Origin of the sequence: Serratia sp. BNK-12, from assembly GCF_047456085.1 — a bacterium.
Taxonomy (GTDB): domain Bacteria; phylum Pseudomonadota; class Gammaproteobacteria; order Enterobacterales; family Enterobacteriaceae; genus Serratia; species Serratia liquefaciens.
Genome location: NZ_CP179896.1, coordinates 1,896,055 through 2,010,387, shown reverse-complemented (window position 1 = coordinate 2,010,387; position 114,333 = coordinate 1,896,055). Strand labels below are relative to the sequence as shown.

Genomic DNA, 114,333 nt, shown 5'->3' with positions numbered 1-114,333 from the left:
GCCGTTCGGCCTTTATCTGGCGCTTTCCGGCTGGTTTACCCTGCTTTCGATGGCCGACATGGATATCACGCCCTTCATCAAGGGAAATTCTCTCATTTCAGCTTATTTCACCCCCATGGCGGATTAATGCCGTGGTTGGCGCTGTTATAGCCGACTGTTGGCCAGGCTGTTATAGCGAGCCTGTCTCTGCACCACTATGCTTTATTTAACCAAACACAGGAGGCTGTATGATCGGTCGTGGTTTATCTGCTCTCGCGCTCAGCGCGGCATTACTTTCCGGTTCGCTGTCGTTCGCGGCGCAGGCTGCCGGTACCTTTACTCTCAGCTCATCGGCGTTTCAGGATGGCGGCATGCTGGCCCAGAAATATGCCGGGGCCACCCCGGGCAACGCCAGTTGCACCGGCGACAATGTTTCACCTGCTCTGAACTGGGCCAACCCGCCGGCGGGCACTACCAGCTTCGCCTTGCTGGTGTCCGATCCCGAAGGCCGTGCCGGATTGGGCGCCAGCCACTTGGTGGCCTACGGTATTCCAGCCACGGCTCAGGGTTTCGCTGAAGGCGATCTTACCCAGGGCAAAGGCTTTGTCGGCGGCAAGAACTCACCGGGTACCGCGGTGTATCACGGCCCATGCCCACCGGCAGGCTCTGGGTTGCACCACTATACCTTCGTGCTGATCGCCACCGATCTCCCGCCGCATGCGCTGGGGCCAGGGTTAACCCGCGAACAGCTGTTGGAAAAATTGCAGGGCCACGCCAAGGGCGGTGCGGGCATTATCGGTCGTTTCGGTCAATAACCGGTGCCGGGGTGGCCTACTTACTCACGCGATCCAGATACAGCATGCTGTTGGCGATATCCACATGCGCATCTTTAACATTATCGCGCAGCGCCACCAGGGTTTGCCCCTGTAAGGCCACAACGTAAGGGGAACTGGTCTGCAGTTCGCGCTGCAACGTGACGTAACGCGCGGCGCGGGTTGCAGCATCCCCCTCTGCCGCGGCTGCACGGGTTTCCGCACTCAATGTCGGGATGTTCCATTGCGTACGCCAGGCTAGGGTTTTCGGCCCATTCGGCACGTTGTAGGCGAAGGCGCTGGCGTTGGTGTTAGGATCCAGATAGTCGGCCCCCCAGTAGGTGAAGATGGCCTGGAAATCACGGCCGCGCATTTTGCCCCACAGATCGCTCTCCACTACCGGATGAATGTCCAACTGCAAACCGGCCTTGGCAAAGCTGGCCTGCAGTGCCTGGGCGATATCGGTATACGGCGGCTGATTGATGACGATCAGATCAATACGCGTTCCTTCGGCGATACCCGCGTCATGCAGAATCTGTTTGGCTTTGGCCACGTCGAGCTTAAAAGGTTGATTATCCAAGGCGCCATCCAACCCCTGCGGCAGGAATGCCTGGTGTACGCGATACTGCCCCTTCAACAGGTTGTCGGCAATCGTCTGGTAATCCACCAGCCAGCGTGCCGCCTGCCACAAGGCCGGATTACTCAAAGCCGGTACCTGCTTGCTGCCGGTATTGAACCCCAGGTAATAGACTTTGGCTGAATCACGCTGCTCGATCCTGATGCCCTTTTCGTTACGCAGCGAGTTGAACTGATCGGCCCCCAGATCGTAGGCCACGTCAGCATCCCCTTTCAGCAGCAATAAACGGCGGGTGCCGGCATCGCTGACGTTTTTCAGCAACACCGTTTTCAGCTTGGCCAGCGGTTGAGCGTAATCATTGCGGCTGAACAACAGCGCCTCGTGAGGTACATAGTTGCTGACGCGATAAGGGCCGGCACCGGCTGAGTTCGAACGCAGCCAGGCATTGCCGAAGTCCCCCTGCAGACCGTGCTGGCTGAGCAGCTTTTCATCGACTATCGACGCCACCGGCGCGGTTAACAGCCGCAGTGCCAGCCCACTGCCGATATTCGCCGACCAGCTTAGCTGCACCTGGTTATCGCCCAGTTTCTTCAACTGACTCTCGACGTTTTCCGGCGTCCAGCCGAATTCACCAAGGATAAACGACGGTGCCTTGTTCAGTTTCACCGCCCGCACCAGTGAGAAGATCACATCCTCCGGGCGTACCGGGTTGCCGGAGGCAAACCGTTGTTTGGCGTTCAGGGTAAATATCAAACTGTGGCCGTCTGCCCCCGTTTGCCAACTGCTGGCCAGTTCCGGCGCCAGCTTTTCCGGCGTGGTGCGATCCGGTGTCAGCAGGCGCTGATACAGATTGACCAGGTTGGCCGAACTGACGGTTTCAAAGCTTTCGGCAGGATCGAGACTGATGATGCCTTCCAGCGAACTGACCACCACCAGCGTGTCTTTCGGGGTGGCGGCCTGTGCGCCGAAGCTCGCCGCCAGGGCACTGAACAATAACGTTGGGATTAGCCGTTTCATTGATGCACTCTCCAGAGTCACGCGGATGCGTTATTTGGCGAGTGTAGGGGCAGCGGCTTAGCAGAAGAACGACTATAAATTGCTTTATTTATTACGCAGATGAATAAGCCCGCCGAGTGAACGGCAGGCTGATTTCAGTTCACCAACCGGCCATGCGCCATCGCCACCGAACGATCGCACATGTGGTCAATCACGTCGGCATCATGGCTGACCAGGATCATCGTCAGATCGCCCGCCTGCTTCAGCTCGTTCAGCAGGTTGAGGATTTCCGCCTGCACCGACATGTCCAGTGCCGAAGTCGGTTCATCCAGCAACAACAGCTTTGGTTTCAGCAACAGCGCGCGCACGATCGCCACCCGCTGACGTTGCCCGCCGGAAAGCTGGTGCGGATAACGGTCCAACAGCCTGGGATCCAGCCCCACCTGGCGAAAACCGGCGCTGATTTTCTGCTCGATATTGCGCTCTTTCAGCAACTTTAGGGGTTCCGCCAGCGTGCGCAGCAATCGGTGCTTGGGATGTAACGAGGCATAGGGGTCCTGGAATACCATCTGGACCTCACGCCGCAGATCACCGGTAAAAGGACGGCCCGGTTGCAAATCACGGCCGAGCAGTTGAAAACCGCCGCTCCAGCTTTCATTCAGCCCGGCCAACACCCACAGCAGCGATGACTTGCCGCAGCCGGACGGGCCAACCAGGCCGAAGCACTCGCCCGGTTCGATGTGCAGATTGACATCATGCACCACGGTGCGTATCTCATAGCCCTGGCGGTGGCTGACGCTGAGGTTTTCCAGGGTAATCAGGCTCATTTCAGTGACTCCAGCAGTGCGCGATCCAGGATCGGCAGCGTTTTGCCGTGAGTCTCGCGGCTTGGCCGACATGACCACAACGTGCGCGTGTAAGGATGGGTGGCGGAGGCCAAACGATCGGCAGGCAGTTGATCCAACAGTTCGCCCTTGTACATCACCAGCACCCGTTCGCAGTAGTGCGCCACCTGCTGTAAATCGTGACTGATCAAAATCAGGCCCATATTACGTTGCTCCACCAGATTTTCGATCAGTTGCAACACCTGATCGCGCATCTGGTGATCCAGTGCCGAAGTCGGTTCGTCGGCAATCAACAGCTGCGGATCGTTGATTAATGCGATGGCCAACATCACCCGCTGCCCCATGCCGCCGGACAGCTGATGCGGATAGCGCTGGCTCAGCGCCTGCGGATCGGGCAAGCCAACCGCCGCCAGCATGTCCAGCACCTTCTCCCGCCGCTCGGCGCGGCCCAGGCGGGTATGCAACAGCAGCGGCTCCTCCACCTGACGCCCAATCGGCTGGGTCGGATTCAGCGCGTGCTTGGGATCCTGCATCACCATGGCCACCTTGTTCCCGCGCAGCCGGTTCCACTGGCGCTCGTTCAAGCGCGTCAGATCGTCGTCGCCCAGCGTCAGACGCTGCGCCTGCAGCTGTAACGGCGGTGGCAACAGCCCCATCAGGGCGCGGGCGGTCAGGGATTTGCCGGAACCGGACTCCCCCACCAGCGCCAGCCGCTCCTGTCCCATGCTGAAAGAGATGCCTTTCACCAACGGTGGCGAGGCCGGTAACAGCACCGACAGGCGTTCGACGGTCAATAATGGGTTATCAATGTCCATGACGAGGATCCATTTTATCGCGCAGGCCATCGCCCAGCAGGTTAAAGGCCAGGCTAGCGAACAGAATAGCCCCGCCCGGTGCAGCGGCGACCCACCACTGATCAAAAATCACTTTGCTGCCCTCGGCCACCATCGAGCCCCACTCGGCGGTCGGCGGGGCCACGCCCATGCCGAGAAAGCCCAATCCCGCGGCGGAAAGAATTATCCCGCCCAAACTCAGCGCCGCACGCACCACTGCGCTTGGCAGGCACAGGGGTAAAATATGCCCCGCCATCAGCCGCAGCCCACCGATGCCCTGCATACGCGCCGCCGCCAGATAGTCACTGCGACGCAGCGCCAGCGTTTCCGCCCGGGCTTGTCGGGCAAAAGCCGGCCAACTGGTCAAGGCCAGCGCCAGTGCGCCGTTCATCAGCCCCGGCCCCAATACCGCGACAAACGCCAGCGCAATCACCAGGCTGGGCAATGACAGAAAAATATCGGTGACGCGCATCAGAATACGCTCGACCCAGCCGCCGAGATAACCGGCGCTGATGCCCACCAACAGCCCAATCGGGATGGTCAGCAGCAGGATTAACGACACCAGGATCAACGTTGGCCGTGCACCATAAATCACGCGCGATAACAGATCGCGACCAAAGCCGTCGGTCCCCAGCCAATGCCCGGAGGACGGCGGCAACAGGCGCAGTTCGATGTGTTGCAAGTTAGGGTCGAAAGGCGCCAGCCAGGGAGCCAGCAGCGCGGTCAGGATCAGCACAGCCACCAGCGTCGCCCCCAGCGTCAGCGTGGTGAGCTTGCCGCGCTGGCGGTAGCCGACCGCAGGTTCGCTCTGGGGTTCATGTTCAGAAAGATATTGGCTCATCGGGTTCGCGGGTCCACTAAATAGGTCAGCGCATCGGCCAGCGCGTTCAACACCACAAAGCAGGTGCCAATCAGCAAGGTAGCGCCAAGAATGGCCGGGGTATCGGCGGCAAACAGCGCGGTGGTCAGGTAACGCCCCACGCCCGGCCAGGCAAACACCGTTTCGGTCAGCACCGCCCCTTCCAGCAGGCTGGCATAGGACAGGGAGAGAACGGTGATCAGCGTGCCGAGCACGTTGGGAAACACGTGTCGCACCAAAATACGCGTACGGCTGGCCCCCTTGGATCGCGCCAGGGTAACGTACTCTTTATTGCACTCTTCCAGCATCGCCGCCCGCAGCAAGCGGGTGATACCCGCCATCGACAACAGCGCCAACGCCACCACCGGTAACCACAGGTGACTGATGGCGTTGTAGAACATGTCGCGATCGCCGGACAGCCAGGTGTCGATCAGCACAAATCCACTGCGCGGTTCCATGCTGTAAAGGTAGATATCGTCCAGCCGCCCCGGCCCCGCCGACCAGTGCAGCGTGGCGTAAAACAGCAGCAGCCCCAGCAGACTGAGCCAGAAAATCGGCACCGAATAGCCGATCAGCGACAGCAGGCGCGCGGCGTTATCCAGCCAACTGCCCGGTTTTATCACCGCCAAAAACGCCAGCGTAATGCCGCCGAACGCACCGAGGATAATGGCGCAGGTCGCCAGTTCCACCGTGGCCGGGAAGGTACGCAACAGATCGCTCAGCACCGGCTGCGCGGTAATGCGCGATATCCCCATATCCCCGTGCGCCAGGTGCACCAGATAGCGCCAGAACTGCACCGGCAACGGCTGATCCAGCCCCAGGTCGTGACGGACCTGTGCGTAGGTGGCCTCGCTGGCATGATCGCCGGCGATCTGCAACGTAGGATCGATCGGCGCCAGATGCGAGAGCATAAAGGTGAACAGCAGCAGCCCAAGCAGCGTCAGCGCCAATGACAGCAAGCCGGTAAGCAGCCGGCGTCCCCAACGCCAACTGTGCCGGGCGAACCCGGCGGAAGCGGTACGGCTTATCATTACTTGCTGACCTTGCTGTAGAACACCATGTCAGGGTTGATGCCCTGCTCGTAGCCTTTCAGGTTGTCACGTACCGCAATCAGGCTGCGAGCCTGCAGGCCGATGACAAACGGCGAACTCTGCTGCACGGCCTGCTGTAGCTGTTGATAATCCGCAACCCGTTTGGCGGTGTCGTTTTCCGCCGTGGCTGCCAGCGTCAGCTTGCTTAGCGCAGGGATCTGCCAGTTGGCGCGCCAGGCCAGCGTTTTGCTGCCGTCTTCCGGGTTATAGGCAAAGGCGGCGGCGTTGGTGTTCGGGTCAAAATAATCTGGCCCCCAGGAGGTCAGGGTCGCGTCATAGTTCAGGGATTTCACCTTGGTGGAAACCTGCGCGCTGAGGCCCGGCACCAGTTCCACCTTCACCCCACCCTGGGCAAAGCTGGCTTGCAAGGCCTGCGCGATATCCAGGTACGGCGGCTGATTGTTGACGTCCAGCTTGAAGCTGACGTTGGTCAGGCCGGCCTTCGCCAGGATCTCTTTGGCCTTTTGCGGGTTAAAACTGTATGGGCGATCTTTCAGTGCGCCCAGATAACCTTCCGGCAGAAACGCCTGATGGGTCTGGAACTGGCCCTTCAGCAGATCGTCAGCAATGCCTTTATAGTCGAACAACCAACGCGCGGCTTCCCAGAACGCCGGATTGCCCAGCGCCGGTGACGCCTTGGCGTTGAACTGCAGGAAATAAAGTGAGGCGTAAGGGATGGCCAACGGCTTGACGCCCGGCTTGCCTTTCAGCGCCGCCATCTGATCTGCACCCAGATTACGCGCGATATCGGCGTCGCCCTGTTCGATCAGCAACCGACGCGCGGCCGGATCCGGCACGTTCTTGATCAGGATAGTCTTCAGCGTCGGGGCGCCTTCCGGTGAACTTGGGTTGGCGTCGAGCACTACAACTTCGTGCGGTACGTAGGTGCGAATTTTATACGGGCCGCTACCTGCGGAATGGCTGTTCAGCCATTGGTGACCCAGGTCATCCCCCTGCTGATGCGACAAGGCTTCTTTGGCATCGACAATAGAAGACACCGGCGCCGAAAGCAGGCTAAGCACAAAGGCTGGGCTGACGTTTTCGCTCCAGCTTATTTTGACCCGCCTGTCATCCACCTTGGTCAGGTGCTGGTCGACGTTCTTGGCGTCCCAGCCCAACTGGGTGAGGATAAACGAGGGTTCCAGATTCAGTTTCACTACCCGCGACAGTGAGAAAATCACGTCTTCCGGGCGCAGCGGATTGCCGCTGGAAAATTTGGCATCCGGCCGCAGAGTGAAGGTCAGGCTGCGGTTATCGCTGCCCGCCTGCCATTCGCTGGCCAGCGTCGGTTTGAGTTCGATAGGATTTTTGGGATCGGATTGGATCAGCCGCTGGTAGAGGCTGTTGAACGACTGCACCGTGGTTAACTCAAAACCCTGGGCCGGATCAAAACTGACCACGTCATCGATGGACTGGGCGATCACCAACGTGTTTGCCGGGGTTGCTGCCTGTGCGTTGAAACTGGCCGCCACGGCCAAAAACACCAAAGAGGGAACGAACGCTTTCATCAAAACTCTCCAAGCGGATGGAATTTATAGTAATTTCGCGAGTGTATGTGAGAGCTCTCGGCAGGCGAAGGTACTTAAATAACTATAGATATTCTTTTTCTGTCTATAGCTGAGATTTTGATTATTAAGCAGGCGGGGGGATACCGTCAGTTGTGCAAGGACTATGGCAAAGATATTTTTTCGATGCAGGCGGTAACCACTCCTCATAAAGCGCCATCACGTTTGGCAGGCTTACTATTCTACTGACAACGTCAATCTGAGGTTGTAACAGACGACGAACCAAGAGCCTTACAGGTGTTGGCGAGCGGACATGCCCCGACAATCAGGTTGAATGAAATCACCGTCGCCACAGTATCAGTGGAGTAGATAATTATTACATTTCAATACATTAAATACCTGACAAGCAAAATGCCTCAATCAATTTTTCAGCTTCCCACTCCTTAATATCTGATACCTGCCCGTCTCCAATCTCTACCAGGCGCAATTCTCCCTGGGTATTTTCTACAATATCTATTGAATAAAACGGAGTCTCCACGCAGCGTGCAATCTCATAAACAAATTCAGGTATTTGATCGTCGGATGAAAACACCCTCCCGTTAAGTGAAAAATAGCGACGCTCAGTGTTATTAACAAATTCCTCAACGCGCCTCAGGCTAACCCCACCTTCTACACTCCCTCGAAAATGCGCAATAAGGCTGAGAATTTCTGCGACTTCCTGAGCATCCTTAGCCACAGAGCCCCGGGACGTCGTCAAGGATTTCACGTAGTCCTTAACAAAATAAGCGGGCCATTGAAGCTGGCTGACAAGACGCCCAAAATCAGCATCAGCTGTGGTTATAATAGTTTCCGGTGTATAGGCCTTACAGCGGTCATACCAACCCGTTATATAGTGATTACTGATATATTCTTCAGGGGACTCGAGCATCTTCCCTCCCCGTGCGGCCACAGCACCGTACAACTGACGATATTCATCGGCGTTCAGCATCCATCCTCGCCAGACCACGGGACTACCGGACTCAAAGGGAGCCGAAAACTGATATTTACCCATCGCTGCCGCTTCTGAGGCAAGTAACAGGCAATGTATCCCACGTTGCCGGGCACAAAGATACTCCAGTTCAAAAGTTTCATCCGGTTTGCACAAATTCGAATAATCATCAGGATAGATAATTTGCATGTATGGCCCCATAGGAATAATAAATCCAGTCAGTCTGAATCACGCTGATTTTATGGAATAAAATGGTGGTGACGCCAATGAGTAGAACATAAATTTTTCGACGAAGGCACCAGCAAATTTTCATACGGTGACATCAAGCGTGAAAGTCCGAGTGTTTTACGATCCAGACACCTGGTTTGGGGTCAGAGCCTCACCTTGTAAGGCTCAAAATGCAGAGTAGGTACTTTCCCGGTAACAAAATAATCTTTCACGCCCAGAAAGGGCCAAAGGACAAGCCATCCCTGGCGTTGATATCAATGAAAAGACGAAAGTAGCGATTGGCAGTGTCAGTAAAGGGCTCGAAAATAAAGGCCTGTACAACAGCAGAACCTCCATCAGCGATTGACTTCTGCACGCCAGACTCCTGCCCCTGTAGAACAGGTCAGCGCAAATACGTAACGTGTATCCCGCCTGCTATCTGCGCTGCTGTTTCCGTCGCCGCAATGCTCAAAGCCGCAATGCTCAAATCTGATAATCGATCACCGTTTCCAGCTGTGAAGAGAACACCTTGTCTTTGATTTCCGTCAGTGACAGCGTCGGGTTGCACAGCTGGATAAACTGCCAGGCATAGTTACGTTGTAACTGACTGCGTTTCAAACCTAACCACACGGTATTGGGCTCGAACAGGTGCTCGGCGTTAAGGCTGACCAGCCCATGATCGCGCTCTTTCTCATATGACATGTCCGCCAGTACGCCGACCCCCAACCCCAGCTCGACATAGGTTTTTATTACGTCGGAATCCTGAGCGCTTAAGGCAATGTCCGGCGTCAGCCCGGCGGCTTTGAACGCGCTATCCAGCCGCGAGCGACCGGTAATGCCCTGGCGATAGGTTATCAACGGTAAGGTACTGAGCATTTCCAGCGTCACCTGCGGTTGCCGGGTCAGTTCGTGCCCTTCCGGTACCAGGATGGTGTGATGCCAGCGGTAGTAAGGGAACGCCGCAAGAGATTCATCGCTCATCAGCCGTTCACTGGCAATGCCGATATCGGCTTCGCCCGAGGCCAGCATCGCGACGATTTCTTCCGGACTGCCCTGGTTCAGCACCACCCTTACCCGCGGGTACAGCGCACGAAACTCCTTGATGACACCCGGTAGGCTGTAGCGCGCCTGCGTATGGGTGGTCGCAATATGCAGTTGGCCGGTGTCGTTGCTGCTGAACACATCCGCCAGTCGGCGGATATTATTGGCATCGTTCAGGATGCGTTCCGCCACCACCAGCAGCTCTTTACCCGGTTCGGTCATGCCCAATAAACGCTTGCCGCGGCGGATAAATATCTCAATGCCCAGTTCTTCTTCCAGTTCCCGAATATGACGACTGACCCCAGACTGCGAGGTAAATAAAGTATTGGCCACCTCGGTCAGGTTGTAGTTGCAACGCGCCGATTCCCGAATAATTTTTAATTGTTGAAAGTTCATCCACTCCCCCTGACGAGCAATATTGTTAACACCAGTGATACGGAGTCTGGCGGGAGGGGACAAATAAGAAATAACCTTTAGTTATGCATTTTCATGCTAAGTGAATTTTTCACCATTGCAAATTAGCTGTTTTTTAATCTTAAATTATCGAATGGCTTTAAAATTAATAACATAGATATCCACTTTGAAAATGTGGATTAAATGCTTATGCAAAATAAAGTTATTAAATATAGGCATTAGATATATAAACAAAAAAGGCTCAGCAAGCTGAGCCTATCGAAAGCGTCATATGAGCGGGATCAGGCAGTTGCCTCTCCGCCGATAGGGCCGCAGGTATTTTGCTGCAGCCATTGCTGCACGTAGCTGACCAAATCGCCAATGCAGTCATCCTGCATACCGTGGTTTTTCAGCTCGTTATCCAGCGAGAACAGGTACTGGGCGTTAGTTCCCAGCGGCCCGCTGGCGCTGGCGATCAGGGGGGCTATCACCTGATGGCTGGTATCTTCTTCAAACAGCGGGTGCTGCGGGTTCATGACAAACACCAGCGCGGTCACCACTTCGCCGTCTGCCAAGGTGAGATCGCACCAGGTCGGCAAATAACAGCCGGTGACCATTTCGCGTTTCCACAGCAGTTCCAGCTCTTCGCGCAGCTTGGCTTCCGGCAGGCGAAACGCCAAACCGGTGGTATGGCCGCCTTCTTTTAACGCCAGCATCCGCCCCGGCTGGTGCAGGGTGCCGCGCCCGGCGGTAAGCCGCAAACAGAAGGCGCGGTGCCAGCCTTGCAGCGTGGCCGGCCGCACCTCTTCGGATTCAAACACCGGGTTCCACATCAGTGAACCGTAGCCGAAAACCCACACCGGGCTGTTATCCGGCCGACGGGATAAAGTACAATCCAACGAGGCCGCCCGCTGCTCTGATGTCAGTAACAGCGACTCCTCAATGGTGCCGAATGCAGTTTTGCAATCCGCATTTTGCAGAAAATCTCGCGTTAACACCTTAACAACCTCCCGGGAATAGGATTGCCCATACTCCCTCGCCACTGTTCAATCTTATTTATTAAGTGCGGAATTATATTAATACAATAATCTTCCCGCGATAATAATGACCTTATTCTTTTCTCAGTGAGCAATCAAGTTTCAAAAGAGCTTTAAAGTGAAAAAGTATTTGTACTCAGCAGCAATAATATTAATTGCCCGCGTAATAGGTTCGGATTTCATGATTTACCGGCGCACAAAGGCGCCGGGGAGCGCCTTACTTTTTGTGCCAGCGGTCGTCATCACCTTTGCGGTAGTTTTGCTTCACCGCCGCCCAGGCTACCTTGTGGGCGGTTTCCTCTCGGCTATCGTCGCCGCGCCGGTCATCCGGATCGCTATATTGATCCCAGGCGCTGTTAAAAGCTTCCTTATAGATCTCTTGCGCATGGGCCGGCAACACGTGTTTGACGTTGTCCGGCAAGGCATTTGTGCTGTTGTAGGGCATCATTTCCTCCCGCAGATATTCAGTGAACCTTAAGCTTAGATGACACCTCCGCCCGCCTCAATTAGCAAACAATTCTCATTATCACATGGCATGTTATACTCCTCGCCAAACGAACATAAGGAGAACCCCGTGACTACCGAAGCCCCACGCTCACGCGCACCCTACCTGATTGCTGTCAGCGCGATTCGCGATGTTACCCCGCACCTGCGCCGCATCACTTTCACCGCCCCGGACCTGCGTTATTACCCGGCAAACGCCGCCGCCGCGCACATCAAGGTTTTCCTGCCGCTCGAAGGCCAGACGCAGCCGGACCTGCCGACGCTGACCGAAAACGGCCCTCGCTGGGCGGCCGATGCGGTTCGTCCGATTGTCCGCACCTATTCGATTCGCGCAGTACGCCCGGAGCTGGCGGAAGTCGACATTGAATTCGCCATTCACGATCACAGCGGCCCGGCGGTTAACTTTGCGCGATCGGCCAGAGCAGGCGATAAAATCGGCATCAGTAACCCGGGCGGTCCTAAACCTATGCTGCCAGAGGCCGATTTCTACTGTCTGGCCGGCGATCCTTCCTCCTTGCCCGCGCTGGCGGCCTTGCTGGAAAGGTTACCGGCACGTAGCGAAGGCCACGCCTTTATCCGCGTCGACACTGCGGCTGACGTTATCGATCTGAAAAAACCGGCAGGCTTTGAACTGAGCTGGATTATCGGCGGCACCGAAAAAACCGCCGAGTTGGTGACGCAATTTTGCTCATTGCCGCTACCTGAGACAAAAATCCAGTATTGGCTGGCCGGGGAAGATCGTTTGGTGGTAGATCTGCGCCGTTACCTGCGCCGCGAGCGCCAATGTGACCGTAATCAGCTTTATGCCGTACCTTACTGGCGTGAGGGGTTAAACGAAGAGGGTTATCATAATAAACGGCATGAAATCATGGACAATATTGACGATTGACTGTGATTTTCCCCTTTATTAATCAAGCAGCGCAGCTACAAACTGCAATTTATGTGCCGTTAATGAAGAAAACTCATCTCACTACGTAAAAGTAAGTAAATAAAACCGCATCCAATGCGGTTTTTTTGTTAACCTAGTCACAGAAAGCAAGCTTTTGCTTTTACAAGTAAAACAACATCACATCATTCCCCGGCACAAGCCTGCGGGTGTATCCTATTATTATTAAATATAAATACATTCTGGATGCGCATAATTGCCCTTAACGGCAGTCAGCGATGACGGGACCACGCTGTTTGAGAAGGAGTACCATCGAAATGAAGTCGCAAAACGATCCTGGCCGATCCAAATCCCGCCACACTGAGTACTCGCTGCTTTTCCCCATCGCCGCCTTGGTGGTGTTGAACCTGTGGGGCAGTACCAGCAATTTCCCGCTGATCGTCGGCATTAACATCATTGCCCTGGTCGGTATTCTCAGCAGCGCGTTCAGCGTTGTGCGCCACGCCGACGTGCTGGCTCACCGTCTGGGTGAACCCTATGGCTCGCTGATCCTCAGCCTGTCGGTGGTTATTCTGGAAGTGAGCCTGATTTCTGCGTTGATGGCCACCGGCGACGCCGCACCGGCACTGATGCGCGATACGCTTTACTCCATCATTATGATTGTCAGCGCCGGTCTGGTGGGCTTCGCTTTATTGCTGGGCGGTCGCAAATTCGCCACCCAATACGTCAATCTGGGCGGTATCAAACAGTATCTGATGGCGATTTTCCCGCTGGCGGTGATCGTACTGGTGTTCCCCAGTGCGCTGCCGGGCGGCAACTTCAGCACTGGGCAGGCGCTGCTGGTCGCGGTGATTTCCGCCGCCATGTACGGCGTGTTCCTGGTGATCCAGACCAAAACCCACCAGAGCCTGTTTGTCTACGAGCACGAAGATGACGACGGTGACCCGCACCACGGCAAACCTTCTTCGCACAGCAGTGCCTGGCATGCCGGCTGGCTGGTGGTGCATTTGATTGCGGTGATCGCCGTGACCAAGTTCAACGCCAACCCGTTGGAAGGTTTGCTGACCAAGGTGAATGCTCCTGCGCAGTTTACCGGCTTCCTGGTCGCGCTGTTGATCCTGTCGCCAGAAGGCCTGGGGGCACTGCGTGCGGTGTTGAACAATCAGGTTCAACGTGCGATGAACCTGTTCTTCGGCTCGGTACTGGCGACCATTTCACTGACGGTACCGGCGGTAACCATCATCGCCACCCTGACTGGTCAAACGCTGATTTTCGGCCTGCAGACGCCGCATATCGTCGTGATGCTGACCGTGTTGCTGCTGTGCCAGCTGTCATTCTCGACCGGCAGAACCAACGTGCTGAACGGCACCGCGCACCTGGCGCTGTTTGCCGCCTATATGATGACCATTTTTGCCTGATTGCCGGAGGGCGCTTTCGTAGCGCCCTCCCTTTTTAAATCGCGAAAAAAATACCCGCCGCGATACCGCCAAACAAAATCCATTTAATGATGTAGTACCCGGTTCGGTTCCACGCCTTCAGCCGTTTCCCCACCTTGCGTACCGCATAGATATACTTGAACAACTTGTTGACGCCACCGGTACGATCGCCCTCTTCATTGGGTGCGGTAGCCGCGCTCATCAGGTTGCGCCCCAGCCAGTGGTTAATGCCCTGTGCCCAGCGGAAACGCATCGGTCGCTCAATATCGCAAAACAGAATCAACCGGTTCTGCCCACTCTGATTTTCGGCGTAATGCAGGTAGGTTTCGTCGAACATCACCGCCTCCCCGTCGCGCCAGCTGTAGCGTTCGCCATCCACCTCGATAAAGCAACGGTCATCATTCGGTGTGATCAGCCCCAGATGGTAACGCAGTGAACCGGCGTAGGGATCGCGGTGGCGTGGCAGGCGGCTGCCATCCGGCAGTTCGGCAAACATCGCAGCCTTGACCGAAGGCAGGCTGCGCAACAGTGCGGTAGTCTGCGGGCACAGGCTCATCGCCGACGGGTGGTTGTCTTCATACCACTTCAAATAGAAGCGCTTCCAGCCGGTTTTGAAGAACGAATTGAAACCGGCATCATTATATTGGTCCGAGGCTTTAATCTGCTGGATAGCCATCAGCTGCCGACCTTCATCGCGGATGCTTTGCCAGTTATCCCGCAGCGCCTGCAATTCCGGGAATTGCTCCGGCTGCAGATAGGGCGTGGTCGGTACGCGTGAAAACAGGTACATGAAAACGTTCAGCGGAGCAGTAAATGTGGAATGATCGGAGAGCTGCCGCCAGAAGGTGTAACGCACCCGCCCACGGTAATGGACATACACAACGCATAAAATAAATAGAAGTAAAATAATATATTTCATGATTGAACCGCATTGAAGATCCCAATACCTTGCACGCCCATCCGGCGTGCACCCCAGATATTTCCTTTAGGCCAATAAGTTGTTGCGCCCGTCTGGAACACCCCTAAGCATTAACGCTAAACCAACAAAAATCTATACAAAAAACCACAATAGTTTACACAAAGGCTAAACGAGCCGGCGTTATGGGCGGGAACCGCTTGCCCTCTGTCGATTTGCTGGTTGGCGCCCAAACCGATGACTGCCCGCCCTCCGGGTTAGATAAAATAGCCTTTGATATAAAAATAAGCGGGTATTTCAGGCTTGGGTTATTAACGATATCCGTTATTCACTCCAGAATAATAAATGACTAATTTGATTTTGATCAGTGTGCAGCAATTCAACCATGATTAACTCAGGGGGCCTGATTAATCCCAAGGCAAGCCATTAAACAATAATAAAAACAAATAATACGTACGGAATACATCATGAAAAATATATCTGACATCAGAATGAATCGCCGAACCTTGTTAAAAGGGCTTGGCGTGATTGGGCTGGCCAGCATATCGCCCTGCGTATTTTCCATGGCAATGGACAAGGGCAAACCCCTGCCCCGGGTGCGTCTCAAACTCAGTGACTACCAGACGTTTCGTTCAACCTGCGCGATGGAGTGTTTACATTGTAATTTAACGGCTTATGTCTATCAGGGGGAGCTCAAAAAAATAGAAGCCAGCAAAGATTTTAACGTCAAATGCTGCCTGCGCGGCATCAGCCGGACCAAATGGGTCTATCACCAACAGCGGGTTAAAACGCCTTTGCTTCGGGTGGGCGAAAAAGGTGAAGGGAAATTCAAACCCATATCCTGGGATGAGGCGCTCGATCTGGTTGAACTTAATATCCGTAATACTCTTGCCAGTCACGGTAATAAAGGCCTGTTAATTTCAAGCCATGCCGGAAATATGGATTCCATTAAAAACGACATGGGGAAAGCCTTCTTTGATTACCTCGGCGGGGCGACAAAACGCTCCGGTTCCTTATGCTGCTCTGCGGTGACCGCCGCCATGATCCCGATGCTTGGCCTGCGCTACGCAGATATGCGCGACACCATTGCCGACAGCCGCTACATTCTGTGCTGGGGCAATAATCCGGCCGTGACCATGCAGGCCTATTTCAAAGAATATATTAAGGCGCAGGAAAGAGGCGCGCGGCTGGTGGTGATCGATCCCCGCTTTAACGAAACCGCCGCCAAGGCCGATGAGTGGATCCCTATCGTTCCCGGCACCGACACCGCGTTGGCATTGGGAATGATCAAAATCATCATCGATGAACAGCGCTACGACGCTGACTTCCTGCGACGACACACCGGGGCCGTTTATCTGGTGAACCCCCAGCAAAAACAGCTCAGAGAAGATCCGCAGGACAAAGAAAGCTATCTGGTGTACGACACCCTGAGCCGCCGTCTGGTGCGCCATGACACACCCACCATCGTCCCGGCGCTCACCCAGGCCGAATTGCCTGCCGATGCGGCTTATACCACGGTATTTGAACTGATCCGTCAGGAGTCGGCTCCCTGGACCGTCGAGAAAGTGGCGGCGGAAACCGACATCCCGGCGGCCACCCTGCTCCGTTTGGCGCGTGAATATGCCAGCAATACACCTTCGATGATCGTACAGAACATGTCCGGCGCTCAGCGCACCGAATTCGGCACCTACGTGGCGGCCAGCCAGTTTTATCTGTCGCTGCTGACCGGCAATATGGGCAAAGCCGGTGGCGGAGTCTGCGACGCGGGCGGCGCCAAACAAATGATGAAGTTCAGTCCGCCGCTGCCTCCGGCACCCAACGTACAAAAAATTCCGCCGATACCGGTCGCCAAAACCGGCGAGTGGATTGTCAACGATCGCCCTCACCCGATTAACTTTTGGTGGATCATGACCATGGGCGCGCTGACCCAGTTACCCAACACCAATATGGTGAAGAAAGCCCTGAAGAAGGTGCCGTTTGTCGTCGTGGCCGATAACCTGATGAGTTCCACCACGCTGTATGCCGATCTGGTGTTGCCGGTCACCACCATCTTTGAAGATCTCAGCCTGATGGCCGGCGTTCGCAGCCACTATGTCCAACTGATGGAAAAGGCGGTAGAACCGGTGGCGGAGGCCAAACCGGATTACTGGATTTTTGCCCGGTTGGCGGAACGCTTCGGCTTCGGCGAGGTGTTTAACCAGCCGATCGAACACTATATAGAAAACTGTTTGGCCGGAACCGGCCTCACTATCGAACAGCTACGTAAAGGACCGATTAAACCAGCCCCCACGCCGTGGATCCCGTTCAAAGACGGTATTTTTCGCACTCCGACCAAAAAGGCCCACTTCTTTATCGAAGAGTGGCAGAAGAAGGATTTCCCGCCGATTGTGACCTATATGCAGGTGAAAGAGTCGCCGAAAGGTTCGCCGGAGTTGGCGAAAACATATCCATTAATGGCCGTTCAGCGCAAGCTGGCGCGCAGCATCCACTCCAGCCACGGCATGAATGAATGGATCCTCGAGGTGCAGCGCAATCAGCCCAATATCATGATCCATCCGGATGATGCCGCCAGCCGCCATATCAGGAACGGTGAATGGGCGATTGCTTTTAATCACCGTGGAGAACACCGGGCATTGGCGGTGGTAACGCGTCAAATCAAACGCGGCGTGGTATGCCTGGATAACGGCTGGTGGGAACAGCAAGGCGGCAGCAGCAGCCACGTCACCAACGACCATGCGGAAGTGCTGGGCAACGGTCATTGCTGTAACAGTACCCTGGTCGACGTCCGGGCGGAGGCATAACCATGGTCAGACAATATGGATTTTTAGTCGATATGCGCGGCTGTTATGGCTGCAAAACCTGCTCGATGGCCTGCAAATCTGAAAATGCCACCCCGGCTGGCGTGCTGTGGCGGCGGGTCAGAGAATTTCACTTTGACGCCCCGAACGCGATGGCGTTTATCTCGATGTCATGCAACCACTGCGACGATCCGCAGTGCATGAAAGTCTGCCCGGCGGATACCTACAGCAAGCGACCTGACGGCATTGTCGTGCAGGATCATGACAAATGTATTGGTTGCCGGATGTGCATTATGGCTTGCCCTTATAATGCGCCGGTATTTGATCCCGTCGAAGGAAAAACCAGTAAGTGCAATCTGTGTGCTGAACGCCTGGATGAAGGGCTGCTGCCCCGCTGCGTCGCGTCCTGCCCGGCCGGTGTGCTGCAGTTTGGCGATATTGACGAACTGCGCGCTCGCCATTCCGCTGACCTGACGCGTATCGAGACCCGCTACTCACTGCCGGATCATCGAATCAGTCAGCCCAATATCGTCATTATTCCCGCCGGTGATAAGGAATAGCCCATGTCTGAATATGAACTTCCCTTGGTCTTTTTTACCGTGTTTTGTCAGTGGGCGGTCGGCACTATCGTAGCCATCACGGTATTGATTCTGGCGCAGCCGAGCTGGCTAAGCGACGAAAAGCGCTTAAATGTCCTGCGACAGCTGGCGTTAGGGATTGTGGCGATCAATATCCTCGGCTCCGTGCTGTCGCTGTTGCATCTGGGTTCACCCACCGGCGCCTATCGAGCGATTCTGGGGATCGGCCATTCCTGGCTCAGCCGGGAAGTCATCGCTTTCGCCTTGCTGAACGCGGTGGTCGTCATCTGGGCCGCCATGATGTTTCGCTTTAACTCAAACCCCAGGCTGATTCGCCAGGTTAGCCTGCTGGCATCGGGCGCGGGTGTGGCTGCTATCCTGGTTTCCGCACAGGTTTATTACCAGATGGCGAGTCACCCTCTGTGGCATTCGCCGCTCACCCACCTCGGTTTTATCGCCACGGCCCTGCTGCTGGGGTTTACCACCCTTGGGCTGCGGCTCAGCGTGTTCAATGCGGCTCAAAATGATCGCGAAAGGTGGCTCCCCGTCGCGTTGCCGACAGGCATTTTATGCGGCGTGGTATTGCTGTTAGTCGTGATCCTGGGCTACAGCGCCGGGTTCAACCAGCAAGGGAAAATGCTCGCCAGCGCCGTCACCGTTTTTGGCTCGGGTCTGATGGGGTGGCTTATTTTTGGCGCGCTGATTACCGGCAGCGGATTGGCGGCCTATCTGTACCAACGGCCGGTTCTGAACGTTGGCGTGGCGGGCGCACTGATGCTGACGCTGCTCTCAGCCTGTATTGGTGGCCGAATGCTGTTTTACGCCGGCGTCATGAGCCAATACCCTTGGTTTTAATGTTGCGGCTGCGCTGATATTCAAGGCAAGAAAAAGGCCGCCGAGGCGGCCTCAGGTTGCTGACAAAGTCCTTTGCAGTTAAAAGTCCCGATCTGGGGACTAATAAAAACAAAGGATTATCTCTTCTGATTTACCCCAAACACCCGAAAACCACGCTTTTCGGGTGTTTGTCATCAGACTAAGGCCGCCGAGGCGGCCTTTTGTGAACGGGCAGGTGTTAACTGTAGGCGTTGAGCGTACGCTGGCACAAGGCGGAGCGGACGCAGTCTTGTTTATCAAAGCGGATGATGCCGATCATTTCATCCTCTTCGAAGCGCTCCATCGCATCGCTGAGGCCGGACTTCACGCCGCGCGGCAAGTCGCACTGGGTGATGTCACCATTGACGATGACCGTGACGTTCTCACCCAGACGGGTCAGGAACATCTTCATTTGGCTGGCGGTAACGTTCTGGGCTTCATCCAGAATAACCACCGCATTTTCGAAAGTACGCCCGCGCATATAAGCGAAAGGCGCGATCTCCACCTTGCCGATTTCCGGACGCAGGCAGTATTGCATAAAGGACGATCCTAAACGGCGCACCAGAATGTCATACACCGGTCGGAAATAAGGGGCGAATTTCTCAGAGATATCCCCCGGCAAGAAACCGAGGTCTTCATCCGCCTGCAGAACCGGACGAGTAACGATAATCCGATCCACTTCTTTATGTATAAGGGCTTCGGCCGCTTTCGCAGCGCTGATAAATGTTTTGCCGCAGCCGGCTTCACCGGTGGCAAATATCAACTGCTTCTTGTCTATGGCTATTAAGTAATGACCCTGAGCTTCGGTTCGAGCCAGAATGGGGGAGCTATCGCGCTTGTCACGTGCCATGCCGATAGACTCAACACCACCCATTTGTACCAGCGAGGTTACGGACTCTTCTTCCAGCTGGCGATGACTACGAGCGTCACGGCGAATAACGCGTTTCGCTTCACGACGTGCTTTGATCACTGCTTTTTGTCTCATAGTGGCACCTTACAGTTTGTTTCACCTACCGCAACGGCCTGGCCGTGCGATTATGTTTCACATACAGATGCGGGTTTGGCTCCCTTTTGAGCCGACGATAGCCAATAGAAAAAGTGAATATCCGACGGGCATTTCGGCACGCCGATTTTTCACGGGACAACGCGATTGCATAATTAAAACGAGAGAGAAAAGTGACAGGAATTTGTGATAACGGGAGTGCGGTCTGGTCAGAAAAAGAGAGTCGGAGAGAGTGCCCTCGTTACAACGAGTCATCAGGGAAGAACTGTTATTTTTTCTTTCTAGCCCAACCAAGGACTTTACCATTAGCGATCCCCGCAGTGTTATTTACAGCTTCGAGCTGTGCACCTTGTGAAAACTACCGCCAGATGATTACAGTATAATGACATTCAAACCGCGCACGTTGCTAAAATGTAAAAAAATTTAATCTTTTTTGTTTTTAGGCGCCGCAAGAACACTATATCACGCCGATTACGTCATTCAATAAAATTTTTATCACGTTAGATATCATGCTGTTATGATTAAAATACGCGGATGACATTTCGGTTTCCTGATTAAATTTTGCACAAACAAAAACCTGCACATCGCCCCAAATTTATAAATAAAAAAGGCGGGAAAGCTCCCGCCCTGCCGTTCTTTGATTGCGTCGGTAACGCTGTTTAGCGTTATTCGAAGGTATAAGAAACGCTTACCCCGCCGCCCCAGTTTCTTCCCGGAGCCGGTTCGTAGTAACGACCATTGCCTTCATTGACGATCACCGACCCCACGTATTGGCGGTCAAACAGGTTATCCACCCGACCGAAAACATTCAGCATCCAGTTCCCCATTGGATAACGATAGCCTGTATTTAAACCCACGGTGGTATAGGCCGGAGCCTGTTCAGTGTTGGCATCATTAACTTCGATATCGCTCATGTAACGTACCTCCGCACCGGCATACCACCCTTCAGGTGGGGACCAGGCCAATGAGGCATAGCCCATATTGCGCGCAATACCCGGCATACGGTTGCCGCTTGGCACCTTATTGGCTTCTGAACACTGGCTGTCGCCGCACACATCATCGCGGTAACGCGCGTCTAACAGTGTCCAGGCCAACTGCACTCGCCAATCGTAGGCGAATTGCTGATCCAGCGCCAATTCCAGCCCGCGTCGGCGGGTCTGCCCGGCGTTTTTGTAGCTGGTGCGGCCGTTGCTGCTTTCATCCACCACAATTTCGTTACGCGTGTCGGTCTGGAATACTGCGGCGGTCAGCAGGCCGTTGCCAATGCGGGTTTTACTGCCCAACTCAACAGTGTCACTGGTCGAAGGCTGTAAACCGAAGTTAAGCCCAGCCTGATCGCCGGAACGGTACGACAGTTCGTTAATGGTCGGGGTTTCAAACCCGCGACCGGCGGACAGATACAGGTTCCAGCCACTCATCACCGCATAGTTCAGCGAGCCTGCCGGCAACCATTTATGGTAGCTGGCGTTACCGCTGTCATCACCGTTGCTGCTGGTCACGTAGTGGTCGTTGGAGTCGAAATTGACCGTGCTGTAACGCATGCCGGCATCCAGCGTCAGTTTTTGCGTCAACTGCCACGAACTTTGCAGATAGGGATCCAGGTTCCACATCAGGTTGCGCTCATTGCGGCGCAGCGCCCCCTGGGTGCCCAACTCGGTTACGCCGTTAACCTGGGTAAAGTTTTCATAGCCTTTACGCTGCTCGGTCATGGTTTCATAGTCCAACCCGCCGGTCAGGGTATAGGGTACGCCCAGCTCACCGCGGTGCGTCCAGCGGGTATCAATCCCCTGATAGTGGCGCGTCAGGTCAATCACTCCGCCAGGATGCTGGGCGCTACGCTGCTGCACCGCAACCGGGATCGACTGGTACTGGGTGGTTTCGCGCTCACCGGCGTACATCATGATGCTCAGGTCGTCATCGGCCCCCATCTGGCGCTCATAGTGCAACCCGGCCTGGGTCTGCGAAGTGCTTTTTCGGGTGTTGTACTGGTCGGCACGCGGCGCCTGGCGCGGATTATCGTGCCATTCTGCGTTCGTCAGGCCACCTGGGTCATTGGCGTGAATATCGACGCTGTTGAACAACAGCGTCAGGGTGCTGACATCGTCGATGCGTACGCCCAGCTTGGCATTGCCGAGGTTTTTCTGCGCGCCGCTGTGATCGCGAAAGCCCTGCGTCGTGAACCGGGTACCGGAAATAGTGTAGTTAACGTCACCGGCGTGGGTGCCGTCGCCGGTTGCCCCGGTCGCCTTGACGCCATAACGCCAGGTGCCGTAACTGCCAAAGTACGAACTGGCTTCAAGGCGCGCAGGTTGCTGGCCGGTTTCGGTTTCCACATTCACCATGCCGCCGGAGGCATTGCCGTAGAGGGCGGAAAACGGCCCGCGCAGCACCTCCACCTTTTCAACCGAGTTAAGGTCAATGTTCGACGTCTGGCCCTGACCATCCGGCATGGTGGCAGGAATACCATCGACATAAATACGTACGCCGCGCACGCCATACATTGAACGTGCACCAAAGCCCCGCACCGAAAGCTGCAGATCCTGCGCGTAGTTCTGGCGGTTCTGAATTTGCAGGCCGGGCACGCTGCCCAGACTTTCCGACAGGTTGATCTGCGGCCTGGCCTCACGGATTTGATCGCCATTCACCACGCTGACGGCAGCCGGGGTGGACAGTTCGGATAGGCCGCTGCGTTTGGCCGTGACCACCATGGTCTGTTCGCTATCCTTGTCCTGCGCCAGGGCGCAGACAGGCAGTAAGGCAGGGATAACCAGAGCTGAAACCGCCAACCGGTTTTTATGAGTGCTTTTCATCAGGAGAATGCCGTTAAAGGGATCGGAAAATATGAACCATTTGGAACGTTATGGCCGATATGTTAATGCTTTTAACAAAAAATGAAAATAGTTAGCCTAATTAAAGACGGAGCTCTCGATTTCGCAAGCCCAGGGTTGATTTTAATTAACGGCTGTTGATTAAAAAATAAGGCGGGGAACCCCCGCCTGGTGAAGTGAGGCTCAGGCTTTCAGCAAGCCGCTGCCCAGATAGTCGTTGCTGTCTTTGACCCCTGGCAGCGCAAAGAAATAACCGCCGCCGATAGGTTTGACGTACTCTTCCAGCGCCTCGCCGTTCAGACGTTTTTGCACCGTCAGGAAGCCTTTCTCCAAATCGGCCTGGTAGCACACGAACAGCAGCCCCATTTCCAACTGGCCGGAGTTGGACACGCCGATCGAATAGCTATAACCCCGGCGCAGCAACAAATTACTCTGAGTTTGCGGGGTGCGCGGGTTTGCCAGGCGGATATGCGCATCCATCGGGATCATCTTCCCTTCGGGATCCTTCTCATAGTCCGGCTCGTCGTGTTCATGCTTCATGCCCAGCGGCGCACCGCTGTGCTTTTCGCGGCCGAAGATGGTTTGCTGCTCCTGCAGCGGAGTACGATCCCAGAACTCCACGTGGAAACGGATAATACGCGCGGCCTGATAGCTACCGCCCACCGCCCATGCCGGTTCCCCGACGTTATCAGCCACCCACACCACCTGATCCATCAGCGGCTTATCGTCGGTTTTCGGGTTGGCGGTGCCGTCTTTAAAGCCCAGCAGGTTAATTGGCGTTTCTTTGCCCTTGCTACGTGCGGCGTGGGCGGAAATAAACCCTTCTCGCTTCCAGCGCACGCTGAGCAGATCCGGCGAATGCTTGATGATGTCACGCAGCGCGTGGATCACGGTTTCATTGGTATTGGCGCAAATCTGCAACACCAAATCACCGTGGCACAGGCTGGCGTCCAGCGAGTCGTTGGGAAAACGCGTCATTTTTTGCAGCCGCAGCGGCTTTTGGGCCTGCAGACCGAAACGCTCGTCAAACAGCGAGGTTCCAACCGACACGGTGATGGTCAGGTTATCCGGATAGATCTCCGGCCCCATGATGCCCGAATCAAGCGGTGGCAGCTTGGGATCCACTTCCGGCGCTTTGCCGCCGGTGGTCAAAAACGCAATGCGGTTGGTCAACAGCCGAAACAGCCGCTCCAAATCCTGCTTGTTGCTGGCCAGCACGTCAAAGGCCACCAGCATCATCGCCGCTTGCTGCGGCGTGAGGATCCCGGCCTGGTGCGCGCCGTAGAACGGTTGCTTCTGCCAGCGTTCATCCTTGGCGACCGCCAGCGGTTCCGCCGTTTTATCTGCCGCCTGGGTCAGACGACTGCCGCCCAGCGCCAGTACGCCCAGCCCCAATCCCTGCAATAAACGACGGCGCGACGGTGACGCCGCACCCTGCGTTTGTGGATGCGGCCCGTTTTCCGGGCCGATCTTGTTACTCATGATGCTTTGCCTCAGTCCAGACCCAGAACGCCACGCAGCTGTGACAAATCTTCCGCCAGAGTGGTGATTGGCCCTTTCATGGCGGTGCGATCGGCATCGGTCAGCTTCTCGTAAGACTCATAGCCATCTTTGGTTTTGTATTTCGCCAGAATGGTATCGACGGTTTTAAAGTTGGCGTCGATCTTGTCCAGCAACGGCTTGTTGGCCTTGACCAACAGCGGGCGCAGCAGGTTAACGATTTTTTGCGCGCCGTCTACGTTGGCCTGGAAGTCCCACAGGTCGGTGCGGCTGTAACGGTCTTCTTCACCGCTGATTTTGCTCGCCGCCACTTCTTCGATCAGGCCCGCAGCGCCGCCCACCACCTTGCTTGGCGGGAAGGTCAGGTCGGTCACGCGTTTTTGCAGCTCAAGGGTGTCCTTGTACAGCCGATCGGCGTATTGGTTCATGTCTTTGGTGGTGTTGTCGGCAAACAGCGCTTTCTCCAGCCGGTGGAAACCGGTGAACTTCGGATCTTCCGCTTTTTTCTCGTAGTCATCTTCGCGGGCGTCGATACTGCCGTCCAAATCGGAGAACAGCTCGGCGATCGGCTCAATTCGCTCGTAATGCTGACGGGTCGGCGCATAGAGTTTACGCGCTTCTGCCACGTTGCCGGCCTTCACGGCATCGGTGAACAGCTTGGTCTGTTTGACCAGCCCTTCCACTTCTTTGGTGACGTAGACTTTGTATTCAGCAATCGGCCCAACCAAATCCATGGCGTTCGGTTTGCCGTCGGTGGCAGCACCGGCCGCCGCGGTCACGGTCAGCTTGCCTTTCGGATTGCTGAGCAGCCCACAGGTCATGTCGTATTCGCCCGCTTCCAGATTGGCGGTCATCTTCTGGGTGAAGCCCGGTGCGATATTCTCGCGCTCTTCCACCACCATCACCCCTTTCAGAATTTCCCACTCCACGTTTTTCTGGCTGGTGTTGTGCACCACAAACTGGGTTTTACCGGCCGGCACCGTCAGTTGCATCGGCTCACACTGTTTGTCGTTAACGGTAATCTTTACCTGCGGCACGTCCGCCGCCAGGGCATCAATGCTCAGCGCGAACGCCGGGAGAGCCAGTAATGCTGCGTGCAAAGCCTTGCGGCGGAATAACGGAGTAGACATACAAGATTCCCTATTAAATTAATGATTGATTTTACGTTGCGTCGAAACCGCGACCGGTTCCACACGCTGCGGCAGGAAAAAGAAAATCAGTGCTGGGATCAAATACAAGAAGTAGACCGCCACTTCGCTTACCGTTGGCGTTTCCTGGTAGCCGAAGATGCCTTCGAGCAGGGTACCAAACAGGGAGTGGGTCGACAGATGGTTACTCAGATCAAACGCGATGTCCTGGAAGTGATTCCACAACCCGGCTTCGTGGAAGGCGCGGATCGCCCCGGCGGCCAGGCCGGCGGCAACGAACAGGATAAACAGGCTGGTCCATTTGAAGAATTTGGCCAGGTGCAGCTTCACGCCGCCCCAGTAAATCATCATGCCCAGTACAATGGCGGCCACCAGACCAAGCACCGCACCTATCGGGGCTTCAATCCCCACGTCTTGCTGGAAAGCCGCCAGCAGGAAGAACACCGACTCCAGCCCTTCGCGCGCCACGGCAAAAAACACCATCGCTACCAGCGCCCAGCCCTGACCTTTGCCGGAGTTGAGCGCATTGTCGATGGCGCCTTCCAGATGCACCTTGACCGATTTGGAGACCTTACGCATCCAGAACACCATATAGGTCAGGATCAATACCGCTACCACCGCGACAATGCCCTCGAACAGCTCTTGCTGCTTTTGCGGGAATTCGCCGGTGGTTTCATTGATGAAGATGCCGAGCGCCAGGCACAGAGCGGCGGCAACAATCACCCCTATCCATACCACGCCTAACCATTGACCCCGCTGCGTGCGTTTCAGGTAGCTGGCAATCAGGCTGACGATCAACGCCGCCTCCAGCCCCTCACGGAACATGATAAGGAAGGGAACAAACATAAGTAATAACCCCTAAAAAGGCATCTGCTGCGAAGCGCCCGCACGTCAGAAATGACGGCAGCGCCAATGTAAAGAAAAGTAAAACACAACGATAGTGATTATCATTCTGGCTGAAAGAAATACAAGAGCGCCAAGGGTGATTTTTTCTAATCAAATGTCGCCAGTTGTTTCCGCAAGAAGACGAAAAACCTGGGAGGATGAAATAAAAAAGGCGCCTTAAGCGCCTTTTTGACTCGCGTTGCGAGAGATTAAACGGTTTTGAATTCGGCTTCCGCCTGATCGAAACGCTCGGTAATGGTGGCGGAAGGAGAACGCCCCATCAGGCTCACCACCACGATGGCGATACAGCCGAACAGGAAGCCCGGGATGATTTCATACAGATCCAGCCAGGCGAAGTGTTTCCAGACGATCACCGTTACTGCGCCAACCAGCATGCCGGCCAGGGCGCCGTTACGTGTCATGCGTGACCACATGACCGAGATCAGCACCACCGGACCGAAGGCAGCGCCGAAGCCGGCCCAGGCGTAGCTCACCAGACCCAGCACGCGGTTTTCCGGGTTTGCCGCCAGCGCGATAGCCACTAACGCCACCACCAGCACCATGATGCGCCCTACCCATACCAGCTCACGCTGGCTGGCGCCCTTACGCAGGAAGGCTTTGTACAGATCTTCGGTAATCGCACTTGAACACACCAACAGCTGGCAGCTCAGGGTACTCATTACCGCCGCCAAAATTGCCGACAGCAAAATGCCGGCGATCCACGGGTTGAACAGAATCATCGCCAGCTCGATAAACACACGCTCGCCGTTTTGCGACACGTTGCCCGCCTGGTCCGGGTTATTGGCGAAGTAAGCAATACCGAAGAAACCAACGGCAATGGTGCCCGCCAGACACAGGATCATCCAGGTCATGCTGATGCGACGTGCGCTGCGGATAGTGCGGTGAGAGTCGGCCGCCATAAAGCGCGCCAGAATGTGCGGCTGACCGAAGTAACCCAGTCCCCAGCCCAGCAGCGAGAGAATAGCCACAAAGTTCAGGCCTTTCAGCATGTCGATATTGGCCGGGTTTTTCGCTTCGATAACCAGCATCGAAGTATCGATGCCGCCGACGGCAAAGATAACAATCACCGGCGTCAGGATCAGCGCGAAAATCATCAGGCTGGCCTGGACGGTGTCGGTCCAGCTCACCGCCAGGAATCCGCCGATAAAGGTATAAAGGATAGTGGCCGCAGCGCCGGCCCACAGCGCCGTTTCGTAGCTCATACCAAAGGTGCTTTCGAACAGACGCGCACCGGCGACGATGCCGGAAGCACAATAGATAGTGAAGAACACCAGAATGACAATGGCGGAGATCACCCGCAGCAGCTTGCTGTTGTCTTCAAAACGGCTGGTGAAATAATCCGGTAACGTCAGGGCGTTATTGTTGGCTTCGGTATGAACACGCAGCCGCCCTGCCACCAGCTTCCAGTTAAGGTAAGCGCCGATGGTCAGGCCTATCGCAATCCAGCTTTCGGAAATGCCGGACAGGAAGATGGCGCCCGGCAGGCCCATCAGCAACCAGCCGCTCATATCCGATGCGCCGGCAGAGAGCGCGGTCACCACGCTGCCCAGGCTACGACCGCCCAGAATGTAGTCGTCAAAGTTATTGGTTGCCCGGTAGGCAAGTAGGCCGATTAACACCATCCCGAAGATATACACCAGGAAGGTGACCAGCATTGGTGTGCTCATTGTCATGAAATTCTCCACTCTCATTATTATTTCGCGCTGTATTGCGATAGTTACTGCTTGCCAATCCGCCGGAACGTGGCGAAAAGCGGACACTCCCGCGAGTGAAAATAGTTTCCCCCCGCAATTGTCTGACCGTCGGCTATCCTAGTTGACCTGTTGATTATCCAACAAGACATTTAACAACAAAGTTACACAAAGTTTACCCTGCGTCACATTTAACCACCTGCAAGGTTACACCCCGCATTCAAAAACAGAGTTGCACCTCATACTAATTCAACGTTACCCCTGATATTGCTAGGGTTAACGCGTATAGACGACCGCCCCTCGACATACCACCCCACTGGCAGAGCAAGAACCATGCCGATTATTGATGTTAAAAAATCGATGGAACTCACACTTCGTTCATCCGCCTGATTTAACACGGTTGCACAAAGTTGCAACATGCAGGATATTGTCTGCATTCATCACAGCACACAACGCACGAACCTATCCCAGCAGCCTATCTGGCCCGCAGTTTGTATAGCCTGATGGGATAGGTTCTTAACACAGGAGTTGGATTGGCATGGGCACTACCACAATGGGCGTGAAACTCGACGAGGCCACTCGCGAGCGAATCAAAAGCGCCGCACAGCGTATCGATCGCACGCCGCACTGGCTGATCAAGCAGGCCATTTTTAATTATCTCGAACGTCTCGAGAACGGTTCCGATATCCCTGAAATTCCAGCACTTGCCGCTGCCGGCCAGGCCGAAGCGGACGACATTATGCCGCAAGTGCAGGAAGAGTCCCACCAGCCATTCCTTGAATTTGCAGAACAAATTCTGCCGCAGTCGGTTAATCGCGCAGCCATCACCGCGGCCTATCGCCGCCCTGAGACTGAAGCGGTGCCGATGTTGCTCGAACAGGCGCGATTACCTGCCGATCTTGCCAAAGCTACCCACAAGATGGCTTACGACATCGCCGAGAAGTTGCGTAACCAAAAGAGTGCAAATGGCCGCGCCGGTATGGTGCAAGGGCTGCTGCAAGAGTTCTCCTTGTCTTCACAGGAAGGCGTGGCGCTGATGTGCCTGGCCGAAGCCCTGCTGCGCATTCCAGACAAGCCAACCCGCGATGCGCTGATCCGCGATAAAATCAGCAACGGCAACTGGCATTCTCACCTCGGCCGTAGCCCATCGCTGTTTGTTAACGCCGCCACCTGGGGCCTGTTGTTCACCGGCAAACTGGTATCCACCCATAATGAAGCCAACCTGTCACGCTCGCTGAACCGCATTATCGGCAAAAGCGGCGAACCGCTGATCCGTAAAGGCGTCGATATGGCGATGCGCCTGATGGGCGAACAGTTCGTGACCGGCGAAACCATCGCCGAAGCGCTGGCCAACGCCCGCAAGCTGGAAGACAAAGGGTTCCGTTATTCCTACGACATGCTGGGTGAAGCCGCCCTGACCGAAGCCGACGCGCAGGCCTATCTGGTGTCTTACCAGCAGGCAATCCATGCGATCGGCAAAGCGTCGAACGGCCGCGGCATCTATGAAGGCCCGGGCATTTCGATCAAGCTGTCCGCTTTGCACCCGCGTTATAGCCGCGCGCAGTACGAACGCGTAATGGAAGAGCTTTACCCTCGCCTGCTGTCATTGACCCTGCAGGCGCGCCAATACGACATCGGCATCAATATCGATGCTGAAGAGGCCGATCGCCTGGAAATCTCGCTCGACCTGCTGGAGAAGCTGTGCTTCGAACCTCAGTTGGCCGGTTGGAACGGCATCGGCTTTGTGATCCAGGCCTATCAGAAACGCTGCCCGTTCGCCATCGATGCAGTCATCGACATGGCACAACGCAGCCGCCGTCGCCTGATGATCCGTCTGGTGAAAGGCGCCTACTGGGACAGCGAAATCAAACGCGCCCAAATGGACGGGCTGGAAGGCTATCCGGTTTACACCCGCAAGGTCTACACCGACGTTTCCTACCTGGCCTGCGCCCGCAAACTGCTGGCGGTGCCGAACCTGATTTATCCGCAGTTCGCGACCCATAACGCCCATACCCTGAGCGCGATTTATCATCTGGCGGGCAACAACTACTACCCTGGCCAGTATGAGTTCCAATGCCTGCACGGCATGGGCGAACCGCTGTACGAGCAAGTGGTGGGTAAAGTGGCCGACGGTAAACTGAACCGTCCATGCCGCATCTATGCTCCGGTCGGCACCCATGAAACGCTGTTGGCGTATCTGGTGCGTCGCCTGCTGGAAAACGGCGCTAACACCTCGTTCGTTAACCGTATCGCCGATGCCACCCTGCCGCTCGACGAACTGGTTGCCGATCCGGTCACCGCGGTCGAAGCCCTGGCCACCAGCGAAGGTCAACTTGGTCTGCCGCACCCACGCATTCCGTTGCCGCGTGAACTCTATGGCACCAAGCGCATCAACTCCAGCGGCCTGGACCTGTCGAACGAACAGCGTCTGGCGTCTCTGTCCAGTGCACTGCTGACCAGCGCTACTCAACCCTGGCGCGCAGAGCCGATTATTGACGCCGAGCTGGATCAGGGCGTGGAGCAACCGGTCATTAACCCTGCCGAGCCGGGCGACGTGGTCGGTTACGTGCGTGAAGCCACCGAAGGTGAAGTCAGCCGGGCGCTCGACGCCGCCGCTGCCGCCGGTCCAATCTGGTTTGCCACCCCGCCGTCCGAGCGCGCCGCCATTCTTGAGCGCGCCGCCGAACTGATGGAAGGCCAACTGCAAAGCCTGTTGGGCATTCTGGTGCGCGAAGCGGGCAAAACCTTTAACAACGCCATCGCCGAAGTGCGCGAAGCGGTCGACTTCCTGCATTACTACGCCGGTCAGGTGCGCGATGATTTCGCCAATGACAGCCACCGTCCGCTGGGCCCAGTGGTGTGTATCAGCCCGTGGAACTTCCCGCTGGCCATCTTCACCGGTCAGATTGCCGCTGCGCTGGCGGCAGGCAACAGCGTTCTGGCCAAACCGGCAGAGCAAACGCCGCTGATCGCCGCACAGGCGGTGCGCATTCTGTTGGAAGCTGGCATTCCGCAAGGCGTGCTGCAACTGCTGCCGGGTCAGGGCGAAAGCGTCGGCTCGGTTCTGGTTAATGACGCTCGGGTTCGCGGCGTGATGTTTACCGGCTCGACCGACGTTGCCGGTATCCTGCAACGCAGCATCGCAGGCCGTCTGGATCCGCAAGGTCGTCCAACGCCGCTGATTGCCGAAACAGGTGGTCTGAACGCCATGATCGTCGACTCTTCCGCTCTGACCGAACAGGTAGTGACTGACGTGGTCGCCTCCGCATTCGACAGCGCAGGCCAACGCTGCTCCGCCCTGCGTATCCTGTGCATTCAGGAAGACGTGGCGGAACACACGCTGCAAATGCTGCGCGGCGCTATGGCCGAATGCCGCATGGGCAACCCGGAACGCCTGTCGACCGATATCGGGCCGGTGATCGACGCCGAGGCCAAAACCGGCATCGAACGTCATATTCAGGCGATGCGCGCCAAGGGCCGTAAGGTCTATCAGGCCGCGAAAGGCAACGTACAGGATGAGAAAGAGTGGTCCCGTGGCACCTTTATCAAGCCAACCCTGATCGAACTGGACAGCTTCGACGAGCTGCAAAAAGAGATCTTCGGCCCGGTGCTGCACGTGGTCCGCTTCCAACGCACCAATCTGGAGTCGCTGGTCGATCAGATCAACGCCGCCGGTTATGGTCTGACGCTGGGCGTTCACACCCGTATTGATGAAACCATCGCCCGCGTGACCGAACGCGCCAAGGTGGGCAACCTGTACGTTAACCGCAACATGGTTGGCGCCGTGGTCGGCGTGCAGCCATTTGGTGGCGAAGGCCTGTCCGGCACAGGTCCTAAAGCCGGTGGCCCGCTGTACCTGTATCGCCTGCTGGCCAACCGCCCGGATGATGCGGTGCAACGCACCCTGCACCGCCAGGACGAAGAACGCCCGCTGGAAGCCACCGCGCGGCCACAGTTGCTCAAAGCCCATCAGGCGCTGGAGCAATGGGCGATTGCCGAAAACCAGCGCGATCTGGTGACGTTGGCGCAACGCTACGCCGAACTGGGCCAGGGCGGTACCCTACGTCCACTGCCTGGCCCTACCGGCGAGCGCAATACCTATGCCCTGTTGCCGCGTGAGCGCGTACTCTGCCTGGCCGATAACGAGGCCGATGCCTTGACGCAGTTGGCTGCAGTACTGGCCGTCGGCAGCAGCGTGCTGTGGCCGGAAGCCGAGCTGCAACGCACCCTGTATCGCCGCCTGCCGGCGGCGGTTCAGGCCAGCATCAGCTTCAGCAAAGACTGGCAGCAGGACAAGGTGGAGTTCGATGCCGCCATTTACCATGGCGACGCCGATCAGCTGCGCACCCTGTGCGAGCAAATCGCCCAGCGCAGCGGCGCGATCGTTTCAGTGCAGGGCTTTGCTCACGGCGAAACCAATATTCTGTTGGAACGCCTGCTGATCGAGCGCTCGCTGAGCGTCAATACCGCAGCTGCCGGCGGTAACGCCAGCCTGATGACCATAGGGTAATCCGTCTGACTGGATGACCGCCGCAGGTCACTTAATCTGCGAACCCTCCCGCAAACCCTGCATTCGTGCAGGGTTTTTTATTGTCTGCGCCCTTTCTACACGCTAGCGTATCGCCCTGGTTGTCAAAAAGTGTGTATGGTGTGTATCATAAAGGGACGGTAATCGCGTGAAAAGTTCAGAACTGATCGGGCTATTAGAACAGGAAGGTTGGGTTTTAACGCGGATCAAGGGAAGCCACCATCAGTTTAAGCACCCGAACTCCCGTCTGGTGATCACCGTTCCACATCCGCGAAAGGATCTGAAAGCGGGGACGCTGCGCCAAATCATGAAAGATGCCGGATTGTGCTAACCCGACGCCATGAGTTAACAGGAGAAATTATGTTCTACCCAGCTTATGTACATTCTGAACCGGACGGCAGCGCCAGCGGCTTCTTTCCCGATGTGCCAGGCTGCTATTTTGCCGGCGATACCCTGGACAGAGCCTTTGAAGACGCCAGAAGTGCGCTGGACGCCCATTTCGAATTCTTGAGCGAAGACAATCAGCCCATTCCCGGCCCACAGGCCGTGACCTTTCATCTGGCACAGAATAACGACAGTCTGAATGGCGGGCAGTGGTTGTTGGTCAATATTAATATGGATAAGTTTGATGGTCGGGCGGAGCGTATCAATATTACCTTGCCGCACCGCCTGCTGAACCGCATAGATTCTCTGGTGCAGCAGCATCCCGGTTACGGTAGCCGCAGCGCCTTTTTGGCCGCCGCCGCCCGCAATGAATTATTGAAAGCCGGGTAGTCAATAGCCAGGGGGCTGAACGCCCCCCTGCTTACTGATTCAAAAACTTGTCGAGGAATTGTTGGGTACGCTGGTGCTGCGGATTAGCGAACAGCTCTTTTGCCGGCCCTTGCTCCACGATACGACCGTGGTCCATAAAAATGGCGCGGTCGGCCACGTCGCGGGCAAAGCTCATCTCGTGCGTGACGATCACCATGGTGCGCTTTTCTTCCGCCAGCGAACGTATGGTGTTGAGCACCTCGCCCACCAGCTCCGGGTCGAGCGCCGAGGTCGGTTCGTCAAACAGGATCACTTCCGGTTGCATCGCCAGCGCCCTGGCAATCGCCACCCGCTGCTGCTGGCCGCCGGAAAGACGGCGCGGATAGGCCGACTCTTTGCCGCTCAGCCCCACTTTGGTCAACAAGGCCCGTGCGCGTTGTTCCGCGCTGGCCTTGGGCTCGCCTTTTACGATGACCGGACCTTCAATAATATTTTCCAATACCGAACGGTGCGGGAACAGATTGAAGTTCTGAAACACGAACCCCACCTGCTGGCGTAAGGCACGAACCTGTTTTTTCTGTTTGCTCAGTGGCTTGGAACCGTCGATCAGTATATCGCCGACGCGAATGGTACCGGAATCCGGCACTTCCAGCAGGTTGATGCTGCGCAATAAGGTGGTTTTCCCCGAGCCGCTTGGCCCGATAATCGCCACTACCTCACCGGCACCGACTTCCAGATCAATCCCATGCAGCACCGTTTGACCGTTGAACTGCTTGGTCAGTTTTTTCACTTCAATGGCACTCATGCGTTACTCCTGATCCTGGCGGTTTACGTGGGCTTCCAGACGATTTTGCAGCGCAGAAAGCAGGGTCGCCATCACCCAGTAAATCAGCGAGGCCGCCAGATACATGGTGAACACTTCCAGGGTACGCGAGGTAATCAACTGCGCCTGACGGAACAGTTCCGGCACCTGAATGGTCGCCGCCAGCGAGGTGTCCTTCACCAGGCCGATAAAGCTGTTGCCCAACGGCGGCAATGCGGTACGCGCCGCCTGCGGCAGGATCACCCGACGCAGCGTCTGCCAGCGGGTCATGCCGATGCTGGCTGCCGCTTCCCACTGCCCTTTTTCGATCGACGAAATCGCGGCACGCAGGGTTTCCGAAGTATAGGCGGCAGTATTGAGCGACAGGCCAATCAGCGCCGCCGGGAAGGGATCAAACTCGATACCGAACTGCGGCAGGCCGTAGTAAATCATGAACAGCTGGGCAATCAACGGCGTACCGCGAAACAGTGACACATAAATGCGCGACAGCCATGACAGCGGCCATAACGGCGAAAGGCGCATCAGCGCCAGCAGAAAACCGAGCAGTAAACCGAGCGCCATGCCCCCCAGACTGAGCTGGAGAGTGAGGATCGCGCCCCGCAATAAAAATGGCGCTGAATCCAGCGCCAGTTGGATACTTTCGTGCATTATTTAGTTACGTCCGCGCCAAACCATTTCTCGGAGATCTTCGCCAGCGTGCCGTCTTTTTGCATTTCGGCAATCGCCTGGTTAATCGCAGCCAGCAGTTCCGGGTTGTTTTTACGCACCGCCACGCCGGATTCCTGACGAGAGAACGCCGGACCGGCTACCGCCAGCGTGTCGCCGGTTTTCTTCACCAGATCCAATGCCGCCAGACGGTCAACCAGAATAGCGTTGATACGGCCTACGCGCAGATCCTGGTATTTGGTCGGGTCATCATCATAGGTACGCACGTCCACGCCCTGCACATTGTCACGCAACCATTGCTCGTAGTTGGTGCCCAGGCCCACGCCGACCTTTTTACCCTTCATATCTTCCGGCTTGGTGATGGTGCCTTCGTTGCCTTTCTTCACCAAGGCCTGAATACCGGAGACGGTATAAGGCGTCGAGAAATCGTATTTCTTTTTGCGCTCGTCGGAAATGGTCACCTGATTGATCACCACGTCGATGCGTTTTGAGTCCAGCGAAGCCAGCATGCCGTCCCACTTGGTAGGATTCAGCTTGGCTTTAACGCCAAGATGCTCCGCCAGGGCGTTGGCGAAATCCACCTCGAAGCCGGTCAATTTTCCGTCTTCCCCCTGGAAGCTGAACGGCGGATAAGTGCCTTCCAACCCGACAACCAGGGTCCCGTGATGCTTCACCTGCTCCAGCAGGTTATCGGCGGCATAGGTCTGCGTGCTCAAACCGGCGGTCAGCGCAACGCTCATCACGCCCAGCAGCAATTGACGACGAACTTTGGAAAAGATCATAAACACCCCATCTGTTGTTTATCTTTTTTGATATCAGCACTTTAACAGTGTGACCGCCTGCTTGAAGGAATATAACCTTATAAATATAGTTCAAAATGGAATAACAAAGCGCGCTTACACCTGTGGATGATAGGCGAACAGCGCCGGCGCACCGCCGGTATGGATAAACAGGATCGGGCCCTCGTCACGGAAGCGCTGCTGGGCTACGCCGTCGATCAGACCGGCCATCGCCTTGCCGCTGTAAACCGGATCCAACAACACCCCTTCCTGCTGCGCCAAAAGCTGTATCGCCGCCGTGCCTTCTTCGTTTGGCATACCGTACTGCGGCGCAAAATAGTCGTCCCACAGCGTAATCGGTGCCAGTTGGTCAATATCCAATGAGCAGGCCAGCGCTTTTTGGATCAGCTCCACCTTGGGCAACTGGTCGATCACCTTGCGTGAAACAGTTACACCAATCAGTTGCGTTTCCGGCAGCAACTGCTGCAGGCCAACGGCCAGCCCGGCATGGGTCCCTGCGCTGCCGGAGGCCACCACTACTGAGCTGAATGCGACGTTGCTGCGCTGGCTCTGCTCGGCAATTTCCAACGCACACTGCACGTAACCCAGCGCCCCCAGCGCATTGGAGCCGCCTACCGGCACCACATAAGGCCGGAAGCCTTGCCCTTCAAGACGGGTCGCCAGATCGGCCAACTGCTGTTGCGGGTCATGCAACGCGTCACACATCACCACTTCCGCGTTAAACAACCCGAGCAGCAAGCGGTTACCGTTGGTCAGGTAGTTTTCTGCCTGAGTATCGATTGGGTTTTCCAGCAGCGCTACGCAGTGCAGACCCAGCTTGGCCGCCACTGCAGCCGTTTGGCGCACATGGTTAGATTGGATGGCGCCGGCGGTGACCAGCGTGTCCGCGCCTTGATGCAGCGCTTCTGCGGCAAGAAATTCCAGTTTTCTCAATTTGTTACCGCCCATCGCCATCGGCGTGACGTCGTCACGTTTGATGTAAATTTCGCGGCCAAGGTAGTCTGAAAGGCGAGACAGTTTTTCGAGCGGAGTGGCAGAGCCCACTAAATCGAGGCGCGGGAATTGCGCCAGTTTGTGTTGCAGATTCACAACTTCCCCCAGGGAATCAGGTATCAACATCTAAACGATAGATTTAGCAGATGTGAACCTAATAATCACTCTTTATTCGTGACGGGGAAAGGGTAAGATCCCCGGCTGGCGTGCCGGGGAAGCCAGATCAGTAGCTTTTTTGCCAGGCAAGGTACTGGTCATATTTGCGCAGCGCAATGCGGTAATTGTTGTGCGCCGCAGAAGGCAAGTCTTCGATAATACGCTGATGGCTGGCGTTACTGGCGAATTTATCCGCCGGATAGTTGCGTTCCACCAGCATTTCATCCAGCCGACGCAGGCGCACCACGTATTCACGGATGGTGCTGTGGCTCATTTCGGTTTGCTCAAACAGATATTGCTTGAACGACATAATATCGAAATAGCTCGGATGGCTATTGCAGGAGATCTCACTGCAAAAGCGGCACAGCGCCGTCAGCTCATTTTGCACATTCAGCCAAACGTGATCGTCAATCGGCTGATCCATGCGCGCAATGGCATCTTTGTTGATGATCTTGCCACGAAACACCAACGCCATGCGATCCAATAGCTTGCCGCACTGAGAGCAATGGGTCTGGCTGTGTTTGTAATCTTTCAAATAACGACTCAGCGGCCGTTTTTTCAATAATATTCCTGGCATAGAAGCAGTCCGATTATCGCAATGGTGATCAGGTTGAAGGGTCAGAGTTGAGTGCATGTCAGTTCTCGTTCGCCAGGCGGGAGCGCAGGCGTTTTATTGCCTGGCTATGCAATTGGCTGACACGTGATTCCCCTACGTCCAGCACGGCGCCGATCTCTTTCAGGTTCAACTCTTCCTGGTAATACAGCGTCAGCACCATTTTTTCGCGTTCCGGCAACGCCTCAATGGCGTCAATCACCCGTTGGCGTAAATTGCCCTCCAGCAGATGATGTAACGGATTGGCCTCTTCGTGCCCTTCCAGCAGCGGTTCCGCGCTTTCGCCATGCTCTTCCCGCCATTCGTCGTAGGAAAAAAGCTGACTGTTATTGGTGTCCAACAGAATTTGACGGTACTCATCCAGTGGCAGGTTCAGCGTCTGCGCCACTTCCACTTCGCTGGCCGGCCTGCCGAGCCGCTGTTCCAACTGCCGCATCACCTGCGCCACTTCACGGGCATGGCGACGCACGCTGCGCGGTACCCAGTCACGGCTGCGCAACTCATCGAGCATGGCGCCGCGAATGCGTTGCACCGCATAGGTGGTAAAGGCGGTTCCCTGCAGGGCGTCATAACGCTCAACGGCGTTTAACAACCCAATTCCCCCGGCCTGCAGCAGATCGTCGAGCTCCACGCTGGCGGGCAGCCTGACCTGCAGGCGCAACGCCTCGTGGCGCACTAACGGAACGTAGCGCAGCCAGAGAGAATTTTTGTCCATCACGCCTTCGGCGGTATACAGATCGCTCACTATGTCTAAAACCTGCGGATAAGAGAGTCAGCGCTATTATCCGTAGGGGGCAAAATGCCAATCGGCAGAACAGTCGTACAAAACGGGCCTTATTTGCGCCATGCATTAGCTGAGCGGTGCGCGACCATAAAAAAACCCCGCCGAAGCGGGGTTCTTTTGCGACAGGTTAATCGGGGAGAGTCGATTAACGCAGCAGGGACAACACGTTCTGAGTAGACTGGTTAGCCTGTGCCAGAACAGAGGTGCCAGCCTGTTGCAGGATGTTGGCACGGCTCATGTTAGACACTTCGGTCGCGTAGTCAGCATCTTGAATACGAGACTGAGAAGCAGACAGGTTGTTCACGGTGCTGTTCAGGTTGTTGATAACAGAATCGAAACGGTTCTGTACCGCACCCAGGGAAGAACGCAGACCATCAACCTGAGACAGTGCTTTGTCCAGGGTTGCCAGTGGGTCGGCAGTTTTAGGGTCGGTAGATTGCTGAACGCCTTTGGTCACTTTACCAGCGGAGTCAACAGTGGCTTTGAAGAAAGCGTCGTTGCCATCAGCATCTTTGCCTTTAACTACGTAACCTGCTTTACCCGCTGCATCGGTGTAAGTGCGCAGTTCATCGCCAGTCGCCAGACCGCTAACCGTGTTGGTGCCAACTTTAACCTGAGCAGCTTCTTTCATGCCTGCAGTAGGCTTAGTTGCTGCAGCACTTGAATCCCAGCTCGCTTTACCGGTCGCATCTACGGTCGCGTCATAAATGCCGCCGTCGGTAGATTTAACGAAGTAGTTAACAGTACCAGTACCGTCGTCAGCAGAGTACAGTTTACCGTCGCTGGTTTTAGGCGTTGCAGCCTTGCTGTCCGCAGCAATGGTCGGTGCACCCATTTTATCGGTCGCAGTCACCGCGGTGGTGCCCACTTTAGAGGCATCCAGTGGATCTGCTACGCTGAATTTGTCCAGGCCCAGAGTTTTGGCGTTGATGTTCTTCAGATCGATCTGGATAGTTTCGTTGTCGTTGGCACCCACCTGGATGGTCAGCTTCTGATCGCCGCTCAGCACTTTCACGCCGTTGAAGTCGGTTTGTTCAGAGATACGGTTGATCTCAGCCAGACGTTCGCCGATTTCGTCCTGGATGGACTGCAGGTCGCTGGAAGAGTTAGAACCGTTCTGAGACTGTACGGTCAGACGACGGATGTTTTGCAGGTTGTCGTTAACTTCGTTCAGTGCGCCTTCAGTGGTCTGCGCCAGAGAGATACCGTCGTTGGCGTTACGGGAAGCCTGAGTCAGGCCTTTGATGTTAGCGGTGAAACGGTTAGAGATCGCCTGACCCGCGGCATCATCCTTGGCGCTGTTGATACGCAGACCGGAAGACAGACGCTCGATCGCAGTACCCAAAGAAGACTGAGATTTGTTCAGGTTGTTCTGCGCCATCAGCGACAGGCTGTTGGTATTAATTACTTGTGCCATTGTATGCTTTCCTTACGTGTCAGTTGCGATCTTCGCAACGTAGTTAAAAGGTTCGGGCTGCTTTGCCCACGGCGTCAACCACCGTCCCATCAGGTATCGGCCCTCCCCCTGCAACCTTTAGAAATTTTTTGTTTTTTTTTCGCTTCGCCGCAATGGCAGAAATAACGCGTTTTTTTCTTCCTCTATTGCGCCATCGGTTTTTAAACTTTTCGGTAAACTTTTTCTCCGCTGGGCCGATAAACGCGTAAAGCGAATAAAGTCATTATTAAGGAGAATTACGAATGGCATCGATCAGTTCATTAGGCATCGGCTCAGGACTCGACCTCAACGGCTTGCTGGACAAGCTGACCAAAGCGGAACAGCAGCGTCTGACCCCGTACACCACCCAGCAGACCAGCTACAACGCCCAGTTGACCGCCTACGGCACCCTGAAAGGCTCGCTGGAAAAGTTCGATAACCTCAGTAAAGAGCTGGCGAAACCGACGTTTTTCAATAACACCACCGCCAGCAAACACGATCAGTTTGCCATCACCACCACCGACAAGGCCGTGGCGGGGAACTACATTGTCGAAGTTCAAAAACTGGCACAGCCGCAAACGCTGACCACACAGGCGTCGATTACCAATCAGACGGAAAAACTCGGCACGCCCGGCAGCATTGACCGCTCAATCAGCATCACCGCAGGGGACCCGCAGAAAGAAGTGAAGATCCCACTGAGCGATGATCAAACCTCGCTGGTGGAAATGCGCGATGCGATTAACAATGCCAAAGCCGGCGTCAACGCCAGCATCATGCGGGTGGGTGACAACGACTATCAATTGGCGATCAGCTCCACGGCCACCGGCGAGAAAAACACCGTTTCGGTCCAGGTCAACAATGACGATAAGTTGGGCGCCATCCTCAACTACGACTCCGCTGCCAAAAGCAACGCAATGAAGCAAACCGTGGCCGGTCAGGATGCTGAAGTCTTGGTTAACGGCACGAAAATCAAACGCAGCACCAACTCAATTGCCGATGCCCTGCAGGGCGTGACCATCGATCTGAAAACCGTCACCAAGAAAGATGAGCCGCAGAACCTGGTGATCAGCACCGATAAAACCGGCACCGCCGACAAAATCAAAGACTGGGTCGACAACTATAACTCACTGCTGGATACCTTTAACTCGCTGACCAAATATACCCCGGTCAAAACCGGCGAGGCGCAGAATGCCAAAAACGGCGCGCTGCTGGGGGATAACACCCTGCGCGGTGTTCAGTCTTCGATTAAAAGTGCGCTCAGCGGCGCGCAGGACAACCCGGAGCTGAAGGGGCTGGGTAACCTGGGGATCACCACCAACACCAAAACCGGCAAGCTGGAGATCGACAGCACCAAGCTCAACAAAGCCATCGATGAAAAACCCGAGCAGGTTGCCAACTTCTTCGCCGGCAACGGCAAAGATACCGGCATGGCCACCGAGATCCACAATGAGATCCAAAGCTACATCAAGGCCGGCGGCATCATTGAGAACTCGACCAAAAGCATCAATACCAGCCTTGACCGCCTGAACAGCAAGATCACCACCGTCACGGCCAGCATTCAAAGCACTATCGATCGCTATAAACAACAATTCGTCCAACTGGATACCATGATGTCCAAGCTGAGTGGCACCGGTGATTATTTAAAACAACAGTTCAAGTAAGAACTTTTTAACCAGGTAAAAAATCACATGTATAACCGTAGCGGAACTCAGGCCTACGCCCAGGTCAGTCTGGAAAGTGGCGTAATGAGCGCCAGCCCGCACCAGTTAATCGTGATGTTGTTCGACGGGGCGCTTAGCGCCCTGTTACGCGCACGGATACTGATGAATCAGGGTGATATCGCCGGCAAAGGACTGGCTCTGTCAAAGGCCATCAATATTATCGATAACGGCCTGAAAAGCGGTCTCGACCACCAGCAGGGCGGTGAAATGGCCGATAATCTGGCGGCGCTGTATGACTATATGAAGCGACGCCTGATGCAAGCCAACCTGCACAATGACGAAGCGGCGATTACCGAAGTGGTGAAGCTGCTGGAAAATATTGCTGACGCCTGGCGCCAGATTGGCCCCAACTACCACCCCACTCAGGACGCCGTGTAATGGAACGTCAACAACAGCTGTTAGCCGCCTATCAGCAGGTGTATAGCCTGAGTAGCCAGATGATCGTTCTGGCACAAACGGAAAGATGGGAAGACCTGGTCGAGCTGGAACTGTCCTACGTGACGGCGGTGGAAAGAACCGCCGCCTTTACCGGGCAGGCCGGTCCCTCAATGGCGTTACAGGAATTGCTGCGCCATAAGCTGCAGCAAATCCTCGACAACGAGACCGAACTAAAACGTCTGCTGCAGCAACGCATGGATCAATTGAAAGAATTAATCGGCCAGTCGACGCGCCAAAACGTGGTGAACAGCACTTACGGCCAGTTTCACGATCGCGCCTTGTTGCTGGGAGATCCACAAATCAGATGAGTTCGCAGCAATAACGGCGACAACGGAATAGATAGCAGCATGCACTATTATTCCCCGGTTAAGTCAGAATATTAATCCATGCCATTTGAATTATTCAGATATTGGGTAATTAGAAAAAATGTGCAATTCGAGCCTTGCTCTCACTTTAACGGATAAATACCACTCCGACACGGACGTTTTCTGTTCAGCAGGAAATTGATTTTTGATAGATAAAACACGCTGTTGTGTTTCACAACCTATGGAAAGATGTTGCTCCAACGCCAATCAAAGCGTAAAGATATTCATAGATAATGGCTGCGAAATGAATATCGATGGAACGTACAATTAATCTTTGTCCAGGAATTGGTGCATCGGCACACATCATTCAGCATACTGAATTATTATTTCCTTCAGTCTATTTTGAACAGCCGCATCTCTACCTGGTGCAGCAAGGTCACAAACGCGTGCGTTGGCAACAGCGTGAAGTGGTGGCGCATGCGGGCGAGCTGTTGATTATCGACGGGGGGCAAACCGTGGATATTATCAACGAACTCTCTGAGGACGGGGTATTCAGCTGTCAGCTATTGACCTGCGATCCGCAGTTGCTCACCTTATCGCCGCCCCAGGTTGAAAGCACATCACCGACTCCCTTCGACGCGGTGATGACATTATGCAATCTGCCCTGCGCGCTGATGCACAGTTTTGAGACCACCAGCCTGGCACTGGCGCTTAAGCAGCGTTTCCCCACGGTCATCATTCGCCATAAAATGCTGGAAATTCTGCTGTGGTTAAAACAATTCAATATCAGCTTCATCCATAACGAAGCCAGGAATTTAACCCAACGCGTACGCCGCTGTCTGGCCACCGATCCGCACAACATCTGGACCGCGGCCGAAGTCGCCGAAACCTTGTCAATGAGCGAGGTGGTGCTGCGACGCAAGCTGTCGGCGGAGAATACCGCGCTGCGTAATCTGATGATAGACGTGCGAATGAGCAGCGCCTTGGCCCTGCTGCAATCTACCGATTGGCCAATATCGGCGATCGCCCAGCACGTGGGGTATGAAAGCGCTTCGCGGTTTGCCGAGCGCTTTCGCAAACGTTTCGGCTTTGCGCCCACCGCCATTCGCGGACATCAGCGGGCCATGGAACCCATGGCCATTCGTCCCGATCATTTCAGCATGATGCAAGCCCCGGAGTGATGGCCGCCGGCGTAAATTAAATCATTGAACAATGAAACTGTGGTTTATAGCGGCAATATTGGCGCAAAACAGGCGAGTGGGATAGCATCGGCGAGCATTCAGGTCATCAGAGATGAATAAATCATGCTCAACGAAAAACTGCTATTTTCCCTCGCGGTGTTGCTACTCGGCCTATGGTTGCTGGGCCTGACCTACGAAGAAGACGCCATGCGGCTGCTGGCGGGAAAATAAAGCGGCAGGGCCACACATCGTGGCCCGGGTTATTTTAGCTTTCTTTAATTAAAACGCTTATTAATACAACCAAAACGATCAGAATTAAAATACTGAACAACCGCCATCTGCGTTCACTTTTGCTACACATTATCTTATCCGGTAATTGAAACGGCCTTAACCCGGAAATTATAGCCCCGTGAATACCGTGGCAATGTGAGTTTAACCGTAGTTTCTACCCTCTTCCTCCGGTGATTGACGTTTCCGGGATCCGTTTGGGAAACGGAACTTATTGTACGTGAAAGCTATTTGTTGACCCTTACGACAATTTGCTCGAGGCTCTGACCACCAGTTCCGGCATCTGCCCGCGACTGCCGATCACGTTATGTCCGGCCAGCACTTCAAACAATAGCGTGACGGCCTGACGGGCAACCTCATCGAGGTGCATGTTCACCGCCGTTAGCGGCGGCAAAGATTCCCGGGCGCGAATACCGTCATAACGGGTGGCTAAGCGAATCCGCTGCGGTATGGCGATCGCCGCATCGTGAAAAGCGCGCACGGCGCCACAAGCAAAAGTATCAACCAGCACCAGGACGCCATTGACTTCGGGATGTTCCTGCAACATCTGACACGCAGCCTGATAGCCAGCCGCTTCCCCTTCCTGCTCATCAAGATAATAGATCACCGGCGCCTGCCTTCCTTTACACCAGCGGTGATAGGCTGCCTCAGTTTCCAGCGAGGAAGTCCGCGGCGTATGCCCGACAAAGAGCGCGCAACAATCGGCGCCTTCAGTCTGCAGGTGGGTCAGCAACATTTTCGCCGTCGCTTCCGAATGCAAATCCACCCACGGTAGCGGCGTCGGTGTTCCCGGCGTGCGGCCAATAGTGATGCATGGGATCCCCGCCTGTTGCAAAGCTTGCAGCAGTGGATCGTTTTCGGCGGGTTCCAGCAGAATGGCGGCATCAAAGGTCACCATGTCCAGCGGGTTCTTTCCGGGCGGGACCAGGATCAGCGCATGCTGCTTTTCCAGCGCCATAATCGCCGTCGTAAGCGCGACCTCCATCATAAAACCCAGCTTCGATGCTCCGGAAGCAATGGTCAGCGGCAAGGAAGAAAGCAGTGCAATAGTGTTGGTTTTGCCGGTACGCAACTGACGGGCGCGGATATTCGGCGTGTAGTTCAGTGTCTGAATCGCCTCCTCAATACGTTGCCGGGTCTCAGGTTCGACAAAACGGGGGTGATGTAACGCATTAGATACGGTGCCAGGCGATACGCCAGCAAGGCTTGCAACATCAATGAGTCTGGCGCGTTTTTTATCTTGAGCAGTCATCTGGCTGGCGTTCCCTCCCGAGAGTTTATGCTCAGATTAGCACATTTCCAGTGTATGAATTTCCGCGCTAATACATAACAAAATCATATGAAGAAAGTGACCATTTACCGTAGCTCACTGGCAAGCATTCCTGTCTAATGGCGTTTAATTAAAACGTTTTAATGACGTATTTTGCAAGAAACCAATCACTTCAGGAGGCTACGTGACACAACTATCTCAGGATGCAGCATTCACCCTCGGGCGTCGTCCGAGCGGGCTGATCTTCTCCGATTTGGAGAAAAGCTTCGGCGGCTATACGCTCTTCGCCCCACAAACTACCGAAGGCCGGGTATATCTGGTTGATGAGCTTGGAAAAGTGGCGCACCAGTGGCAACTCCCGGTTCGTGCCGGACGCGATGCGGTGCTGCTGCCTAACGGTAACCTCGGCTATAACGGTAGTCACGGCACGTCAGCCAATCTCTATCCGGCCTGGGATCTCTGGCACGGCGGGGATTTTTATGAGGTCACTCCGGATAACGAAGTGGTCTGGCATTATGAGGATATATTCCATCACCACGACGCGCAGTGGCTGGCGAACGGTAACCTGCTGTATACCGCGGCGGTGCCACTGCCGGCGGAAATTGCCGCTCGCGTTACCGGCGGCGATCCGCGCCGCGATGCGCCGGACGGCGTCATACAGAGCGATGTCGTCAAAGAGGTCAATCGCGACGGTGAAGTGGTATGGGAATGGCGCGTCTGGGAGCATCTGGCCCCGGAAGATTTCCCGATTCATGAGATCTTCGACCGCCGCCACTGGCCGATGATAAACGGTCTGTCGGTCACCCGCGAGGGCCTGGTGTTGATGAGCCTGCGCACCACCTCCGGGGTGATTGCCGTCAATAAAGAGAGCGGCAGCGTGGTATGGCACGTGGGGCCGGATGTCGTCGCCCAACAGCACACACCGATTGAGATGGAAAATGGTTCTATTCTGGTGTTCGATAACGGCAACCTGCGCCCCGGCGTGACCTCGCCACACTCCACGGTGCTGGAGTTCGACCCGCACACCCAGGCTATTCGCTGGCAATATCGCGATATTTTCCCGCCGGCCTTTTTCTCACCCTATATGGGAAGCGCTCAGCGCCTGGCCAACGGCAATACCTTTATCTGCGAATCCGCCTTCGGTCGACTGTTTGAAGTGACTCCGCAGGGAGAAACGGTATGGGAATACATTATTCCTTACTTCAATGAATATCCGGACCATCTTAGCAAGGGGATCATCCCCGGTAAGCAGAACAGCAGCTTCCGCGCGCACCGCTATGCGGCCGATGCGCTGCCGTGGCTGAAATAATCGCTCTTCGCCGGCGCGGGTCGGCGGGGAGGTTCTCACGTCTTTGGGAGGAATTTATGCCGTATTCTGACTCCGCCGTACCGGAAAACGAAGCCTTGCCTTGGCAAACTAAACTGCTGCTGGCCCTTCAACACGTGCTGGTCGTGGCCGCTACGCCGATCACCGCCGTTTTTCTTATTGCTCAGGCGCTTCACTTCAGCTCTGGCGTCACCACATCGCTGCTAAGCGCCACCTTTCTAATGTGCGGGCTGGGGGCCATCCTGCAAAGCCTCGGTATCGGCAGCTTCGGCGCGCGCCTGCCGTTTATTATGGTGCCGGGCGGCGCGCCTATCGCGATCTTCATCGCTATCGCTTTACAGACCAATATCCAGACGGCAATTGGCGCGGTGATCTTAACATCGCTGTTTTATTTTATTGCCCTGCCCGTTTTTCGCCGTTTTCTGCACCATTTCCCGCCGTTTATTATCGGGATTATGCTGCTGCTGGTCTCCATCAACCTGATTCGTCTGTATGGCGGACTCATTATCGGTCAGCCGAGCAGTAGCCACTTTGCGCAGCCCACCAACATTATTCTGGCGCTGGTCACCATCCTGATTACGCTGATCTTCGCCCTGGCGTTCAGCGGCATCCTACGTCAGCTGTCGGTCATGTTCGGCCTGCTTGCGGGCACGCTGCTGGCAATGCTGCTGGGCATCGCCGATTTTAGCGGCGTCAGCCACGGGCCGCTGTTCAGCCTGCCGCAGCTGTTTCCGTTCGGCTGGCCAATATTCAATCTGTCAGCGTCACTGCCGCTGCTGATTTATGCGGTGATTTCCATGGCTGAAGCGACTGGGCAAACGATTGCTACCGCAGAGATCGTCAAATCGACACAAAACGTCCATCAGGCCATTCCCCGAACCATCCGCGGCGACGCCGTTATTTCGCTGCTGGGCGGCGTTTTCGGTACCTCATTGATCATCACCTCCGGCGAAAATATCGGCGTGGTTCGGACCACTAACGTCAAATCACGCTACGTCACGGCGATTGCCGGATTGCTGTTAATCCTGATTGCGCTATTCTCGCCGCTGGTGCGCCTTGCCGCCTGTCTACCCGGTCCGGTAGTCTGCGGGACGGCGGTGATTGTCTTCAGTATCATCGGGGTCATCGGTATCGATATGATTGCCCGCGAGCCGCTGCACAAGCCGGGAAAAACCTATGCCTTAGCCACTGGTCTGGCTATGGGGATGCTGCCGATCCTTGTGCCTGGCCTGTACCAGAATTTCCCCGTCGGCGTGCAGATGATATTGGGCAATGGTATGGCAGCGGGTACACTCACCGCGATCGTCGTCAACTCGTTATTTCTGGTGAGCGAAAGGCGGGCCGCCATGCGACTAAAAGGCTGAACCGATACACCGAATTGACCCGTTAGCCGTAGTGTTGTTTGGTTTCCGTGAGGCAGAATAACGGGCTTGCCAAAGCACTGAGCGAAATTGACCGCATCGAGCGAACCCTGTTTATACTCGACAGGTTCCGTGATCCAGCACTGCGTTGGCGGGTTCAGACGGGGCTGAATAAAGGAGAATTCTGTTACGCGCTGAAACGTGCTGTATTCATGCATCGACTGGGTGAAATCAGGGACCGAAAATCAGAGCTATCGGGCCAGTGGGCTGACTCTGCTGACGGCGGAAATCTCGCGGCGGAATACCGTGTATATGGAAATGGCGGTCGATGCCGTGAAGCGTAATGGGATGGAAATCAACGAGAAACCACTCTCGTATTTGTCCCCGTTAGGCTAATCTGACAGGTGATTATATTTGGAAAAGCAACCGGATACCTGCTTCCGGTAAGTTTCGGCGTCTGAGACCAGCTAAAGTCGGAAAGTCAGAAAATAGCCTTAACGTACAATAATTTTCGATATCCACACCGACTCCCTTCCCGGCCAGACACTTGTCTCGGCTTTAGAGAAGTTCTGCATCTCAGAATCCGAAGCCCATATTTGCCTTGCGCTAAAAAGCAAAAACCCACCGTGGGTGGGTTTAGGCCAGTTCTTAAGCTGACGTTGCCTGTTCAACAGAGAATCCAGGCTTTCAATTCTGGCCGCGGGTACGAGGCCAGTCTCATCACACCGGCATATTCATCACTTCTTGATAAGCCGAAACCAGCTTATTACGCACCTGCACCCCTAACTGCAGCGAGATGGACGATTTTTGCAGATCGACCATCACGTCATTCAGGCTGATGCCCGGCGCACCGACTTCGAAATCCTGTGCCTGTTTGCGCGCAGCCTGCTGGGTATCGCTGATCTTGCCGATCGCCGCCTTCAACTCACTGGCAAAACTGACGCCCTGCGCGGATGCGCCTTGCCCCATCTGCCCTGCCTGAATCGCCGTGGCCTGCAACTGCTGCAAAACCCCTTCAATACCCTGAATTGCCATTATGACCTCAATAAAAACGCTGCTGCCGGACGTTGTTGCATCAGACACTACTTTGATGCTGAACACCCTAACACAGCATTTTCATCCTAAAGCGGTTAATTAACTGCAAAAAACCCGGCTTATCGGGCCATCGAAATGGGCCCTAAGGGCGAATAATAACATGCCCAGAAATGGGAGCGCCGCTATACCCGTCGCTTTTCAAGTTGCAGCGTTGTTGTCTGCCCGCGCTCATCCCAATCACTGTAGGGGGCGAATAAAATCGCCCCGATTAACTCAGGCGCAGCATGCCGCGCCCCTACAAGACCCCGGGATGAGCGAGCGGGTCGCCTGGCAGCAACTTGAAAGGCATAGGGTATATTTATATGTGTATCAGGGAGTCTGTTTTGTCACACAACGCTAACCACACCGTTCATCAGCCTGGCAGGGAGCTACGCCGTGGCCCGCACCGGATCCTGAGCGTCATTGAAGGACTCGGGCTAAAATGAATGCTTCAATCTCCGCTACCGAAAGCCGCGATAATGGCCTGCTGGCCATGTGGAACCGCCTGCGCGCCAACCCCAAAGTCCCACTGCTGATTGCGGCCTCCGCAGCCATCGCCATCGTGGTCGCGCTGCTGTTATGGGTGAAAAGTCCAGACTACCGGGTGCTGTACAGCAACATTAACGATCGCGACGGCGGCGCCATCGTCACCCAACTGACGCAGATGAACATCCCCTACCGCTTTGCCGAAAACGGCGCGGCGTTGCTGATCCCAGCCGAAAAAGTCCATGAAACCCGTCTGCGTTTGGCGCAGCTCGGCCTGCCTAAAGGCGGTGCCGTGGGCTTCGAACTGCTGGACCAGGAAAAATTCGGCATCAGCCAGTTCAGCGAGCAAATCAACTATCAGCGCGCGCTGGAAGGTGAATTGTCCCGTACCATCGAATCACTGGGGCCGGTACAAAACGCCCGGGTGCATTTGGCTCTGCCCAAGCCTTCGCTGTTTGTCCGCGAGCAAAAATCCCCTTCCGCTTCCGTGACCCTGACGTTGCAACCGGGTCGGGCCCTGGATGACGGCCAGATCAACGCCATCGTTTATATGGTCTCGAGCAGCGTAGCCGGTCTACCGCCGGGCAACGTGACGGTGGTCGATCAGGCCGGCCGCCTGTTAACGCAGTCCGACGGCACCGGACGCGATCTGAACGCCGCACAGCTTAAGTACGCCAGCGAAGTGGAAAACCGCTACCAGCGCCGTATCGAAACGATTTTGGCCCCGATGGTCGGCAGCGCTAACGTGCGCGCTCAGGTCACCGCACAGATCGACTTCTCCACTCGCGAGCAAACTGACGAACAGTACCAACCTAACCAAGAGCCAAATAAGGCCGCCGTACGCTCACAGCAAACGAGTCAAAGCGACCAAATTGGCGGGCCATTGGTCGGCGGCGTGCCGGGCGCATTGTCCAATCAGCCGAGCGCACCGGCTGCTGCCCCGATTGAAACCGCCCAACCGGCCACCGCCGGCAATAATGCCGACGCAGCTAAAACCGATACGGCCACGGCGCGCAGTTCGGCACCCAAGGGCAGCGGGCCGCAAAACTCCCGCCGCGATGAAACCATCAACTATGAGGTCGATCGCACCATTCGCCATACCCAGCACAAAGCCGGGACGGTACAGCGCCTGTCGGTCGCGGTGGTCATCAACTATCGCGGCACCGATAAGGACGGCAAACCACTGCCGATGAGCAAAGAGCAGTTGGCGCAGATCGAATCGCTGGCGCGTGAGTCCATGGGCTTCTCCAGCGCCCGTGGCGATACCCTCAACGTGGTCAACACGCCGTTTACCGATAACGAAATTACCGGCGGCGAGCTGCCGTTCTGGCAGAGCCAGTCGTTTATCGATCGTCTGATCGATGCCGGTCGCTACCTGCTGATCCTGCTGGTCGCCTGGGTGCTGTGGCGCAAACTGGTACGCCCGCAACTGCAAAACCGTCAGGCGGTACAAAAGGCCGCGCTCGCCGCCGCCGCTACGCCGATGGCCAAGCCGGCTGACAGCAGCAAACCCAGCAATGAGGAGCTGGCGCAGCACAGGAAATCCCAGCAGCGCGTCAGTGCAGAAGTCCAGAGCCAGCGGATCCGCGATTTGGCTGATAAAGACCCACGCGTGGTCGCTCTGGTAATCCGCCAATGGATGAGTAACGAACTATGAGTCTGACCGGAACCGAAAAAAGCGCCATCCTGCTGATGACGCTGGGCGAAGATCGCGCCGCCGAGGTGTTCAAACACCTTTCCTCGCGTGAAGTGCAGCAGCTGAGTGGCACCATGGCCAGCATGAGCCAGGTGTCGCACAAGCAGCTCAATGAAATCCTGCGCGAATTTGAAGACGACGCCGAACAGTATGCCGCGCTGAGCGTCAACGCCAGCGACTACCTGCGTTCGGTGCTGGTCAAGGCGTTGGGCGAAGAACGTGCCGCCAGCCTGCTGGAGGACATTCTCGAATCTCGCGAGACTACCACCGGCATGGAAACGCTCAACTTTATGGAACCAATGAGCGCGGCAGATCTGATCCGCGACGAACATCCGCAGATCATCGCCACCATCCTGGTTCACCTCAAGCGTGGCCAGGCAGCGGACATTCTGGCGCTGTTCGACGAACGTCTGCGCAACGACGTGATGCTGCGTATCGCCACCTTCGGCGGCGTGCAGCCGGCGGCGCTGGCGGAACTGACCGAAGTGCTGAACAACCTGCTCGACGGTCAGAACCTCAAGCGCAGCAAAATGGGCGGCGTACGCACCGCAGCCGAGATCATCAACCTGATGAAAACGCAGCAGGAAGAGGCGGTTATCGACGCCATGCGCGAATACGACGGCGAGCTGGCGCAGAAGATCATCGACGAGATGTTCCTGTTCGAGAATCTGGTGGAAGTCGACGATCGCAGCATCCAGCGCCTGTTGCAGGAAGTGGAAGGCGAATCCCTGCTGGTGGCGCTCAAAGGCGCGGAACAACCACTGCGCGAGAAGTTCCTCAAAAACATGTCGCAACGCGCCGCAGATATCCTGCGCGACGATCTGGCCAACCGTGGCCCGGTGCGCATGTCGCAGGTGGAGAACGAGCAGAAGGCTATCCTGCTGGTGGTCCGTCGTTTGGCCGAGAGTGGCGAAATGATTATCGGCGGTGGCGAGGACACCTATGTCTGATCGCATTAATACCCTGCCCTGGCAGCCCTGGTCGCTCAACGATCTCAACGAGCCCAAACCGGCGCTCGACCCGCTGCCGCTACCGGTGGAAATCACCGACGGCGCACCGCTGGACGACAGCCTGGTTCGGGAACAACAGCTCACTCAGCTCCGCCTGCAGGCCGAGCAGCAGGGCCAGCAGTTGGGCTATGCGGACGGGCAGCAAAAAGGCTACGACGCCGGCTTCCAGGCCGGCATGGAAGAGGGTCGCCAGCAGGGCTTGCTGGAAGCTCAGCAACAGCAACAACCGCTGACCGCGCACTGGCAGCATCTGGTGACGGAATTCCAGCACACGCTGGACGCTCTCGACAGCGTGATTGCCTCGCGCCTGATGCAGTTGGCCCTGACTGCCGCCAAACAGGTGCTGGGCCAACCGCCGGTGTGCGACGGCACTGCCCTGCTGGCGCAGATCCAACAGTTGATCCAGCAAGAGCCGATGTTCAGCGGCAAGCCGCAATTGCGCGTGCACCCGGATGACTATCAGCGAATCGAGCAACAGTTGGGTGCCACGCTCAGCCTGCACGGCTGGCGGTTGCTGGCGGACGGTCAGTTGCATCCTGGTGGCTGCAAGGTCAGCGCCGACGAAGGCGATCTTGACGCCAGCCTGGCAACCCGTTGGCATGAACTCTGCCGTCTGGCCGCTCCGGGAGACGTGTAATGACCCTGCGCCTCGGCCGCTGGCTGACCTCACTGGATGCGCTGGAAAAACGCATCGCACACGCCCCGACGGTACGCCGCTACGGCCGCCTGACCCGCGCCACCGGTTTGGTGCTGGAAGCCACCGGGCTACAGCTGCCGATCGGTGCCACCTGCCTGATCGAGCGTCACGACGCCGGTGAGGTCCAGGAAGTAGAAAGCGAAGTGGTCGGCTTTAACGGCCAGCGGCTGTTTCTGATGCCGCTGGAAGAAGTGGAAGGCATCGTGCCCGGCGCCCGGGTTTACGCCCGCATCTCGCCGGAAGGCCAAAGCGCCAGTAAGCAGCTGCCGCTCGGTCCTGCCCTGCTGGGCCGGGTACTGGACGGCAGCGCCAAGCCGCTCGACGGCCTGCCCGCACCGGAAACCGGCTACCGTGCGCCGCTGATCACCGCCCCATTCAACCCACTGCAACGAACGCCGATCGAACAGGTGCTGGACGTCGGCGTGCGCACCATCAACGGCCTGTTGACCGTCGGTCGCGGTCAGCGCATGGGGCTGTTTGCCGGTTCCGGCGTCGGTAAAAGCGTGCTGTTGGGCATGATGGCGCGCTACACCCAGGCCGACGTGATTGTCGTCGGTCTGATCGGCGAACGTGGCCGTGAGGTGAAAGACTTTATCGAAAACATCCTCGGCCCCGAAGGCCGGGCGCGTTCGGTGGTGATTGCCGCACCGGCGGACGTCTCACCGCTGCTGCGCATGCAGGGTGCGGCCTACGCCACACGCATCGCTGAAGATTTCCGCGATCGCGGCCAGCACGTGCTGTTGATCATGGATTCACTGACGCGCTACGCCATGGCGCAACGTGAGATAGCCCTGGCCATCGGCGAGCCGCCGGCCACTAAAGGCTATCCGCCTTCCGTCTTCGCCAAGCTGCCGGCACTGGTCGAACGCGCGGGCAACGGCATCAGTGGCGGCGGGTCCATTACCGCCTTTTATACCGTGCTGACCGAAGGCGATGACCAACAGGATCCGATCGCCGACTCGGCACGCGCCATTCTCGACGGCCATGTGGTGCTGTCGCGACGCCTGGCGGAAGCCGGCCACTATCCGGCCATCGACATTGAAGCCTCCATCAGCCGCGCCATGACCTCGCTGATCGACGAAGAACACTATCGTCGGGTGCGTAACTTCAAACAGATGCTGGCCAGCTACCAACGCAACCGCGATTTGATCAGCGTAGGCGCTTACGTCGCAGGCAGCGACCCGCTGCTGGATAAGGCCATGACGCTGTATCCGCAGATGGAAGCCTATCTGCAGCAAGGCATTTTCGAACGCAGCGGCTATCAGGACGCCTGCCAGCAGCTACAGCAGTTGATCGTTTAACGTCACCAAAGGCGCAAACCCGATGAAACCACAGTCCCCCCTGATTACCCTGCGCGATCTGGCGCAGGATGCAGTAGAACAGGCGACTCGCCAACTGGGCCAGGTGCGCAAAGCTCAGCAAGCCGCTGAACAGCAACTTTCCATGCTGCTCAACTATCAGGATGAGTACCGTCAGAAGCTGAATAATCAACTGAGCGGCGGTATGGAATCGTCCAACTGGCAGAACTACCAGCAGTTTATCGGCACGCTGGAACAGGCGATCGTCCAGCACCGCCAGCAGTTGACGCAGTGGGGAGAGAAAGTGGACCACGCGATGAAACAATGGCAGGACAAACAGCAACGGTTGAACGCTTTCGAAACCCTGCATACCCGAGCCCAGAGCGCGGAGTTGCAGTTGGAGAACAAACGGGATCAAAAACTGATGGATGAGTTCGCTCAACGCAGTGCACAAAGGAATATACATCAATGAACCTGAACGCTTTGCCGGGCCTGTCGCTGCCGGGCGACTCCGGCCTGCTGCCGGACGCGCAGCTCCCGCTGGATGAGTCATCGCTCTCTTCCGCTTTTGCTCAACTGCTTGGCGCCCGCGTGCTGCCGGCCGACAAGTCCGCAGGCAAACTGTCACCGATGGCGTTGAGCGCAGAAGAAGACTCTGCGCCGCTGAGCCGCAACCAACTGACGCAGTTACTGGCCGCATTCGGCGAACGCGATGGGCTGTTAGCGCCTTCGCTGTTAACGCAAGGCCAGCCAGCCGCCATCAGTAACGACGAAGAGCCGACGTTGAAGCAACCGTCGCACGACGCCGCGCTGCGGCCTGCCGGTGAGATCGACGCCGCTACGCTGCAAGCGCTGTTCGCCATGCTGCCAATCGCTATTCCCCCAGCAATGCCTGATGCAGGTACCGGCGCGGCGGAACTGAGCCTTGAAGGCGATCTAGATACCCCTCAGGCTGCAACGATCCAGAGCGCTTCACTGGGGCGCCAGGCTGAGGTAACCGGCACGCAAAAGGCACCAACGCCGGTAACTCCAGCTTCGCTCGGCAGTGAAAGCCGTGCCGACATCCCACAGCAAATTGCAGTTGCGCACGAAAAACCGGATGCAGCGGCGTTGAAGCTTGGCGCCGATAGCCAATCGCCAACGCCAAACGTCCCTCTGATGGCCCCACCGGTCTCCAGCCCGACGATCGCGGCAGCGCCAGGCGCTGCGTTGGTCACTGCCCCGCCTACGCCGCAGCTAAACGCCCAGTTGGGCAGCCCGGAGTGGCAGCAGGCGTTGAACCAACAGGTGCTGATGTTCCATCGCAACGGTCAGCAAAGCGCCGAGCTGCGTCTGCATCCGCAGGAACTGGGAGCGCTGCAAATCACCCTCAAGCTGGATGACAACCAGGCACAGCTGCACATTGCCTCGGCACACGGACAGGTTCGCGCCGCCGTGGAGGCCGCGATGCCGCAACTGCGTCACGCGCTGGCTGAGAGTGGCATCAATTTGGGACAAAGCAGCGTGGGCGGCGACCAGATGCCGCAGTGGCAACAGGCGCAGCAGCACAATGGTAGGCAGCAGGGCCGCCCGGATTATCGCGAGCGTCAGGGTGACGGCGATTTGTCCGGCGATGCTCACAGCGCACCGCCGGAATTGCAGGCGATGGCCCGCGCCGTCAGCGGCGTTGATATTTTCGCCTGAGTGGCCGCAAACGCCCAAGCTGGCACGCTTTTCCCTGCCTATTCTGGCTATTGCGTGCCGGAATAGGCGCGATAATACCGCTACCCTTCATACTTGAAGCTGCATCATTGTTGGCTGCATTTGCGCGCCCCGGTCACATAGTTATCTATGCTGCTGAGGACTTACAAACTTGCCGTCGCGATGCAACTCCAAATATTTTGGGTAAATAATGTCATGCGTGCGGCTTTTACACGCGCTATATACCCGCGAGATCTTAGGTTGCAGCTTGAAAAATGAAGGGCATATACCCTATGGATTTCAAGTTGCAGCCAGGCGCCCAGCTCACTCATCCCCAGGGGCTTACTCAAGTAAGTGACTGGGGGAGTGAGTGCAGGGAACAACGCTGCAGCTTGAAAGACGACGGGTATAACAACAGGAATTTGATTTAGCTATGTCTCAAAATACCCTACCGGCAGCACCGAAACGCTCCCTTCTGGTCATACTGCTGGTGCTGATAACCCTCGTCGCCTGCGGCGCGGCCGGCTACAGCTGGTGGCAGCTCAAGCAGCACCAGGAGGGCGCGCAGCCCGTAGCCAAAGAACTCCCCCCGGCCGCACCGGTGTTTATGCCGCTGGACACCTTTACCGTCAATCTGCTGACGCCCGATAACAACCCGGATCGGGTGTTGTATATCGGCCTGACGTTACGCTTGCCGGATGAAAGTACCCGCCGCCAACTGAATGATTTCCTGCCGGAGGTGCGCAGCCGTCTGCTGATGCTGCTGTCTCGTCAGGAAGCGGGCCAGTTGAGCAGTGAACAAGGAAAGCAGCAACTGGTGGCGCAGATTAAGGACGTGCTTAGCCCGCCGCTGGTTAAGGGACAACCGAAGCAGGTGGTCAGCGACGTGCTGTTCACTGCCTTCATATTGCGGTAATCACTATGGGCGACAGCATTCTTTCACAGGCAGAGATCGACGCCTTGCTCAACGGCGACAGCGCGGGTGATGAACCCGAAGCGGTTGCCCTCAATGAGAGCGAGGTCAAGCCGTACGATCCGACCACCCAGCGCCGAGTGGTGCGCGAACGGCTGCACGCGCTGGAAATCATCAACGAACGTTTTGCCCGGCAGTTCCGCATGGGGTTATTCAACCTGCTGCGCCGCAGCCCGGACATTACCGTTGGCCCGATCAAGATCCAGCCGTACCACGAATTTGCTCGCAACCTGCCGGTGCCCACCAACCTGAACCTGGTGCACCTGAACCCGCTGCGCGGTACTGCGCTGTTCGTGTTCGCACCGAGCCTGGTGTTTATCGCCGTCGATAACCTGTTCGGGGGCGACGGTCGCTTTCCCACCAAAGTGGAAGGCCGCGAATTTACGCCAACCGAACAGCGGGTGATCAAGCGCATGCTGCGGCTGGCGCTGGACGCCTACGGCGACGCCTGGAGCGCAATTTACAAGATTGACGTGGAATACGTGCGCGCTGAAATGCAGGTGAAGTTCACCAACATCACCACGTCGCCAAACGACATCGTGGTCACCACCCCTTTCCAGGTGGAAATTGGCGCGCTGAGCGGTGAGTTCAACATCTGCATTCCGTTTGCCATGATCGAACCGCTGCGCGAACTGCTGACCAACCCACCGTTGGAGAATTCGCGGCAGGAAGACAGCCACTGGCGTGAAACGCTGGTGAAGCAGGTGCAGCATTCCGAGCTGGAGCTGATTGCCAACTTCGTCGATATCCCGATGCGCCTGTCGAAGATCCTGAAGTTGCAGCCGGGCGATGTATTACCGATTGATAAACCGGATCGCCTCATCGCCCACGTCGACGGCGTGCCGGTTTTGACCAGCCAATACGGCACGTTAAACGGGCAGTACGCCCTGCGTGTTGAACATTTGATTAACCCTATTTTGAATGCTCTGAGTGAGGAACAGCCCAAATGAGTGATCCTAAGCAACCGTCTGGCGAAGGAAAGGAATCCGTGGACGATCTGTGGGCTGATGCGTTTAACGAACAGCAAGCAACCGAAAAGACGTCTGCCAGCGATGCGGTGTTCAAATCGCTGGAGCCGCAGGATACCAGCGGCAGCCTGCAGGATATCGATCTGATCCTCGACATCCCGGTCAAATTGACCGTTGAACTGGGCCGCACCAAGATGACCATCAAGGAACTGCTGCGCCTGTCGCAGGGCTCTGTCGTGGCGTTGGACGGGCTGGCGGGTGAACCGCTGGATATTATGATCAACGGTTATCTGATTGCCCAGGGCGAAGTGGTGGTGGTGGCCGACAAATTCGGCGTGCGCATTACCGATATCATCACCCCTTCCGAGCGCATGCGCCGCCTGAGCCGCTGATGAACCCAAGCGCCGCCACGCCCACCGCGGGCACCTTGCAATCCACCGAGCCGGCACTGCCGGCCGGTTCAGTGCTGACGCAGGTCAGCAGCGCACTTGGCGGCATTTTGCTGCTGATCCTGCTGGCCGGCTGGCTGTTTCGTCGCCTGGGGTTTGCCCCGCAGGCACGCAACAGCAAACTGCTCAATCTGCGCGCCAGCTGTCAGGTTGGACAGCGCGAACGCGTGGTGGTGATCGAAGTGGATAACACCTTGCTGGTGTTGGGCGTCACCGCCCAGCAAATCACCCCGCTGCATAGCCTGCCCGCGCCGGTGCAGGACACCGACGCCGCCGAAGTGACCACGCCGGCGGATTTTCGCCAACTGATGCAAAAAGTTCTCAAACGTCCGGAAAAATCGGCATGAAATCCCTCGTTCAGTGTGTCGCCTTCTGTGGGCGAGGCAAAATACTTCTGCGCGTATTGGCAGCGACTTTACTGTTGCTCAGCCCCACCGCTTTCGCACAACTTCCCGGTCTGATCAGCCAGCCATTAGCCAACGGTGGCCAAAGCTGGTCGCTGCCGGTGCAAACCCTGGTGTTGCTGACTTCGCTCAGTTTCTTGCCGGCCATGCTGCTGATGATGACCAGCTTCACGCGCATCATCATCGTACTGGGTCTGCTGCGCAATGCCCTCGGCACCCCCTCTGCCCCACCCAACCAGGTGATGTTGGGCCTGGCGCTGTTCCTGACCTTTTTCATTATGTCGCCGGTGTTCGACAAGGTTTATCAGGACGCTTATCTGCCGTTCAGCCAGGACAAAATCAGCCTGGACATCGCGCTGGATAAAGGTTCACAGCCGCTGCGCGAGTTTATGCTGCGCCAAACGCGTGAAACCGATCTGGCGCTGTATGCCAAGCTCGCCAACCAGCCGCCGCTGGCCGGGCCGGAAGCGGTGCCGATGCGCATCCTGCTGCCGGCCTACGTCACCAGCGAACTGAAAACCGCGTTCCAAATCGGCTTCACGGTGTTTATTCCGTTCCTGATTATCGATCTGGTGGTCGCCAGCGTGTTGATGGCGCTGGGGATGATGATGGTGCCACCGGCAACCATCTCGTTGCCCTTCAAGCTGATGCTGTTTGTTCTGGTGGACGGCTGGCAACTGCTGCTGGGTTCGCTGGCGCAAAGTTTTTATTCGTAATTCGCGGCATACCCGCCGCCACAGAGGGATCCATAATGACACCAGAATCGGTTATGGCGCTGGGCACCGAGGCGATGAAGGTGGCGTTGGCCCTGGCCGCGCCGCTGTTGCTCGCCGCGTTGGTCAGCGGCCTGGTGGTCAGCCTGCTGCAGGCCGCGACCCAGATCAACGAAATGACGCTGTCGTTCATTCCCAAAATCCTGGCGGTGGTCGCGACCATCGTGATTGCCGGACCGTGGATGCTGAACCTGCTGCTGGACTATATGCGCACGCTGTTCACTAACCTGCCCAACCTGATTGGTTAACCATGCTCACATTTGACAGCGCGCAGTTCGGCGTCTGGCTCAGCCAATATTTCTGGCCGCTGCTGCGCATTTTGGCGCTGATCAGCACCGCGCCGGTATTCAGCGAAAAGCAGATCAGCAAGAAGGTGAAAATTGGCCTCGGCGGGCTGATCGTGATACTGATTGCCCCCGGGCTGCCCACCAGCACCGTGCCTATTTTCTCTGCGGCCGGTTTGTGGCTGGCGGCCCAGCAAATCCTGATCGGTGTCGCGCTGGGCCTGACCATGCAGTTCGCCTTCGCGGCGATACGGCTGGCCGGCGAAGTGATCGGCATGCAGATGGGTTTGTCGTTCGCCACCTTCTTCGATCCCAGCGGCGGGCCGAACATGCCAGTGTTGGCACGGCTGCTCAACCTGCTGGCGATGCTGCTGTTTCTCAGCTTCAACGGCCATCTGTGGCTGATTTCTCTGTTGGTGGACAGCTTCCATACCCTGCCGATCCAGGCCGAGCCGCTTAACGGCAATGGCTTTCTCGCCTTGACCCAGGCCGGTTCGCTGATTTTCATCAACGGCATGATGCTGGCACTGCCGCTGATCTGCCTGTTGCTGACGCTGAACATGGCGCTCGGCCTGCTTAACCGCATGACACCGCAGCTGTCAGTGTTCGTCATCGGTTTCCCGGTGACCATGACCATTGGCATTATGACCATCGGCATGATGATGCCGATGCTGGCGCCGTTTTGTGAGCACCTGTTTGGCGAGTTCTTCGATCGCCTGGCCGATGTCGTCGGCAGCATGACCCCCTAGCATTACCCTCACAGTGCGGCTTAACGGCCGCCTGACGCCGGATAAAGTGGCAACAAATTCCCTTTCTCAGTATAAAAAATTGGAAAAAGCAAATTATCACTATTTGCCTTCAATTACTCTTATTGGCTTGAATAATAAAATACCCACCCTAGAATGTCCTTATTAAATAAAAACATCAAAAAAAAATAAATTCAATAAATAAGGAGTGGGACACACTGTAAAAAACAGAGACGTGATAATAAAAGCATCCATTTAATGCTCGTTATAATTTAAAAAACATCACCGGCATGCCCGGCGAAGCTGGCACATTTATTTTCTACGGAATTATTACTTACCCTACAAAAGGAATATAAAAATGAAAGCTAAAACCAACCGAAGAGCACGCAGGGCCTTAGGCCTGGCACACTGGGCCACCAACCGTTCTCAGATTGCCTTGTCACCCAATGGTGAAAAATGGCTGGTGGTAAAAAAGAAAAAATAACCACGGGGGTTATCCCAAAAAAATATAATTTGCGCTCTTATCTCTGCACTCCCCCTTGAATATTCTAACGCTTCCCGCCGTTAAATTCAGGCAGATATAAGTGCACATAATTTCGGGTAGCCGAAAAAAAGGCACGTCACGCCAAACCTGTGTGGGGGAAGCGTGACGTGCCAAACAAGTGCGCCCGGTTTCAAGAATTCCCTACCGCTGCTACGCAGCAATAACGTCTTCTAAGCACACCCAAAGAGATTGCCCGCCGTGACTGCACGGCAGGCTAAGAGCTATTTATTACCCGGTACTATGGATTTCGATGCCCCACCCCAGCTAGCGTAGGGGCGCGGTATGCTGCGCCCGTATCAACCATACTGGAGTGGATCTATCGGCCCCGCACAGCAAAGGGGATTAGCGATTCAACTGGAACAGCGACATCCCCTGCATATCCCCGAAGGTTTTGTATGACGCCTGCAAGGCCGCCTGCTGCATGAAATAGCTGGAAATCGACTCGGCCAGATCGGCATCAACCAGCGCGCTCATTTGCGTTTTGTTGATCATGTCGCGGTCCTTGCCGATACTGTCCAGCGTATCCATTTCCTGCAGTTGGCTGCCCAGCTCCGCGCGCACGCTAAGCACTCTGTTATAAGAGTTGTCCAGGCCGCGGTTGGCTTTGGCCAGCGCATCGTTCACCTGCTGCTTGGTGGCATCATCCGCATCCTTCTGCGGTGTTTTCAACGCCTTCAGCGCGATATCAATGCTTTCAAACACGTTAGCGACGGAGGCGCTGCCATCCGGTTCCGGCTTCGGGTTGCTGGTCAATGCCATGAAGACCTTATCGCCGGTATGGCCAATGGTCATGGTGCGGTTGGCATCCACTTTCTGCTCGACCGGCGTGTTGCCGCCGACATAGCTGACCGATCCGCCCTTGTCTTCAAAGGGAGGCTTGTCGTTCACAAAACCGCCAAACATATAGCGGCCGTTGCCGTCGGTGCTGTTGGCCTGGTTGAGCAACTGATCTTTCAGCCCCTGCAGCTGGGTCGCCAGCGAATCGCGGTCGTCGTCGCTTTTGGTGCCGCCGGCGCTGACGATCAGCGCTTTCATATCGGAGATGGTGCTGGTCACCCCGGCCAGCACGGTCTCTTCCATCGACACGCTTTGACGGGCAAAGGTCCGCGCCAAGGCATATTGGGTGTTTTCCGACTGTGATTGAGCCAGCATCACCGCCTGCGAAGCCGCCAGAGGATCGTCGGACGGATTGCTGACTTTTTTGCCGGTGGAAAGCTGCTCGGCGGCTTTCATAAACAGCGACTGATTGCCGGTAATGCCGGACATGTTCTGTTGGTACATCATGCTGGTGGACATGCGCATGGTGCGGGTTCCTCAAAATCAGCGACCGGAACCGCCAGGGCTCCGGTCAAAGTGGAAATCAACGGATATTCAGCAGTGCGTCAAACATTGAGCTGGCGGTTTGAATGACCTGTGCATTGGCCATGTAATATTGCTGAAAACGCAGCAATTCACCGTACTCTTCGTCCAGGTTGACGCCGGAGATCGACTGCTGCTGAATGGTCAGCTGCTTGACGATATTGGCCTGAGAAGTCGCCGAAACCTTGGCCGATGCCGTCTGGTTACCAACGCTGCTCACCATGCTGGCGTAAGCGCCGCTGAAGGTGGCTTTGCCGTCGACCAATTTTTTGGTCTGCAGATCGAGCAGCTTTTTGGCGTTTTCGTTATCGCCGCGGCCGCTGTCGTCTTTGCCGGCGGCGGCGATGTTCGCCGAGTCGGTAATCGCGACTTTCAAGCTGCCCGCCACGTCGCTGACCGGCTTCACGGTAAAGCTGTCGTTCTTTTGTGCCGTGCCGTCGATGTCGACCTTCAGGCCGTCAAAGCTCAGCGTCGGTTTGCCGGTGGTGGCATCGACGCCCGCCGTGGCGTTGACCTTCACGTTGTCCGGCAGACGGCTGACCTGCCAGTTGCTGCCGTCGAACTCCACCCGGTAATCGTTGGCCTTCACCTTGCTGGTATCGGTGTAGGACACCGACAGCGCCGCATCGCCGGCATTGCGGCTGTTATCCACCACGCGCCCACCACCGAAGCTGAAGAAATCGGTGCCTGCGTCGCCGTTGAGATCGAACCCGGCACGGTGCTGCTGGTTAAAGCTGTCCGCCATCGCCAGCGCCAATTGCCCCAACTGGTTGCGTGCGCTATCCAGCGATTCGCTGCGGAACTTCAGTACGCCGCTAACGCTGCCGCTGGTAATTTGCCCTTCCGGCACTTCGCTGACGCCGTTGCCGCGGTTATAGCCGATGGTCAGGCGAGAAGGATCGCCGCTGGAAGGCACTGCCTCCACCTGGTAGGCATTGCTCCCCTGCACCAGCGTCAGGCCGTTGGCGAAAGACACGGTATAAGCGTCGCCGTCTTGCTGCATCACCTGCACGCCCACCACCTGGTTTAACTCAGTCACCAGTTGGTCGCGCTGATCGAGCAAGGCATTCGGCTCACCGCCGCTGCCGCGCAGGCGGGTAATTTCATCGTTCAGTTTGGCGATTTGCTGGCTGTAGCTGTTGATCTGGTTAGCGCTGTCGCTGAGCTGTTGGTTAACGCCGCTGTCCATATCGCGCAGGTATTTGTCAGTGTTATTGAACTGATTGACCAACCCATTGGCCTTGCCCAGCACCGTTTGGCGCGCGGCGTCATCGCCGGCGTTGCTGACCAGGTTCTCCAGGTTGCTGAAGAAATCCTGCATATTGGTCGACAAGGTATTGGTTTTGCTCGCCAGCAGGTTATCGATCTGCGAGATTTTCTCGAAGTAGGCGTTCTGTGCCCCGGCCTGGCTCTGTGCTCCACGCAACTGATTGGTGATGAACTGGTTGTACTCGCGGTTAACGCTGGTCACGGTGACCCCGTTGCCAATGAAGCCACTCATGGTACTCATACCGCCGTTCTGCGCCAGGATCGCAGTCTGTCGGTTATAGCCCGCCACGTTGTAGTTAGAGATGTTGTTACTGACGGTGCTGAGCGCCACCTGAGCCGCATTCAGCCCGCTCATCGCGGTATTGATTAAGCTGTTGGACATAGAAGTTCCTTTTGCTGCGGCGCCGGTGGCCCACAGGAGTCAATTAATCTGCTGAGCCGTTCACTCAGCCTGTCTTGGTTATCGGCAAAAACGGGGGAAACTTGAGGGAAAAATCCGGGTCCAGCATGCTGGACCCCTACATTTAAATTCGGCCTATTGCGTAGGGGCGCTGCATGCTGCGCCCAGTGGCTAAAAAAGATCCTTCAGGTCGTGGGTATACGCCTTTACCACCTGCTCGCCGGCGTTTTTCATCTGCTGTATCACGCTGACCAACTTGCTGGCATATTGCGGATCGGTGGCGTAACCGGCCTGTTGCAGCGCCTGCGCCGCCTGCTCCGGGCTGCGGGCGTTGGCCACCCCGGCGTAGCGGGGGTTATTGGTCAACAGCTTGACGTAGTCGGCCATCGCCTCGACGTAAGATCCGTAAACCCGGAACTTCGCCTTGATCTTCTTCGCCGCGCCCTGCTCGAACTCGGTGGTGGTGATCTCGGTCACCGGCCCGTCCCAGCTGCCGCCCGCCTTGATGCCAAACAGGTTGTAGCTCGGCGAACCGTCGGCGGCCGGGATCTCACGCTGACCCCAGCCGGATTCCAGCGCGGCCTGTGCCACAATCAGCTGATGCGGAATGCCGCTCTGCTGGCTGACGACGCGCGCAGAAGTAGACAGCCGGGCAACAAAGTTGCCGTTGTTGAGCGACAGCGGGGCCGCGCTCGGCGCTTTCGGCACCGCGCGGCGGAGAGTCTGCTCAAGCGCCTGATTCGGCAGCGTTCGCAACACCTCATCGTCCAGCGCCATCGGCGACGTGCCCGCCGTTTCGCTCGGCACCGCGTTGGCGTTGCTCATCTGCTTCACCATCATGTCGGCCAGCCCCAGGCCTTTCTGCGACATCTGCTGGGCAATTTGCTGGTCATACATTGAGGTGTAGAGCCGAGACTGATCGCTGCTCAAGATCCCATCCTGCGGCAGCGCGGCACGCATGCTTTTCAGCATCATCTGCACGAACATGCCTTCAACCTGCTGCGCCACCTGTTTCAGGTTGCCCTGCGGATCGCTCGCCGCATCGCGTTTCAGTCCATTAAGCGCCTGCGCATCATAGGCGGCGCCCGACATTGCCATCAGATCGCCGGCCATCAGATAATTTCCAGCTTGGCGCGCAGACAGCCGGCGCTTTGCATCGCCTGCAGGATAGACATCAGATCGATCGGCGTTGCCCCCAACGCGTTAAGCGCGCGGATCACGTTGTTCAGATTGGCGCTGGCGTTGACCTTCTGCAGCGAGCCGCCCTGCTGTTGCACCGAAATCTGGGTGTTCGGCGTCACCACCGTTTGCCCGCCGCCAAACGGGGTATTTGGCTGGCTGACGGTATTTTGCCGATCGACCACCACCGACAGGTTGCCTTGCGCCACCGCGCAGGAATCCAGGATCACGTCGCGGTTCATTACTACCGAACCGGTGCGTGAGTTGATGATCACCTTGGCGTCGATCACCCCGACGCTGACGTTAATGTTCTGGATCTCCGCCAGGAAGCGCACCTGCGAACTGTTGCCCTGTGGCACCAGCACCTGAATGGTACGGGCGTCCAACGGTGAAGCCGTGCCACCGCCGCGTTGACGGTTGATGGCGTCGCTGATCTGTTGTGCCAGCGTAAAGTCTTCATCGTTGAGCTGCAGGTTAATCACTCCGCCGGCCCCAAAGGTGGTCGGCAGCTCGCGCTCAATGGTGGCGCCGTTGCTGATGCGCCCACCGGCCAGTTGGTTAACCTGTACGCTGCTGCCACCGGCCGAAGCGCCGGCTCCGCCGACCAGCACGTTGCCCTGCGCCAGCGCGTAAACCTGATTATCTACCCCTTTCAGCGGCGTCATCAGCAAAGTGCCGCCACGCAGGCTCTTGGCGTTACCCATGGAGGACACCACCACGTCGATATTCTGCCCGGTGCGCGAAAACGGCGGCAGCTTGGCGGTGACCATGACCGCCGCCACGTTTTTCAACTGCATGTTGGTGCCCGGTGGCACGGTGATACCCAACTGCGACAGCATGTTGCTCAGGCTCTGGGTGGTGAACGGGGTCTGCATGGTCTGGTCACCGGAACCGTCCAGCCCCACCACCAGTCCGTAACCGATCAGCGCGTTATCGCGTACGCCCTGCACCGTGACCAGATCGCGAATGCGCTCCGCCGCGGCCGGCAGGCTCAGCGCACTAATCACCAGCGCCATTAGAAATTTCTTTAACATTGGAACCTCATTCGCCTTACCCACAAGGCGTTATTGTCGCAGGCAGTTTGGGGGCGGGCGGCGCACAGGGAATGGAGCGTACACGCAGTACGTGACTGCCCCGAGCACTGCCCAACCTCAAAATGGCAAGTAAAATAGCCTGTACTCAAAACGGTGAGACATTTAAGAAGAAGCGTTGTAACCACCCCATGGTCTGCGCTTCGTTGATATAGCCGTTGCCGACATATTCAATGCGCGCATCCGCCACCTGGGTGGAGGTAACCGAGTTGCTGCCGCTGATGGTGCGCGGGTTGACGACCCCGGAGAAACGGATGAATTCGGTGCCCTGATTAATGGCGATCTGTTTTTCCCCCACCACGTGCAGGTTTCCGTTCACCAGCACCTGATTGACCGTCACGGTAATGGTGCCGTTAAAGGTGTTGTTGGCGTTGGCCCCGCCCTTGCCGCCGAAGGTGCTGTCACCGGAGATATCCATATCGGCACGCGCATTGCCCAGCAAACCATCGAGGTAGCGTGGCGAGGTGGCCACGCCGAACTTGCTGGCCCCGTTGCGGCTGGCGTTGGCAGATGAGCTTTTGCTGGCGCTGACGTTTTCCTGCAGCACGATCGTCAGGGTATCGCCGACGTTGCGCGGACGACGGTCTTCAAACAGCGGCTGATAACCGTAGTTCATCGGCTGCACCGTCTGGAAAATGGAACCGTTCGGCACGGGCGCGCCCGCCGGCGCCGGCTGTGCCGTGGTAGCCCCGTCAACCAGGGGTTTATGTGGAATGTAAGCGCAGCCGCTCAGCGTCAGCATCACCATTGCCGCCAGCCAGCGTTTTCCTTGCGGCGGATTTTCCATCAGAGTTGTGGTTACCACGGGTATCGCCTTTGTTTCACAAAATAGGGTTACGGGCGCTGCAGCACCCGTGAATGTGTTGACAAAGTGGGGAAAAAGCGTGGTTTTTCCCCACTTTGTGGTTATTAGCCGAAAATCAATAATTTGATTTTCCTTCATTTTTTGTTAGCAAATCCTGACCTTCCAACCCTGTTTTAAGATTGGTTAACGACCTTGCGGGCGCAGCGGCGCCCGTCAATTACAGTTGCGTCAGCTTTTGCAGCATCTGATCGGACGTCGATACCGCTTTGCTGTTGATTTCGTAAGCACGTTGGGTCTGGATCATGTTGACCAGCTCTTCCGCCACGTTGACGTTGGAGGTTTCCACATAGCCCTGATACAGCAGACCGGCACCGTTTAGCCCAGGCGTGCTCTCGTTCGGCGCGCCGGAACTCTCGGTTTCCTGGTACAGGTTCTCGCCCATGCTTTCCAGGCCGCTGTCATTGATAAAGGTGGTCAGCGTCAGTTGGCCCACCTGCTGGGCGGCGGTCTGCCCCTGCAGGGTGGCGCTGACGATGCCGTCGCGGCCTACGGTGATGCTCAGGGCATTGGCCGGAATGGTGATCGCCGGTTGTACCTGGAAGCCGCTGGCGGTCACCAGTTGGCCGTTCTGATCTCTCTGGAACGAGCCGTCGCGGGTATAGGCCAGGGTGCCGTCCGGCATCATCACCTGGAAAAAGCCCTGCCCCTTGATGGCGATGTCCTTGCTGTTGTTGGTCTGCGACAGGTTGCCCTGGCTGTGCAGACGCTCGGTCGCCACCGGCCGCACGCCGGTACCGATCTGCAGTCCGGACGGCAGCGTCGTCTGCTCGGAGGACTGCGCCCCCGGCTGACGCATGGTCTGGTACAGCAGATCTTCGAACACTGCACGCTGGCGTTTAAAACCGTTAGTGCTGACGTTGGCCAGGTTGTTGGCGATCACGTCCATATTGGTCTGCTGCGCATCCAGACCGGTTTTGGCAATCCATAAAGATGGGATCATGGGTTATTTCCTTACTAATTAACTCATTGATAACAATGAATTGGCGCGCTGTTCATTTTCATCCACGCTGTGGATGACCTTCATTTGCATTTCAAAGCGGCGGGCGTTGGCAATCATGTCGACCATGGTTTCCATCGGTTTGACGTTGCTGCCTTCCAGCACGCCCGGCATCACCTGCACCAGCGGATCGTTCGGCAACTGATTGCCGCGCTGCCGTTGGGTTTCCGGCGTCAGGCGGAACAACCCGTCATCGCCACGCATCACTTCGCGCGCGTCGGCCTTCACCAGTTTCAGCCTGCCGATCTGAGCAATGCTGTTCGGCGGATCGCCCGCATTCAGCGCCGAGATGGTCCCGTCGGCGGCAATGGTGATCTCTGCCGACGGGGGTACCTCAATCGGTCCGCCGTCGCCCATCAGCGGCACGCCCTGCACCGTCAACTGCCCGGTGGAGGAGATCTGGATGTTACCGTTACGGGTGTAGGCTTCGCCGCCGTCCGGCAGGCTGACGGCCAGAAAGCCGTCCTGCTGCAGCGCCACGTCCAACGGGCGTGCGGTGTAATTCAGCGCCCCCTGACTCATGTCCGCGCCCGGCGTTGACGCGGTAACCAGCGTTCGCGTCGGCAAGCTTGGCCCATCCACCGGCACGGCACGCAGCGCCGACAGCTGGGCGCGAAAGCCCGGCGTCGATGCGTTGGCCAGATTATTGGCGGTGACAGACTGCTGTTCCAGCGTCTGTCGCGCTGCGCCCATCGCGGTATAAATCGCGTGATCCATAAATCAGTCCTATTAGCGCAGGCTAACCAGCGTTTGCAGGATCGAGTCCTGCGTTTTGATGGTTTGGGCGTTCGACTGGTAGTTACGTTGTGCGACGATCATGTTCACCAGTTCCTGGCTCAGATCGACGTTGGAGGCTTCCAGCGCGCCGCTGGTCAGTTTGCCCAAACCGCCGTTGCCCGCCAGGCCTACACGTGGCTGGCCGGATGCGCCGGTTTCTTGCCAAACGTTATCGCCCTGAGAAGACAGGCCTTCCGGGTTGGAGAAGTTGGCCATGACGATCTGGCCCAGCACCTGAGTCTGCTGGTTGGAGTAGATGCCCATCACCGTGCCGTCGTTGTTGATCTGGAAGTTGGTGTATTCACCTGCGCCATAGCCATCCTGCGACACTTTGCTGACGGAGTCGGCGCTGACGCTCTGCTGCATGCTCTTGGCGAAATTCAGGGTGAAGTTCTGTGCCGGCGCGCCATCTTTGGCTTCCATCGGGATCAGCATGCTGAATTCGCCGGCGGTGCCTTGTTTGCTGGTGGTGCTGGCCAGATTGCCGCTGGTGTCGAACGTCATGGTACCGGCATCTACCGGAGCAGCCGTTCCATCCTGGGTATAAACCTGCCACTTGTTCTCGTCGGTTTTCACAAAGTAGGCGTTGATGTTGTGCGCGTTACCTAACGAGTCATAAGTGGTGATGGTGTTGACGTAGTTGTAAGAATCCTTCTTGGCGGGATCGAAGGTGTGGTTATCCGGAACCTTATGCGTGGATTTAAGGTTGGCGACCATGTTGCCGGAGGTTGACGCCTTGGCGTTCATCATGCCTTCCGGAATGCTCAGCGGCACCGGGTTCGCGCCCTGTTGAATGGTCGGCGGCGTACCGGCGGCCGGGTAGCCGGTCAGTTGCAGGCCCTGCATGTTGGTCAGGTTACGGTTTTCATCCAGTTTGAACTGGCCGTTACGGCTGTAGAAAATGCCGCCGTCCTGATCCTGCAGACGGAAGAAACCGTTGCCGGAAATCGCCACGTCCAGCGCACGGCTGGTACCGGTGGTGGTGCCGCCTTTAAAGTTCTGGGTGATCCCCGCCACCTTAACGCCCAGGCCAACCTGTGAACCGGCGAACATGTCAGCAAAGGAAACGCTGCCTGATTTAAAACCGGAAGTGGCGGAGTTAGCGATGTTGTTACCGATCACGTCCAGATTGGTTGCTGCCGCGTTTAAGCCGCTTACTGCCTGAGAAAAGGCCATGTCATTCTCCGAATAGTGGTCAGGCTATCGTCCGATAACGCCTGATAGTGTTTTGATATACCCAATGACTTTCATGTTGCAGCCGGGCGGCAAGCGCAGGAGTCCCCAGGAGCTTACTCACGTAAGTGACTGGGGTGAGTGCGCACAGCCAACAACGCTGCAGCCTGAAGGATGAAGGGTATTGGGTTAAAGGATCTGCCGGACATCCTCCAGCGTGGCGCTGCCCGCCAGGCCCAGATCCAGCTTCGCGCCGTTCGCGTCGCGGATGACGCCGTTGACCATGCCAAAATGCAGATTGCGCGCCACCAGCTGTTCGCCGTTGGCTTTGGCGTTGATCGTAAAGCTGTAGGCACCGTCCGGTGCGGTGGTGCCGTCCGTCATCGATCCGTCCCAACTGAACGAATGCACGCCAGCGGTCAGGCCGCCGAGATCAATGGTGCGTACCGCTTTGCCGGTGGCGTCGGTGATGGTGGCGGTCACCGAGTCGGCCGCACGCTCCAGTTCCAGACCAAACGGCGTAGTGCTGACCTTGCCGTCTTTGCTGCCAGCCAGAATATTGCTGCCCGGGACCATCACGCCGTGGCCGATCAAAGCGGTAGCCTGCAGCGATTGATTGCTGTTGATCTGCCCGGAGATCGACCCCAGCGTGGTGTTGAGTTTCTCGATGCCCTGAACGGTATTGATCTGCGCCAATTGGCTGGTCAGTTCATTGTTCTGCATCGGGTTGGTCGGATCCTGATTCTTCAACTGCGCCACCAGCAGCGTCAGGAAGCTGTTGCTCAGATCCTGGCTGGTGTTATTTTTTGCGTTGGCACCGATGACGCTGTTATCCAGCGATTCAGTGGTGGTTGCGGCAATCGCCATGGCAAGCTCCGGTTATTGACCCAGCGTCAGGGTTTTCATCATCATCGACTTGGTGGTGTTGAGCACCTCGACGTTGGCCTGATAGCTGCGGGAGGCGGAAATGGTGTTGACCATCTCACCCACCACATCCACGTTAGGCATGCGCACATAGCCCTTGCCGTCCGCCAGCGGGTTACCCGGCTGGTAAACCAGACGCTCCGGCGCCGGGTCGTCAACTACCTGCGCTACGCGTACGCCGCCGGTAGGTTGTCCGGCCGCGGCGGCAACTTCAAACACCACCTGCTTGGCGCGGTAGGGTTGGCCGTCCGGCCCGGTGACGCTGTCGGCATTGGCCATGTTGCTGGCGCTGACGTTCATGCGTTGCGACTGGGCAGACAGCGCCGAGCCGGAGATATCAAAAATATTCAGTAGCGACATGCGCCTTATCCTTGTTGTAACACTGACATCATCCCTTTGATCTGACCGTTGATCAGCGTCAGGTCGGTCTGATACTTCAGGCTGTTATCGGCGAAGTTGGTGCGTTCGCGATCCATGTCAACCGTGTTGCCGTCCATGGAGGGCTGATCCGGCACGCGGAACAGCAAGTCGAGCTGTGGCGGCTGCATGTTCTGCGCCGGAATATGGCGCGATGACGTCATGTTCAGCGCAATGCCGCTGCCGCTGGCGCGCCCTTGCTCCAGCACCTTGTTCAGTTGGCCGGCGAAATCGATATCCCGCGCCTGATAACCCGGGGTGTCTGCGTTGGCGATGTTGGCGGCCAGAATTTCCTGCCGCTGGGCGCGCAGGTTCAGCGCCTCTTGACCAAAGCGCAGAGCAGCGTCCAGTTTGTCGATCATGCTCCCTCCGCGAGGTTAGAATTTGGAGCCGACAGCATAAACGTCCCTTCCGCCAGCCTATCGTGGGAATAAGGGCAAAATGCGTCGCTATTTATCTGCTTAGCCTGCGCGCACTCCGGGTACACTTACGCGCACCCTGAGGCTTTTTGAGGAAGAAGCGGAGATGAAAGCGAAAATGCTGTTGTTGGCAGCCCTGCTGTGCAGCCTGAACGCACGGGCCGAAGATCTGGCGGCGCAGATCGATCGCTTCATCAGCAGCCAGTTCAGCGGCAGTCCGGTGCAGGTTAAAGTGCTGGTGCGCACGCCCGCCACCCAATGGCCGCAATGCGAATTCCCGCAGCTCTCTTTGCCGCAGAATGTGCGGCGTTGGGGTAATATCAGCGTTTCGGCACGCTGCGGCCAGGAACGGCGCTTTATCCAGACCCAGGTTCAGGTGATCGGCCAATATCTGGTGTCGGCCCGCGGCATCAGCGCCGGCAGCAAGCTGACGGCGGCGGACATCAGGTTCAAAAGTGGCCGGCTCGACACCTTGCCACCGCGCACGCTAAGCGAAACCGGCAAAGCGCTGGGGGCTGTCAGCCTGCGCAATATCAGTCCCGGTCAGCCGCTGACCTTCGCCATGCTGCGTCGCGCCTGGGTGATCAAGGCCGGTCAGGCGGTACAGGTGACCGCGCAGGGAAGTGGATTTAACATCAGCGGTACGGGCAAAGCCATGAACAATGCCGCCGCCGAAGACAATGTCCGTGTGCGTATGGCTTCCGGACAAATCGTCAGCGGCATAGCCAGTGATGACGGTACGATCCGTATTGGGTTAAATACCCTATAGCTTTCAAGTTGCAGCTAGGCGCCCAGCTCACTCATCCCCAGGCGCTTACTTTAGTAAGTAACTGGGGTGAGCGAGTGCAGGTAACAACGCTGCAGCTTGAAAGATGACGGTTATAAAAAGGTAAAGGTTTATCAAAACTTGCCGATAAGAAAATCATAAGCAGACTTTTATTGGCCGCCAGGGCCACAAAATATCAGCCATTGCCTTCGCGGCGACGGCATCGATGGAGATTGACCATGAGTATCGATCGCACCCAGCGGCTGCAACCCGTTCCAACGGTGCAACCTCGTGAAACCGCGACTGAAAGCCCACTTCAGCCACGCAAAGCTGCCCAGACGGAGAGCACCGTCAGCGGCACCCAGGTAAAATTGAGCGACGCGCAAGCGCGCCTGATGCAGCCGGGTACGCAAGATATTGATATGAATCGGGTGGACGCCATCAAGCAGGCGATCCGCAACGGCGAACTGAAAATGGATGCCGGGAAAATTGCCGATGCGCTACTGAAAGACGCGCAAAGCGATGCCCTGTGGATGGCTAACGGCCTGCAAACGCCGGAGGCTTAACCCTCGGGTTAAACACCAAGGAATTCTTTGACAGGTGGTTATTCGTAATGGAAAGTCTGGCGCAACTGATTGATAAGCTGTTGGAAACCCTGAATGCGCTGAGTACGGTGCTGACGGAAGAACATCATCTGCTCTGTTCGGGACAATTACCGGGCGTGGCGCTGCAACGCGCTACCGATGCCAAGAGCCAGTTGCTGGCCACGGTAAACTATCTGGAGCAGCAGCGGCTGAACCTGGAGCGCGCACAGGGGCAACAGGCACCCTATTCCGCGCACCCGCGCCTGGCGGACGGCTGGCAACGAGTACAAACGCTCAGCCAGCAGCTGCGGGAAAAAAACCAGCATAACGGCATGCTGCTCAATCAACAGATCGATCACAACGCTCAGGCGTTGGCGATCCTGAGCAAGCAAAACAAATCGCTCTACGGCCCGGATGGCCAGTCGCGCAATGCCAGCCTGCTGGGGCGAAAAATCGGCGTTTAATCAAAGAATGATTGTTGATGCACCTGAGCGGGCTCAACCGGTGGATGATAAGACCCCAGGGCTATTTGACGAACGGCAGGTCCGAGTACCTTGTGGTATAGCTGGGGGACAGCATTTCGCGTTTCATCGCCCAGCTTTTTTGGATCCCCTGCCCGGCAAACCAGACCGTGCCCCGACCGGACTGATTAAGCCGATCAAGGGTCTGCATTAACTCACTGCTGTTAGGCCTGGGCTGGTGTTCATCAAACAAATTAAGCTGCGCCACCCCCTGGCTAAAGAAATCACTCAGCATCACACCGGCTTTCATATAGCGAAAATCGTCTTTCCAGATGCGGTCAAGCGCGCTGACAGCAACGCGAATAATGTCACGCGTATCGTTGGAAGGGATCGCCAGGCGCCCGCTGGCCTGAGGGCCGTAAAATGTTTCATTTTCGGCATGGGGACTGGTCCGCATAAAGACGCTGATCACACAGCAGAACTGCTTCTCTGCCCTGAGCTTTTCGGCTGCGCGTTCCGCATAGGTACAAATGGCCTGGCGCATATCTTGATAAGCCGTGATGCGGTGACCAAATGAGCGGCTACAGATGATCTGCTGTTTGGTGGGCGCAAACTCATCCAATGCCAAACAGGATTCGCCGCGCAATTCACGAACCGTACGTTCGAGTACCACATTAAAGTGTTTACGGATCACCCAGGTTGAACAGTCAGCAAGCTGTAGCGCCGTTTCGATCCCCATAAAGCTGAGCTTCTTGCCGATGCGGCGGCCCACGCCCCACACCTCGTCCACCGGCACTAACGCCAGCAGTTTTCGCAGACGCTCAGGATCGGACAACTCAACAACGCCCCCCGTTTGACGCCACTTCTTTGCCGCAAAATTGGCGATCTTCGCCAGTGTCTTGGTTTGCGCGATCCCCACGCCAACGGTTAACCCGGTATTCTTTAACACCCGATCGCGCATTTGATGGCCAAAGGTGCTCAGCGGAAGGCTGCTACTCAGGCCAGACACATCGATAAAAGCTTCATCGATGGAGTATATCTCTACGACAGGGGCCATCTCGATTAGCGTCAGCATCACCCGATGGCTGAGATCGGCATAAAGCGTATAATTCGAGCTGAAAACGCTGACCTGCTGGCGCCGTAATTGCTCTTTGATTTTGAAGTAAGGCGCCCCCATTTTGATGCCCAGCGCTTTGGCTTCCGCCGAAAGTGAAATAACGCATCCGTCATTGTTTGAAACGACGACGATCGGCTTGCCCTTAAGATCTGGCCGAAAAACAGTCTCGCAGGACGTGTAGAAGCTGTTGACGTCAACAAGTGCGAACATGTCGGTTTGATTTCAAGGTAAATGTCACAACGCCAAAGATTTCCAGCTCTTCTTCGGCCTGGAAAACGATCGGAGAATAATCCGTATTATGAGGCACCAGCTGAATACGTGGATGGGTTTGCAGCTCCTTCACGGTAAATTCGCCGGCCACTGCCGCTATGACGATGTCGCCATGAACGGCGGTCAAGGAACGATCAACCACCAGTAAGTCACCGTGGCTGATACCTGCGCCGATCATCGAATCACCACTGACCCGGACAAAGTACGTCGCACTGGGGTGTTTCACCACCAGCTTATTCAGGTCGAGACTGTCTTCGACATAGTCCTGAGCCGGGCTGGGAAAACCGCAGGAGACTCGCTCCATAAAGAGGGGAAGTAATAAACCGGGAGTGAGCTGACTGGGGTGAATAAACTGCATAATGGCGGATCCGAATAACTGTATTTATATACAGTATCCATGATCGTCAGCAACGATCAAGCGGCGTATAATAAAATTCCTGAAAGCAGTTGAAGCATCAGGAAATTTAAATTGGCCTACCTGCCCCGTGGCTAAACACGCTTTGGGGCAACGGAATAAAACCAGGTCGAAGGCAACGGCCTGAGGGACTTGGCTTGTGTCGTTTTAGTTTTACTCGTAATTCACAATCACCTGATTGCTGATCACGCGCAGCGGCGGATTCAGGCTGCCGCGCGCCTGCACGTAATAAACAAAACGCAGTTCGGCGTTCGCCGGTTCCCCTTTCAGCCCGGTGCTGCTGCCGCTGCCGCCGCCCAACACAATGCAGCGCGTCAGGGTGCAAAGCTGCGCCTGCATGCCCGCCGGCTCATCGGCCAGCAGCCGGTAACGCCAGCTTACGCTGGTGATGCGGGCATTGGCGTCCGGCAACACATTGGGGGCGCGTAACCCCGGCGATTCCCCCCGCTCACCACCATATTCCAGCGTTGCGCCGACGCTGTCGGCTACCCAAGAACCGGATGCTGCCTGCACGCTCAACGGCGCTAACAGGCAAATTAACGCCAGACGGTGTTTCATTATGCGGCCCCAATGGTGGAGGTCATGCGGATTTGGCGGTCGTCATTGATCTCCAGATTCGACAACACCACCATCTGCGGCAGGCTGCGACGCAGGAAACGCGCCAGCAAGGCCCGCAGTGCGTGATTCACTAACAGTACCGGCGGCGCGCTGAGCATTTCCTGCCGCTGCAACGCCTGTTTGGCCTGATCCAATAAACGATCCGCCAGGCCCGGTTCCAAACCACCGCCGCCCTGCAGCGCTTGCAGTAACAGACGCTCGAGCTGGGTATCCAGGCCAATCACCTGAATTTCACCGTTGCCCGGGAACCACTGCTGGGTGATCGCCCTTCCCAGCGCCACGCGCACCACGGTGGTCAGCTCATAAGGGTCGGTTTGTGATGGGGCATGCTCCGCCAGCGTTTCAATAATGGTGCGCATATCGCGGATGGAAACCCGTTCCGCCAGCAGGTTCTGCAACACCTTGTGCAGCGTGGTCAGGCTTACCACGCCCGGCACGAAATCTTCGGTCAGCTTCGGCATGTCCTGTGCGACGCGATCCAGTAATTGCTGTGCTTCCTGTCGGCCAAACAGCTCACTGGCAAACTGGCCAATCAAATGATTAAGGTGCGTCGCAACCACCGTGCTGGCTTCCACTACGGTGAAGCCCTGGATCTGCGCCTGCTCACGCAGCGCGCTGTCAATCCATACCGCTTCCAGCCCAAACGCCGGATCGGTGGTTTTATCCCCCGCCAACTCGCCCACCGCATTGCCTGGGTTAATTGCCAGCCAGCGGCCCGGTTGCGCTTCGCCACTGCCGATTTCTACGCCCTTCATCAAAATACGGTAGCTGGCCGGCGGCAGTTCCAGGTTGTCGCGGATATGCACCACCGGTGGCAGATAGCCCATCTCCTGCGCGAATTTTTTACGGATGCCGCGGATACGGCCCAGCAATTCACCATTCTGTTGGAAATCCACCATCGGGATCAGCCGGTAACCGACCTCCATCCCCAACGGATCTTCCAGCTGCACGTCAGACCAACTGGCTTCCACCGCCTGCGGATTATCCTGCGTGACCGGCACTTCCTGCACTTTGGGCGCTTGCTGATCGCGCCCGCGCAGCCACCAGGCCAACCCTAACAGAGCGGCGGTAAACAGCAGGAATACCAGGTTCGGCATCCCCGGGACCAGCCCAAGCAGGCCGAGCACCGCGGCGCTGAGCAACATAACCCGCGGGTTGTTGAACAGTTGGCCAACCATCTGCTCGCCAACGTCCTGATCGGTCGCCACGCGAGTCACGATCACGCCGGCGGCGGTCGAAATCACCAACGCCGGGATCTGCGCCACCAGGCCGTCACCGATGGTCAGCAAGGTGTAAGTTTCCGCCGCCGTGCCCAGTTCCATTCCGTGCTGGAGCACGCCGACCAACAGACCACCGACCACGTTTAGCATCATGATCATCAGACCGGCGACCGCATCGCCACGGACGAACTTACTGGCACCGTCCATCGAACCGTAGAAGTCCGCTTCCTGCGTGACCTCAGAGCGACGTTTTTTCGCCTCTTCTTCACCGATCAAACCGGCGTTGAGATCGGCATCGATCGCCATCTGCTTGCCTGGCATGCCGTCCAGCACAAAGCGTGCGCCCACTTCGGCGATACGCCCGGCACCCTTGGTGATAACCATAAAGTTGATCAGCACCAAAATGATAAACACCACGATACCGATGGCGAAGTTACCGCCCACCAGGAAGTGACCGAAGGCCTCTACCACGCGACCTGCGGCGGCAGATCCGGTATGCCCTTCCATCAGGATGATGCGCGTCGAAGCTACGTTGAGCGACAGGCGCAGCAAGGTTGAGAACAGCAAAATGGTGGGGAATGCGGCAAATTCAAGCGTACGCTGGGTAAACATCGCTACCAGCAACACCATGATCGACAAGGCAATATTGAAGGTGAACAGCAGATCGAGGATAAATGCCGGCAACGGCAGCACCATCATCGACAGGATCATCAGGATCAGTATCGGGCCGGCCAGCACCTGCCACTGCGTATCTTTAAAACTGCCCGGCAAACGAAGCAAGGCGGCCAAATTAGCCATTTGTATTACTTTCTCCAGCAAAATCCAGTGCTTCCGGCACCGGTAAACGTTCAGGTTTTTTCGGGATCAGCCCCCCTTCGCGCCGCCAGCGTCGCAGCTGGTAAACCCAGGCCAATACTTCGGCCACGGCGGCATACAGGGTGGCGGGAATGTGTTGTCCAATCTCGCTGTGTCGATATAGAGCACGTGCCAACGGCGGTGCTTCGAGCATGGGAATACGGTGTTCCGCCCCCAGTTCACGAATACGCAGCGCAATTTCGCCGGCCCCCTTGGCCAGCACCTTCGGCGCACTCATGTTTTTATCGTTGTACTGCAGCGCGACGGCGTAATGCGTCGGGTTGGTCACAATGACGTCGGCCTTGGGGACGTCGGCCATCATTCGCCGCCGTGCAACGGCACGCTGTTGCTGTCGGATGCGCCCTTTAACGTGCGGGTCACCCTCCTGCTCCTTGAACTCGTCGCGGATGTCCTGCTTGGTCATCTTCAGCTTTTTGAAGTGGCTCCACAGTTGGTAAAACACGTCAAACGCCACCATCGGCGTCAGCCCGAGTACCACCAGCAGGCCGCAAAAGATGATCATTCGCAGCGCGTTACCCAGCGCATCGAGCGGCTGTTGCGTCACCAGATGCAGCATCGCCGCCCAGTTGTGCCACAGGTATAAACCGGTGATCCACCCTACCAGCGTCGCCTTCAGGATGCCCTTCAACAGCTCCGCCAGCACCTGGCTGGAAAAGATGCGTTTCAGCCCGGACAGCGGGTTCATGCGCTTGAGATCGAACTTGAGCGATTTACCGCTCAGCAGCAGGCCGCCCAGCAGCATCGGCGCCGTCAGCGCGACCAGCGCCAACCCGGCCATGATCGGCAACAGCGCCCATACCGCCTGGCGTAACAACATCGCCAACTGGCGCAGCATCTGCTTGTCGTTACTGACCATGCCGTGGTCGAAATTCAGGCCCTGGGTCAGCATGGCCGCCAACTGTTGCGCCATGTTGCCGCCGGAAACCCAGATGATCGACAAGCCTGCCACCAGCATCAGCACCGACGTCAGCTCGCGGGAACGCGGGATCTGGCCATCTTCACGCGCCTTCTCCACCCTATGGGGCGTGGGGGCCTCGCTCTTTTCCAGATCGCTGTCTTCAGCCACGGGGCGGTTCCTGTGCCGGAGGGAATAAAATTGCGGTCAGCATGCCAAAAAAATGCTGATTTCATTGGTGGAACAACGGGAGAAAAGGACGGTTATTTGCGGGATGGGGAAGATTGGGGACGCAGGAGCAGTGCTGCCTGTCTGGGGCGCAACAAAATGCGCCCCAGGAGCTATCAGAAACCCAGGCTGTCCAGAAGATCGTCCACCTGCGCCTGATTGGCGATAACGCCGGCGCCATTCTGGTCGAGCTGCGGGCCATTGAGCAGGCTGTCGTTCGGTTTTTTCTCTTTCGCCGGTTGCTCAGGAATATTTTCCATCAGCACCATCAGCAGCTGCTTTTCAATCTCCTGCACCACGTCCATCATGCGTTTGATCACCTGGCCGGTCAGATCCTGGAAATCCTGCGCCATCATGATTTCCAGCAGTTGGGCATTGGTGAACGCCGTATGTTCCGGCACCTGATCCAGGTACTGACGGGTATCGGTAACCAATTCACGGGCGTCGTCCAACTCGATCGGGTTGGCGAACCACTCGTCCCAACGGCCTTTCAATCCTTTGGCTTCGGACTCCAGCTGTGCCTGGCGCGGCTGCGCCGCTTCCACACAGTTCAACGCCCGTTCCGCCGCCTGCGCCGTCATGGTGACCACGTAATCAAGACGATCGCGTGCATCCGGGATTGCCTCTGCCGCCTGGGCGATCGCCTGATCGAGCCCCAGTTCGCGCATGCTGTCGCGCAGCATCCGCGTCAGTTGGCCAATGCGCGAGATGATCTCCCCCGCGGTTGCCGCATCGCTGGCAGGCATTGGAATGTCTCTCATCGCCCTCTCTCCTTACATGCCCAGTTTTTCAAAAATCTTATTGAGCTTTTCTTCCAGCGTCGCCGCCGTAAAAGGTTTCACCACGTAACCGCTGGCACCGGCCTGCGCCGCCGCGATAATGTTTTCTTTCTTGGCTTCCGCCGTCACCATCAGCACTGGCATCGCCGCCAATGCGCCATCGGCACGAATGGTTTGCAACAGTTCCAGGCCGTCCATATTCGGCATGTTCCAGTCGGACACCACGAAATCGAAGCCGCCGGCACGCAGTTTGTTCAGCGCATCCGCACCGTCCTCGGCCTCTTCTACGTTGTTGAATCCCAACTCTTTCAGCAAGTTTCTGACGATGCGACGCATAGTGGAAAAGTCATCCACCACCAGAAATCTGAGACTCTTATCTGCCATATATACTCCCAAGGTTTACCTAATCCAAACAACAGCCAGCCTCACGGCAGCTGTTCGCTATAACCCCCTATATACCCTATGAATTTCGAGTTGCAGCCAGGCGACCAGCTCGCTCATCCTCAGGAACTTACTCAAGTAAGTGACTGGGGTGAGCGACAAATCTGTCGGGAACAGATTTGAACGCTGCGGCTCGAAAGGCGACGGGTATAATTAAGGGTAAAAATCAAATACGCAGCGCCTGGCCACCGGCAATTTGCGCCAGCATGCGTTGGCTCATGCGATCCAGTTCGACAACTTCATTCACCCCACCGGTGGCGATCGCCTCACGCGGCATGCCGAACACCACACAGCTGGCCTCGTTTTGCGCCAGGGTATAGGCACCGGCACGATGCATTTCCAACATGCCCGCCGCGCCGTCATTGCCCATGCCGGTCAGGATCACGCCAACCGCATTTCGACCGGCGTACTGCGCAACCGAGCGGAAAAGCACGTCTACCGATGGCCGGTGACGGTTGACCGCCGGGCCGTCATGCAGCTTCACCTGATAGTTGGCACCGCTGCGTGACAGTTCCATATGGCGATCGCCCGGTGCGATGTAGGCATGGCCCGGCAGCACGCGTTCGCCGTCCTCGGCCTCTTTCACCGTAATCTGGCACAGCTTGTTCAGCCGCTCGGCGAACGAGCGCGTAAACCCCGGCGGCATATGCTGGGTGATCAACAACGCCGGGCTGGTGGCCGGCAGCGGTTGCAGCACCTGCCGAATGGCTTCGGTGCCGCCGGTAGAGGCCCCGATAGCAATCAGTTTTTCGCTGCTCAACAGCGGCGTATGGCTGAGGATCGCCGGTGCCGGGCTGCTGGAGCGTTGCGGCAAGCGCGCCTTGGCCGCGGTGCGAATTTTTTCGGCTATCAGCTCGCTGTAGGCCAACATGCCTTCGCGGATGCCAAGCTGCGGTTTGGTGACAAAATCCACCGCCCCCAGCTCCAGCGCGCGCAGCGTAATTTCCGACCCCTGACCTGTCAGCGACGACACCATCACCACCGGCATCGGCCGCAGACGCATCAGTTTTTCGAGGAAGTCGAGGCCGTCCATGCGCGGCATTTCGACGTCCAGCGTCAGCACCTGCGGGTTAAACTTTTTGATCAGATCGCGCGCGACCAGAGGGTCGGGCGCGCTCGCCACCATCTCCATATCGGGATGGCTGTTGACAATTTCGGTCATCAGCTGCCGCATCAGGGCCGAATCGTCTACGCTCAATACTCTGATTTTATTCATTACCTCTCCTTGGTCAGGCCATACACGGTCTGCCCACGCAAGTAGAAATCCCGGCTGATCTGGCTGAAATTCTCGGAGTGGCCGGCAAACATCAGGCCCCCCGGTTTAAGCAAGGGCACGAAGCGGCGCAGAATGCGCTCCTGTGTCGCCTTATCGAAATAGATCATCACGTTGCGACAGAAAATAGCGTCGAATTGCCCCGGCAACGCCCACTCAGGCGCCAACAGGTTGAGCGCCTGAAAATTCACCCGCCCCGCCAGCTCCGGCCGCACCCGCACCAACCCCTGATGCGGGCCGGTGCCGCGCAGGAAATAACGCTGCATTTGCCCCGGCGTCAGGGTACGCAGATCTTCCTGGCGATAAACGCCCGCTTCCGCTTTCTCCAGCACCTGGGTATCGATATCGCTGGCCCATACCTGGCAGCCGGTGGCGCGCTGCCCGAGCACCTCACTTAAGGTGATGGCAATCGAATAAGGCTCTTCGCCGGTCGAGGCCGCCGTGCTCCACACGCTGTAGCCGTTCGGCCGCTGACGCGCGTGCTCCGCCAGGATCGGGAAGTGATGCGCTTCGCGGAAAAACGCCGTCAGGTTGGTGGTCAGGGCATTGATAAACGCCTGCCATTCGGCGCTGTTAGGATCGCTTTCCAGCAGCGCCAAATAATCGCCAAAGTCGTTCAGGCCCAGCAGCCGCAGGCGTCGCACCAGGCGGTTATAAACCATCTCGCGCTTGTGCTCTGCCAGCACGATGCCGGCACGCTGATAAATCAGTTGGCTGATGCGACGAAAATGCACGTCCAGCAACGGCAGGCGCTGCACCATCTGCGTCAACAATGTCGCAGGGTCTCTGTTAGGGTTCGACGGCGCCGGCTTCATGCCATATCACTCAAAAAAAACGGGCTGCTTATGCGGTTTGACAATCTGGGGCTTCCTTTACCACGGGTGAAACTGCGTCTTGATGGTTGGCCTGCGCGGTGAAGTTATCGTCCGCCAGGCGGAATACCGACACCGCATCGGCCAGGGTAATCGCCTGATCCTCCAGTGCGGTGGCCGCCGAGGCGGCTTCTTCTACCAGCGCGGCGTTCTGCTGGGTTACCTGATCCATTTGGGTCACGGCCTGCGTGACCTGTTCAATGCCGCGGCTTTGTTCGTCGGACGCCGAGGCGATTTCGCCCATGATGTCGGTAACCCGAGTGACCGAACGGACGATGTCCTGCATGGTGGCACCGGAGTTTTCCACCAGCACCGAACCTTGCTTGACCCGGCTGACCGATTCGTCGATCAGACCTTTGATTTCTTTTGCCGCCTGGGCGCTGCGCTGTGCCAGATTACGCACTTCGCCCGCCACCACCGCAAAACCGCGCCCCTGCTCACCGGCACGCGCCGCTTCGACCGCCGCGTTCAATGCAAGGATATTGGTCTGGAAGGCAATGCCGTCGATAACGCTGGTAATAGCGCCAATCTTCTGCGAACTATTGGCAATGTCATGCATGGTGGTCACCACGTCGCCCGCCAGTTCGCCGCCCTTGGCTGCGGTGGTAGAGGCGTCACGCGCCAGCTGAGAGGCCTGACGTGCGTTATCGGCGTTCTGTTTCACCGTCGCGGTCAACTGTTCCATGCTGGCGGCCGTTTCTTCCAGCGAGGCGGCCTGCTGCTCGGTGCGGGAAGAGAGATCGTTGTTGCCTTCGGAGATTTCCTGCAGGCCAATCAGGATCGACTCGGCACCGTCACGTACCGCACCAACGGTGCCGATCAGCGACTGCTGCATGCGCTGTAAACTGGCGAACAGTTGGCTGATCTCATTGCGGCCATACACCTGAATCGGCGTGGCCAGATCACCGGCTGCAATGCGGTCAAAATGACTGCGCATAATGTTCAGCGGCTGCACCAGCATATTGCGTAACCACCACATGGCGCTGCCGGTCACCACCAGCAACATCAGTACCGCACCGGCCACCAGCCAACCGGACAGGGTGAAGGATTGCTGATTCGCCGCATTGGCTTCGCTCACGTTGGCGTTTACCAACTGCAGATACTGGACAAAATCCGCTTCAAACAGATCCTGAGTTTTCTGCGTCGGCTGGTCCATAAAGGCCTGCAGCCGATCGTTTTCCAGGAAACCGATCAGCTCACGTAACGCGCTGCGCAACCGGTCGTAACTGGCTTTGGTGGTTTCGGTCAGCTGCTGTTCCTGCTCGCTGTTACGCGGCACGGCCAGGAACTGGTTGAAATAGAGGTCGGCTTTCTGCAGCGAACTGCGCGCGTTGCCCATCAAGGCATTGACCTGATCCTGCGGCAGTTTGAGCGCCGCACGGGTCCCGGCACGGTTCAGCGTATTGCGGGCCTGCAGCAGGGAAACCCAGCTCAGGCTGAGGGCGTCGCGCTGTTGGCTGCCGAGGGTGATCAGGTTCAGATTGTGGTTATCGGAACGGAAAGCGGTGTACGACAAGCCGCTGGTGGCCAACTGCATAACACAAAAAGTCATCAACAACAGAAACAAGCTGGTAGAGACGCGGATTCGGTTAAACACTATGAACCTCCTTGCAGCCGGCCGAGGGCCAGCTTACGACGGGGAATCGGCCTCCCACGTGAATGCAGGGAGGCCCAATGCCGGTTAGAACGTTTCCCAGTTATCCTGCGGATCGCTGGCGTTCATTTTTTTATGATTGAGTACCGGTGTTACTGCCGCCTTGCTGCTGACGGGCATTTTGAACTCTTCCTGACCTGCCGCTTTCAAGCGGAATACCGCCACGGACTGGGTCAGCATGCTGGCCTGTTCTTCCAGCGCCGCTGCCGCAGACGCCGACTCTTCCACCAACGAGGCGTTCTGCTGAGTGACGCGGTCCATTTCCGCCACCGCCTGGCCGACCTGATCGATACCGCGGCTCTGTTCGTCCGACGCCGAAGCGATTTCACCCATGATGTCGGTAACGCGGGTCACGGCATTGACGATATCACCCATGGTTTCCCCGGCGCTTTCTACCAGTACCGAGCCCATATCGACGCGATTGACGGAGTCTTCGATCAGGCCTTTGATTTCTTTCGCCGCCTGGGCACTGCGCTGCGCCAGGTTACGCACTTCACCGGCCACCACCGCAAAGCCACGGCCCTGTTCACCAGCACGCGCCGCTTCGACCGCCGCGTTCAGCGCCAGGATATTGGTCTGGAAGGCAATGCCGTCGATCACGCCGGTAATGTCGGCAATTTTCTGCGAACTGCCGGCGATGTCGTGCATGGTCTGCACCACGTTAGCCACCACCTTGCCGCCTTTCTGCGCGGTTTCGGAGGCGCTCAATGCCAGTTGGCTGGCCTGACGGGCATTTTCGGCGTTCTGTTTCACCGTCGCGGTCAGCTGCTCCATGCTGGCGGCGGTTTCTTCCAGCGAGGCAGCCTGTTGTTCGGTACGTGAAGAGAGATCGTTGTTGCCGGCGGCAATTTCGGAAGCGCCGCTGTAGATGGCGTCGGCACCCTGACGCACGCCGCTGACGGTGTCGATCAATTCGCTCTGCATGTGCTTGAGGCTGGCTGCCAGCACGCCCATTTCATTGCGGCTGGTCACGGCGATCGGCTGAGTCAAATCGCCGGCGGCAATCATCTTGATGTGTTCGATCATTCGGTTCAGCGGGCGCACCAGAATGTGGTGAATACCGCTCCACACCAGCACAATCACGGCCAGTACCACCAACAGCACCACCACCAGCGTCCAGATGGCGAAGCTGAATGACTTATTGCTGTCTTCAACCGCGGTCTGGTAAAGCTTGTCGTTTTGCGCCAGATAGATGTTGTAGATGTCTTCGAACGCGTCCTGATAGCTTTGCGTCGGCTGGTCAAAGAATGCGTTGATTTTGCCTTCACCCAGCAGTTGGGTCAGTTCGGTCAGCGCGCCCTGCAAGATGCCGTATTGCTGTTTCAGCTTTTCGGCCGATTGCGCGTCCTGGCGGGCGTCGAGAGGAATTTTGTCATAGGCGGCATAGTGCTGTTCCGCAACCACCAGATTGCTCTTGGCGCGAGCCAACAGTTCGGTGACGCTGGCGCCGCTGCCGATGTTATTGGCGTCCATCATGTGACGAATACCGGCACGGTTCAGCGTGTTGCGCGCCTGCAGCAGGTTGACCCAGCTTTCGTTCAGCTCGGACTGCTGCTGGCGAATGGTCTGCAAAACGGCGAAGTTTTCTTTGTCATTCTTCAGTGAGGAGAAAAAGAGCCCGCCTGAAACCAGCTGCAAGGCGCCAAATAACACCAGCACCAGTAACAGGCTGGTGACCACCTTCATACGATTAAACATGTTTTCCCTTGTTGAACGCCCGCGCGGACAGGCCCTGATTACGTTGATTGACAGAGTTATCGGCGCGGCAGGGAAGAACTTTATGAGGAGAGGTAACTATTTTGTGCAGATTTGCGCAGAGTTTGGGTTTGTCCGGTTTCCAAATAAGGGCGCGGCATGCCGCGCCCCTACGGGGAGCGGATCAGGCGCTTTTCGCTACGCTGTCGACCAGTGACATCTCTTCGCTGCTCAGCAGCTTTTCGATATCGACCAGGATCAGCATGCGTTCGCCCAACGAGCCCAGCCCGGTGAGGTATTCGGTGGCCAGCGTCACGGCAAACTCCGGCGCCGGGCGGATCTGTTCGGTGGTCAGCGACAGCACGTCAGACACGCCGTCAACCACGATACCCACCACCCGCTGACCAAAGTTCAACACGATCACCACGGTGTTTTCATCGTAGGACACGTCCTGCTGGGCGAACTTCACCCGCAAATCGATAATCGGCACAATCACGCCGCGCAGGTTGGTGACGCCCTTGATAAAGGCCGGAGTATTGGCAATGCGCGTAACCTGATCGTAACCGCGGATCTCCTGCACCTTGAGGATATCAATGCCGTATTCCTCGTTACCCAAGGTAAAAATCAGGAACTCCTGCCCTACCGTTTCGCCAGCCAGTTTGCTGACGGTTGCCAGTCCTGCCATGTCATTCACCCTTTAAATCAATAGATTAATTATTATGCAGCCGCGTCCGTCTGACGCTGCTCGCGGTTCAGGGTTTGCAGCGCCGAGACATCGACAATCAGCGCCACGCTGCCGTCACCGAGAATGGTGGCGGCGGAAATGCCCGGCACCTTGCGATAGTTGCTTTCCAGATTCTTCACCACCACCTGATGCTGGCCGATCAGCTGATCCACCAACAGCGCATAGCGGCGGCCGGCGCTTTGCAGGATCACCACAATGCCCTGGGTGGCGTCGGTTTTGGCCCCCGCCACGTCGAACACCCGGAACAGCTCCACCAGCGGCAAATATTCCCCGCGCACCTGCAACACCCGCTCGCCACCGGCCAACGGATGCAGATCTTCAGCCTGCGGCTGCAGAGATTCCATTACCGCGTTGAGCGGCAGGATAAACACTTCATTGTTCACCTTGACCGACATGCCATCGAGGATCGCCAGCGTTAACGGCAGCAAGATCCGGATAGAGGTCCCCTTGCCCGCCTGGGAATGGATTTCGACGTGCCCACCCATTTCCTGAATATTTCGCTTCACCACGTCCATGCCGACGCCACGGCCGGAAACATCGGTCACCTGCTCGGCGGTAGAAAAGCCCGGCGCGAAAATCAGCATGCCGACGTCTTCGTCGCTCATGCTGTCGCTGACCGCCAGCCCTTGTGAAGCCGCTTTGGCGAGAATTTTCTCGCGGTTCAGGCCGGCGCCGTCGTCGGTGACTTCGATACAGATATTGCCGCCCTGATGCTCTGCCGACAGGATCAGGTTCCCCACCTCCGACTTGCCCGCCGCGAGGCGCGTGGCCGGATCTTCAATGCCGTGATCCAGGCTGTTGCGCACCAGGTGCGTCAGAGGATCGATAATGCGTTCAATCAGGCTCTTATCCAGTTCGGTAGAACTGCCCTGCAGCTGCAATTCCACCTGCTTGTTCAGCTTGCCGGCCAGATCGCGCACCAGACGAGGGAAGCGGCTGAATACGTATTCCATCGGCATCATACGGATCGACATCACCGACTCTTGCAGATCGCGTGCGTTGCGTTCCAACTGGCTCATGCTGTTGAGCAGATCGCCGTGATTCACCGGATCCAGACTGCCGGAGCGCTGCGCCAGCATCGACTGGGTGATCACCAACTCCCCGACCAGGTTGATCAATTGGTCCACTTTTTCTACCGCGACGCGGATGCTGGTGGATTCGCTGGCCTTGGCGCGCGGTTTGGGCGTTTCCGCCACCGTCGGCGCCGGTTTGGCGGCCACGGGCGCAACGGCAACGGTAGCGACCGGCTCGATCGCTACCGGCGGCAGCTCAGCCTGAGGCGGCGTGGTGAAACTGATTTGCTCCGGCTCCAGTACAAAACACAGCACCGCGCTGATGTCATCTTCGCTGGCGGAGGTCAGCAGCGTCACTTCCAGGCTGTTTTCGGTCTGATGCGGGTTTTTCACCTCACCCAGGTTGCCCAACTCTTCCAGCATCAACGGGACTTCGTTCGGCTTAAGGCCACACAGGCAAACCCGCATGCCGCCTTCGATGGCCGCCGGTGCTGCGACGGCGTGTTGCGCGACGGCAGGTGCTGCGGGGGCATCTTGCTGCTGTGCGTCCAACGCAAGCTGCCGCAACGCCTGACAGATGTATTCAAAGCTGTCGACGTCAGGCTTTTGCGAAGTTTTATAAGCGTCCAGTTGCTCCTGCATAATGTCTTTGGTTTCCAGAAACAGGTTTATAATCTCGGTGCTCAGGCTCATTTCCTGACGCCGCGCACCGTCCAACAGGTTCTCCAGCAGGTGGGTGGTTTCCTGCAGCACCGAAAAGCCAAAGGTCGCCGCACCGCCCTTGATCGAGTGCGCTGCGCGAAAAATGGCGTTCAGCGGCTCAATGTCCGGAGCCAGCGGATCCAGCTCCAGCAGGTGTTGCTCCATGTCGGCCAGCAACTCGTCTGCTTCATCAAAAAAGGTCTGATAAAACGCACTAATATCCATGCTCACGGGGTCACCTCTGCTGTGAGTCGCTGTTAGTCGGTGCAGGGACAGCCGCCGGCTGCTCCGGTGCAATGAGGGTGGCCGGAGCCGTCGCCGACGGGGCCAACGGTTTTAAATCGACCGGCTGAGCAATCTCCATCGCGTTGCTTTCGCCATTTTCATGTTCAATGCCCTGCTGGGTTTGTTTGTTGAGCACCAGTACGGTAATGCGACGGTTGATGGCATCGTCGGCGCCGTGTTGTTTCAGGCTCATGGTGGCGGCCATGCCGACCACCCGCAGGACCTTCCCTTCCGACAGCCCGCCGGCGATCAGCTCGCGCCGCGACGCGTTGGCGCGATCGGCAGAAAGCTCCCAGTTGCTGTAACCGCGCTCGCCGGTGGCGTAGGGAATATCGTCGGTGTGGCCGGACAGGCTGATTTTGTTCGGCAGGTCATTGAGGATCGGCGCAATCGCCCGCAGGATGTCGCGCATGTAGCTTTCTACCTGCGCGCTGCCGGTTTTGAACATCGGACGGTTTTGACTGTCGATGATCTGAATGCGCAAGCCTTCATCCATCATGTTGATCAACAGATGCGGCCGCAGCGCTTTCAGGCGCGGATCGGACTCAATCAGTTCGTCCAGTTTTTCCCGCAGCTTGTTCAGCCGCAGCTCTTCGTCACGCTTCTCGAGCGTATCAATCTGCTTTTTCACCAACCCGTCTTGCTGGGTAGGATCGTCGCCGCCGCCGGGGATCGGGCTGCTTTCAGAGCTGCTCTTGTCGCCGGAAGTCAGCGCCACCTTCAGCGGCGTGCGGAAGTATTCGGCGATTTGCGTCAGTTCCTGCGGGCTGGCAATCGCCAGCAGCCACATCACCAGGAAGAAAGCCATCATTGCCGTCATAAAATCGGCGTAGGCAATCTTCCAGGAACCCCCATGATGGCTGGCGTGATGCGACTTGCGTTTTCTGACCAAAACAACCGGGTGATTCTGTTTCATGCCTGTTCTTCTTCCGTCGCCTGCTGTGCCGGCGCCTTCACGCGACGCACATGTTCTTCCAGCTCAACGAAGGAGGGACGTTCGGTGGTGTATAGCGTTTTACGGCCGAATTCGACCGCAATCTGCGGCGCGTAGCCATTCAAACTGGACAGCAAAGTGACCTTGATGCACTGCATCATTTTGACGTTTTCGGCACTCTTTTGTCGCAACAGGGTCGCCAGCGGTGAGATAAAGCCGTAAGCCAGCAAAATGCCCAGGAAGGTGCCGACCATCGCGTTGGCGATCAACGCCCCCAGCTCGGCTGCCGGGCGGTCGGCCGAGGCCAGCGCATGCACCACCCCCATCACCGCCGCAACAATGCCGAAGGCCGGCAACGAGTCACCGACCATCGCCAGGCTGCCTGCCGGCACCTCGCTTTCCTGTTCAAAGGTTTCGATCTCTTCGTCCATCAAGGCTTCGATCTCAAAGGCATTCATGTTGCCGCTCACCATCAGCCGTAAGTAATCGGTAATAAACTCCACCAGGGTGTTATCGGCAAGAATGCGGGGATAATTAGAGAAAATTTCACTTTCCTGCGGATTATCAATATCGAACTCGAGGGAAAGCATGCCTTGTTGACGGGATTTGGCCAGCAGCCGGAACAGCAGCGCCATCAGATCCATGTAGAGATCTTTGCTGTATTTCGAACGACGCATCAGCTTGGGAATGGCGCGCAGGGTGGATTTTATCGCCTTACCGTTGTTGCCCACGATAAAAGCGCCGATACCCGCGCCGCCGATAATCAGAAATTCTGCCGGCTGATAAAGCGCGCCCAGATGGCCCCCCACAATCAGGTAGCCCCCAAAGACCGCACCCAATACCACGAGATAACCCAAAATAACTAACACACGCATTCCTTAAATTAACAATGTGGATGGAAGGTGGGCTAAGCGCGCATATGAGCCGCACAGGCACAACAGGCTGAGCTGCGCCTTTGGGTTCGGCACGCCGAACCCTGCATTTCACCAATCGGTTTAAATCTGGATAAACCGGCGCTGCCGCCGGCTCAAATTGCGCGTTTAACCTGCTCGTCCAGCAGTTGAGGAATAATATCGGCCAGTTGCGGCGAAAGTTTACGTCTTTTTACTGCGCGGGATGGGGGTTGGCATAAACTGCAAACAAAATTGTTCAACGGTTGGTGCGCGTGGGTGATAAAAGTGCCGCCGCAGCAGTTGCAGGCAGAAAGCTGCAGCATGCCGCTATCGACGAAGCGCACCAGCGTCCAGGCTCGCGTCAGCGCCAGCAACGGCGGCTCACCCGGCTGGTGCGGGCACTGTTCCAGATACAGACGGTAGGCTTTAATCACTGCTTCAACGCCCGTGCAGTGCCCGCTTTTCATCAGGAAACTGTAGGCGTTGTAGAACATCGATGAATGGATGTTCTGTTCCCAGGTCATAAACCAGTCCGTCGAGAACGGCAACATCCCTTTCGGCGGTGGACTGCCGCGTAACTCCTTATAGAGCTTGATCAAACGCCCACGGCTGAGCTGCGTTTCGCTTTCCAACATCTGCAAACGCGCACCCAGTGTAATCAGCTCCATGGCCAGCTGAATATCCTTGGCTTCCTGAACAATACTTTTCTCTGCCATCATCAAGCTCTTTTCTTCGTCGCACTGCCGTCTTTCGCCGACAGTTCTTGCAGTAAATGGCTTGAGAGCAAAATACCGGTATGGATTTGCTGCAGATCGTCCACGCGAGACTCTTTTGTCAGACGCTCGATGGTTTGGTGATCGTTAAAGCGGAAGTGGCAGACCAGCTGGTTGGTTTCAGCCAATTTGACCATTTGCGGTAACGTGAGCTGAGAAAGCGCATCGGCCATGGTTTCGTCGATACCCAAACGGAACATTGCCGAGGCTTTTTCATCATTAATCAGACGCTGTGCTAAAAGTAAATATGACAAATTGATGTCATAAATATGCTTAAGTAATTCAGACGTACCCATATTCCCCATCCCGACAGACTATGTTTAAAAACATACGCTGGGTGATAATTTTTATCGCCCGTGACCTGGGTTTGTTCCCTAAGTTGGCAATGAAGCCCTGAATAACGACCGTTATAAATTTTTCAACATCACTAAATTCGGACCATCATTCAGTATTTGATACGTGCGCAAACCAACGTGTATGGATGTACAGCATTTTGCTCCAGCGGTGTTTAATCACCGTGAAACTATTTTTACAAAATTAATAAGATTATTCCTAATGCAGCGCAACTCTACCCCTGAACCATTAGCACACACAATGTAAGTGAGAGGCAATTTTAAATACAATGTGATCTAGATCACAAAAATAAAAAATAATTAAGCCAAATAGCCCGTTACCAGTATGGTTTTTAACCGCATTTTCGCTCACAAAACAGACATAAGTAAAAAAACGTCTTAAAAACAATGTATATAAGCCAAAAAAATATCTTTTTTAGATCAATTCGAACAAAAGCATCACCAAACTAAAATAACAGAACAAAAATCTGCTCGTAGCCGATAAAGACAGTATAAATAACCGTTTAATAAACAATAAACTATCCGCATTGAAATATAACGCATGTAAACTATAAGGTTATTAGGTTTCGGATTTGACTTAAGCTTGCGGGAATCTCCTGTTTTATTTTTCGACGAATGTTCCAATTCGATTAACAACGGCTCGGTTACGTTGTAAACAAGAAAACAGAGGTAACGATTTGTTTCCTGACAAATGGAATGAAAGCCGCAAGCTTCGGGTGGTTTTTTAGGCGGGATAATGGCAAAACGTTTTATCGGCAGTATTAATTAAAACTTTAATAGTTTTTCAGCGCCACGAAAAAAATTAGATCTTGGCTGATGTTTATGCGCCGAGAATAAGTGCTGTTAGTTTCAGTAACACTAATAAAGTAAAACGCAGTTTCGTTTTATTTTTCTCTGAGGGGCGACTATCTCATGCGGTGTGGAAAATACCGCGTCGCGGGGCCGTTCGATTAATCCTGCCGACTCGGACAGGCAACCTGCTGCCGGAGCAGGGGCGCAATCGGGATAAAAAACGTCCAACCTCAGCTATAAACCGCCCTACTGGCCCCTAAAAAAACCGGAATTCAACGCCAGGCGCATTGGCAAGCGGTTCTGCCCCCCAGCACTTTGCTCCCCAACCTGAGGCTTTCCCTATTTTGTGTACAGATCAGCAAGATGCCATTGCCGACGGCGCATGGGCATATTATTATTCTCAGAGCAGGGAAACTTGCGCGCAGACAATTATTACGTATCGCAATTTATTTATTTGAAATTAATTTTTCAGGTCGCACATCACGCTTTTGCTGCTGTCACGATGACAGAGTGATGTTTTTTCGTTCGGCTACAACTCTTAACAGGCTATATTTTAATCATGACCGATACCCTGGATTACCTGATGACTTTCCGTAAATGCACCAGCTTGGACAGCGTGGAGAAAGTGTACGACAAGCTTAACTACTCCATCGATAATGACATTGAAATCAGCAACATGTATCGCGCCGCCGATCATCGTCGCGCTGAGCTGGTTGCAGGAAAACTCTTCGATTTGGGCAAGGTGCCGAAAACGCTGTGGGCACAGGTGCTATAATTTGCATTCATTGCGCGCGCAGGTAATTTATCTTTTATTGCTAAATAACGGCCATCTGTCGCGGATTTATTGGCGCGCGTGATACAAAACACATTTATTCACTTCACCAGGCTCTACCCTTTGCCCTATCAACAGGAAACAGGAGTGGAAGATGGGATATCAAAACGTTTTGGTTACCGTCGCCGTGGCGGCAGACAGCCACCGCCTGGTTGAAAAAGCCGTCTCCATCGTACGTCCTTATAACGGCAAAATTACCCTGCTAAGCACCATCGCCAATCCGGAAATGTTCAATAACTTTGCGGGCCCCATGCTGGGCGACCTGCGTGCGCTGATGGAAGAAGAAACGCTGCTGTTTCTGGAAGAACTTCGCCTGCAGGCGGATTACCCGATTGCCAACACGCTGATCGTCCACGGCGAACTGGCCGACAGCCTGAACTATGCCAGCCAACGGCAACCTTTTGATCTGGTGGTTTGCGGTAATCACAGCGACGGCATGATGAACAAAATCTCCTGCTCTGCCGCGCGCTTTATCAATACCAGCCGTATCGACGTGCTGATCATCCCACTGTAACGCTGAGCACATTAGGCCATTCGCTCTTTTCGATGATTGACTAGACTTAGACTCTCTGTCCGCATAAGGAATGCCTGATGTCTCAGTCTACACAACAAAACCGCCGTTTTCTGTTGGCTTCTCGCCCGCACGGCGAACCTGTCGCAGACAACTTCCGTCTGGAAACCGTCGCTACGCCGCAGCCCGCCGCCGGCCAGGTGTTATTGCGCACCGTCTACCTGTCGCTCGATCCTTACATGCGAGGCCGCATGAGCGACGCGCCCTCTTATGCCCCGCCAGTGCAAATTGGCGAAACCATGGTGGGCGGCACGGTCTCACGGGTCGTGACATCACAGCACCCCGATTTCAAACCCGGCGACTGGGTATTAGGCTACGACGGCTGGCAGGATTATGCCCTGTCTGACGGAAGCGGCTTACGTAACCTCGGCCCTCATCAGGCGCATCCTTCTCGTCTGCTTGGCGTCCTGGGCATGCCGGGCTTCACCGCTTATATGGGGCTGCTGGAGATCGGCCAGCCGAAACCCGGTGAAACCCTGGTGGTCGCCGCCGCCAGCGGTGCCGTCGGTTCGGTCGTCGGTCAGGTCGCCAAACTGAAAGGCTGTCGGGTAGTCGGCGTGGCGGGCGGTAAAGAGAAATGCCGCTATGTGGTGGAAGAGCTGGGCTTCGATGCCTGTGTCGATCACCGAGCCCCAGACTTCGCTGAGCAACTGGCCGCCGCCTGCCCGCAAGGCATCGATATTTATTATGAAAACGTCGGCGGTGCGGTGTTTGATGCAGTGATCCCGCTGCTGAATACCCAGGCACGTATTCCGGTCTGCGGGATTATCGCCCACTATAATGCCACCGACCTGCCTGCCGGGCCGGACCGCTTGCCGATGCTGCAGGGCTTGATCTTACGCAAGCGCATCCGCATGCAAGGCTTCATCATTTTCGATGACTTCGCGGAAGGCTTTGATAAATTCCTGCAGCAAATGAGCGAATGGGTCGATCAGGGGAAAATCAAATTCCGTGAAGACCTGGTCGACGGACTGGAAAATGCACCGCAGGCATTCATTGGCCTGTTGCAGGGCAAGAACTTCGGCAAATTGGTGATCCGCGTCGCCGACGAGTAATCCCCACTGGGCGCGGTGATGAACTGCCGCGCCCTGCTATGCCCTCAATGCAACGCACCGCCACTGAGTGATAAATCCTCATCGACCGTCAGAGTGGTATGCACAATACTGCGTACCGCCTCAATCATTGCGGCTAACGCCAGGCTGGGTTTTCCCGGATGATTGACCGCCAGCTCATGACTGTAAGGGATGTGGATAAACCCACCTTTGATCGCCAAATTTTGGCTGGCGATATGATGGCTCAGCCCGTAGAAAAGCTGGTTGCAATTATAAGTGCCTGCCGTGTGCGACACCGCGGCCGGAATGCCTGCCTGATGTAAATGATGCACGATCGCCTTCACCGGCAGCGTGGAAAAATAGCCCACCGGCCCCCCTTCCACCACCGGGATGTCTATCGGTTGTTTTCCGGCGTTATCGGGAATGCGAGCGTCAATCAGATTGATGGCAACCCGTTCAACGGAAATTTCGCCGCGCCCGCCGGCCAGCCCCAGGCAGATCACGGCTTTGGGCCGCAGCTCTTCGATGGCGGCAATCAGCTGCTGGTTGGACAACCCCAGCACGCAGGCCAATTGACGCACCACCACTTCTGCGCCGGCGATCCGCTCTCCCGCCAGCGCCTGCGCTACCTGCCAAGAAGGGTTAACCTTATCCCCGTCAAACGGCTCAATGCCGGTCACCAATACCCTTTCCATCATCACACCTCAGGTTGTTATTGAATCCGCGTGCTCTCAGCCTAAACAACGCGCTATGATTCTGGAAATGGATTATCTGTATATAGAGTATTCATAAAATGAATTTATCCAGCGTCGATCTCAATCTTCTGGTGGTGTTTGAAGCGTTATACCAAACGCGTAACGTCACCGCTGCCGGCGGACGTCTGAACCGTGCCCAACCGTCGGTCAGCAATGCGCTGTCGCGCTTGCGGCTGTTGTTTGACGATCCGCTGTTTACCCGCAGCGGCGGCGGCATGTTGCCAACCGCGCGTGCTCACCAACTGATGCTGCAAATCCACCCGGTACTGGAACAAATCCACCAGACGCTGACGCCGCCGACGTGCTTCGATCCCGCGACGGCCAGCCAGCGCCGCTTCAGGCTAGCCGCCGGCGACTACGCCGATATCACGCTGCTGCCCACCATTATCAGACGACTGCGGCAGGATGCGCCGGGCATCGATATCCGGGTTTCCCGGCTCGATCGCCGCAATGTGGTGCAACAGCTTGAGAGTGGCGATATAGATGTGGCGTTGGGCGGGCATATCGAGGCGGTGAAGGGCATGCTGGTGCAGCCGTTGTTTACCGAAAGCTTTACCTGTATCGCCAGCCGGCATCATCCGCGGTTAGCTGCCGAAAGTTGGGGCTTGGCGCAATACGTCGGCCTGCCCCATGCCCTTTACGCGCCCTCGGACGACGGCTCCGCCCGCGGAATTATCGATAGTCGACTGGCGGAACTGGGGCTGGAGCGACGGGTGGCCGCAACATTTTCGCATATCGTGGCGCTGCCTGCGGTAGTCGCCGGCAGCGATCTGATAGCAACCCTGGCACACAGCGTCGCCAGCCAGTTTGCCGATCCGACGAAGGTGCTCTTTCTGCCGCTACCGGCAGAACTGGCGGTGAGCACGTTTTCTATCGATCTGGTTGCTGGTCGCCAGGCCCGGCGCGATCCGGCGCTGACCTGGCTGTGCGACACCCTTACCCAACTGAACTGGGGGAAGAGTGAATGAGAAGCGCCCTTCCTGCTACGATTAAGGCCCTAAGCTAGGCGCCGATTTCGGTGCGCACATCCAACAGTTCAGGGAAGAAAGTCAGCTCCAGCGCCTTTTTCAGGAAGCTGACGCCGCTCGAACCGCCGGTGCCCGTTTTAAAGCCGATAATCCGCTCTACCGTTTTCATATGCCGGAAACGCCACAGGTGGAAACTTTCCTCTATATCCACCAGCTTTTCGGCCATTTCATAGGCTTCCCAATACTTTTGTGGATGGTCATAGATCTCTTTAAAGGCCGGCAGCAGGTTTGGATTACGTTGGTAAGGTTGCGTCCAGTCACGTTCAATGCACTCCTGCGGGATCGGCAGACCGTGGCGAGACAGGTAAAGCAGGTATTCATCGTACAGGCTGGGCGCTTCAAGAATGGCCTTCAGCGCCGCGTGTTTTTCCGCATCGTTGCTGAACACCGCCAGCATGGCCGCATTCTTGTTGCCGAGCAAAAACTCAATCGAACGGTATTGATGGGACTGGAAGCCCGACGAACTGCCCAGCACGTCGCGAAACTCGACGTACTCCGACGGCGTCAGGGTTTCCAACACCGCCCATTGCTCGAACAGCAGCCGCTGGATCTGTTTGACCCGCGCCAGGATCTTGAAGCAATGACTGAGCTTATCTTGTTGCACCAGCATCCGCGCCGCCTGCAGTTCATGCAGCATCAACTTCATCCACAGCTCCGACGTCTGGTGCTGCACCACAAACAGCATTTCATCATGGTGTTGCGGGTTGGACAGCGGGTGCTGGCAGTCCAGCAGTTGATCCAGGCACAGATAGTCGCCATAGCTCATGCGTTTGGAAAAATCGGTGACAATCGCGCTTTCTAATTCCCGTTTGTTCATCTGTTATCTCCGCTGCGCCCACGACCGGAAGCGGTGTGTAGCGTGCTGCAAACAGAAAACAATAGTTCATATCGCCCCAACCCGAAGGACTATAAACGAGAGTTGCCTCGCAGATTTCAGGGTTGGTCATGTCAGGTTGATTCCCTCCTTATGTCTGCCTGGATTGAAAATCCCCGCAGTGATTATCCGCGGGGATGGGATCAGCAACTCCTGAGCATCAACATTGCTCTGCCGATCCCCGAACCGCTGAAAATCAAGGCTCTCTGTAATCTCGTCGTCGAACCATAAAGGATCGTTCGAAGGTGATCACCGTTTCGCCCGTGGATTTGATGCCCCGCGTTTCCACCGTAATGATGCCGTTGTTCGGTTGGGATTTTGACGGCCGTTTAGCCAGGATCTTACTGATGGCGTAAAGCGTATCACCGACAAAAAGCGGCTCTTTCAGGCGCACCGTTTCCCAGCCCAGATTGGCCACCGCCCTGGCAGACAATGCCTGCACAGTCATCCCGCTGACCAACGCCAACGTGATGCTGCTGTTGACCAAAACGCGGCCATATTCCGCTTGGGCGCCATAGGCCTTGTCGAAATGCAAAGGGTGCTGATTCATCGTCAACAGGGTGAGCCAGGTGTTGTCGGCTTCGGAAAGCGTGCGCCCCGGCCAGTGTTTGATCGTCATGCCGGTTTCGAAGTCTTCATAGTCCCCGCCGTGCTCTTCCTGATACTCATTTTCGCCGACTTTTCTTAACATGGTTTTTTCTCCCTGAATGGGTATAGCGCCACCGCGGCAGCGGTGTCTTCGATGGCCAGCCCCACGCTGCGAAATACCGTGGTCTGCCCCGCCGTTGCAGCGGACTCACCCAACACGAGAGCGCCCAGCTCATTCAGTCCTTCAGGCTGAATGTATCCTTCCGCCATAGCGCTTCGAATCTCCCCCGCATCCTCCCTGGCAGCCGCGCCGGTTTCCACCACGACAAAGGCGGTTTTCAATAACGCGGGGTCGACCTCAATGGCGTCCTCGTGGGTGCCGCCGATAATGTTCAGGTGGGCCCCTGGCGCTACCCAATCGGCATACACCAAAGGTTCACGGGCACGGGTTGAGGTGGTGGTGCAGATAAGATCCGCCCCCTGCACGGCCTCGAATGCGCTACTGCAAACGCTGACCGGTGCGGTAGTCAGCGTACGAGCCCAGTGCGCAAACTCTTGCGTTCTGAGCGCCGAACGGGAAAAAATGCGCACCCTGCGGATCTGCCGCACCGCCAGCATCGCCAGCAGCGTGGCCCGTGCCTGAACCCCTGCCCCGAGGATAGCAAGATCGCCAGCCTGCTCCGGAGCACACAGCTGGGTCGCCAATCCGGCCACCGCACCGGTTCGCAACGCGGTCAGATTAGCGCCATCGAACAAGGCCAGCATCTGGCCCGTATCGATGTCGGTGAGCAGCACCACCCCATGGATCAATGGCAACCCTCTCTCAGCATTGCCGGGCGTGAGCGTAGTGATTTTAACGCTGGCGACACCGCGTCTGTTCCAGGCCGCCGGGCTGATCAACGTCTCTGAAGGACCATGCTGGAGTAAGGTCCGCGTCGGTGATTGTTCGTCACCGCGACGTAAATCCCCGAACGCCTCACTCAGCATCGCCATGACCTGCCGCAGTCGGATCTCTCCGGACATTTCAGCTGCATTGATGATTTGCATCGTCACAGGGCGATCCTCTTCAACTGCGCGGCCACTTCTACGATAAGGTCTTCTTGCCCGGCCACGGCCTGACGTTTTCCCAATTCGAAGAAGACGTCACGCGGATCGACCCCCGCAGAAGCAGAATGGCTTAACACCGGATTTTTAAAGCCGGAAAAAACGCCGGCCAGGCCACTGACAATGCCCACGGAGTCGATCATCGGTGGAGTGACCATCAGTTCCCGGGCGGCGAGCTCGGCGGCGTCGAGAAAATGATAAAGGTCGATGCCGGTGTTGAACCCCAAACGTTCCAGTACCGGTACCAGAACTTCAAGTTGGGTGTTCCCTGCCCCAGCCCCGAATCCGCGGGCACAGCCATCAATCACGCTAGCGCCGGCCTGAGCGGCGGCAACCGAGTTGGCCACCGCCATGCCCAAATTATTGTGGGCGTGGAAAATAAGCGGCACATCCACCTGCCGCCGCATCGCGGTGATGCGTTCGGTCACATCCTGCGGCAACAGGTTGCCGGCAGAATCCATGATGCCGACGGCCTGCGCACCGTACTCCACCAGCAGTTGAGCCTGATCGGCTAACTGTTGGGGAGTGGCCATATGGCTCATCATCAGTACCGCATGCGCTTCTGCCCCGTGATCACGCAGCCATCCCAGATGACGTTCGGCCAGGGTTGCCTCAGTGCAATGGGTACCGATGCGCACCACATCCGCACCGCAGGATAACGCCTTCGACAGATCGACGATGGTTCCCCAACCGGGCAGCATAAACACGCCCATCTTGCTGTTTTGCAAACACTCGCGCACGGTGTTCAACATGGTTTCATCACTCAACGCCGCGCGCCCGACCTGATACGAGGAGGCGCCAAGCCCGTTGCCATGGCCAACCTCGACAATCGCCACCCCCGTTTTATCTACCGCCGTCGCGTAGTCTCGTAACTGAGCGACCGTGAGCTGATGCTTCACGGCGTGTTGACCATCACGCAGGGTTGAGTCGTTAATCAGCATGGCCATTAGCCCCCTCCGTTTTATTTCGATAGCTCGCATACTGTTCGGCAACCAGGATGGCGGCAGAATTAATCAGATCCAGATTCCCGGCGTATTCAGGCATCACCTTGCTGCTGGCAACCACCTCCAGCGAGATCGAAACGCGTCCTTCGCTGACATTGAGAGCGGTAAGCGAATAGCCCGCCGAGAATCCCCGCACCGCCTCAACGGCCTCAGCAAGCACCGGAGTGATCTGTTCCTTTGTGACCCCGGGAATACCGGCGAAAATGGTGACCCTGAACATGGCGGGTGGCGCGGCCGGGCTGATGTTGAGGATCGCCTTGGTATTGGCTACGCCGGTAAAAGCGCTGAGCGCCCGCTGCGTGGTGTCCACATATTCGTCGATGTTGATCCGGGTGGCCCGCCCCAGAATATTGCTGGCGACGGTCGCCACCACCTCGATATCGTTGATGCGAAAATGTCGGCTCAGGGCATGCAAAATGGGTATCGACGCCTGTCCACCGCAGCTGATCAGGCTGACATTGCGCTCGGTCAGCGCCTCGGTTCCCGTCACCGTAGGCACGATCATTTTGCCCAGGTGGCTGGGGGTTAAGTCGATCAGTAAGGTGCCCAGCGGACGCAGCAGCGCCCAATGCCTGACATGCGACATCGCGTTGGTGGCGTCAAACACCACGTCGAAAGGTTTGGGCGATGCCAAAACAGCGTCAATGCCACCGGCGCTGGTCGGGCAACCCAAGCGGGCTGCGACCTCAAGACCGGCGGAGTCCTTGTTGCGCCCCGCCAGCAACCCGCAATGCAGCAGCGGGGAACGCTGGATCTTATTGACCAGATCCATGCCGATGGCGCCGGTTCCAATGACAGCGACGGAGAGCGTCATGAGTTACCTCTACTGAAACGAGCGGCCCAGGCCTTGCCGGATTGCAGGGTATTGCGCGCCATGCGGGCAAAAGGCGGCCCCACCATGTGTCCATCCAACAAGGCAATTCCCCCTTGCGCCGCTTTCACAGCATCGGTAATGCGGCTTGCCGCCAAGAGTGCGCTCTCGCAGGGCCGTAACGTCGAGTTGATCAGTTCGAGCTCGCTGGGATGAACGGTGGCTTTGCCATGGAAGCCCAGATCTTTGACGCACTGAATTTCATTGGCCAACACGTCGGGTTCGGAAAGCCGATAGTTGGCGGTATCGATACAGCCAATACCATGTCTGGCACTCGCCAACACCATCGCCTGACGAGCGGCCAGCATCCCGGACCAGGTGATTGGCACCCCTAAAGTGGCCGCCAAATCTGCAGAGCCGAAAATCAGCCCATCCGCCACCGCCGCGACATTATCCAGATCGGTAATGGCCTCGACGGTCTCTATCGTCAGGTAAATTTCTGGGAACCTTCCGGCTGAGGCGAAGGTTTCACGCAGGAAAACCACCTCAGCAGGGGTTCGAACCATGGACATCACGATAAAACTGGGCGTGGTTTGACCGGAACACAGCATCACCAGATCATGCAAAGCGTCAATCGTGCCCAGCGCGTTGATTCGCACGGCAATATTGGCAGAGGGCGGTGCATTATCGAGAGCCGTACGGCAGATGTTTCTGGCCTCCGCCTTGGCCGGGCCAGGTACGGAGTCCTCCAGATCCATCAAATGTACATCGGCGTCATAAGACAGAGCCTTGACCACACGGTTTAGTGACAAGGCCGGCGTGTACAGAATGCTGCGGGGAACAGCCCGGGCGATATCCGTCATTGCGGCCCCCTGACAGCAGAGATCACCTGGCACAGGCCGCGGATCTGCTCTTGCGTTTGTCCGGCTCGCATCATGACTCGCAGGCCGGCGGTGCCTTTGGCGACGATAGGGAAAAACACCGGCGAGACATAGAAGCCAGCCTCGATCACCTGGCGCCCCGCCTCGATCACCCGGTCATCGCTCATCGGCACCAGGCGGATCGGATAGGTATTGCCGCTTTGCTCCGTCGGGATCAGGGAATCGAACAGCGCGATGTTGTCGTACAGTTTCTTTTGTAACCGGGGCAATTCATCCGTGCGGTGAATTTCCGCCGACGCCAGGCTGGCGCCGATGGCCGCCGTATTCAGGTTTTGCGAGTAGTTGAGCCCGCCGCCAAAGCGTTCGACCAGGCGCAGCATCTGCTGCGAATAACCGTTGAGCAATATCGCCGCCCCGCTGGTGCCGAAAGCTTTGTTGAGCGTGACCACCATAATGGTGTTTTCATCCAACGCCGGACTATGGGAACGAACATAGCCAACACCGCGTTCGCCATAAGCGGAGATCGAATGCGAATCGTCGTAAAACACCATCAGGCCGTATTTGTCCTGCAGTTCAGCCAGGGCTTTGACCGGAGCATAGCCCCCCAGGCTATCGCTGCCGTCGACCACGTAACAGACCCGTTGATATTGCTTGCAGCAGTCTTCAATGAAATTCAAATCATGATAATTGCAGGTGACGACTTCGGTTTCATCGGCACAGGCGGGTTTGGCAGCCGCCAGCGACACGTGGGCGTGCTTATCGAAAATCATCAAAGGCCGCACACCGTTGCCTAAATGGCCCGAAGCGATAAGAGGAAGCAAGCCGCCGCTGACGCTGCTCGCTGACACGCCGCTGAGTACATCAGCCTGGAACAGCTCACCCAGCGACGCTTCCAACTCCTTCATGGCAGGGAGCTGGACCCGGCTGCGGGCGATGCAGTGATCCAACACGCCGTAGCGGCGCACCGCGTCGATAGCACCTTCGACCACCTTGCTGTGGGAGTCCAGGTTCAGGTATGAGCAGCAGCTGAAATTGACAAACTGATGGCCACTTTGGGTGGACAGCAGGTCGTTATCGAGCCCGGCAACGATACCCGCAAGGCCGTTTTGCTCTGACATATCCCAGAAAGGATTGCCTATGCCGATGGCCTTATCGTTGTTGCGGAATTTGTTCGTGGGAATGATCTGCTTACGGCTGCTCATCAAGTGCCTTCCTCTTGGTGGGTTCTGGTTGATAGTTGTAGATGCCTTTAAACTTGCGGTAAGCCGCCGTATAGAGCGCGGAGTAGAAAACATAAGGGCGGCGCAGGATTTTCAGATCCCACAGCCAAAAATTAACGTTGATATTCAGGTCGTCTAGAGATTCGGCCTGGTGCCACCACCCCAGCGGCAAATACAGCATTTCGCCGGGTTCTAAAATAAAATCGCGGCGCTGCGGGATTTTTGCCGCCAAGCGGGGAAAACGCTGCGGGTCGATATTGTCAAAATCAAAGGCCTGCGATTTATCGCCGAAACCCTGCAGGATAGATCGCGGATAGTAATCTCTGCGGCCCGGAGGAAAAAGAATGAACCGTTTTCTGCCCTGCAAAGAAATATTAAAGTTTTCCAGCTCATCGAAATGGCTTTGGGTAAATACTCCATGGTAGCTGACCCATAAATTGGCGGCGTTCAACCCACGACGGGAGGCAAGCAGGGAAAAAGCATCAAAGCCAAGGATATTATTGACGTCCTCGGGGCGGTGCATAATATTGGACACCACGCGATACCAGGTATTGTTGTCGCTTTGGTACTCTTTATTTTCCAAAAAACCACGCAGCTGAATTTTCATGGTTTGCCAGCGTTCGGTATTTTCTTTATTACTGGCCTCTCGGAACAAGGTGACATTGTCATCGCCCAAGCGTTGTGAAATCAGGTCACTCGCCCCTATGCTGGTATCAATGGGTAAATCGGTAATAATGACCGGGACGTCGGCTCGGAAAATAGCTTCAACACCAAAGGCGACGAACTCTTTAAAGGTCATGCGCGGAACGGGAACCCCCGTCGTTAACTGTTTCACGATTGCCGTTTTCCTGTTTCGAAAATAATAATGTGAGGCCCCGATATTCTGGGGCGTAGTTTTTATTTATTGCTGAGTAATTTCTGGCTAAACAGGCTGGATAATAAAGCGAGTGTTCCGGCGGCCATGGCTACCCAGGCCACCTGACCCGCTCCGCTTTGATCAGAAAGCTGTCCACCCACCGAGACGCCCAGTGAAAAGCCCAGCCAGCCGGCGCTGGACAACCAGGAGAAGCCTTCGGATAAACACCCTTTCGGCGTCAAGGACTCCAGCAGGTTGCTGCAGGTGATCAATAACGGCGCCACCGACAGCCCGGCGACGAAAGCGGAAATGCCCATGACAACGGGAACGCTGGTGAAAATCAGCGGGAGCGTGCCGGCACACAGGGTGGCGGAGGTGATCAGCAGCAGGCGGGGTTGCGATAAGGTCCAGTTCATAGCGCCGTAGCAGGTGCCGCCCACCAGGCTGCCCGCGGCGCAAATGGATAACAGCACGCCGGCGAGGGTTGGATTGCCTACTTCTTTGGCGTAGGCGATCATCATGACGTCGATTGAGCCAAGAAACAGGCCTACCGCCGCATAGGAGATCATTAACGCCCGTACCCAGACCATGCTGATTGCCCGACGATCGCTTTCTGCGCTCTTGTGCACAATAACCGGCTCAGAACGCCGATGTAACACCAGGGCCAGAGAACCACTGAAGGTGAGCACGGCGCATAACGCCAGCCCCGCTGCGGGGTGCCATGCCGTGGCCAAAACAATGGCGATTAACGGCCCCAATAAGAAAATGATCTCATCAAGCACGGTTTCTAACGCGTACGCGGTTCGTAGCGCTTCATCGGTCACCATGGAGGCCCAGCGAGTACGAATAAATCCATCCACCGGCACCGACGAACAACCGGTAGCAATGGCCGCGGCCATAATTGCCCATAAGTGCATATTCAGCAGCACCAAGCCAATTAACGAAAGGATCGCAATGACGTGGCAGCAGCAGGTAATAATAAGCACCTTCCGCTGACTGAATTTATCGGCAAATCGGCCTAATACCGGGCTGGCTATCGCCTGCGTAATCATTAATGTTCCCGCCACGGTTCCGGCAATCCATAACGAGTCCATAGTGGCGGAAATCAACATTATGCAACTGATGGACCGCATCGCCACCGGGAACCTGACCAGCAGGCCAAACAATGAAAGCGTCGCATGTCCGGGATCAGACAATAATCGGGTATAAGAACCAAAACTGAACTTGGACTCAACGGCCTCTGTTTCCATAAGGTGCTCTCAATAGATATTCGCTAAAAGAACGAATGAATATATCAATCGAATATACCCACTCATTTATTTGATCGGGCACACTCAATGAAATAAATAACTTAACTATTTATTTATGCGTAACAATAAAGCAAAGGTAACGCTCAGGCATTAACCCCTCCCGAATGGAGCTCAGGCCATAGAATATTGTTCGCGTTAAAATCATCTTGGTTAATAATTATTAATTCGCCATCTTAAAAAGTCCCCGAAATTTATCATAAACAATTTTAATGCATGGGCATTAAGAATTAGCAACGCTAATCATTATTTACAAGAGCGTTTTTGCATCACATTGATGCGTTATTGCATTCATATTTAATTACAGTGAGTTAAGTGTTAATTATGGTGAAAATAATAATTTTCAGTCTGCGAATGACGCCCTTTGAACCAAACTCTCAGGGCCCTCTGGCGCTATAGCGGCGCAGAAAACAGAAACTGTGCCGTAATCGTCATTTTTACTCCCTATTGGAGCCAAGTATTCCTGCCGCGCTTTATTTATGATGAAAGTTTGACGCGCGGGGACATTGGCCCTGACATTAACATCACGCGAGGAGAACACATGGCTACAGGCATTGGCGGTAGTACGCCACAACAGGCCCTGGAACAGCTGCAACCGCTCACGGACAACCCGCCTGAAATCGCCGCGGTGGAATACCGGCAACGCATTCAGCACGCGCAGCGCCTGATGCGCGACAACGGCATTGACGCCTGCTACCTCAATGCCGGTAGCAACCTGCTCTATTTTACCGGTACCGCCTGGTCGCCCAGCGAACGTATGGTGGGCGCGGTGATCCCGGCCGAGGGGGAAATCGCCTATATTGCGCCCTGGTTTGAGATCGGCACGTTCAAGGACGCGCAGGTGATTGAGGGGGAGATATTTAGCTGGCATGAGGAAGAAGATCCCTATCGGTTGTTCTTCACCGTACTGGCCGCGCGTGGGCTGACGGGTTCGGGCCGCCAACTCAAAGTGGCCATTTGCGAAACCGCGTCGGTCACGCTGTTCCTCGGCCTGCAACAGCATGCCGGTGAAATAAAGTTGGTCAGCGCCCTGCCGATCACCGGGTACTGCCGCAGCCGCAAATCGGCGGCCGAAATTGCGCTGATGCAAACCGCGAATAACATTACCCTGCGGGTCCAACAGGCGGCGGCAAGCATATTGCGCCCAGGGATCACCGCCAGAGAGCTGGTCGAGTTTGTCGATCAGGCCCATCGCAAAATGGGCACCACCGGTTCTTACTTCTGCATTGCACTGTTCGGATCCGATAGCGCGTTTCCTCATGGCGTTAAAGCCCCCAACCCGCTGCAACATAACGATGTCGTGCTGCTGGATACCGGCTGTCGCTACAAGGGCTACCTGTCCGATATCACCCGAACTTATGTCTACGGCGAAGCCAACCCGCGCCAACGCTTTGCCTGGCAGGCTGAACATGATGCGCAGGCTGCGGCATTTGCTGTAATCGCGCCCGGCGTGCCCTGCCATAAAGTGGATGACGCCGCGCGCGAAGCGCTGGCTTCTCATGGTTTTGGGCCGGATTATCAGCTGCCGGGGCTGCCGCACCGCACAGGGCACGGTATCGGGCTGGACATTCATGAAGCGCCGTATCTGATCCGCAAGCAGCAGGAGCCGCTCGACGTGGGCATGTGCGCCAGCATCGAACCCATGCTATGCCTGCCGGGCGAGTTCGGCATTCGCCTTGAGGATCATTTCTACGTCACCAAAGACGGAGCGCGCTGGTTTACCGCGCCGGCGAAATCTATTGATGCCCCCTTTGGTTGAGACTCCTGATCCCCCCTTCGGGCGGCGATGCCGCCCGAATTAAAAGATTAACCCTGCCATAAAAATAGTGGTTATTAATATCGATTTAATTTAGTCACCTTATTTAATTTTTCAGGTTAATATAATCATTAATTTATAACGCCACCGTAACCCAAGAATGAAATAACGGTTGATATGACAAATGAATTGAGTTAATAATTAATCGTTCCTCAAGGAAAGATATAATAAAAAATCATAAATTAAAAAGGAGTGAGTTATGAAAACAATTGATTCTGCGCTATTAGAGACTATCGCCGGCGGTCGCGGCAACAATGGCGGCGACCGTGCGGATAATAGCCGCAGGAATAAAGGGAAAAACAACGGTGGTAAGCAGGGACGTTCTGGCGATTACTATGCTAAAAACACCTCGGAAGACTGCATCAATGGCATGGTGGCCGGCGCGGCCTTAGGGGCATTCGGCGGATTACCCGGGGCGGCGATGGGGTTGGTTGGCGGTGCGGTGACCGGCGGCTGTTTTAAAGATGCCAGCAGGGGCGGCGGTAACGTAGGCATGGGGAAAGGCGGGAATAAATGCGGGTCAAGTGCCGGCGGCAAGTGTTCCTGGTAAGCATTAACCTTAACGAAAATAACAACGGGCTGACCTTTCGCCGTTCTCAGGTGATCACATGAATAATAAAGCGCTAAAAATAATATCAGTTGTCATGGGTATATTTTTATCTTCATCCTTGCTAAGCGGGGCCGGAGTAGGCTTTTCAACATGGTATCCCGCGCCGAGGGGAATTTCCGTCCTGTTAGTATCAATTGGCTGCGGTGTGGCCTTGGTAAGGTTTATTTACTTAATAATTAAATTCATTTTCGGCAGACCACTCAGGGGAAGCTGATCTTTCTGTTCTTTACCACAATGTTCTTCTTCATTAATGCGAGGCGGCAGTGATTTCCCTGCCGCCTTATTCCCTACTAGTGTCCTGAATAATCCTCTTCGGCGGTGCCGGGTCATAAATGTCCACCGATAAGGCCCTCGTCGGCAGATTAAAATGCGACGGTAACAGTTCCAGCTCACCGCTGTTTTGCGCCACGCGCGCCAAAATGGCAGCCCGATAGATCGTAAACACATGAAACTGACTTTCAGCTTGCTGAAGGAATTGAACGCCTTAACGGCAGAGGGACTTCTGCCTGACGCTTGCCTGGCGTAATCTTACCTGCGCCGATAGCGATTTTTTTATTCGCCATCGCCGTTCTGCGACTCCACACGTCAACTGGGGTTAATCAGTTGGCGTGACCGCTAAAATAGATTAGTTTTAAGCTCTGACTCTCCTCGGCACTGGATGCTATGACTACCCAAAATCAACACCCCCAGGCTGTCTTCAGCCCCGTTACACGCCACGCCATTTTTTTGGTCGCGACTTTATCCGCCAACCCTGCGCAGCTCGCTGCGGTGCGTGGCTGGTGCGCGGATATCAGCGGCGTAATTCGTTCCGTCGGTAAAAGATCCCCAGCGGGCAATCTGTCCTGCGTCTGCGGATTTGGCTCTTCGGCCTGGGATCGGCTGTTCGGCCAGCCCCGCCCGGCGCTGCTTCATCCTTTTCGTGAGATAGGCGCCGGCGACCGCGTTGCCGTTTCGACCCCTGGCGATATCCTGCTGCACATTCGCGCCGACGAGATGGATTTGTGCTTCGAACTCGCCACACAGTTGATGAACAAGCTTGGCGATGCCGTGACGGTAATAGAGGAAGTGCACGGTTTCCGTTATTTCGACCAGCGGGCAATGATTGGCTTTGTCGACGGCACCGAAAACCCCGAGGGACACGAAGCCTTCGACTACACGGTGATTGGCGAGGAAGACGCCGGTTTTTCCGGCGGCAGCTACGTGCTGGTACAAAAATACCTGCACGACATGAAAGGCTGGAACTCACTGAGCGTCGAAACGCAAGAGCGCATTATTGGTCGCCACAAGCAATCCAATATTGAACTGGATGAGGACGTCAAGCCTTCGTCATCCCACAGTTCCCTGACGACGCTGACCGATGAAAACGGCAATGAAGTCAAAATATTGCGTGACAACATGCCGTTTGGCAAACCCGGCATGGGCGAATTCGGCACTTACTTTATCGGCTACGCCCGCTACCCCCAGCCAATCGAGCAAATGCTGGAGAATATGTTTGTAGGTCGGCCGGCCGGCAACTACGATCGCCTGCTGGATTTCAGCCGCGCGGTCACCGGCAGCCTGTTCTTTACGCCTTCGGCAACCCTGTTGGAAGCCCTGGCTGAGCGTAACGGCCCGCAATAATCGCTAAAAGCAGGGAGACTGATCCCAGCGCGGACTCGGGGTCAGTGCTCCCGACTACAGCAGCAGTGCCAGCTCCATTGCCGTACGCTGCAACTGCGGCAGCACACGCTCACGCAATTCCGCCGACGAAATTTGCGAGGCATTCACCCCTACGTTCATCGCCGCCACTACGCCGCCCTTGCGTGAATGCATCGGCACTGCGATCGAACGCAAGCCTATTTCTAACTGTTGATCGTTAATCGCATACCCCTGACGACGCACCTTGGCCAGCTGTTCACGCAGTTGCTCAGCGCTGGCCACGGTAAACTCTGTCAGCGGTTCGAAGGTGACCCGCGACAGATAATCGTCCAACTGCGCTTCGTCCAGCGCGCTGAGTAAAACCAATCCCATTGACGTCGCGTAGGCCGGCAAACGGCTGCCCCGTCCCAGATCGATGGTCATGATGCGCTTCACCGAAGCACGGGCGATATACAGAATATTGTCACCGTCCAGGGTCGCTACCGAGCAGGATTCATTCAGCAGTTTACTGAGATAGTCCAGCGAGTTTTGTGCCGCTTTCGCCAATTCGGATGAGGAAAGATAGGCGTGACCGATAGTCAGAACCCGCGGCAACAGCCGGTAATGCCGACCGTCGGGGCAATGGACAAAGCCGAGGGCGCGCAGAGTGTAAAGGCAGCGGCGCACCGCCGCACGGGGAATACCGGTAATGTGGCTGATTTCAGAAACCGACATTTGCGAATATTGCGGCTGGAAGGCCTGCAACACCTCTAACCCCCTGGCCAGCGACGCCATAAAATTGGGATCGCCTTTATACTGATCGTTACTTAAATCCCCGATTTCCTGCAGCCGGCGCAGTTCTCCAGCGCCAAATTCCGACTCATCGCCCATCCGGACCTCCGATTCAATAAACTTTGGCATTATAAGCCTGTGGCGCCGCGATGCTGCTTTGTCTGGCATCCAATAGCGATTTAGTTATCTGCGTCACAGAATTGACAGGCAAATCACCATCGATTCGATAATCGCACAAACAGCTGATATTCGCACTTGTCGCTGCATTTTTCCTCGCTTAAGGTGGATCCAGACCCACCAGCGTCACGCTGAGAGACTCTTAGCGTACTCAGGAGAGCAGATGATCGATAAAAGCGTGGCGTCCGTAGACGCCGCCGTCGCCGATATCCCCGACGGCTCGACCATTATGGTCGGCGGTTTTGGCCCCGCCGGTCAGCCTTATGCGCTACTGGATGCACTGATTCGGCGCTGCCCACGCGAGCTGACGTTGATCAGCAACAACGCCGGCAATGGCGACTTTGGCCTGGCCGCGCTGCTGAAGGCCGGTTGTGTACGCAAGGTCATTTGTTCATTCCCGCGTCAGTCGGACTCCTGGGTATTTGACGACCTTTACCGCCGCGGCGAACTGGAGCTGGAACTGATCCCACAGGGTAATCTGGCGGCCCGCATCCAGGCTGCCGGTTCCGGGCTCGGTGGGTTTTACACACCCACCGGATACGGCACCGAGTTGGCGCAGGGCAAAGAAACCCGCGAGATCGACGGCAGGCACTACGTGTTCGAACTGCCGTTGAGGGCGGACTTCGCCCTGATCAAGGCCGAACAGGCCGATCGCTGGGGCAACCTGCGGTATAACAAAACCGGGCGCAACTTTGGGCCGATCATGGCCATGGCCGCCACCTGCACCATTGCTGAAGTTAATCGCATGGTGCCGCTGGGCGAACTGGATCCTGAAAACATCATTACGCCAGGGATCTTCGTACAGCGCCTGGTGACCACGCCTGACCATCCTGCGCAGCTTTCGGCTTAAGGGCTCTCCATGACCAAACTTACTCATCAACAGTTGGCAGAACGCATTGCGCGCGATATCCCGGAAGGCGCCTACGTCAATCTGGGCATTGGCATTCCCACGCAGATCGCCAACTACCTGCCGGCGGATAAAGAGATTTTTCTGCACAGCGAGAACGGTATTCTCGGCATGGGCCCGGCACCGGCGGCGGGCCAGGAGGATCCCGAACTGATCAATGCCGGCAAGCAGCCGGTCACCCTGCTCAAGGGCGGCTGTTTTTTCCATCACGGCGACTCCTTCGCCATGATGCGAGGTGGCCACCTGGATATCTGCGTGCTCGGTGCCTATCAGGTTTCCGAACGGGGCGATCTGGCTAACTGGAGCACCGGTGCCCCAGGAGCCATTCCGGCGGTAGGCGGCGCGATGGATTTGGCCATTGGCGCCCGCCAGGTGTTTGTGATGACCGAGCACCTGACCAAAAAAGGGGAATGCAAAATTGTCCGCCACTGCACTTATCCATTGACCGGCGTCGGCTGCATCGATCGCATCTACAGCGATCTGGCGGTGATGGACGTGACCCCGCAAGGCCTGGTGGTCCGCGAAATATTCGGCGGTCTGACCCCGGAACAGCTGCAGGAAGTCACCCCGGTCGAATTGACCTTTGCCCTTCAGCACGGAGAACATCCCCATGAATCCAGCCTATCTGTGTGACGCCGTCCGCACGCCTTTTGGCCGATTGAACGGGAGCCTGGCAACCGTTCGCGCCGACGATTTGGCCGCTCTGCCGCTGAAAGCGCTGCAGGTTCGACACCCGCAGCTGGACTGGGCCGCAGTGGATGATGTGCTGCTTGGCTGTGCCAATCAGGCTGGCGAAGACAACCGTAACGTGGCGCGCATGGCGTTACTGCTGGCAGGCCTGCCGCTACAAATCCCCGGCTGCACCCTTAATCGCCTGTGTGGCTCCAGCCTGGATGCGGTAGCGATGGCGGCGCGCGCGATAAAAACAGGTGAAAGCGAACTGATGATTGCCGGTGGCGTAGAGAGCATGTCCCGCGCGCCCTTCGTCATGGGCAAGGCGGAAAGCGCTTTCAGCCGGGCGATGAAACTGGAAGACACCACCATGGGCTGGCGGTTTATCAATCCGCAGATGAAAACGCTGTACGGTGTGGATTCGATGCCGCAAACCGCCGAAAACGTCGCCCTGAAGTTCAATATTTCCCGTCAGGATCAGGATGCTTTCGCCCTGCGCAGCCAACTGCGCACCGCCGCCGCTCAGGAAAGCGGCTTTTTTGCCGACCAACTGATTGATGTCAGCATCGCACAGAAAAAAGGCGAGCCGCAGCTATTCACGCAAGACGAACATCCTCGCGCTACCACGATGGAGGCATTGGCGAAACTGAAACCGGTAGTGGATCCGCAGGGTACCGTCACCGCAGGCAATGCCTCCGGGCTAAACGACGGCGCCTGTGCGCTGCTGCTGGCCGGCGAATCCGGGCTGTCCCGCCACGGCCTGCAGCCCATGGCGCGCATTGTTGCCAGCGCCGTTACCGGTATTGAGCCGTCGATCATGGGCTTTGCCCCGGCGCAAGCGGTTCGCAAGGTGCTGAAAATTTCCGGTTTAAGCCTGGATCAGATGGACGTGATCGAGCTTAATGAGGCCTTTGCGGCGCAGGCGCTGGCAGTGACCCGTGAGCTGGGACTCCCCGACGATGCCGCACAGGTCAACCCTAACGGCGGCGCCATCGCTCTGGGTCACCCGCTGGGCGCCTCCGGTGGCAGGCTGGTGATGAACGCGGCCTGGCAATTGCAGAACACGCGTGGGCGTTATGGCCTATGCACCATGTGTATCGGCGTCGGCCAGGGTATTGCGCTGATTATCGAGCGGGTGTGAAAAGGGGACAAGGATGGATATCGACTATCGTCTTGATGGCCGCGCGGCTGCGCCGCTGTTGGTACTGTCCAACTCACTGGGCACCACCTTCGATCTGTGGCAACCGCAGCTGTTGGCACTGAGCGAACACTTTCGGGTATTGCGTTATAACCAACGCGGACACGGTGCCACGCCGCTGTCTACCCCACGGTTACGGCTTGAGGATCTCGGCCAGGACGTGATCGCCCTGCTCGATTATCTGGACGTAGCCAGCGCCCATTTCTGCGGCATTTCAATGGGCGGCCTGACCGGTCTGTGGCTTAACCGTTACCACCCGCAGCGCATCACGCGGATGGTGGTCGCCAATACCGCCGCACGCATCGGTAATGCCGAAGGCTGGCAACAGCGAGCGCAGCAGGTGCGTAGCCAAGGGTTGTCTTCGATTGCCGCCGCCTCCCCCGCCCGCTGGTTCACCGAAGCCTTTCTGCAAAATCATCCTGAGCAGGTTGCCTCCCTGGTCGCCGCTCTGGCGGCCGGTAACCCCGAAGGATACGCCGCCTGCTGCGATGCCTTGTCAGTGGCGGATTTACGCGCCGACGTGGTTTCCATGAGCCGGCCGATGCGGGTGATCGCCGGAGACGCTGATCCGGTAACCACCGTCGCGGACGCCGAGTTTCTGGTGGCCAACGCCCCGCACGCGGAACTGCAGCGGCTGCCGGCTTCGCATATCTCCAACCTCGCCTGTCCGCAACTGTTCAGCCACAGCGTGATCGAATTCCTGACTGAGGAACGTTCGGCCGGCTAAGTCGGTTATTGGTCGGCTACTCGCCGCCCTTGCGCATCGATCACTGGTGCACCGTCTTCCTTGGTGAAAGAGCCCTGCTGCGGATCCGGCAGGATATCCAGCACGGCTTCCGACGGTCGACACAGACGGGTGCCCAAGGGTGTCACCACAATAGGTCGATTAATCAATATCGGCTGTTGCAACATAAAGTCGATCAATTGTTCGTCACTCCAGCCTGCATCTGCCAGCCCCAACGATTCATAAGGCTCGACGTTTTTACGCAGTAAGGCTCGCGCAGATATTCCCATATCGGCAATCAGCCCGATCAATTGCTCGCGGTCGGGCGGTGTCTCCAGATACAAAATCACCGTCGGTTCCACACCACTGTTGCGGATCAGTGCTAACGTATTGCGCGATGTGCCGCAAGCCGGGTTGTGGTAAATCTTGATGTTACTCATGGCGTTCTCTCTGAGTTATGGCTAAAGCGACAGGCGCAGGGCCAGGGCGGTCAGCGCAACCAACAGCACCGGCAGGGTCATCACTACCCCGACCCGGAAATAGTATCCCCAGCTTATGACGATGCTTTTCTTCGACAATACGTGCAGCCACAGCAGCGTGGCCAGGCTACCGATCGGCGTAATTTTCGGCCCAAGATCGCTGCCTATGACATTGGCATA

Annotated in this window: 112 protein-coding genes and 1 pseudogene (2 of these 113 cut by a window edge); 45 read left to right on the top strand and 68 right to left on the bottom strand. The window is 56.5% G+C overall.

Annotated features, from left to right (window positions below):
* Together ACMGG1_RS09205 and ACMGG1_RS09200 are read left to right on the top strand one after the other, a co-directional pair.
* Positions 1–127, top strand: partial view of a prepilin peptidase gene (locus ACMGG1_RS09205; RefSeq protein WP_232807797.1) — the final stretch only. It extends 503 nt beyond the left edge of the window; 127 of the gene's 630 nt are visible here — the last part of the coding sequence; the start codon falls outside the window, past its left edge; the stop codon is at positions 125–127.
* Positions 128–227: 100 nt separating this feature from the next.
* Positions 228–794: a YbhB/YbcL family Raf kinase inhibitor-like protein gene (locus tag ACMGG1_RS09200; RefSeq protein ID WP_020827459.1), complete on the top strand. Its 567-nt coding sequence runs from the start codon at positions 228–230 to the stop codon at positions 792–794.
* 16 nt (positions 795–810) lie between these two features.
* On the opposite strand, the gene ACMGG1_RS09195 is transcribed toward ACMGG1_RS09200, so the two are convergent.
* From ACMGG1_RS09195 to chaB, 11 genes are all read right to left on the bottom strand, one after another.
* Entirely contained in the window at positions 811–2,385 is a 1,575-nt protein-coding gene (locus ACMGG1_RS09195) for an ABC transporter substrate-binding protein (RefSeq protein ID WP_414161314.1), read from the bottom strand.
* A gap of 134 nt (positions 2,386–2,519) precedes the next feature.
* On the bottom strand, positions 2,520–3,191 hold the full coding sequence (locus ACMGG1_RS09190) for an ABC transporter ATP-binding protein (protein WP_128864756.1): 672 nt from the start codon (positions 3,189–3,191) through the stop codon (positions 2,520–2,522).
* Positions 3,188–4,024, bottom strand: a complete 837-nt coding sequence (locus ACMGG1_RS09185) for an ABC transporter ATP-binding protein (protein WP_130016319.1) — start codon at positions 4,022–4,024, stop codon at positions 3,188–3,190. The genes ACMGG1_RS09190 and ACMGG1_RS09185 overlap by 4 nt, the downstream gene beginning before the upstream one ends.
* Complete coding sequence (locus tag ACMGG1_RS09180) at positions 4,014–4,883, bottom strand: ABC transporter permease (RefSeq protein ID WP_020827463.1); 870 nt, start codon at positions 4,881–4,883, stop codon at positions 4,014–4,016. Before ACMGG1_RS09180 ends, ACMGG1_RS09185 begins: the two co-directional genes overlap by 11 nt.
* Positions 4,880–5,932, bottom strand: a complete 1,053-nt coding sequence (locus tag ACMGG1_RS09175; RefSeq protein WP_020827464.1) for an ABC transporter permease — start codon at positions 5,930–5,932, stop codon at positions 4,880–4,882. The genes ACMGG1_RS09180 and ACMGG1_RS09175 overlap by 4 nt, the downstream gene beginning before the upstream one ends.
* On the bottom strand, positions 5,932–7,500 hold the full coding sequence (locus ACMGG1_RS09170; RefSeq protein ID WP_149572757.1) for an ABC transporter substrate-binding protein: 1,569 nt from the start codon (positions 7,498–7,500) through the stop codon (positions 5,932–5,934). Before ACMGG1_RS09170 ends, ACMGG1_RS09175 begins: the two co-directional genes overlap by 1 nt.
* 388 nt (positions 7,501–7,888) lie before the next feature.
* Positions 7,889–8,674 carry an ATP-grasp domain-containing protein gene (locus tag ACMGG1_RS09165; RefSeq protein WP_130016321.1) on the bottom strand — a complete coding sequence of 262 codons (786 nt, stop codon included), beginning with the start codon at positions 8,672–8,674 and terminating at the stop codon, positions 7,889–7,891.
* A gap of 247 nt (positions 8,675–8,921) precedes the next feature.
* Positions 8,922–9,068 (bottom strand): hypothetical protein, encoded by a 147-nt coding sequence (locus ACMGG1_RS09160; protein ID WP_414161313.1) that lies wholly within the window; start codon positions 9,066–9,068, stop codon positions 8,922–8,924.
* 107 nt (positions 9,069–9,175) lie between these two features.
* Entirely contained in the window at positions 9,176–10,129 is a 954-nt protein-coding gene (gene cbl / locus ACMGG1_RS09155) for an HTH-type transcriptional regulator Cbl (RefSeq protein ID WP_020827468.1), read from the bottom strand.
* A 299-nt stretch (positions 10,130–10,428) separates the two neighbouring features.
* Entirely contained in the window at positions 10,429–11,124 is a 696-nt protein-coding gene (locus tag ACMGG1_RS09150) for a gamma-glutamylcyclotransferase (protein ID WP_128864758.1), read from the bottom strand.
* Positions 11,125–11,380: 256 nt separating this feature from the next.
* A complete protein-coding gene (gene chaB / locus ACMGG1_RS09145) occupies positions 11,381–11,608 on the bottom strand; it encodes a putative cation transport regulator ChaB (protein WP_046373274.1) in 228 nt (75 codons plus the stop codon).
* A gap of 129 nt (positions 11,609–11,737) precedes the next feature.
* On the opposite strand from chaB, the gene ACMGG1_RS09140 reads away from it, so the two are divergent.
* Both ACMGG1_RS09140 and chaA read left to right on the top strand, forming a co-directional pair.
* Complete coding sequence (locus ACMGG1_RS09140; RefSeq protein WP_414161312.1) at positions 11,738–12,556, top strand: siderophore-interacting protein; 819 nt, start codon at positions 11,738–11,740, stop codon at positions 12,554–12,556.
* 314 nt (positions 12,557–12,870) lie between these two features.
* Positions 12,871–13,971 carry a sodium-potassium/proton antiporter ChaA gene (chaA, locus tag ACMGG1_RS09135; protein WP_020827472.1) on the top strand — a complete coding sequence of 367 codons (1,101 nt, stop codon included), beginning with the start codon at positions 12,871–12,873 and terminating at the stop codon, positions 13,969–13,971.
* A 34-nt stretch (positions 13,972–14,005) separates the two neighbouring features.
* On the opposite strand, the gene lpxO is transcribed toward chaA, so the two are convergent.
* A complete protein-coding gene (gene lpxO, locus ACMGG1_RS09130) occupies positions 14,006–14,908 on the bottom strand; it encodes a lipid A hydroxylase LpxO (RefSeq protein ID WP_020827473.1) in 903 nt (300 codons plus the stop codon).
* A 464-nt stretch (positions 14,909–15,372) separates the two neighbouring features.
* On the opposite strand from lpxO, the gene ACMGG1_RS09125 reads away from it, so the two are divergent.
* The 3 genes from ACMGG1_RS09125 to ACMGG1_RS09115 are packed head-to-tail and all read left to right on the top strand — an operon-like array spanning position 15,373 to position 19,136.
* Positions 15,373–17,706, top strand: coding sequence for a molybdopterin-containing oxidoreductase family protein (locus tag ACMGG1_RS09125; RefSeq protein ID WP_414161311.1), 2,334 nt, complete (start codon positions 15,373–15,375; stop codon positions 17,704–17,706).
* A 2-nt stretch (positions 17,707–17,708) separates the two neighbouring features.
* The gene (locus ACMGG1_RS09120; RefSeq protein ID WP_185959390.1) at positions 17,709–18,263 is read left to right on the top strand and encodes a 4Fe-4S dicluster domain-containing protein; all 555 of its coding nucleotides are present in this window, start codon (positions 17,709–17,711) and stop codon (positions 18,261–18,263) included.
* A gap of 3 nt (positions 18,264–18,266) precedes the next feature.
* A complete protein-coding gene (locus ACMGG1_RS09115; RefSeq protein ID WP_142815050.1) occupies positions 18,267–19,136 on the top strand; it encodes a dimethyl sulfoxide reductase anchor subunit family protein in 870 nt (289 codons plus the stop codon).
* 217 nt (positions 19,137–19,353) lie between these two features.
* On the opposite strand, the gene phoH is transcribed toward ACMGG1_RS09115, so the two are convergent.
* From phoH to putP, 6 genes are all read right to left on the bottom strand, one after another.
* Positions 19,354–20,139, bottom strand: coding sequence for a phosphate starvation-inducible protein PhoH (gene phoH / locus ACMGG1_RS09110; RefSeq protein WP_020827477.1), 786 nt, complete (start codon positions 20,137–20,139; stop codon positions 19,354–19,356).
* 683 nt (positions 20,140–20,822) lie between these two features.
* A complete protein-coding gene (gene pqqU / locus ACMGG1_RS09105) occupies positions 20,823–22,967 on the bottom strand; it encodes a TonB-dependent receptor PqqU (protein ID WP_020827478.1) in 2,145 nt (714 codons plus the stop codon).
* Positions 22,968–23,168: 201 nt separating this feature from the next.
* A complete protein-coding gene (efeB, locus tag ACMGG1_RS09100) occupies positions 23,169–24,467 on the bottom strand; it encodes an iron uptake transporter deferrochelatase/peroxidase subunit (protein WP_048760241.1) in 1,299 nt (432 codons plus the stop codon).
* Positions 24,468–24,478: 11 nt separating this feature from the next.
* Positions 24,479–25,615 (bottom strand): iron uptake system protein EfeO, encoded by a 1,137-nt coding sequence (gene efeO / locus ACMGG1_RS09095; protein WP_201896285.1) that lies wholly within the window; start codon positions 25,613–25,615, stop codon positions 24,479–24,481.
* 18 nt (positions 25,616–25,633) lie between these two features.
* A complete protein-coding gene (gene efeU, locus ACMGG1_RS09090) occupies positions 25,634–26,479 on the bottom strand; it encodes an iron uptake transporter permease EfeU (RefSeq protein ID WP_020827481.1) in 846 nt (281 codons plus the stop codon).
* Between the two features lie 248 nt (positions 26,480–26,727).
* Positions 26,728–28,212 carry a sodium/proline symporter PutP gene (gene putP, locus ACMGG1_RS09085; RefSeq protein ID WP_046373267.1) on the bottom strand — a complete coding sequence of 495 codons (1,485 nt, stop codon included), beginning with the start codon at positions 28,210–28,212 and terminating at the stop codon, positions 26,728–26,730.
* Between the two features lie 556 nt (positions 28,213–28,768).
* Between putP and putA the strand changes: the two genes are divergently transcribed.
* From putA to ACMGG1_RS09070, 3 genes are all read left to right on the top strand, one after another.
* Entirely contained in the window at positions 28,769–32,740 is a 3,972-nt protein-coding gene (gene putA / locus ACMGG1_RS09080) for a trifunctional transcriptional regulator/proline dehydrogenase/L-glutamate gamma-semialdehyde dehydrogenase (protein WP_046373266.1), read from the top strand.
* A gap of 166 nt (positions 32,741–32,906) precedes the next feature.
* Positions 32,907–33,089, top strand: coding sequence for a type II toxin-antitoxin system HicA family toxin (locus ACMGG1_RS09075; protein WP_048760244.1), 183 nt, complete (start codon positions 32,907–32,909; stop codon positions 33,087–33,089).
* A gap of 29 nt (positions 33,090–33,118) precedes the next feature.
* Entirely contained in the window at positions 33,119–33,532 is a 414-nt protein-coding gene (locus ACMGG1_RS09070; RefSeq protein ID WP_048760245.1) for a type II toxin-antitoxin system HicB family antitoxin, read from the top strand.
* Positions 33,533–33,563: 31 nt separating this feature from the next.
* On the opposite strand, the gene tcyN is transcribed toward ACMGG1_RS09070, so the two are convergent.
* The 7 genes from tcyN to ACMGG1_RS09035 all read right to left on the bottom strand — a co-directional run bounded on the left by tcyN (position 33,564) and on the right by ACMGG1_RS09035 (position 39,763).
* Complete coding sequence (tcyN, locus tag ACMGG1_RS09065; protein ID WP_046373263.1) at positions 33,564–34,316, bottom strand: L-cystine ABC transporter ATP-binding protein TcyN; 753 nt, start codon at positions 34,314–34,316, stop codon at positions 33,564–33,566.
* A 3-nt stretch (positions 34,317–34,319) separates the two neighbouring features.
* Entirely contained in the window at positions 34,320–34,982 is a 663-nt protein-coding gene (gene tcyL / locus ACMGG1_RS09060) for a cystine ABC transporter permease (RefSeq protein WP_020827487.1), read from the bottom strand.
* The gene (gene tcyJ, locus ACMGG1_RS09055; protein WP_414161310.1) at positions 34,982–35,782 is read right to left on the bottom strand and encodes a cystine ABC transporter substrate-binding protein; all 801 of its coding nucleotides are present in this window, start codon (positions 35,780–35,782) and stop codon (positions 34,982–34,984) included. Before tcyJ ends, tcyL begins: the two co-directional genes overlap by 1 nt.
* A 114-nt stretch (positions 35,783–35,896) precedes the next feature.
* Positions 35,897–36,889: a D-cysteine desulfhydrase gene (locus ACMGG1_RS09050; protein WP_128864765.1), complete on the bottom strand. Its 993-nt coding sequence runs from the start codon at positions 36,887–36,889 to the stop codon at positions 35,897–35,899.
* A 127-nt stretch (positions 36,890–37,016) separates the two neighbouring features.
* Positions 37,017–37,526: a flagella biosynthesis regulatory protein FliZ gene (gene fliZ / locus ACMGG1_RS09045; protein WP_041414695.1), complete on the bottom strand. Its 510-nt coding sequence runs from the start codon at positions 37,524–37,526 to the stop codon at positions 37,017–37,019.
* Between the two features lie 58 nt (positions 37,527–37,584).
* Entirely contained in the window at positions 37,585–38,307 is a 723-nt protein-coding gene (locus ACMGG1_RS09040) for an RNA polymerase sigma factor FliA (RefSeq protein WP_020827491.1), read from the bottom strand.
* Positions 38,308–38,491: 184 nt separating this feature from the next.
* Positions 38,492–39,763 (bottom strand): FliC/FljB family flagellin, encoded by a 1,272-nt coding sequence (locus tag ACMGG1_RS09035; protein ID WP_201896283.1) that lies wholly within the window; start codon positions 39,761–39,763, stop codon positions 38,492–38,494.
* 281 nt (positions 39,764–40,044) lie between these two features.
* Here ACMGG1_RS09035 and fliD point away from each other — a divergent pair, with 281 nt between their 5' ends.
* The 4 genes from fliD (at position 40,045) to ACMGG1_RS09015 (ending at position 43,426) form a co-directional block, all read left to right on the top strand.
* Positions 40,045–41,442: a flagellar filament capping protein FliD gene (fliD, locus tag ACMGG1_RS09030; protein WP_410528798.1), complete on the top strand. Its 1,398-nt coding sequence runs from the start codon at positions 40,045–40,047 to the stop codon at positions 41,440–41,442.
* Between the two features lie 27 nt (positions 41,443–41,469).
* The gene (fliS, locus tag ACMGG1_RS09025) at positions 41,470–41,880 is read left to right on the top strand and encodes a flagellar export chaperone FliS (RefSeq protein WP_020827494.1); all 411 of its coding nucleotides are present in this window, start codon (positions 41,470–41,472) and stop codon (positions 41,878–41,880) included.
* Positions 41,880–42,248 carry a flagella biosynthesis regulatory protein FliT gene (gene fliT, locus ACMGG1_RS09020; RefSeq protein WP_122079696.1) on the top strand — a complete coding sequence of 123 codons (369 nt, stop codon included), beginning with the start codon at positions 41,880–41,882 and terminating at the stop codon, positions 42,246–42,248. The genes fliS and fliT overlap by 1 nt, the downstream gene beginning before the upstream one ends.
* Positions 42,249–42,559: 311 nt before the next feature.
* Positions 42,560–43,426, top strand: coding sequence for a helix-turn-helix transcriptional regulator (locus tag ACMGG1_RS09015; protein WP_046373258.1), 867 nt, complete (start codon positions 42,560–42,562; stop codon positions 43,424–43,426).
* A 529-nt stretch (positions 43,427–43,955) separates the two neighbouring features.
* Here ACMGG1_RS09015 and ACMGG1_RS09010 read toward each other — a convergent pair.
* Complete coding sequence (locus tag ACMGG1_RS09010; RefSeq protein WP_046373257.1) at positions 43,956–44,966, bottom strand: substrate-binding domain-containing protein; 1,011 nt, start codon at positions 44,964–44,966, stop codon at positions 43,956–43,958.
* 202 nt (positions 44,967–45,168) lie between these two features.
* On the opposite strand from ACMGG1_RS09010, the gene ACMGG1_RS09005 reads away from it, so the two are divergent.
* The 3 genes and pseudogenes from ACMGG1_RS09005 (at position 45,169) to ACMGG1_RS08995 (ending at position 48,068) form a co-directional block, all read left to right on the top strand.
* Positions 45,169–46,293: an aryl-sulfate sulfotransferase gene (locus tag ACMGG1_RS09005; protein ID WP_046373256.1), complete on the top strand. Its 1,125-nt coding sequence runs from the start codon at positions 45,169–45,171 to the stop codon at positions 46,291–46,293.
* Positions 46,294–46,349: 56 nt separating this feature from the next.
* Complete coding sequence (locus ACMGG1_RS09000; RefSeq protein ID WP_130016330.1) at positions 46,350–47,675, top strand: uracil-xanthine permease family protein; 1,326 nt, start codon at positions 46,350–46,352, stop codon at positions 47,673–47,675.
* 47 nt (positions 47,676–47,722) lie between these two features.
* Positions 47,723–48,068: pseudogene (locus ACMGG1_RS08995) on the top strand (Tn3 family transposase).
* A gap of 324 nt (positions 48,069–48,392) precedes the next feature.
* On the opposite strand, the gene fliE reads toward ACMGG1_RS08995, so the two are convergent.
* Positions 48,393–48,707: a flagellar hook-basal body complex protein FliE gene (gene fliE, locus ACMGG1_RS08990; RefSeq protein WP_044552041.1), complete on the bottom strand. Its 315-nt coding sequence runs from the start codon at positions 48,705–48,707 to the stop codon at positions 48,393–48,395.
* A gap of 481 nt (positions 48,708–49,188) precedes the next feature.
* Between fliE and fliF the strand changes: the two genes are divergently transcribed.
* From fliF to sra, 14 genes are all read left to right on the top strand, one after another.
* Positions 49,189–50,889 (top strand): flagellar basal-body MS-ring/collar protein FliF, encoded by a 1,701-nt coding sequence (gene fliF, locus ACMGG1_RS08985; RefSeq protein WP_414161309.1) that lies wholly within the window; start codon positions 49,189–49,191, stop codon positions 50,887–50,889.
* Positions 50,886–51,878, top strand: a complete 993-nt coding sequence (gene fliG, locus ACMGG1_RS08980) for a flagellar motor switch protein FliG (protein ID WP_012145670.1) — start codon at positions 50,886–50,888, stop codon at positions 51,876–51,878. The genes fliF and fliG overlap by 4 nt, the downstream gene beginning before the upstream one ends.
* Positions 51,871–52,575, top strand: coding sequence for a flagellar assembly protein FliH (gene fliH / locus ACMGG1_RS08975; protein ID WP_115058588.1), 705 nt, complete (start codon positions 51,871–51,873; stop codon positions 52,573–52,575). Before fliG ends, fliH begins: the two co-directional genes overlap by 8 nt.
* Positions 52,575–53,936, top strand: coding sequence for a flagellar protein export ATPase FliI (gene fliI / locus ACMGG1_RS08970; protein ID WP_020827501.1), 1,362 nt, complete (start codon positions 52,575–52,577; stop codon positions 53,934–53,936). Before fliH ends, fliI begins: the two co-directional genes overlap by 1 nt.
* 22 nt (positions 53,937–53,958) lie before the next feature.
* Positions 53,959–54,405 carry a flagellar export protein FliJ gene (gene fliJ / locus ACMGG1_RS08965; RefSeq protein WP_410528800.1) on the top strand — a complete coding sequence of 149 codons (447 nt, stop codon included), beginning with the start codon at positions 53,959–53,961 and terminating at the stop codon, positions 54,403–54,405.
* The gene (locus ACMGG1_RS08960; protein ID WP_414161308.1) at positions 54,402–55,616 is read left to right on the top strand and encodes a flagellar hook-length control protein FliK; all 1,215 of its coding nucleotides are present in this window, start codon (positions 54,402–54,404) and stop codon (positions 55,614–55,616) included. Before fliJ ends, ACMGG1_RS08960 begins: the two co-directional genes overlap by 4 nt.
* 430 nt (positions 55,617–56,046) lie before the next feature.
* On the top strand, positions 56,047–56,529 hold the full coding sequence (gene fliL, locus ACMGG1_RS08955) for a flagellar basal body-associated protein FliL (RefSeq protein WP_020827504.1): 483 nt from the start codon (positions 56,047–56,049) through the stop codon (positions 56,527–56,529).
* Between the two features lie 5 nt (positions 56,530–56,534).
* Complete coding sequence (gene fliM, locus ACMGG1_RS08950) at positions 56,535–57,536, top strand: flagellar motor switch protein FliM (RefSeq protein ID WP_020827505.1); 1,002 nt, start codon at positions 56,535–56,537, stop codon at positions 57,534–57,536.
* Complete coding sequence (gene fliN, locus ACMGG1_RS08945; RefSeq protein WP_020827506.1) at positions 57,533–57,946, top strand: flagellar motor switch protein FliN; 414 nt, start codon at positions 57,533–57,535, stop codon at positions 57,944–57,946. The genes fliM and fliN overlap by 4 nt, the downstream gene beginning before the upstream one ends.
* On the top strand, positions 57,946–58,350 hold the full coding sequence (gene fliO, locus ACMGG1_RS08940; RefSeq protein ID WP_048760257.1) for a flagellar biosynthetic protein FliO: 405 nt from the start codon (positions 57,946–57,948) through the stop codon (positions 58,348–58,350). The genes fliN and fliO overlap by 1 nt, the downstream gene beginning before the upstream one ends.
* The gene (gene fliP / locus ACMGG1_RS08935; protein ID WP_115058587.1) at positions 58,347–59,123 is read left to right on the top strand and encodes a flagellar type III secretion system pore protein FliP; all 777 of its coding nucleotides are present in this window, start codon (positions 58,347–58,349) and stop codon (positions 59,121–59,123) included. The genes fliO and fliP overlap by 4 nt, the downstream gene beginning before the upstream one ends.
* A 35-nt stretch (positions 59,124–59,158) precedes the next feature.
* On the top strand, positions 59,159–59,428 hold the full coding sequence (gene fliQ, locus ACMGG1_RS08930; protein ID WP_041414697.1) for a flagellar biosynthesis protein FliQ: 270 nt from the start codon (positions 59,159–59,161) through the stop codon (positions 59,426–59,428).
* Positions 59,429–59,430: 2 nt separating this feature from the next.
* On the top strand, positions 59,431–60,213 hold the full coding sequence (fliR, locus tag ACMGG1_RS08925; protein WP_020827510.1) for a flagellar biosynthetic protein FliR: 783 nt from the start codon (positions 59,431–59,433) through the stop codon (positions 60,211–60,213).
* A 355-nt stretch (positions 60,214–60,568) separates the two neighbouring features.
* Positions 60,569–60,694, top strand: coding sequence for a stationary-phase-induced ribosome-associated protein (gene sra, locus ACMGG1_RS08920; protein WP_185959389.1), 126 nt, complete (start codon positions 60,569–60,571; stop codon positions 60,692–60,694).
* 402 nt (positions 60,695–61,096) lie between these two features.
* Here sra and flgL read toward each other — a convergent pair whose 3' ends face one another.
* From flgL to flgB, 11 genes are all read right to left on the bottom strand, one after another.
* Positions 61,097–62,056, bottom strand: a complete 960-nt coding sequence (gene flgL, locus ACMGG1_RS08915; RefSeq protein ID WP_122079702.1) for a flagellar hook-associated protein FlgL — start codon at positions 62,054–62,056, stop codon at positions 61,097–61,099.
* 58 nt (positions 62,057–62,114) lie between these two features.
* Positions 62,115–63,764 carry a flagellar hook-associated protein FlgK gene (gene flgK / locus ACMGG1_RS08910; protein ID WP_115058585.1) on the bottom strand — a complete coding sequence of 550 codons (1,650 nt, stop codon included), beginning with the start codon at positions 63,762–63,764 and terminating at the stop codon, positions 62,115–62,117.
* Positions 63,765–63,953: 189 nt separating this feature from the next.
* Positions 63,954–64,895 carry a flagellar assembly peptidoglycan hydrolase FlgJ gene (gene flgJ / locus ACMGG1_RS08905; RefSeq protein WP_130016335.1) on the bottom strand — a complete coding sequence of 314 codons (942 nt, stop codon included), beginning with the start codon at positions 64,893–64,895 and terminating at the stop codon, positions 63,954–63,956.
* Positions 64,895–65,995, bottom strand: coding sequence for a flagellar basal body P-ring protein FlgI (locus tag ACMGG1_RS08900; RefSeq protein ID WP_414161307.1), 1,101 nt, complete (start codon positions 65,993–65,995; stop codon positions 64,895–64,897). The genes flgJ and ACMGG1_RS08900 overlap by 1 nt, the downstream gene beginning before the upstream one ends.
* 145 nt (positions 65,996–66,140) lie before the next feature.
* Complete coding sequence (gene flgH / locus ACMGG1_RS08895; RefSeq protein WP_020827516.1) at positions 66,141–66,839, bottom strand: flagellar basal body L-ring protein FlgH; 699 nt, start codon at positions 66,837–66,839, stop codon at positions 66,141–66,143.
* 235 nt (positions 66,840–67,074) lie between these two features.
* Positions 67,075–67,857, bottom strand: a complete 783-nt coding sequence (gene flgG, locus ACMGG1_RS08890; protein WP_020827517.1) for a flagellar basal-body rod protein FlgG — start codon at positions 67,855–67,857, stop codon at positions 67,075–67,077.
* Between the two features lie 18 nt (positions 67,858–67,875).
* Complete coding sequence (locus ACMGG1_RS08885) at positions 67,876–68,631, bottom strand: flagellar basal body rod protein FlgF (protein WP_020827518.1); 756 nt, start codon at positions 68,629–68,631, stop codon at positions 67,876–67,878.
* 12 nt (positions 68,632–68,643) lie between these two features.
* Positions 68,644–69,867 (bottom strand): flagellar hook protein FlgE, encoded by a 1,224-nt coding sequence (flgE, locus tag ACMGG1_RS08880; protein WP_020827519.1) that lies wholly within the window; start codon positions 69,865–69,867, stop codon positions 68,644–68,646.
* A 186-nt stretch (positions 69,868–70,053) separates the two neighbouring features.
* Positions 70,054–70,731, bottom strand: coding sequence for a flagellar hook assembly protein FlgD (flgD, locus tag ACMGG1_RS08875; protein WP_020827520.1), 678 nt, complete (start codon positions 70,729–70,731; stop codon positions 70,054–70,056).
* Positions 70,732–70,743: 12 nt separating this feature from the next.
* The gene (flgC, locus tag ACMGG1_RS08870; RefSeq protein ID WP_020827521.1) at positions 70,744–71,148 is read right to left on the bottom strand and encodes a flagellar basal body rod protein FlgC; all 405 of its coding nucleotides are present in this window, start codon (positions 71,146–71,148) and stop codon (positions 70,744–70,746) included.
* 5 nt (positions 71,149–71,153) lie between these two features.
* Positions 71,154–71,567, bottom strand: coding sequence for a flagellar basal body rod protein FlgB (gene flgB, locus ACMGG1_RS08865; RefSeq protein WP_020827522.1), 414 nt, complete (start codon positions 71,565–71,567; stop codon positions 71,154–71,156).
* A gap of 163 nt (positions 71,568–71,730) precedes the next feature.
* Here flgB and flgA point away from each other — a divergent pair, with 163 nt between their 5' ends.
* The 3 genes from flgA to ACMGG1_RS08850 all read left to right on the top strand — a co-directional run bounded on the left by flgA (position 71,731) and on the right by ACMGG1_RS08850 (position 73,438).
* Entirely contained in the window at positions 71,731–72,393 is a 663-nt protein-coding gene (flgA, locus tag ACMGG1_RS08860) for a flagellar basal body P-ring formation chaperone FlgA (RefSeq protein WP_414161306.1), read from the top strand.
* A 236-nt stretch (positions 72,394–72,629) separates the two neighbouring features.
* Positions 72,630–72,956 (top strand): flagellar biosynthesis anti-sigma factor FlgM, encoded by a 327-nt coding sequence (flgM, locus tag ACMGG1_RS08855; RefSeq protein ID WP_180526960.1) that lies wholly within the window; start codon positions 72,630–72,632, stop codon positions 72,954–72,956.
* A 47-nt stretch (positions 72,957–73,003) separates the two neighbouring features.
* A complete protein-coding gene (locus tag ACMGG1_RS08850; RefSeq protein WP_020827525.1) occupies positions 73,004–73,438 on the top strand; it encodes a flagella synthesis protein FlgN in 435 nt (144 codons plus the stop codon).
* Between the two features lie 61 nt (positions 73,439–73,499).
* On the opposite strand, the gene umuC is transcribed toward ACMGG1_RS08850, so the two are convergent.
* From umuC to flhD, 17 genes are all read right to left on the bottom strand, one after another.
* Complete coding sequence (gene umuC / locus ACMGG1_RS08845; protein ID WP_046373243.1) at positions 73,500–74,762, bottom strand: translesion error-prone DNA polymerase V subunit UmuC; 1,263 nt, start codon at positions 74,760–74,762, stop codon at positions 73,500–73,502.
* Positions 74,746–75,180 carry a translesion error-prone DNA polymerase V autoproteolytic subunit gene (umuD, locus tag ACMGG1_RS08840; RefSeq protein ID WP_122079706.1) on the bottom strand — a complete coding sequence of 145 codons (435 nt, stop codon included), beginning with the start codon at positions 75,178–75,180 and terminating at the stop codon, positions 74,746–74,748. The genes umuC and umuD overlap by 17 nt, the downstream gene beginning before the upstream one ends.
* A gap of 210 nt (positions 75,181–75,390) precedes the next feature.
* On the bottom strand, positions 75,391–75,795 hold the full coding sequence (locus tag ACMGG1_RS08835) for a flagellar protein FlhE (protein WP_129940784.1): 405 nt from the start codon (positions 75,793–75,795) through the stop codon (positions 75,391–75,393).
* Entirely contained in the window at positions 75,795–77,873 is a 2,079-nt protein-coding gene (gene flhA, locus ACMGG1_RS08830; protein ID WP_020827529.1) for a flagellar biosynthesis protein FlhA, read from the bottom strand. The genes ACMGG1_RS08835 and flhA overlap by 1 nt, the downstream gene beginning before the upstream one ends.
* A complete protein-coding gene (gene flhB / locus ACMGG1_RS08825; protein WP_020827530.1) occupies positions 77,866–79,017 on the bottom strand; it encodes a flagellar biosynthesis protein FlhB in 1,152 nt (383 codons plus the stop codon). The genes flhA and flhB overlap by 8 nt, the downstream gene beginning before the upstream one ends.
* A gap of 173 nt (positions 79,018–79,190) precedes the next feature.
* Positions 79,191–79,835 (bottom strand): protein phosphatase CheZ, encoded by a 645-nt coding sequence (gene cheZ, locus ACMGG1_RS08820; protein WP_041414707.1) that lies wholly within the window; start codon positions 79,833–79,835, stop codon positions 79,191–79,193.
* 12 nt (positions 79,836–79,847) lie between these two features.
* Positions 79,848–80,237 carry a chemotaxis response regulator CheY gene (gene cheY, locus ACMGG1_RS08815; protein ID WP_020827532.1) on the bottom strand — a complete coding sequence of 130 codons (390 nt, stop codon included), beginning with the start codon at positions 80,235–80,237 and terminating at the stop codon, positions 79,848–79,850.
* A gap of 223 nt (positions 80,238–80,460) precedes the next feature.
* Complete coding sequence (locus ACMGG1_RS08810) at positions 80,461–81,510, bottom strand: protein-glutamate methylesterase/protein-glutamine glutaminase (RefSeq protein ID WP_048760294.1); 1,050 nt, start codon at positions 81,508–81,510, stop codon at positions 80,461–80,463.
* Positions 81,510–82,382, bottom strand: a complete 873-nt coding sequence (cheR, locus tag ACMGG1_RS08805; protein WP_174574391.1) for a protein-glutamate O-methyltransferase CheR — start codon at positions 82,380–82,382, stop codon at positions 81,510–81,512. Before cheR ends, ACMGG1_RS08810 begins: the two co-directional genes overlap by 1 nt.
* A gap of 28 nt (positions 82,383–82,410) precedes the next feature.
* Positions 82,411–84,036 (bottom strand): methyl-accepting chemotaxis protein, encoded by a 1,626-nt coding sequence (locus ACMGG1_RS08800; RefSeq protein ID WP_020827535.1) that lies wholly within the window; start codon positions 84,034–84,036, stop codon positions 82,411–82,413.
* An 84-nt stretch (positions 84,037–84,120) separates the two neighbouring features.
* On the bottom strand, positions 84,121–85,791 hold the full coding sequence (locus ACMGG1_RS08795; RefSeq protein WP_046373238.1) for a methyl-accepting chemotaxis protein: 1,671 nt from the start codon (positions 85,789–85,791) through the stop codon (positions 84,121–84,123).
* A gap of 181 nt (positions 85,792–85,972) precedes the next feature.
* Positions 85,973–86,473 carry a chemotaxis protein CheW gene (gene cheW / locus ACMGG1_RS08790; protein ID WP_020827537.1) on the bottom strand — a complete coding sequence of 167 codons (501 nt, stop codon included), beginning with the start codon at positions 86,471–86,473 and terminating at the stop codon, positions 85,973–85,975.
* Between the two features lie 32 nt (positions 86,474–86,505).
* A complete protein-coding gene (gene cheA / locus ACMGG1_RS08785; protein WP_414161305.1) occupies positions 86,506–88,479 on the bottom strand; it encodes a chemotaxis protein CheA in 1,974 nt (657 codons plus the stop codon).
* Positions 88,480–88,483: 4 nt separating this feature from the next.
* Complete coding sequence (gene motB / locus ACMGG1_RS08780) at positions 88,484–89,449, bottom strand: flagellar motor protein MotB (protein WP_020827539.1); 966 nt, start codon at positions 89,447–89,449, stop codon at positions 88,484–88,486.
* Positions 89,446–90,336 carry a flagellar motor stator protein MotA gene (motA, locus tag ACMGG1_RS08775; RefSeq protein WP_020827540.1) on the bottom strand — a complete coding sequence of 297 codons (891 nt, stop codon included), beginning with the start codon at positions 90,334–90,336 and terminating at the stop codon, positions 89,446–89,448. The genes motB and motA overlap by 4 nt, the downstream gene beginning before the upstream one ends.
* Positions 90,337–90,494: 158 nt before the next feature.
* Complete coding sequence (gene flhC, locus ACMGG1_RS08770) at positions 90,495–91,079, bottom strand: flagellar transcriptional regulator FlhC (RefSeq protein WP_020827541.1); 585 nt, start codon at positions 91,077–91,079, stop codon at positions 90,495–90,497.
* Positions 91,079–91,429, bottom strand: coding sequence for a flagellar transcriptional regulator FlhD (gene flhD / locus ACMGG1_RS08765; protein ID WP_122079707.1), 351 nt, complete (start codon positions 91,427–91,429; stop codon positions 91,079–91,081). The genes flhC and flhD overlap by 1 nt, the downstream gene beginning before the upstream one ends.
* 1,408 nt (positions 91,430–92,837) lie before the next feature.
* Between flhD and ydgT the strand changes: the two genes are divergently transcribed.
* From ydgT to ACMGG1_RS08750, 3 genes are all read left to right on the top strand, one after another.
* A complete protein-coding gene (ydgT, locus tag ACMGG1_RS08760; RefSeq protein ID WP_012145712.1) occupies positions 92,838–93,053 on the top strand; it encodes a transcription modulator YdgT in 216 nt (71 codons plus the stop codon).
* A gap of 151 nt (positions 93,054–93,204) precedes the next feature.
* Entirely contained in the window at positions 93,205–93,624 is a 420-nt protein-coding gene (gene uspC / locus ACMGG1_RS08755; protein WP_142815036.1) for a universal stress protein UspC, read from the top strand.
* Positions 93,625–93,701: 77 nt separating this feature from the next.
* Positions 93,702–94,736 (top strand): NADP-dependent oxidoreductase, encoded by a 1,035-nt coding sequence (locus ACMGG1_RS08750; RefSeq protein ID WP_128865374.1) that lies wholly within the window; start codon positions 93,702–93,704, stop codon positions 94,734–94,736.
* A gap of 44 nt (positions 94,737–94,780) precedes the next feature.
* On the opposite strand, the gene pcp is transcribed toward ACMGG1_RS08750, so the two are convergent.
* Positions 94,781–95,428 carry a pyroglutamyl-peptidase I gene (gene pcp, locus ACMGG1_RS08745; protein ID WP_048760299.1) on the bottom strand — a complete coding sequence of 216 codons (648 nt, stop codon included), beginning with the start codon at positions 95,426–95,428 and terminating at the stop codon, positions 94,781–94,783.
* Positions 95,429–95,526: 98 nt separating this feature from the next.
* Here pcp and ACMGG1_RS08740 point away from each other — a divergent pair, with 98 nt between their 5' ends.
* Positions 95,527–96,456, top strand: a complete 930-nt coding sequence (locus ACMGG1_RS08740; RefSeq protein ID WP_414161304.1) for a LysR family transcriptional regulator — start codon at positions 95,527–95,529, stop codon at positions 96,454–96,456.
* Positions 96,457–96,490: 34 nt separating this feature from the next.
* On the opposite strand, the gene kynA is transcribed toward ACMGG1_RS08740, so the two are convergent.
* From kynA to ACMGG1_RS08695, 9 genes are all read right to left on the bottom strand, one after another.
* On the bottom strand, positions 96,491–97,333 hold the full coding sequence (gene kynA, locus ACMGG1_RS08735) for a tryptophan 2,3-dioxygenase (protein WP_020827548.1): 843 nt from the start codon (positions 97,331–97,333) through the stop codon (positions 96,491–96,493).
* A 253-nt stretch (positions 97,334–97,586) separates the two neighbouring features.
* Positions 97,587–98,081: a MaoC family dehydratase gene (locus tag ACMGG1_RS08730; protein WP_020827549.1), complete on the bottom strand. Its 495-nt coding sequence runs from the start codon at positions 98,079–98,081 to the stop codon at positions 97,587–97,589.
* Positions 98,075–99,025, bottom strand: coding sequence for an ornithine cyclodeaminase family protein (locus ACMGG1_RS08725; RefSeq protein WP_130016429.1), 951 nt, complete (start codon positions 99,023–99,025; stop codon positions 98,075–98,077). The genes ACMGG1_RS08730 and ACMGG1_RS08725 overlap by 7 nt, the downstream gene beginning before the upstream one ends.
* A 2-nt stretch (positions 99,026–99,027) precedes the next feature.
* A complete protein-coding gene (gene dmpG / locus ACMGG1_RS08720) occupies positions 99,028–100,029 on the bottom strand; it encodes a 4-hydroxy-2-oxovalerate aldolase (RefSeq protein ID WP_020827551.1) in 1,002 nt (333 codons plus the stop codon).
* Entirely contained in the window at positions 100,013–100,900 is an 888-nt protein-coding gene (locus ACMGG1_RS08715; protein ID WP_414161303.1) for an acetaldehyde dehydrogenase (acetylating), read from the bottom strand. The genes dmpG and ACMGG1_RS08715 overlap by 17 nt, the downstream gene beginning before the upstream one ends.
* Positions 100,897–101,760, bottom strand: coding sequence for an HpcH/HpaI aldolase/citrate lyase family protein (locus ACMGG1_RS08710; protein WP_122079714.1), 864 nt, complete (start codon positions 101,758–101,760; stop codon positions 100,897–100,899). The genes ACMGG1_RS08715 and ACMGG1_RS08710 overlap by 4 nt, the downstream gene beginning before the upstream one ends.
* Positions 101,757–102,980: an aminotransferase class I/II-fold pyridoxal phosphate-dependent enzyme gene (locus tag ACMGG1_RS08705; protein WP_020827554.1), complete on the bottom strand. Its 1,224-nt coding sequence runs from the start codon at positions 102,978–102,980 to the stop codon at positions 101,757–101,759. Before ACMGG1_RS08705 ends, ACMGG1_RS08710 begins: the two co-directional genes overlap by 4 nt.
* Positions 102,967–103,833, bottom strand: a complete 867-nt coding sequence (locus ACMGG1_RS08700; RefSeq protein WP_197022773.1) for a cupin-like domain-containing protein — start codon at positions 103,831–103,833, stop codon at positions 102,967–102,969. The genes ACMGG1_RS08705 and ACMGG1_RS08700 overlap by 14 nt, the downstream gene beginning before the upstream one ends.
* 62 nt (positions 103,834–103,895) lie before the next feature.
* Positions 103,896–105,104 (bottom strand): MFS transporter, encoded by a 1,209-nt coding sequence (locus ACMGG1_RS08695; RefSeq protein ID WP_128865371.1) that lies wholly within the window; start codon positions 105,102–105,104, stop codon positions 103,896–103,898.
* A 598-nt stretch (positions 105,105–105,702) separates the two neighbouring features.
* On the opposite strand from ACMGG1_RS08695, the gene ACMGG1_RS08690 reads away from it, so the two are divergent.
* From ACMGG1_RS08690 to ACMGG1_RS08680, 3 genes are all read left to right on the top strand, one after another.
* The gene (locus tag ACMGG1_RS08690; RefSeq protein ID WP_130016347.1) at positions 105,703–106,920 is read left to right on the top strand and encodes a M24 family metallopeptidase; all 1,218 of its coding nucleotides are present in this window, start codon (positions 105,703–105,705) and stop codon (positions 106,918–106,920) included.
* Positions 106,921–107,176: 256 nt separating this feature from the next.
* Entirely contained in the window at positions 107,177–107,527 is a 351-nt protein-coding gene (locus tag ACMGG1_RS08685) for a hypothetical protein (protein WP_130016348.1), read from the top strand.
* Between the two features lie 723 nt (positions 107,528–108,250).
* Positions 108,251–109,207 (top strand): Dyp-type peroxidase, encoded by a 957-nt coding sequence (locus ACMGG1_RS08680; RefSeq protein ID WP_414161302.1) that lies wholly within the window; start codon positions 108,251–108,253, stop codon positions 109,205–109,207.
* Between the two features lie 54 nt (positions 109,208–109,261).
* Here ACMGG1_RS08680 and ACMGG1_RS08675 read toward each other — a convergent pair whose 3' ends face one another.
* Positions 109,262–110,095 carry an IclR family transcriptional regulator C-terminal domain-containing protein gene (locus tag ACMGG1_RS08675; RefSeq protein WP_122079719.1) on the bottom strand — a complete coding sequence of 278 codons (834 nt, stop codon included), beginning with the start codon at positions 110,093–110,095 and terminating at the stop codon, positions 109,262–109,264.
* 241 nt (positions 110,096–110,336) lie between these two features.
* Between ACMGG1_RS08675 and ACMGG1_RS08670 the strand changes: the two genes are divergently transcribed.
* The 4 genes from ACMGG1_RS08670 to pcaD are packed head-to-tail and all read left to right on the top strand — an operon-like array spanning position 110,337 to position 113,677.
* On the top strand, positions 110,337–111,023 hold the full coding sequence (locus tag ACMGG1_RS08670; protein ID WP_122079720.1) for a 3-oxoacid CoA-transferase subunit A: 687 nt from the start codon (positions 110,337–110,339) through the stop codon (positions 111,021–111,023).
* 9 nt (positions 111,024–111,032) lie between these two features.
* The gene (locus tag ACMGG1_RS08665; protein ID WP_122079721.1) at positions 111,033–111,713 is read left to right on the top strand and encodes a 3-oxoacid CoA-transferase subunit B; all 681 of its coding nucleotides are present in this window, start codon (positions 111,033–111,035) and stop codon (positions 111,711–111,713) included.
* Positions 111,691–112,893, top strand: coding sequence for a 3-oxoadipyl-CoA thiolase (gene pcaF / locus ACMGG1_RS08660; protein WP_187961598.1), 1,203 nt, complete (start codon positions 111,691–111,693; stop codon positions 112,891–112,893). The genes ACMGG1_RS08665 and pcaF overlap by 23 nt, the downstream gene beginning before the upstream one ends.
* A 13-nt stretch (positions 112,894–112,906) precedes the next feature.
* Positions 112,907–113,677 carry a 3-oxoadipate enol-lactonase gene (pcaD, locus tag ACMGG1_RS08655; protein WP_128865366.1) on the top strand — a complete coding sequence of 257 codons (771 nt, stop codon included), beginning with the start codon at positions 112,907–112,909 and terminating at the stop codon, positions 113,675–113,677.
* Positions 113,678–113,682: 5 nt separating this feature from the next.
* Here pcaD and arsC read toward each other — a convergent pair whose 3' ends face one another.
* Together arsC and ACMGG1_RS08645 are read right to left on the bottom strand one after the other, a co-directional pair.
* Positions 113,683–114,114, bottom strand: a complete 432-nt coding sequence (gene arsC, locus ACMGG1_RS08650) for a glutaredoxin-dependent arsenate reductase (protein ID WP_130016351.1) — start codon at positions 114,112–114,114, stop codon at positions 113,683–113,685.
* A gap of 21 nt (positions 114,115–114,135) precedes the next feature.
* Positions 114,136–114,333 carry the final stretch of an arsenic transporter gene (locus ACMGG1_RS08645; protein WP_414161301.1) on the bottom strand. It continues 1,086 nt past the right edge of the window, so 198 of the gene's 1,284 nt are visible here — the last part of the coding sequence; its start codon lies off the right edge, out of view; it ends in the stop codon at positions 114,136–114,138.

Bases quoted from the DNA above. Each gene is read 5' to 3' on its own strand.
- ACMGG1_RS08850 (WP_020827525.1), top strand. From the start codon at position 73,004: ATGGAAAGTCTGGCGCAACTGATTGATAAGCTGTTGGAAACCCTGAAT.
- tcyN (WP_046373263.1), bottom strand. From the start codon at position 34,316: ATGAGTGCCATTGAAGTGAAAAAACTGACCAAGCAGTTCAACGGTCAA.
- ACMGG1_RS09180 (WP_020827463.1), bottom strand. From the start codon at position 4,883: ATGAGCCAATATCTTTCTGAACATGAACCCCAGAGCGAACCTGCGGTC.
- tcyJ (WP_414161310.1), bottom strand. From the start codon at position 35,782: ATGATCTTTTCCAAAGTTCGTCGTCAATTGCTGCTGGGCGTGATGAGC.
- fliJ (WP_410528800.1), top strand. From the start codon at position 53,959: ATGAAACCACAGTCCCCCCTGATTACCCTGCGCGATCTGGCGCAGGAT.
- lpxO (WP_020827473.1), bottom strand. From the start codon at position 14,908: ATGAAATATATTATTTTACTTCTATTTATTTTATGCGTTGTGTATGTC.
- ACMGG1_RS09190 (WP_128864756.1), bottom strand. From the start codon at position 3,191: ATGAGCCTGATTACCCTGGAAAACCTCAGCGTCAGCCACCGCCAGGGC.
- fliQ (WP_041414697.1), top strand. From the start codon at position 59,159: ATGACACCAGAATCGGTTATGGCGCTGGGCACCGAGGCGATGAAGGTG.
- fliZ (WP_041414695.1), bottom strand. From the start codon at position 37,526: ATGCCAGGAATATTATTGAAAAAACGGCCGCTGAGTCGTTATTTGAAA.
- ACMGG1_RS09125 (WP_414161311.1), top strand. From the start codon at position 15,373: ATGAAAAATATATCTGACATCAGAATGAATCGCCGAACCTTGTTAAAA.
- flgH (WP_020827516.1), bottom strand. From the start codon at position 66,839: ATGGAAAATCCGCCGCAAGGAAAACGCTGGCTGGCGGCAATGGTGATG.
- ACMGG1_RS08680 (WP_414161302.1), top strand. From the start codon at position 108,251: ATGACTACCCAAAATCAACACCCCCAGGCTGTCTTCAGCCCCGTTACA.
- flgA (WP_414161306.1), top strand. From the start codon at position 71,731: ATGAAAGCGAAAATGCTGTTGTTGGCAGCCCTGCTGTGCAGCCTGAAC.
- ACMGG1_RS08685 (WP_130016348.1), top strand. From the start codon at position 107,177: ATGAAAACAATTGATTCTGCGCTATTAGAGACTATCGCCGGCGGTCGC.
- efeO (WP_201896285.1), bottom strand. From the start codon at position 25,615: ATGTCTACTCCGTTATTCCGCCGCAAGGCTTTGCACGCAGCATTACTG.
- ACMGG1_RS08740 (WP_414161304.1), top strand. From the start codon at position 95,527: ATGAATTTATCCAGCGTCGATCTCAATCTTCTGGTGGTGTTTGAAGCG.
- cheY (WP_020827532.1), bottom strand. From the start codon at position 80,237: ATGGCAGATAAGAGTCTCAGATTTCTGGTGGTGGATGACTTTTCCACT.
- efeB (WP_048760241.1), bottom strand. From the start codon at position 24,467: ATGAGTAACAAGATCGGCCCGGAAAACGGGCCGCATCCACAAACGCAG.
- ACMGG1_RS08730 (WP_020827549.1), bottom strand. From the start codon at position 98,081: ATGTTAAGAAAAGTCGGCGAAAATGAGTATCAGGAAGAGCACGGCGGG.
- fliD (WP_410528798.1), top strand. From the start codon at position 40,045: ATGGCATCGATCAGTTCATTAGGCATCGGCTCAGGACTCGACCTCAAC.
- ACMGG1_RS09120 (WP_185959390.1), top strand. From the start codon at position 17,709: ATGGTCAGACAATATGGATTTTTAGTCGATATGCGCGGCTGTTATGGC.
- ACMGG1_RS08690 (WP_130016347.1), top strand. From the start codon at position 105,703: ATGGCTACAGGCATTGGCGGTAGTACGCCACAACAGGCCCTGGAACAG.
- cheR (WP_174574391.1), bottom strand. From the start codon at position 82,382: ATGAAGCCGGCGCCGTCGAACCCTAACAGAGACCCTGCGACATTGTTG.
- flgG (WP_020827517.1), bottom strand. From the start codon at position 67,857: ATGATCCCATCTTTATGGATTGCCAAAACCGGTCTGGATGCGCAGCAG.
- ACMGG1_RS08705 (WP_020827554.1), bottom strand. From the start codon at position 102,980: ATGAGCAGCCGTAAGCAGATCATTCCCACGAACAAATTCCGCAACAAC.
- ACMGG1_RS08715 (WP_414161303.1), bottom strand. From the start codon at position 100,900: ATGACGCTCTCCGTCGCTGTCATTGGAACCGGCGCCATCGGCATGGAT.
- ACMGG1_RS09185 (WP_130016319.1), bottom strand. From the start codon at position 4,024: ATGGACATTGATAACCCATTATTGACCGTCGAACGCCTGTCGGTGCTG.
- tcyL (WP_020827487.1), bottom strand. From the start codon at position 34,982: ATGCACGAAAGTATCCAACTGGCGCTGGATTCAGCGCCATTTTTATTG.
- fliO (WP_048760257.1), top strand. From the start codon at position 57,946: ATGAACCCAAGCGCCGCCACGCCCACCGCGGGCACCTTGCAATCCACC.
- ACMGG1_RS09200 (WP_020827459.1), top strand. From the start codon at position 228: ATGATCGGTCGTGGTTTATCTGCTCTCGCGCTCAGCGCGGCATTACTT.
- arsC (WP_130016351.1), bottom strand. From the start codon at position 114,114: ATGAGTAACATCAAGATTTACCACAACCCGGCTTGCGGCACATCGCGC.
- fliM (WP_020827505.1), top strand. From the start codon at position 56,535: ATGGGCGACAGCATTCTTTCACAGGCAGAGATCGACGCCTTGCTCAAC.
- fliR (WP_020827510.1), top strand. From the start codon at position 59,431: ATGCTCACATTTGACAGCGCGCAGTTCGGCGTCTGGCTCAGCCAATAT.
- ACMGG1_RS08900 (WP_414161307.1), bottom strand. From the start codon at position 65,995: ATGTTAAAGAAATTTCTAATGGCGCTGGTGATTAGTGCGCTGAGCCTG.
- fliT (WP_122079696.1), top strand. From the start codon at position 41,880: ATGGAACGTCAACAACAGCTGTTAGCCGCCTATCAGCAGGTGTATAGC.
- ACMGG1_RS08710 (WP_122079714.1), bottom strand. From the start codon at position 101,760: ATGACGGATATCGCCCGGGCTGTTCCCCGCAGCATTCTGTACACGCCG.
- ACMGG1_RS09070 (WP_048760245.1), top strand. From the start codon at position 33,119: ATGTTCTACCCAGCTTATGTACATTCTGAACCGGACGGCAGCGCCAGC.
- ACMGG1_RS09195 (WP_414161314.1), bottom strand. From the start codon at position 2,385: ATGAAACGGCTAATCCCAACGTTATTGTTCAGTGCCCTGGCGGCGAGC.
- ACMGG1_RS09165 (WP_130016321.1), bottom strand. From the start codon at position 8,674: ATGCAAATTATCTATCCTGATGATTATTCGAATTTGTGCAAACCGGAT.
- sra (WP_185959389.1), top strand. From the start codon at position 60,569: ATGAAAGCTAAAACCAACCGAAGAGCACGCAGGGCCTTAGGCCTGGCA.
- kynA (WP_020827548.1), bottom strand. From the start codon at position 97,333: ATGAACAAACGGGAATTAGAAAGCGCGATTGTCACCGATTTTTCCAAA.
- pcaF (WP_187961598.1), top strand. From the start codon at position 111,691: ATGAATCCAGCCTATCTGTGTGACGCCGTCCGCACGCCTTTTGGCCGA.
- ACMGG1_RS08885 (WP_020827518.1), bottom strand. From the start codon at position 68,631: ATGGATCACGCGATTTATACCGCGATGGGCGCAGCGCGACAGACGCTG.
- ACMGG1_RS08675 (WP_122079719.1), bottom strand. From the start codon at position 110,095: ATGGGCGATGAGTCGGAATTTGGCGCTGGAGAACTGCGCCGGCTGCAG.
- ydgT (WP_012145712.1), top strand. From the start codon at position 92,838: ATGACCGATACCCTGGATTACCTGATGACTTTCCGTAAATGCACCAGC.
- fliE (WP_044552041.1), bottom strand. From the start codon at position 48,707: ATGGCAATTCAGGGTATTGAAGGGGTTTTGCAGCAGTTGCAGGCCACG.
- ACMGG1_RS08695 (WP_128865371.1), bottom strand. From the start codon at position 105,104: ATGGAAACAGAGGCCGTTGAGTCCAAGTTCAGTTTTGGTTCTTATACC.
- fliH (WP_115058588.1), top strand. From the start codon at position 51,871: ATGTCTGATCGCATTAATACCCTGCCCTGGCAGCCCTGGTCGCTCAAC.
- ACMGG1_RS09175 (WP_020827464.1), bottom strand. From the start codon at position 5,932: ATGATAAGCCGTACCGCTTCCGCCGGGTTCGCCCGGCACAGTTGGCGT.
- ACMGG1_RS08835 (WP_129940784.1), bottom strand. From the start codon at position 75,795: ATGAAACACCGTCTGGCGTTAATTTGCCTGTTAGCGCCGTTGAGCGTG.
- flgM (WP_180526960.1), top strand. From the start codon at position 72,630: ATGAGTATCGATCGCACCCAGCGGCTGCAACCCGTTCCAACGGTGCAA.
- ACMGG1_RS09170 (WP_149572757.1), bottom strand. From the start codon at position 7,500: ATGAAAGCGTTCGTTCCCTCTTTGGTGTTTTTGGCCGTGGCGGCCAGT.
- flgK (WP_115058585.1), bottom strand. From the start codon at position 63,764: ATGTCCAACAGCTTAATCAATACCGCGATGAGCGGGCTGAATGCGGCT.
- dmpG (WP_020827551.1), bottom strand. From the start codon at position 100,029: ATGGCCATGCTGATTAACGACTCAACCCTGCGTGATGGTCAACACGCC.
- cheZ (WP_041414707.1), bottom strand. From the start codon at position 79,835: ATGAGAGACATTCCAATGCCTGCCAGCGATGCGGCAACCGCGGGGGAG.
- umuC (WP_046373243.1), bottom strand. From the start codon at position 74,762: ATGTTCGCACTTGTTGACGTCAACAGCTTCTACACGTCCTGCGAGACT.
- cheW (WP_020827537.1), bottom strand. From the start codon at position 86,473: ATGGCAGGACTGGCAACCGTCAGCAAACTGGCTGGCGAAACGGTAGGG.
- flhD (WP_122079707.1), bottom strand. From the start codon at position 91,429: ATGGGTACGTCTGAATTACTTAAGCATATTTATGACATCAATTTGTCA.
- chaB (WP_046373274.1), bottom strand. From the start codon at position 11,608: ATGCCCTACAACAGCACAAATGCCTTGCCGGACAACGTCAAACACGTG.
- cbl (WP_020827468.1), bottom strand. From the start codon at position 10,129: ATGAACTTTCAACAATTAAAAATTATTCGGGAATCGGCGCGTTGCAAC.
- fliS (WP_020827494.1), top strand. From the start codon at position 41,470: ATGTATAACCGTAGCGGAACTCAGGCCTACGCCCAGGTCAGTCTGGAA.
- umuD (WP_122079706.1), bottom strand. From the start codon at position 75,180: ATGCAGTTTATTCACCCCAGTCAGCTCACTCCCGGTTTATTACTTCCC.
- flgC (WP_020827521.1), bottom strand. From the start codon at position 71,148: ATGTCGCTACTGAATATTTTTGATATCTCCGGCTCGGCGCTGTCTGCC.
- fliG (WP_012145670.1), top strand. From the start codon at position 50,886: ATGAGTCTGACCGGAACCGAAAAAAGCGCCATCCTGCTGATGACGCTG.
- chaA (WP_020827472.1), top strand. From the start codon at position 12,871: ATGAAGTCGCAAAACGATCCTGGCCGATCCAAATCCCGCCACACTGAG.
- fliI (WP_020827501.1), top strand. From the start codon at position 52,575: ATGACCCTGCGCCTCGGCCGCTGGCTGACCTCACTGGATGCGCTGGAA.
- uspC (WP_142815036.1), top strand. From the start codon at position 93,205: ATGGGATATCAAAACGTTTTGGTTACCGTCGCCGTGGCGGCAGACAGC.
- ACMGG1_RS08960 (WP_414161308.1), top strand. From the start codon at position 54,402: ATGAACCTGAACGCTTTGCCGGGCCTGTCGCTGCCGGGCGACTCCGGC.
- pcaD (WP_128865366.1), top strand. From the start codon at position 112,907: ATGGATATCGACTATCGTCTTGATGGCCGCGCGGCTGCGCCGCTGTTG.
- flgB (WP_020827522.1), bottom strand. From the start codon at position 71,567: ATGATCGACAAACTGGACGCTGCTCTGCGCTTTGGTCAAGAGGCGCTG.
- ACMGG1_RS08725 (WP_130016429.1), bottom strand. From the start codon at position 99,025: ATGCAAATCATCAATGCAGCTGAAATGTCCGGAGAGATCCGACTGCGG.
- ACMGG1_RS09015 (WP_046373258.1), top strand. From the start codon at position 42,560: ATGGAACGTACAATTAATCTTTGTCCAGGAATTGGTGCATCGGCACAC.
- flgJ (WP_130016335.1), bottom strand. From the start codon at position 64,895: ATGGCCGGCGATCTGATGGCAATGTCGGGCGCCGCCTATGATGCGCAG.
- ACMGG1_RS08810 (WP_048760294.1), bottom strand. From the start codon at position 81,510: ATGAATAAAATCAGAGTATTGAGCGTAGACGATTCGGCCCTGATGCGG.
- pcp (WP_048760299.1), bottom strand. From the start codon at position 95,428: ATGGAAAGGGTATTGGTGACCGGCATTGAGCCGTTTGACGGGGATAAG.
- ACMGG1_RS08670 (WP_122079720.1), top strand. From the start codon at position 110,337: ATGATCGATAAAAGCGTGGCGTCCGTAGACGCCGCCGTCGCCGATATC.
- ACMGG1_RS08750 (WP_128865374.1), top strand. From the start codon at position 93,702: ATGTCTCAGTCTACACAACAAAACCGCCGTTTTCTGTTGGCTTCTCGC.
- putP (WP_046373267.1), bottom strand. From the start codon at position 28,212: ATGACAATGAGCACACCAATGCTGGTCACCTTCCTGGTGTATATCTTC.
- ACMGG1_RS09035 (WP_201896283.1), bottom strand. From the start codon at position 39,763: ATGGCACAAGTAATTAATACCAACAGCCTGTCGCTGATGGCGCAGAAC.
- ACMGG1_RS08665 (WP_122079721.1), top strand. From the start codon at position 111,033: ATGACCAAACTTACTCATCAACAGTTGGCAGAACGCATTGCGCGCGAT.
- fliP (WP_115058587.1), top strand. From the start codon at position 58,347: ATGAAATCCCTCGTTCAGTGTGTCGCCTTCTGTGGGCGAGGCAAAATA.
- fliL (WP_020827504.1), top strand. From the start codon at position 56,047: ATGTCTCAAAATACCCTACCGGCAGCACCGAAACGCTCCCTTCTGGTC.
- flgE (WP_020827519.1), bottom strand. From the start codon at position 69,867: ATGGCCTTTTCTCAGGCAGTAAGCGGCTTAAACGCGGCAGCAACCAAT.
- fliF (WP_414161309.1), top strand. From the start codon at position 49,189: ATGAATGCTTCAATCTCCGCTACCGAAAGCCGCGATAATGGCCTGCTG.
- fliN (WP_020827506.1), top strand. From the start codon at position 57,533: ATGAGTGATCCTAAGCAACCGTCTGGCGAAGGAAAGGAATCCGTGGAC.
- ACMGG1_RS09000 (WP_130016330.1), top strand. From the start codon at position 46,350: ATGCCGTATTCTGACTCCGCCGTACCGGAAAACGAAGCCTTGCCTTGG.
- putA (WP_046373266.1), top strand. From the start codon at position 28,769: ATGGGCACTACCACAATGGGCGTGAAACTCGACGAGGCCACTCGCGAG.
- flgL (WP_122079702.1), bottom strand. From the start codon at position 62,056: ATGCGCATGTCCACCAGCATGATGTACCAACAGAACATGTCCGGCATT.
- phoH (WP_020827477.1), bottom strand. From the start codon at position 20,139: ATGAGACAAAAAGCAGTGATCAAAGCACGTCGTGAAGCGAAACGCGTT.
- efeU (WP_020827481.1), bottom strand. From the start codon at position 26,479: ATGTTTGTTCCCTTCCTTATCATGTTCCGTGAGGGGCTGGAGGCGGCG.
- flgD (WP_020827520.1), bottom strand. From the start codon at position 70,731: ATGGCGATTGCCGCAACCACCACTGAATCGCTGGATAACAGCGTCATC.
- pqqU (WP_020827478.1), bottom strand. From the start codon at position 22,967: ATGAAAAGCACTCATAAAAACCGGTTGGCGGTTTCAGCTCTGGTTATC.
- ACMGG1_RS09010 (WP_046373257.1), bottom strand. From the start codon at position 44,966: ATGACTGCTCAAGATAAAAAACGCGCCAGACTCATTGATGTTGCAAGC.
- motB (WP_020827539.1), bottom strand. From the start codon at position 89,449: ATGAAACAGAATCACCCGGTTGTTTTGGTCAGAAAACGCAAGTCGCAT.
- ACMGG1_RS08795 (WP_046373238.1), bottom strand. From the start codon at position 85,791: ATGTTTAATCGTATGAAGGTGGTCACCAGCCTGTTACTGGTGCTGGTG.
- ACMGG1_RS09115 (WP_142815050.1), top strand. From the start codon at position 18,267: ATGTCTGAATATGAACTTCCCTTGGTCTTTTTTACCGTGTTTTGTCAG.
- flhA (WP_020827529.1), bottom strand. From the start codon at position 77,873: ATGGCTAATTTGGCCGCCTTGCTTCGTTTGCCGGGCAGTTTTAAAGAT.
- flhC (WP_020827541.1), bottom strand. From the start codon at position 91,079: ATGATGGCAGAGAAAAGTATTGTTCAGGAAGCCAAGGATATTCAGCTG.